This window comes from Telluria sp. Soil_C_11 (assembly GCF_057657395.1).
In genome coordinates this window covers 1-113,640 of the sequence record NZ_JBDGIN010000008.1, presented here as the reverse complement: position 1 = coordinate 113,640, position 113,640 = coordinate 1, and the positions used below count along the sequence as shown (strand labels likewise).

Here is a 113,640-nt window from a genome sequence, read left to right as displayed (position 1 = left end):
CTGGACGAACCGGCGGTCGGATAGCGGCAGTGGCCGATGCCCGAATTGCCTTGCAGCGAGCGCATGTTACGTGTGCGGAACACGTCGCGCACCAGGCCGTTGGCCTTGTACATCGAGAACATGCTGCTATGGTTGGTTGCGATACCTGCCGCGTCCTGGCCGCGATGCTGCAGCAGCAGCAATGCGTCATACAGCAACTGGTTGACGGGGGCTTGCGAGACGACGCCGACGATGCCACACATGGTGCGCTCCTAAACAGCTAATGATGAAAAATCTAAAACTGAACATGCTGCGCAAAGGCAGCAGGCAAGAAAGGCTTGACCGTGCGCGCCCCGGTTTCCGCCATGGGAGAGAGCAACGCGTTTTTCCAGAAATCCTGTTGGGGGATGGAAGTCATTCCACACAATATGACGCCGGCCAGCACGATTACAATGCCCCGGCCCAGGCCGAACAGGCCGCCGAGTCCGCGGTCGGCCAGCGACAGGCCGGTGGCTTCGATCAGTGCGCCGATCGCCAGGGCCAGCAGGCCCATCAGCACGCGCACACCCAGGAACAGTGCAATGAAGGCAACGATCAGCCTGAGCGACTCGCCCGGAATCACGGATGGTAGCATGGGCGCCAGTTTCGCGCCGAAGGCGTTCGCCACCACGAAAGCGGCGACCCAGCCGGCCAGCGACAGGATTTCCTTCACCAGGCCGCGCATGGTGCTGATGATGACCGACGAGATCAGGATGAACAGGACGATGTAGTCGAAAATCGTCACGGCTTCAGGCAGGGGTCATGAATCCCGAGAGGCCGAGGTGGCCCAGTTTGGCGCGCATCTTTTCGGCGTCTTCCTTGTTCAGCGGCCCGATCTTTACCTTGATGAGCTCGCCGGTCTTCTGGGTGTACGAATTGATGCCGGCGCCGCGCAGCCTGGCCTGCACTTCGGCCGCCTTGTCCTGGCTCGACATGGCGGCGACCTGCAGCACGAACTTCTGCGAACCGGCATCCGCCTGCCTGTCCTTCTCGGCCTTCTCGGCGGCCTTGCCTTCGAGGATGGCGAGGGCGCGGACGTCGTCATGCGGCTTGGCCGGCTTGTCCTCGCTCTTCGGCTTGACGGGCTTGTCGGCCTGCCTGCCATCGGCCTTCTCGGTCTTCTCGGCCTTGTGCTCGGGCTTGGCGGCTTCCTTGCGCTCGGCCTTGGGCTCCGGCTTGTGCTCGGGCTTCGGTTCGGCCTTGGCCTTGGGCGGCTCCGGCTTGCGTTCGGGCTTCGGCAGGTCGGCCACGCCCGGCGCCTTCGCAGTCGCCACCACGGCCGGCGCGGGAGCCGGGGCCTTGGCCGCAGGCGGCGCCTGGATCACTTCCTCGCCCTTGTCGACGCTGTCCTCGGCGGCGACGGCCTTCACGCCGCGGGCGGCGTCGCCAGCAGGGGCCGGCGAAGGCTCGGCCGGCACCGGCAGCGGTGCGGCCTTGTCCTTGGGCGGAATCTGGATCGCGATGTCGCCGGCCAGCGGCTTGGGTTGGGAGTCGAGCAGCATCGGCAGGCCGACGGCGGCGGCCAGCGCCAGCGCGATCGCACCGACCAGGCGGCGCCGTGCGCGCTTCTTCTCGGGCAGCATCGGGTCGTTGCCGGTGCCGCGTCCGCGCGTGCTGCCGGCGACGGCGCCCGCGCTCGAGGCACGTTTGGAACGGGCGCGCTCGCCGAGTGCGGCGTCGTCGTCCTTGCTGTAGAAACGGCCGCTGTCCTCGGCAGCGCGGCCTTGCTTGTTTTTACCGAAGAACGAGAACAAGCCCATGCGATGTCAGGTCAATGAAGAGAGGATTTACGGGCCGCCATCACGCCAGCCACGGTATAGAACGAGCCAAAGACCACTATTCTATCATCCTGTCCGGCCCGGCTCGTTGCATCCTGGAAGGCTGCGGCCGGGTCGGCGAAGATCTGGACCGAAAATTCGTCGGGCTTGGCGCCGGCCGGCTTCTTCGCCTCCAGCTTTGCCGCCAGCTCGGCAGGATCGGCCGAGCGCGTCGAAGGCAGCGCCGCCACGCACCAGTGGTCGACGTAAGGCGCCATGTGTTCGATGACGGCGTCGATGTCCTTGTCCTGCATGATGCCGAACACCGCATAAGTGAAGCGGTGGAAGCCCATATTGCCCAGGTTCTGGGCCAGGGTCGCCGCCGCGTGCGGGTTGTGGGCCACGTCCAGCACCGTGGTCGGACGGCCCGGCAGCACCTGGAAACGGCCCGGCAGCTCGACCATGGCGAGGCCGGCGCGCACTTCCTGTGCGCCCACCGGCAGGCGCAGGCGCAGGCTTTCCAGCGCGGCCAGCGCGGCCGAGGCGTTCAATAACTGGTTCGCGCCGCGCAGGGCCGGATAGGCCAGCGAGTTGCGGCGCTGCGAGCGGCCGCCGTAGGCCCATTGCTGCTTGTCGCCCTGGTAGTTGAAGTCGCGCCCGATCAGCCACAGGTCGGCGCCGATCTCTTCGGCATGCTTGATGAGCGATTGCGGCGGCTGCGGATCGCTGCAGATCGCCGGCTTGCCCGGCCTGAAGATGCCGGCCTTCTCGAAGCCGATCTCCTCGCGGGTGTCGCCCAGGTAGTCCTTGTGGTCGATGTCGATGCTGGTCACGATCGAGACGTCGGCGTCGATCACGTTGACGGCGTCGAGGCGCCCGCCGAGGCCCACTTCGAGGATCGCGACATCGATCTCGCTGGTCGACAGCAGATAGGCGATGGCCAGCGTGGTGAACTCGAAATAGGTCAGGTCGATCTCGCCGCGCGCATTCTCGACAACGTCGAACGCGGAAACCAGCGCTTCATCGCTGGCCATTTCGCCGTTGATGCGGGCGCGCTCGTTGAAGTCGAGGAAGTGCGGCTTGATGTACAGGCCGGTACGGTAGCCGCCCTGCAGCAGCATCGCTTCCAGCATGGCGCAGGTCGAGCCCTTGCCGTTGGTGCCGGCGACCATGATCACGGGGCAGGAAAACGCGAGGTTCAGGCGCTCCTTGACGGCGCGCACGCGGTCCAGGCCCATGTCGATATGGGTTTCGGCATGGCGCGACTCGAGCAGCGCCAGCCAGTCGGGCAAGGTGGTCGGGAAGTTTTGCATGGGGTATCCGGTATGCCAGAAAGCGCACGCGGCCGGCAGCCCGGGAAGAGCCGCCGGCCGCGCCGATGGAAACGATCAGGCGATGACGTCGGCCGGCTGGCTTTGCAGCAGGGCCAGCAGGCGCGCGATCTCTTCGCGCATCTTGCGGCGGTCGACGATCATGTCGACGGCGCCTTTCTGGACCAGGAACTCGGCGCGCTGGAAGCCTTCCGGCAGCTTTTCGCGCACGGTGTTCTCGATCACGCGCGGGCCGGCGAAGCCGATCAGGGCCTTCGGCTCGGCGATCACGACGTCGCCCATGAAGGCGAACGACGCGGAGACGCCGCCCATGGTCGGGTCGGTCAGCACGCTGATGAACGGCAGCTTCTTCTCCGACAGCTTGGTCAGCATCGCCGTGGTCTTGGCCATCTGCATCAGCGACAGCAGGCCTTCCTGCATGCGCGCGCCGCCGGTGGCGGTGATGCAGACGAAAGGCACCTTCTGCTCCAGGGCCACCTGGGCGCCGCGCGCGAAGCGCTCGCCGACCACCGAACCCATCGAGCCGCCCATGAATTCGAATTCGAAGCAGGCGACGACCACCGGCAGGCTCATGATCGAGCCGCCCTGCACGATCAGCGCATCGGTTTCGCCGGTCGCGTCCATGGCTTGCTTGAGACGGTCGGGATACTTCTTGCTGTCCTTGAACTTCAGGGTATCGACCGGCAGCGCGTCCTGGCCGATCTCATAACGGCCGCCTTCATCCAGCAGGGCGTCGAGTCGCTCGCGGGCGCGGATGCGCATGTGGTGGCTGCACTTCGGGCAGACATGCAGGTTCGACTCAAGGTCGGTACGGTACAGCACGGCTTCGCACGACGGGCACTTGACCCACAGCCCCTCGGGCATGGTCTGCTTTTTGGCGGCATCGGAGCGCTGGATCCGGGGGGGCAGCAGTTTTTCCAACCAACTCATGTGTTCTCCTTTGCGGCAATTCTGAATTGGCGGTAGTGTAGCCGTTCAATTCGGGCTTGTCGAATTCTTGCCGGTAAGACCTTAGCTTCTTAGCAAGCTTGAAACGCAGGCAGCATGCGGCCTGCGCTTCAGGCTCAGTCCGACGCGTCGTTCGAGATCGTGAACTCGATCCCGCCGATCATGCCGGCGACACCGTTATAGATCCAGGCGCCAAGGAAGGTGAAGAGGAAGCCGAAAACGGCGTACAGCAGCGGCACCCACCAGATCATGCTCCACTGCACCGGCTGGTGCATGAACAGCGTCGGCAGGGACATCATCAGCATCAGCGGAATCGAGATGACCAGGTAGAGCACGGCCATCACTTTCGAGGTCTGCAGTTTCGAGATATGGACGATCTGGGTTTTCATGTCGGCGGGGTGTGGTTGCACTGCCGACAATGTAGCTGATGTTTGCATCAAAGAAAACAAAAACCGGGGCGCATGGGCCCCGGTCGAGCAACTGGCGCGTGCGCCGGCCTAGCGGGCGTCGAGCGCGCTGCGGATGCCGGCCACGAACGCCCGCACCGCTTCCGCCCCCTGCTCCTTCGGCGTGTTCTCCAGCTCCTGGATGATGCGGCTGCCGATCACCACCGCGTCCGCCACCGCCGCCACCGATTTCGCGGTCTCGGCATCGCGGATGCCGAAGCCGACGCCGATCGGCAGCTTGACGTGTTCGCGGATCGCGGCCACGCGGCGCGCCACGTCGGCGGTGTCGATGCCGCCGGCGCCGGTGACGCCTTTCAGTGACACGTAGTAACTGAAGCCGCTGCCATGGCGCGCCACCTGCTTCACGCGTTCGACCGTGGAGGTCGGGGCCAGCAGGAAGATGAGGTCGAGGTCGTTCGCCTTCATCTCGGCGGCGAAGGCTTCGCACTCTTCCGGCGGATAGTCGACCACGATGGCGCCGTCGGCGCCCGCGGCTTTCGCGCGGCGGATGAACTCCGACGGCCCCATGCGCTCGATCGGGTTGGCGTAGCCCATCAGGACCACCGGCGTGTGCTGGTTGGTCTTGCGGAATTCAAGCACGTAGTTGAAGACGTCGTTCATGCTGATGCCGAAGGCCAGCGCGCGTTCGCAGGCGCGCTGGATCACCGGGCCTTCCGCCATCGGGTCGGAGAACGGGACGCCGAGTTCCAGCACGTCGGCGCCGCCCGCCACCAGGGCGTGCATGATAGCGACCGTCACGTCGGGGCCCGGGTCGCCGGCCGTGACGAAGGTGACGAGGCCGGTCCTGCCCTGCTGTTTCAGGGCGTTGAAGGTGTGTTCGATTCTGGACATGTCTGCTCTCTTGTTCTTGTCTGATCAACCGAAGTTCAGGCCGGCGCGCTGCGCCACGGTGTGCATGTCCTTGTCGCCGCGGCCGGACAGGTTCACCAGGATGATCTGGTCGTTCGGGAGCGTCGGCGCCAGCTTGGCCGCGTAGGCGATCGCGTGCGACGATTCCAGCGCCGGGATGATGCCCTCGATGCGGCAGCAGTCGTGGAAGGCCTGCAGCGCTTCGTCGTCGGTGATCGACACGTACTGCGCGCGCTCGATGTCCTTCAGCCAGGCGTGCTCGGGGCCGACGCCCGGGTAGTCCAGGCCGGCCGACACCGAATGGGTCTCGATGATCTGGCCGTTCGCATCCTGCAGCAGGTAGGTGCGGTTGCCGTGCAGGACGCCGGGGAAGCCGGCCGTGAGGGAAGCCGAGTGCTTGCCGCTGTCCAGGCCCTCGCCCGCCGCCTCGACGCCGACCAGCTTCACGCCGGCTTCGTCGATGTAGGGATAGAAGATGCCCATCGCGTTCGAACCGCCGCCGATGCAGGCGACCACATAGTCCGGCTGGCGGCCGGTCATCTGCGGCATCTGCACGCGGCATTCCTCGCCGATCACGGACTGGAAGTCGCGCACCATCATCGGGTAGGGATGCGGACCGGCCACGGTGCCGATGATGTAGAAGGTGTTCTCGATGTTGGTGACCCAGTCGCGCATCGCTTCGTTGAGCGCGTCCTTCAGGGTCCTGGAGCCGCTTTCCACCGGCACCACGGTCGCGCCCAGCAGCTTCATGCGGTAGACGTTCTGGGCCTGGCGCTTGACGTCCTCGGCGCCCATGTAGACCACGCATTCGAGGCCGAAGCGCGCGCAGATGGTGGCCGTCGCCACGCCGTGCTGGCCGGCGCCGGTTTCGGCGATGATGCGCGGCTTGCCCATGCGTTTTGCGAGCAGGGCCTGGCCGATCACGTTGTTGATCTTGTGCGCGCCGGTGTGGTTCAGGTCTTCGCGCTTGAAGAAGATCTGGGCGCCAAGGTTGCCGACCGCGCCCTGTTGCGACCAGCGCTTGGCGTGGTACACGGGCGACGGACGGCCGACGAAATGCGCCAGCTCGTAGCGGAACTCCTCCAGGAATTCCGGATCCTGGCTGTAGCGCGCATATGCTTCGTTGAGTTCGGCCAGCGCGTGGCTGAGGGTCTCGGCGACGAAACTGCCGCCGTAGGGGCCGAAGTGGCCGGAGGCGTCCGGCAGTTGATACTCGGGGGTCTTGAACAGACCTTTAGGGCTTTCCTTCATGGTGTGACTCGCTCATATCGGGTGATGCATCGGCAGCCCGCACCGCGTCGACGAACGCGGCAATCTTGCGGGCATCCTTGATCCCCTTGCTTTCCTCGACACCACTGCTGATGTCGACCGCAAAGGGGCGTACGCGCATCACCGCGCTAGTCACGTTTTGCACGCTCAAGCCACCACTCAAAACGACCCGAGGCGCGAGCTCTTTTGGAATAAGAGACCAATCGAAAACCTTTCCTGCGCCGCCGTAGGCGTCGACCCAGGTATCGAGCAGGAGGCTCGAGAACCAGGGGCTGGCGGCGCGGTATTGAGCTTCCGATTCTAGCAAATCGGCGGAAGATGTGTCGGGTTTGACGCGGAAGGCCCGCACGAAAGGACGTTTCACGGCATCCGCGATGGCCGCGCACTGCTCCGCTGTCTCGTCGCCATGGAATTGCAGCAGCGCGATCGGGCCGGCATCGACGGCTTCGCGGACCTGCTCCACGGTGGCGTTGACGAACAGGGCGACCCCGCTGACGAAGGGCGGCAGGGCCGGCGCCAGGGCCGCGAACCGGTCGGGCGCGATGTAGCGCGGGCTGTTCGGATAGAACACGAAGCCGAGAGCGTCGGCGCCGGCATCGACTGCGGCGCGCAGGTCCTGTTCGCGGGTGATGCCGCAGATCTTGATTCGGGTTCGTTGCATATGTTTTCAGAGCCACGGCAGCGGCGGCGTCGCCTCCTGCGGCAGCCCCCACTTCGGATCGTAGTCGATTGTAGCAAGATACAAACCGTCGGGCATGAAGGTCGGCGCGGCGGCGTCGCGCGAGCGGGCGGCCAGCACCTCGGCCATCCAGCCCGGCTCGTTGCGGCCGGTGCCCACGTAGATCAGCGAGCCGACGATGTTGCGCACCATGTGATGCAGGAAGGCCGAGGCGCGCACGGTGAACACGATCACGTCGCCGTGGCGCACGATGCTGACCTCGTGCATCTGCTTGACGGGCGAATTCGCCTGGCAGCCGGAGGCGCGGAAGCTGCTGAAGTCGTGCGTGCCGATCAGGTGCCGGGCCGCCTCGCGCATGCGCACGACGTCCAGCGGACGGAACACCCAGCCGGCGCGGTCGGCCAGCAGGGCCGACGGGTTCGGATGGTTGTACAGCACGTAGTGGTAGGTGCGCGACCGGGCCGAGAAGCGGGCGTGGAATTCCTGCCCTTCCTCATCCGGCACGACCACGTGCGCCCAGCGCACCACGATCGAATCCGGCAGGAAGGCGTTGGTGCCGCGCACCCAGGATTGCGGCGGACGCTCCAGATCCGTGTCGAAGTGGACGACCTGTTCGATCGCGTGCACGCCGGCGTCGGTGCGGCCGGCGCAGGTGGTGGCCAGCGGGGTGCAGGCAAACTTCTCGAGCGCGATCTCCAGCTGGTCCTGGACCGTGTCGCGCGAAGGCTGTTTCTGGTAACCGTTCCAGGCGGTGCCGATGTACTGGACACCCAGGGCAATTCTCGTCACGCAGTCAGCCTCACGCCAGCTGTGCACGCATCGCGTTGGCCTTCGAGACCTGTTCGCTGTTGCCGCCCTTGATGACTTCGTCGAGCAGCTCGCGCGCGCCCTCCTTGTCGCCGATTTCCTGGTACGCGATCGCCAGGTCCAGCTTGGTTTCCATCTCCATGTGCGCGGCCGACATCTCGGCCGGCGCGGCTGCGGTCACCGTTTCGGCCTCCGGCAGCGCGTGCGCGTGCTCGCCCGGCAGGTCGAGGTCGAAGCCGCCCAGATCGAAGGCCGGTTCGACTTTCACCGGCTCCAGCATATTGTGCGGGGCGTACCCGGCGGTTTCCACCGGGGCCGGGGTCGCGGTCGGCAGCCCGGCCTCCAGATCCGCCAGGCCGAACAGCTCATCCTCGAGCGACAGCGCCGGCGCCGGGTTGGCCGCCGGAGTGGCTGCAGGAGCGGCCGGCGGGGCGACCGGTTCGAGGCCGAAGTCCATGGTGTCGAGGTCGAACAGCGGATCCTTCAGCTCGGTGGCCGGGCTGGTTTCCTCCGGTGCGGCCGGCAACGGCGGCAGGTCGAATTCCCTGGCCAGGTTGGCCATGTCGAAGTCGCTGTTCGGCGCGGCGATCTCGGCAGCGGCGCTTGCGGAAGCCGGCGCCGGGATGGTGTCGTCCAGGTCGAAGTCGCCGAAGCTCAGGTCATCCGTGGCCTCGACCGGCTGGATGGCCGGCTGCGGCACCGGATTCGCGGCCGGGGCGCCGAAGTCCATGTCGAACGAGAAGTCGAGCGGCTCCTCGGCGCGCACCGGGGCTTCGGCTGCGGCCGCAGGCGGCTCGACCGGCTCGGCCGGCGCGGCGGCCGGAGCGGCATCGAAGCCGCCCATGTCGAAGTCGAGCACGTGCTCGCCGTGGTCCGCCTGGACCGGCTTCGGCTGCCCGGCCGGCACCGGCTCGAACGCCAGGCCGCCCAGGTCGAAGTCCAGGGTGTGTTCGTCCTCGGCCGGGGCCGGGGCGGCGGCCATCGTTTCCGGCTGCACGGCCGGCTGCGCCGTGCCCATGGCGCCGGCGAAGTGCTGCTCGAAGCTCATCGGCTCGTGCGCCGGGGCCGGGGCCGCGGTCAGGTCGGCGCCGAAGGCATCGTCGAAGTCCTTCGACATCAGGGTCTGCGCCTGCTCGCCGGGCGCCGGCACGGCGTCGGTCTGGGCGCCGCCGGTCGCATACAGCGGATTCAGCGGATCGATGCTCAGGCCGAGTGCGGCAGCCTGGGCCCACTCGTCGCCCTGGCCGCGGGTCATGCTGTACAACTCGCCGGCCTGGGTTTCGAAGGCGCGCTGGTCCTTGCGGGACGCGTAGATCTCGAGCAGTTTCAGGCGCACCGGATAGCGTTCCGGATGGGTGCGCAGCGCTTCCTTCAGGATTTCCTCGGCCTGGGCATCGCGGCCGTAGGCAATGTAGACGTCGGCTTCGGCCACCGGATCGACCTCGTTGGTGTCGAGCTGGCTGGCCGAGGGCGCGAAGCTGGAATTGAACACGCTGTTATTGGTGTCGACGCTCTGGCCGCCGGTCTCGGCGAACAGCGAGTGCGCCGGTTCGGTCGGCACGCCCAGGATCGACGGCTCGGGAACCAGCCTGACCTCTTTCTTCTTGCGGCGCTGGGCCACCAGCAAGCCGCCCAGCAGCAGCGCGGCGGCGCCGCCGCCGACCAGGGCCAGGTTGTCCAGGATGAAGTCGAACAGGCCCGGTTCAGGCTTGGCGGCGGGCTTGGCGGCCGGCTTGATGGTCGCCAGCTTCTTCGGCGCCGGTTTGTCCTGCGCTTTCGGGGTTGTCGGCGCGGCCGCGGCCGGCGCCGATGCGGCGTTCTGCTGCGCCTCCGCGCCGCCCTTGCTCTTGATGGTCGCCAGCTTCTCGAGGTCGCCGACATTGCGCTCGAGTTCCTTCACGCGCTGCTGGGCTTCTTCCAGCTCGCGCTGCTTGGCGATCGTGTCCTCGGTGCTCATGGTCGCGCCCTTGCCGGCCGCCGCGCCGGCAGCCGGCGCCTTCGACAGGCGCAGCTGGTCCTGGGACTCGTTGGCGGCGGTCGGGCGTTCCTCGACCTTGGCGGTGATCTTGCCGCCGGCGCTCTGGCCCGCCTGCGGGGCCTTGACCGGTTCGGCGGCGCCGACCTGGCCGGCCAGCTTGTTGCGGTAGGCGTTGAAGTCGGCCGCATGGGCGACCACGACGCCATGGGCTTCGCCGTCGTTCAGCGACTGCACGCTGCCGGCGTCCGGCACCGACAGGATGCGGCCCGACTTCAGGCGGTTCATGTTATTGCCGATGAAGGCATCGGGATTCGCGCGGTACAGCGCCACCAGCATCATGTCGAGCGAGACGTCGACCGGCTTGAGCTGGGCGGCGATGCGGCCCAGGCTGTCGCCCGGCTTGACGCGGTAGCTCGAGGCGCCGGCGGACCGGCCAGCCGGCGCAGTGTCCGCCTCCTCTGCCGCGCGCGCACGGCCGCGGCGCGGGCGTTCCGCTGCCGCCGGGGCTGCCGGCGCGGCTGCGGCCGGCGCCGTGCTGTCCACGCGCGGACGCGCGGCCGGCGCTTCGCTCGCCGCCACCTGCGCCGACTGGGTCGCGCGCAGTTCGGCCGGATCGAGCAGGAAGGTGTATTCGCGCACCAGGCGGCCGTTATTCCAGCTCAGCTCCAGCAGCATGTCGACGAAAGGCTCGTTCAGCGGCTGGGTCGAGGTCACGCGGATGAACTGGCGGCCGTTGCGCTGCTCGACCGCGAAACGCAGCGACAGCAGGGCCGGATTGAATTCGATGTTCGCGGTGCGGAAGGCTTCCGGCGAAGCCAGCTTGGCCACCAGGCCCGACGCCTCGTCGCTGGACACCGCCGTCAACTCGATCTCGGCGCGCAAGGGCTGGCCAAGCGCGGATAGCACGGTCAATTTGCCGAGGCCTGCCGCGTGGGCAGCCGAGCTCAGTACCAACGCACTGGCAACCGCCGCGGTGAGCTTCTTCAGCGCGGACGACTTCATCGAGGGACGGTGAGTGGAATGCATATTTCGACTGAATGAGTTGAGCGGGGAGGCTTGCCCGGAGGTCTCAGCAACATAGCATCATGCACTAGGGCATGCAAGCTCTACGGAAGGAAACATTCAGCATCCGTGAGATATGTAGACTGTCTATTCATCCAAGTGATGTTTTTAGGGTCAAACCATGACATTTCGTTAGCATCTGTTGCAATGTCGATCACAGCGCTGGAATAACAAAAAGGCGGCCGAAGCCGCCTTATTCTACCCTGTCGATTATCCGGATTACTTGTCCAGGACGATACGCAGCATGCGGCGCAGCGGTTCGGCGGCGCCCCACAGCAACTGGTCGCCAACGGTGAAGGCCGAGATGTATTCCGGACCCATCGACATCTTGCGCACGCGGCCAACCGGAATGGTCAGGCTGCCGGTGACGGCGGCCGGGGTCAGGTCGCGCACCGAGTCTTCGCGGGTGTTCGGCACGAACTTCACCCACTGGTTGTCGTTGGCGATGATATCGTTGATCTCGTCCAGCGGTACGTCTTTCTTCAGCTTGATGGTCAGTGCCTGCGAATGGCAGCGCATGGCGCCGATGCGCACGCACAGGCCGTCGACCGGGATCACGTTGCCCGTGGTCGCGGTGCGGCCGAGGATCTTGTTGGTCTCGGCGCCGCCCTTCCACTCTTCCTTCGACTGGCCGTTGCCCAGGTCCTTGTCGATCCACGGGATCAGGTTGCCGCCCAGCGGGACGCCGAACTGCCTGGTCTCTTCAGCCGACATGCCGTGCTGGGTCGCCAGCACGGTGCGGTCGATCTCGAGGATGGCCGAGGCCGGATCGTCCAGCAGCGGCTTGACGGCCGCGTTGATGGTGCCGAACTGGGTCAGCAGTTCGCGCATGTGCTGGGCGCCGCCGCCCGATGCTGCCTGGTAGGTCATGGAGGTCATCCAGTCGACCAGGTCGTGCTTGAACAGGCCGCCCAGGCCCATCAGCATGCAGGACACGGTGCAGTTACCGCCGATGAAGTTCTTGACGCCGCGCGTCATCGCGTCCTTGATGACGTTCAGGTTGACCGGATCGAGCACGATCACGGCGTCGTCGTTCATGCGCAGGGTCGAGGCGGCGTCGATCCAGTAGCCGTTCCAGCCTGCCGCGCGCAGCTGCGGGAACACCTCGGTGGTGTAGTCGCCGCCCTGGCACGAAATGATGATCTCGCACTTCGACAGCTCGGCGATATCGGTCGCGCTTTTCAGCTTGGTCTCGTTCTTCGCCATGGCCGGCGCAGCGCCGCCCGGGTTCGAGGTGGTGAAGAACACCGGCTCGATATGCTCGAAATCGCCCTCATCCTGCATGCGCTTCATGAGGACCGATCCGACCATGCCGCGCCAACCAACCAGACCTACTAGTTTCATAACCTTCCCTTTTCCAATTCGATATGCACCGTACAAAACGGGTACTTACACTACCATGCTTTTGCTGCGCCTGCACATCATGCCAACGCTTTTACGACCGCATCGCCCATCTGTCCGGTACCGACGCGGGTCGTGCCTTCCTCGTAGATGTCCGGCGTGCGCAGGCCCTGGGCCAGCACGGCCTTGACGGCGTTCTCGATGCGCTCGGCCTGCTCCGGCTTGCCGAGCGAGAAGCGCAGCATCATCGCGGCCGACAGGATGGTCGCCAGCGGATTGGCCACGTCCTTGCCGGCGATGTCCGGCGCCGAACCGTGCGAGGGCTCGTACAGGCCCTTGTTGTTCGCATCCAGCGAGGCCGACGGCAGCATGCCGATCGAACCGGTCAGCATCGCCGCCGCGTCCGACAGGATGTCGCCGAACATGTTGCCGGTGACGATGACGTCGAACTTCTTCGGCGCGCGCACCAGCTGCATCGCGGCGTTGTCGACGTACATGTGCTCGAGCTCGACGTCCTGGTATTCCTTGTGCACCTCGGTGACGATGTCGCGCCAGAACTGGAAGGTTTCCAGCACGTTGGCCTTGTCGACGCTGGTCACGCGCGAACCGCGCTTGCGGGCCGCCTGGAAGGCGACGTGGGCGATGCGGCGGATCTCGCCTTCCGCGTAGCGCATGGTGTCGAAGCCTTCGCGCTGGCCCGCGAACGGACCGTCCGGGCATTCGCGCACGCCGCGCGGCTTGCCGAAATAGATGTCGCCGGTCAGCTCGCGGATGATCAGGATGTCCAGGCCGGACACGACTTCCGGCTTGAGCGTCGATGCGCCCGCCAGTTCCGGATACAGGATCGCCGGGCGCAGGTTGGCGAACAGGCCGAGTTCGCGGCGCAGGCCGAGGATGGCCTGCTCGGGGCGCAGCGCGCGCTCCAGGCTGTCGTACTGGTAGTCGCCGACGGCGCCGAACAGCACCGCGTCGGCGGCCTTGGCCAGCGCCAGCGTCCCTTGCGGCAGCGGGTGCCCGTGGGCCGCGTAGCCGGCGCCGCCGACTTCCGCGCTTTCCAGCTCGAATTTTTCATCGAGTGCGTTCAGGACCTTGACGGCCTGCGCCATGATTTCGGGACCGATGCCGTCGCCCGGCAGGATGGCAATCTTCATAGGACGCTTTCTCAGATGGTGTTGGCGAGCCAGGGCTGGGCTGCTAGGCGCCGCTCTTCGAAGGCGCGGATCTCGTCGGCGTGGCGCAGGGTCAGGCCGATGTCGTCCAGGCCGTTCAGCAGGCAGTACTTGCGGAATTCGTCGATGGCGAAGCCGAACGCCAGGCGGCCATCCGGCGTGCGGATGACCTGCTGCTCGAGGTCGACCACCAGCCTGAATCCGGGGAAGGCCTTCACCTCATCGAACAGCTGGTCGACCTGCTGTTCGCTCAGCACGATCGGCAGCAGCCCGCTCTTGTAGCAGTTGTTGAAGAAGATGTCGGCGAAGCTGGGCGCGACGATGGCGCGGAAGCCGTACTGCTGCAGGGCCCAGGGCGCGTGCTCGCGCGAGGAGCCGCAACCGAAGTTCTTGCGGGCCAACAGGATGGAAGCATCCTGGTAACGCGGCTGGTTCAGCACGAAGTCCGGATTCAACGGACGGCGGCTGTTGTCCATGCCGGGTTCGCCATGGTCCAGGTAGCGCCATTCGTCGAACAGGTTGGGGCCGAAGCCGGTGCGGCGGATCGACTTGAGGAACTGCTTGGGGATGATGGCGTCGGTGTCGACGTTGGCGCGGTCGAGCGGCGCCACCAGTCCGTCGTGTACGGTGAATTTTTCCATGGTCTGCTTCCAACTGCTGGTCAACGGGGTGCCCTGACCCCGATAAGTTATTTTCCGCCCGCGCCAGTAATCACCTGGCCAACCTTCTGCACGTCCTTGCCGACGCCGGAGATGGTGTTGCAGCCAGTGACAACGAATGCGATGAGTGCGAGAGCGAGTGCTTTTTTCATGGTATCCCTAATATTGATGTCATGTTCCGGCCGGAGTGATCGACCCCGGCTGGCGTGGTTGCGGCGCTGGTGGCGCCTGGGGTGGTTAACTACTTTTTCGGCTGAGCACCGGGGTCAGAGTCCCTGAAAACCTAAACCGGACTCTGACCCCTCGACACGTCGACGAAGTGGCCCGCGATGCCCGCAGCGGCAGCCATCGCCGGCGACACCAGGTGGGTGCGTCCGCCCTGCCCCTGGCGGCCCTCGAAGTTGCGGTTCGAGGTCGAGGCGCAGCGCTCGCCCGGTTCGAGGCGGTCGGCGTTCATCGCCAGGCACATCGAGCAGCCCGGCTCGCGCCATTCGAAGCCGGCGGCCTTGAAGATCTGGTCGAGGCCTTCGCGCTCGGCCTGTTCCTTGACCAGGCCCGAACCCGGCACCACCATCGCCAGCTTCACGTTCGACGCGCGCTGGCGGCCGCGCACCACGGCGGCGGCGGCGCGCAGGTCCTCGATGCGCGAGTTGGTGCAGGAGCCGATGAAGACCTTGTCGATGCGGATGTTCTCGATCGGCGTGTTCGGCTTCAGGTCCATGTAGACCAGCGCCTTTTCCATGGCGTCGCGCTTGACCGGGTCGCGTTCCTTGTCCGGGTCCGGCACGCGGCCGTCGACCGTGGTCACCATCTCGGGCGAGGTGCCCCAGGTAACCTGCGGACGGATCTCGGCCGCGTTGAGGGTCACGACCATGTCGAATTTCGCGCCCGGATCGGTGTGCAGGGTGCGCCAGTAGCTGACCGCCTGCTCCCAATGCGGTCCGCTAGGGGCGAAGGGACGGCCCTTGACGTAGTCGATGGTGGTGTCGTCCACTGCGACCATGCCAGCGCGCGCGCCCGCCTCGATCGCCATGTTACAGACCGTCATCCGGCCTTCCATCGACAGCGCGCGGATGGTCGAGCCGGCGAATTCGATCGCGTAGCCGGTGCCGCCGGCGGTGCCGATCTTGCCGATCACGGCCAGCACGATGTCCTTCGCGGTGACGCCGGCCGGCAGCGCGCCGTCGACCTGCACCAGCATCGATTTCGATTTTTTCGCCAGCAGGGTCTGGGTGGCCATCACGTGTTCGACTTCCGAGGTGCCGATGCCGTGCGCCAGGCAGCCGAAGGCGCCGTGGGTCGAGGTGTGCGAGTCGCCGCACACGACCGTCATGCCGGGCAGCGTGGCGCCCTGCTCCGGCCCGATCACGTGGACGATGCCCTGGCGCTTGTCGTTCATGTTGAAGTAGGTGACCCCGAACGCCTTCGCGTTGCTGTCGAGGGTCTCGACCTGCAGGCGCGAGGTCGGATCCGCGATGCCGTGGCTGCGGTCGGTGGTCGGCACGTTGTGGTCGGCTACGGCAAGGTTGGCGGAGGTGCGCCATAGCGGGCGGTCCGCCACGCGCAGGCCTTCGAACGCCTGCGGGCTGGTGACTTCGTGGACCAGGTGACGGTCGATATAAAGCACGGTGGTGCCATCCGCGTCGGCACGCACGACATGCGAATCCCAGAGTTTGTCGTAGAGCGTTTTTAACATGATGATTCCGTAGAGACAGCGCTGCAGAGGGGCTCTCACACAGGCGGGGTCTCAGATTATGCCATATTTGTGCAGTGCGTCAGCCCCGGCCGCTTGCACGATTATTCCAACGAACTCATCCGCACTCGAATTTTATTTGCACGAATTATCGATCATGCAAATAAAAAAAGCCTGCGCAAAGTCTGCGCAGGCTTTTCTTGGCTTTATGACCTGTTGCTTTTATGCAGCCAAACGCACCGTCGAACGGCAGCCGTCCATCAGGAACGACAGTCCGACCACGAGCACCAGCGAACCCTCGGCGGAGCGCGCGGTGCCGGTGATGCCTTCGACGTGCAGCGCCGTCATCGGCTTGATCACCAGATCGGCCGTGCCGTCCACCGCTTCCACCGCGATGATGTAGGGCTGGGGCGCGTTGATCACGATGCCGACGCGCTCCGAGCATTCCTCGTAGCCAAGCGACAGCGCCAGCGAACGCACTGGTAGCGGGCGGCCCTGGTCCTTCAGCACCGGCGCGCCGCCGACCTGCATGAAGGTTTCTGGCAGCTCGACCACGCGCTCGACCACCGCCATCGGCAGGGCCAACTGGGCGCCCGAGGTCGACACCAGCATGGTCGGCACGATCGACAGTTCGATCGGCAGGCGGATCGAGAACTTGGTGCCCTTGCCCAGGTTCGAGTCGATGCGGATCGCACCGCGGTTCTTCTCGACCGCGGTCTTCACCACGTCCATGCCGACGCCGCGGCCGGACACCGACGACGCCACTTCCTTGGTCGAGAAGCCCGGCAGGAAGACCAGCTGGTAGGCTTCGTCGTCGGAGGTCGCCTGGTGCTCGGTGATGAGCCCCTTCTCGATTGCCTTCTTGCGCAGCTTGGCCGGGTCCATGCCGCGGCCATCGTCCTGCAGCACGATCATGACGCTGTTGGCTTCCTGCCAGGCTTTCAGCAGGATGTAGGCCTTGGCCGGCTTGCCGGCGGCGACACGGTCTTCCGGCCCCTCGACGCCATGGTCCAGCGCGTTGCGCAGCATGTGCACCAGCGGGTCGTACAGGCTGTCCACCACCACGCGGTCGACTTCGGTCTCGGCGCCTTCGATGGTCAGCTCGACTTCCTTGCCCAGGTCCTTGGCCAGCTCGCGCACCAGGCGCGGGAATTTCTGGAACAGGCGGCCCACCGGCTGCATGCGGGTCGCCAGCGTGGCGCGCTGCAGCTCGGCCGAGTAGCGCGACGCGCGCTCCAGGGTCTCGGTCAGGGTCGCCATCAAGGTGGCGGCCTGGCCTTCGAACTTGAACTGCGACAGGCGCTCGAGCAGCACGGCGGCCTGGTTCGCGGCCTGCACCGACTCGCCCGCCACTTCCAGCAGGGCGTCCAGCTTGACCGCGTCGATACGGATGCTCTCGTCCTTGGCCGGGGCGGCGGCGGCCGGCTTGTTCTCGGTACGGCGCTCGATGCCGTCCCAGCCGGACCTGGCCGGGGCGGCTTCGCCCGCCGCGGCGGCCGGAGCCACGGCGAGGGGTGCCGCAGCGGCGGCCGGCCCGGCTTCCCGGGCCGCGGCCGGCACGTGGGTCCCCGGCGGCACGACCGCCAGGTACATGGCTTCCCAATCCAGTCCGTCGGCGCCTGCCTCGACTGCCGGAGCGGCCGGAGCGGCGGCCGGCGCCGGGGCAGCGGCCACCGGTGCGGGCGCGGCGGCGGGGGCCTGCGCGGCGGCCTTCGGCGCGTCCTTGCCGTCGATCGCGTCCTTCAGCATGCGCTCGAGGTCGGCCGGCATCGGCGCCAGCTGTTCCGGCGGCGTGCCGTTGTTCAAGTCGTTGAGCTGGTCGGCCACGAAGCCGGAAGCCTGCAGCGAGGCCTCGATCGCCGACGGCGTGACCGGGGCCGCGCCGGTGCGCAGTGCGTCGAACAGGTTCTCGGTCAGGTGGCAGGCGGTCACCAGCGCGGGCAGTCCCATGAAGCCCGCGCCACCCTTGATGGTGTGGAACGAGCGGAACACCGCGTTCAGCGTTTCCTTGTTATCCGGATCGCGCTCGAGGCGGAGCAAGTGCTCCTCGACGTTGGTCGCTAGATCCAACGCCTCGATCACGAAATCCTTGAGCATTTCATCCATTAGAATCCCAGATCGGCAAGAAGGTCATCGACACTATCCTGGTCCAGCGCCGCGGACGGCACCGACGGGCCCTGCATCAATTCGGCGGGTTTCTCCTGCTCCTGCGCCGCCTGTTTCTGCGCCAGCTTTTCCTTGACGTCGGCCGGGGCGCTGTCGCGCAGCAGCTGGGCCAGCTCGTTCTCGACGGTCTGGGTGATCTTGACCACTTTCTTGATCAGCTGGCCGGTGATGTCCTGGAAGTCCTGCGCCATCATGATCTCGAGCAGGCGGGCCTTCTCGGCCTCGGTCGCTTCCGACACGGCCTGGGCGAAGTTGCGCGAGTCGCCGGCCAGCGCCTTGAACTGCTCGATCGACAGCTTGCCCGAGAACAGGTCGGCCCAGCGGCCTTCCATGTCCTTGGCCTGCTTGGACAGCAGGTCCTGGGCCGGCATGCCGTCGTCCAGCGTGTTCAGGACCTTGTTCGCGGCCTGCTCGGTCAGGGTGGCGACGTATTCCAGGCGGTCCTGGGCGTCGACGATCTGGGACGAGGCTTCGGTGAGCGCCTTGTCGTAGCCGAGTTCGCGCAGCGAGTCGTGCAGCAGGCGCACGATGCCGCCGAGGCGCTCGTACATCCCCTTGCCTTCGTGCTCGTCGGCGGCTTCCGCGCGTGCGCTGTCGGCCACTGCGGCGAGCGCCGGCGCCGGCGCCGGGGCCGGTGCGGCAGCCGGGGCGGAACTGGATGCGACCTGGTCGAACAGGGCTTCGAGGTCGTCGCTGTCGCCACTCTCGCCGCCCGCGGCGGGTTCAGGCGCCGGAGCCGGTGCCGGTGCGGGAGCGGGCGCGCTGGCTCGCTGCGCTGCCACTTCCTCGAATAATGCGTCGAAATCGTCAGCGGCGTCGGTCATAGTCCCTGCTTCTCCATAATGTAAATGTCGCGATGATCTTGCGGTGTGCTGTGCTTGCGGCCGTCAATGGGTTGACGGTAAAGGTATTGCACGAGTGTAGCAGCGTGGTTGCCGTAGGTAAATCTCGGAAAAGACACCGTTGTCGATTGGGGCAGTAAACTTAGTTCCGCGACAATTCTTTCCACTTGTTTCTGAATATTTTCACAAAGCAAGTGTTGTATTTTTTTATCGCACGCGCTTTTGCGTCTCCAGATGTTTTCGCGCAGGAAAGCGAACACATCTCTGAGCAAGATCAAGCATTTACTATCTGCCAAGGGTGAAAAGGCGAACTACAATAAGAAGGTAACGTGACGTGAGGGAGGGCTCACCATGTACCAGAAAATTCTGATCACCACCGACGGCTCCGCGGTGTCCCAGCACACTGCCTGCGCCGGCGTCCAGTTCGCGCAGCAGATGGGCGCCGAGGTGCTCGCGCTGTTCGTCGCGCCCGAGTACCAGTATCCCGTGTATGTCGAAATCATCCCGCCGTCCTATCCCAGCGAGGAGGACTACATCGCGCAGATGCGGCGCATGGGCGAGGAATACATGGGCAAGATCATGAGCAAGGCCGACCAGTGCGGACTGAAGCATTCCTGCATGACGGCGTTCTCGGATTCGGCCGCGCTGAAGATCGTTGACGTGGCTGAACAGCAACACTGCGACCTGATCTTCATGGGCTCGCACGGCCGCAGCGGCTGGGGGCAATTGTTGCTGGGCAGCGTGACGAACAAGGTGCTGTCGCAGACCAGCAAGCCAGTCCTGGTGCACCGCCTGATCCGCGAGCCCGGTACCTGAACCTTCCCGCTCCGCGCTGCCAGCGCGGATCGCCGGCGGCTGGGTATTGCTAAAAAAGTCCTAACTATATGTTAGCAATGTGCTAGCGTTCAGTTTCCGTTTCGCATTGCATTCTGGGGATATTCCTATGATTCGCATAGTCATCGCTGACGACCATACCATCATGCGCGAGGGCCTCAAGCGCATTCTCGACGGCGCACTCGATATCGAGATCGTCGGCGAAGCCATCAACGGCTTCGAAGTGCTGTCGCTGGTGCGCCAGGGTGGCTTCGACCTGCTGCTGCTGGACCTGTCGATGCCGGGGCGCAGCGGAGTCGACCTGATCCGCCAGGTGCGCAGCGAAGCGCCCAAGCTGGCGATCCTGATCCTGACCATGCACGAGGAAGAGCAGTACGCGGTGCGCGCGATCCGCGCCGGCGCCCAGGGCTACCTGACCAAGGAAAGCGCCGGCACCCAGCTGGTCGGCGCGATCCGCAAGGTGGCGTCGGGCCGTCCTTATATCAGTACCGAAGTGGCGGAGCAGCTGGCGCTGAACATCATGGCGCCGAACGAGCAGCTGTTGCACAAGCAGCTCTCTGACCGCGAGTTCGAAGTCTTTTCCCTGCTGGTGGGCGGCAAGTCGATCACCGAGATCGCCAACAACCTGCATCTGTCCGTGAAGACAGTGAGCACTCACAAGACCCGCATCATGCAGAAGATGGGCATGACCTCGCTGTCCGAAATGGTCCAGTATGCCGTGGCTCACCGCCTGCTGGCGCCCATGAAAGCGTAAGCGCAGCCACATTTTCTTTTGACCTTCCAGCCAGTCCATTGGTGCCCGCCACCGTTCGCGTGGCGCGCAGGAGACGTCCTCTGCACGACGATTATCCTACACGGATACGCCCTGCCTCCATTCGGAACACCTCCTGCACAGTAGGAATACTCCTACATTCTGACTCCCCTTCCTACCTGCACATTCAGCCGTTGCTGATATGAATGCCGGACTCGTGTTGGCATACTGACTTCAGCGTTTCGACTTGCTTGCGGTCCATTCTCCGCATTGAGCCTCCTGAAACCGATTTCCTTCACCTGGAGATGAGTATGCAGTCCCAGCCAATGTCTGAACAACGCAATGCCTCGCCATCGACCCTGCACTCGTCACAGATGGAGGCCGGGCGCCAGCGCCAGGGTCGCCTGTGGTCCAACCTGAAAGAGGTCTGCGACCTGCTCCACATCCCGGCCGCCGTATCGATGAATTCCGAGGAACTCCTGTTCCAGCATGTGCAGTTCAAGACCGGCCAGCGTGTCCACACGATCGGCCAGGCCTTCGACACCCTGTACATCGTCAATTCCGGCTTCCTGAAGACGGTGCTGATCGACGAGTTCGGCAACGAACAGGTGCTGAGCTTCCCGATGAAGGGCGACATGCTCGGCGTGGACGGCATCCACACCCGGCACTATGCCTCGGAAGCCGTCGCCCTGTCGGACTGCGACCTGATCCTCGTCCCGTTCAAGAAGCTCACCGCCCTGGGCAGGGTGCACGCCGAGCTCGAGAACCTGATGTACGGGGTGATGAGCCGCGAACTGGTGCGCGAACAGGCCATGATCGGCATGCTCGGCGCCCTGTCGGCGGAAGCCCGCGTGGCCCGCTTCCTGATCTCGCTGGCCGAGCGCTTCGCGGCGATGGGCTATTCGAGCAAGCTGTTCAACCTGCGCATGACGCGCCACGAGATCGGCAGCTATCTGGGCCTGACCCTGGAAACCGTCAGCCGCACGCTGTCGGCCTTCAACGAGATCGGCCTGATCACCGTCGACCAGCGCACCATCGGCATCAAGGATCCGGAAGCGCTCAAGACCCTGCGCCGCCTGCCGCCCTCGCGTTCGCGCGCCAAGCAGAACGCCAAGCACAAGGCGGATGCCGAATCCTCGGGCGACGGCCAGGTGCTGGCCACGGCTTGACGCCTGCCCGGGCGCCGTCCATGAAAAGAGCCGGCGCCTTCGCCGGCTTTTTTACGTCAGGCGCCGATCGCCTCAGTCGCGCGTCAGCACGCCATCGGTCACGCGCACCTGCTCGCCGGCGCGAAAGCCCGGATCGTTGTCGTAGCGGATCGACTGGGTGGCGCCGTTTTCGTAGCGCACCACCACTTCGTAGCGCGGCGCGCGGGCGTTGCGCTCGAGGCTGCGCCCGGCGATCGCGCCGCCGACCGCGCCGGCCACGGTGGCCGCCGTGCGGCCGCTGCCACTGCCGACCTGGTTGCCCAGCAAGCCGCCGACCGCGGCGCCGCCCACCGTGCCGAGCGCGCCGGCCTCGCCCTGGATCACGTTCACCGATTCCACCGTCGCGCAATTGGTGCAGTAGCGCGCCACGCGCTGGCCATCGTCGGCGCGGCGATCCTCGCGGCGGTCGTCGCGGCGGTCCCCATGCATGCGGCCGCCCGCCAGCAGCGGCTGGCCCAGGGTCGCCGTCGTATAGCGGCCGTTGGCGCGGATGGTCGCGGTGACGGAGGCGTCCGGCGCGATGTTGTCGCCGCGGCGGATCGTGTACAGGCCCGCGTATTCGCCCGGCCGCACCTCGGGCAGCGTGAAGATGCCGCGCGTGCCGGCGATCTGGATGTCGACCTTGGCGCCCGGCGTGCCGATCACGGTGAATTTCAGCTCGTGGCCCGGGCCCAGGTCGTCGCTGCCGCGCACGTCGAAGCTCTGCACGCGCGGCATCCCTGCCACCAGGCGGTCGTCCGGGTTGGCGCGATCGGGAACGCGCACGATGGTCGCCGCCAGGGCCTGGGTCCTGACCATGCCGTTCACGCGCAGGTTGGCGGTCACCGAGCTGTCCGGACGGATGCGGTCGTGCCGGCCGATCGTATAGGTGCCCTGGTAGGTGCCGGGGCTGGTTTCGGTCAGGTGCAGGTTGCGGGTGGCGCCGTCGATGCGCACGCTGGCGTTGCCGCCCGGCGTGCCATACACTTCAAAATTCAGCTCGGCGCCCGGTTCGATGCGCCGCAATTCGTTGACGTTGAAGCCCTCGATGCGCGGCTCCAGCGCACGGGCGGGCGGATGGTCCTGGGCCTGCACTGGCATCGGCACGGTCGCCGTGAAGAGAGGCAGTGCGGCAACCACTGCCGCGGCGAGCGTCTGTCGGGTTGTTGCCATGGTGTCCTCCTGCGAAACGGTAATTGTCAATGTGTCCAGCTTACGCCGCAGGTCCGGATGGCTCGGTGCGCTAACGAACGCTGTGCACAGCCTCGCCCGAGCTCACCCATACCCGCTCGCCGGGCTCCGGGCGCAGCGCATGGCCGCCGGTGAACGCGCCGAAGGACGGCAGGATCATGCGCCCCGGCCCGGCAATGAAACACGGCAGGCGCAGCGCGTCGGAGCGCGTCGCCAGCACGTACACCGGATGGACGTGGCCGGCCAGCACATAGCCCGGCGCGTCGATGTCGGGATGGTGGCAGAAGGAAAACGGACCGATCGTGTAGGGTTCGTCGACCAGCCCGATGCCGAGCTGCGCGGCCGGATCGCCGGCATGCTTGTCGTGGTTGCCGCGCACCAGCGTCAGCACGAGTTCGCGGCGCCGCTGGCGCCAGGCCAGCATCGCCGCCTGGGTGCCGGCCGCGTGCGCCGCGCGCGCGTGCAGGAAGTCGCCGAGGAACAGCACGTGCCTGGCGCCGGTCAGGGTGACCAGTTCGTCGAGCGCCTGCAGGTTCTCGCTGGTCGTCCCTTTCGGCACCGGGATGCCCCAGGAGCGGAAGGCCGCAGCCTTGCCGAAGTGGATGTCGGCGATGATGAGCATGCCCTCGCGCGGCCAGAACGCGGCCTTCTGCGGCAGCAGGAGCAGCGGCTCGCCGTCGATCGCGATCGTCACTGCGCCGGGGATCGTGTTCATGCCGCGGCCGCCTTTTCCAGTTCGCGCACCATCCGCGCCACGCGGTCGGACAGCTTCTCGGTCGAGACCTTTTCGCGGAAGCGTTCGACCATCAGCGGAAAGCCGAAGGGAGTGGCGCGCTTCACCTCATGGAACGCGATGCGGCGCGCATGCAGCGACTGCAGGGTATCGCGCAGGCGGGTCAGCTCCAGCTCCTGCTCGAGCACTTCGCGCTCGGCCTGGGTCAGCAGCAGGTTGCCGCTGTCGTGCTTGCGGAAGACTTCATAGAACAGCGCGCTCGACGCCTGCACCTGGCGCATCGACTTGCGCTGGCCGGGGAAGCCCTGGTTCACCAGCCCGGCGATGCGCGCCACCTCGCGGAAGCGCCGCTGCGCGAGCTGGGTCGCGTTCAGGCTGTCGAGCACGTCCTCGAGCAGGCGGCCGGTATCGAGCAGCCCGACATCTGCGCCGGTCTGCGCATCGAACATGCGCGCCCAGTCGACCGGTTCCGGCGACAGCAGTTCGAAGCCGTAATCGTTGACCGCCACCGAGAAGGTCGACGGCATCACCTTGCCGACCCGGAACGCCAGGAGCGACGCCAGGCCCGTGTGCACCGAACGTCCGCCAAAGGGGTAGACGAACAGGTGATGGCCCTCGCGGCTCTTCATGCTCTCGACCACCAGCACCTCGCCGGTCGGCAGGGCCGACCAGCGCGCCTGCACCTCCAGCAGCGGCCGCACGGCCTGCATTTCCGGCCCCTCGAAGATTCCCTTCGACGCCCGCTCGAGCTCTTCCAGTCCGGCGCGCGCCATCTCGGCGCTGAGCGGCACCTTGGTGCCACCCCAGCGGCTGATCGCGCCCCGGGTGGAACTGCTGCGCTTGACGTAGGCCGTCATCTCGTGCACCCGCACCAGCTCCAGGATGCGGCCACTGAACAGGAAGTGGTCGCCCGGCTTCAGGCGGCCCACGAACGACTCCTCGACGCTGCCGATCCGCCCGCCGCTCACGTACTGCACCTGCATCTGCGCGTCCGAGACGATGGTGCCGATGCTCATGCGGTGCCGGCGGCCGATGGCGGCGTCGGGCACGCGGTAGACGCCCTCCTCGTCCGGCAGCACGCGCCGGTATTCCGGATACACGGACAGGCTCTGCCCGCCGCGCGCCACGAAGTCCAGCGCCCACTGCCATTCCTCCGGCGTGAGGTGGCGGTAGGACCAGGCGCTCTTCACTTCTTCATATAGCTCGTCCGAACGAAAACCGCCGCCCAGTGCGATCGTCACCAGGTGCTGCACCAGCACGTCGATGGGCTTGTTCGGCACCTGGCGCGCCTCGATCCGGCGGGTGGCGACCGCGCGCCTGGCGCCGGCCGCTTCCAGCAGTTCGAGGCTATTGGTGGGGACCAGGGTCACGCGCGAGATCCGGCCCGGCGCATGGCCGCTGCGCCCGGCCCGCTGCAGCAGCCGCGCGATGTTCTTGGCGCTGCCGACCTGCAGCACCCGCTCGACCGGCAGGAAGTCCACGCCCAGGTCCAGGCTGGCGGTGCACACGACGGCCTTCAGTTCGCCGTTCTTCATGCCTTTCTCGACCCATTCGCGCACCTCGCGGTCGAGCGAACCGTGGTGCAGCGCCACCACGCCGGCCCAGTCGGGGCGCGCCTCGATCAGGTTCTGGTACCAGATCTCCGATTGCGCTCGGGTGTTGGTGAACACCAGGGTGGCGCCGTTCTTGTCGATCTCGTCGATGACCGGCTGCAGCATCTGCAGGCCCAGGTGGCCGCCCCACGGAAAGCGCGAGACGTTCTGCGGAATCAGGCAGTCGACCACGATCTGCTTCTTCAGGTCGCCCTCCACCAGCACGCTTCTGCGCTCGTCCGCATCGGTCCCCAGCAGCACGTTGCGCGCGTCCTGCAGGTTGCCCATGGTGGCCGACAGGCCCCACACGACGAGATCCGGATTCCAGCGCCGCAAGCGCGCCAGCGCCAGCTGCACCTGGACGCCGCGCTTGCTGCCCATCAGTTCGTGCCACTCGTCGATGATGACCATGTCGAGGTGCTTGAACTGCTCGCGCGCGGCCGCGTGCGAGAGCAGCAGGGTCAAGGATTCCGGGGTCGTGATCAGCGCGCCGGGCAGTTTCTTCGACTGGCGCGCACGCTCGGCGGATCCGGTGTCGCCGGTGCGCGCGCCGAGGGTCCAGTCCTTGAATCCGTCAGGGCCGGCGGCGCCCAGTTCCGCCGCCGAGACTTCCAGCGAGCGTTGGGTGTCGGCGGCCAGCGCGCGCATCGGCGTAAGCCACAGCACGCGCAGGCCGGTGCGGTCACGCCGCGCGCGGTTGGCGCCGCGCAGCATCGCCGCGAACCACACGGCATAGGTCTTGCCGGCGCCCGTGTTCGCGTGCAGCAGGCCGGACTGCCCAGCCAGCGCGGCCTTCCACACGGCGCGCTGGAACGGGAATACCTTCCAGCCGCGCGCCGCGAACCAGGCGTCGACCGCTGCTTCAGCCTGCGACTTGCTCATGGCCCCGCCGCCTGTAACAAGCCTTTCAGGGTATCGAGCGTATCCGCCTCCTCGACCGGCTTGTCCTCGCGCCGGCGCAGGATGCGCGGAAAGCGCACCGCAATGCCGGCCTTGTGGCGCGGCGACAGCGCGATGCCTTCGAAGCCCAGCTCGAACACCATGGTCGGCTTGACGGAACGCACCGGGCCGAACTTCTCGACCGTGGTGCGGCGGATGGTGGCGTCGACCTGGCGGATCTCGGCGTCGGTCAGGCCGGAATACGCTTTCGCGAAGGGCACCAGGCGGCGCTGCTCGCCGTCGCCATCCCACACGGCGAAGGTGTAATCGGTGTACAGCGACGCGCGCCGGCCGCTGCCCGGCTGGGCGTAGATCAGCACGGCGTCCACCGCGTACGGATCGATCTTCCACTTCCACCAGGTGCCGACGTCCTTGGTGCGGCCTACGCCATACCGGGCATCCTTCGCCTTCAGCATCATGCCTTCCACGCCGCGCGCGCGGGATTCGCCGCGCAGCTTGCCGAGGTCGTCCCAGGTGTCGGCCGTCACCAGCGGCGAGATGCGCAGCTGCGGCTTGGCCACGCCGGTGACCAGGGTTTCCAGCAAGGCGCGCCGCTCGTGCTGCGGCAGGCCGCGCAGGTCGACGCCGTCCAGTTCCAGCAGGTCGTAGGCCAGCAGCACGGCCGGCAGCTCGGCCAGCAGCTTGGCGCTGAGGGTCTTCCGGCCGATGCGCTTCTGCAGGTCGGCGAACGGCGCCGGCGCGTCCCCGGTCGTCCAGATCAGCACCTCGCCGTCGACCACCGTCCCTTCCGGCAGGGTCAACGAAGCCAGCTCGGGAAAGCGCTCGGTGATCAGGTCCTCGCCGCGCGACCACAGGTAGTTCTGGCCGCCGCGCCGCACCAGCTGGGCGCGGATGCCATCGTACTTCCACTCGACCTGCCAGTCGTGCAATGCGCCCAGCGCGGACGGATCGCCCTGCAGCTGGTGGGCCAAAAAGAAGGGATAGGGCTGGCCGCCGCGCAGCTTGTGCTCGTCGTCGGACTGGGGTGCGATCAGCTGCAGGAAGCCGGCCCCGGTCGGGCGCACGCGGCCGTCGGTCCAGCCCATCAGGCGCTGGGCGATCAGCTTGGCGTCGACCGCGGCGATGGCCGCCAGCGCGCGCGTCACCAGCAGCTTCGACACCCCGACCCGGAAACCGCCGCCGATCAGCTTCACGAACAGGAAGCGCTCCCGCCAGGTCAGCTCGTCCCAGTACTCGAACAGCTTCTCGCGGATCGTGAGCGGGTCGGCGCCGCGCAAGGGGCCGATGCGCTCTTCCATCCACACGGCCAGGCCGACGTCGCTGTGGCGCTTCGGCGCCGGCAGGATGTGGGCGATGGTCTCGGCCATGTCGCCCACCGCCGCGTGGCATTCCTCGAACAGCCACTCGTCCAGGCCGGCATAGGCGATGGCGGCTTCGCGCAGCACCTTGGTCGGCACGGTCTGGCGCGGCTTGCCGCCGGCCAGGAAGTAGACCGCCCAGGCCGCGTTCTCTGGCGACGCATGCTCGAAGTAGTTCTGCAGGGCCTCGAGCTTGCGGTTGGTCGCGGTGGTCTCGTCGAGGTCGGCGTACAGGCGGGCGAATTCACGCATCGCTCGCCTCCTTTTTTGCCTCCCCTTCTTCCGGCGCGGCCGAGCCGGTGGCGTCGTCGTCTTCGTCGCCGTATTCCGTGTCGAAGGCTTTCGCATCCAGCCCGATCTGGCACAGCCAGCGCACCATCACCGGGATCGAGCCGTGCGTGACCACGACCTGCTGGGCGCCGGTGGCTTCGATGGCGCTCAACAGGCCGGGCCAGTCGGCATGGTCGGACAGCACGAAGCCACGGTCGACGCCGCGCCGCCGGCGCGCCCCGCGCAGCAGCATCCAGCCGCTGGCGAATGCGTCGGAATAGTCGCCGAAGCGGCGGGTCCAGGTCGAGCCGGCCGCCGAGGGAGGCGCCAGCACCAGCGCGCGCTTCATCTCGTCCTTGCCGGTCTCGCTGACCAGCCGGGTGGGCGGCAGGTCGATGCCGCCCTCGCGGTAGACGCGGTTCAGCGGCTCGACCGCGCCGTGGCAGACGACCGGGCCGATCGAGGCATCCAGCCCGGACAGCACGCGCTGGGCCTTGCCGAAGGCATAGGCGTACAGCACGCTGGTGCGGCCCTCATCCGCATTGCGGCGCCACCAGCGGTTGATCTCGTCGAACACTTCCTGCTGCGGGTCCCAGCGGTAGATCGGCAGGCCGAAGGTGGATTCGGTGATGAAGGTATGGCAGCGCACCGGCTCGAAAGGGGCGCAGGTGGCATCGGGTTCGACCTTGTAGTCGCCCGAGGCGACCCAGACTTCCCCCCCGCATTCCATGCGCACCTGGCTGGACCCGAGCACGTGGCCGGCCGGGTGCAGCGAGATCGCGACGCCGTTGTGCACGACGCGCTCGCCATAGGCCAGGCCGTCGATGTCGATGTCCGCGCCGAGGCGCGACTTCAGGATGTTCACGCTCGCGTCCGAGGCCAGATAGTGGCGGTGGCCCCAGCGCGCATGGTCGCCGTGCGCATGGGTGATGACGGCCCGTTCCACCGGCCGCCAGGGGTCGATGTAGAAATCGCCAGGGACGCAGTACAAGCCTTCCTTCCTTACGACGACCATGTCACCCATAGGTCTCCTTATCCGATGTGTTCCACGAACTCCTTCAGGAAGGATCGCTGCTCGCCGTCCGGGAAGTCGATCGTGACCTGCTCCCCGGCCACGGACAGCACCACGCCCTCGCCGTATTTTGGCACCTTCACGCGGTCGCCGGCGTCGAACGAGGATGCCGGGTCGGGCGCGGGTTCCGGCTCGCGGTCGAACTCGTCGTCGCGGATCTCGATGTCGTCGAGGAGCACGGCCGCCGGCGGATTCAGGCAGTTATCGCAGCGGCAGCATTTCTCGAAGCCCTCGACTTCGTCGCCGAAGTAATCCAGCAGCAGCTTCCAGCGGCAGAAACCGCTGACGGCATAGGACACCATCTGCTCGAGCGCTTCCTTGTCGTGTTCCTGCTTCTGGCGGTAGACCGCGGCCATCGCCTCGAACAGGCTGGCCTTCGGCTCCTGGGCCGTGACGTTCCAGGCCAGCTTGCGCGACTGGCGCAGCAGCTTCGCATCCTTCAGCAGCTTCAGGCACACCTTCAGGTTCGGGCCGGACAGCTCGCCGTCTGCCTCTTCGATGCGCTCGGGCGTGGCGGTGTCGCTCTCCGCCAGTTCGCGCACGGCCTCGTAGACGGCGCGGATCTCGTCGGCGGTCGGGTAATGCTTCACCAGGAAGAACTGCTGCACACGCTTGTCGTCCTGCAGGAACAGCAGCGTGCATTCGGCATCCTTGCCGTCGCGCCCCGCGCGCCCGGACTCCTGGTAATAGGCTTCCAGGTTGGCGGGGATCTGCAGGTGGATCACGAAACGCGTGTCCGGCTTGTCGATGCCCATGCCGAAGGCGTTCGTCGCCACCATCACGCGCCGCTCGTCGTTCATGAACAGGTCCTGGTTTTCCTTGCGCTCGGCGGCATGCAGCTTGCCGTGGTAGATGGTGACCGATTCGCCCTGCTCCTGCAGCAGATGATGGATCTCTTCGGCGCACTTGACGGTGGCGGCGTAGACGATGCCCTTGCCTTCGGTCTCGCGTACCAGGCGCAGCGCCTCGCGCAGCTTTTCCTCGGGGTTCGTCACCTGCAGCACGCGGTAGTGCAGGTTCGGGCGGTAGACGCCGGTGTTGATGACATTCATCCGCGGGCGGCCGAGCTGGCGTCCGATATCGTCGACCACGTCCTCGGTGGCGGTGGCGGTCAGCGCCAGCACCGGCGGACGGCCCAGGGCCTCGATCGCGCCGGTCATCTCGAGATAGGCCGGGCGGAAGTCGTGGCCCCACTGGGAGATGCAGTGGGCTTCGTCGACCACCACCAGGGCGGTCTTCACTTCCTTCAGCACCTCGACGAATTCCGCCATCACCAGGCGCTCGGGGGTGCAGAACACGATCTCGCAGCGGTTCTCGCGGATCGCGGCGAGCGAGCCGCGCTCTTCTTCGGCGGACAGGCTGCTGTTGACCTGCACGGCGCGGATCCCCATCTGCTCCAGCTTTTCGAGCTGGTCCTTCATCAGCGAGATGAGGGGCGAGACGACGATGGTCATCCCTTCGAGAATACGGGCGGGAATCTGGTAGCACAGCGATTTACCGCTGCCGGTGGGCATGATCGCGAGCGTGTCCTTGCCATCGAGGACGCTGTCGATCACGCGTTGCTGGCCGTCGCGCAGCTGCTGGATGCCGAAGATGGTATTCAACAGGCGGCGGATGGTGTTGCGGCGTACCGCAAGCAGGCCTTTGTGCAGGAGTCTGGGTTCGTGTCGGGTCATGATGGCCCAACTGTACGGCGGGCCGATCTGAACCGCTATAGGACGCAACCTACAGTTACCGTAGGAGCGCCACTAGACCTTTCCACAAGCGTTCAGACAAATTGACAAGGTCTTTTCCTACAACTCGGCGGAATTCCCGCCGATAGTTGCCAGTCAGCAGCCGACCTATGATGGAAGCATATTCTCCCGAAACCGGCACTCCCTTGGAGGTTCATCATGATCCGCATCTTCCCTGCCACCTGGACCGCACTTCACGTCGGCCTGATCAGCATTGCCACCTGGCTGCTGGTCGAAACCGATGCCCTGAATGGCATGGCTCCCATGTTCTTCCACTGATCGATGCGGCAGACTCGCAGTCCCGCATCCCTCGACCTGGCGTGCCCGCGGCATGCTCCAGCGACGCTGCCCTGAGCTGAGACTCACAGGCCGGCGCGCTTCCGCTCGTGCTCCCCAATCGTCGGGAACACAACCACAGTGTTAAATTGACACCATTTTCCTGTAAGCTTCTCTTACAATGGGTGACCAACCCGGCCTGGTGACAATCCAATGCAGTCCATATCCCTGTTCGAAGCGGTTTTCAAGCATTCCCCGATCGGCAATTACCTGCTCTCCCCCACGCCCGAGGCGACCGTCCTGGCGGTCAATGACGCCTTCCTGAAAGCGTCCGGACGCCGGCGCGAAGAACTGGTCGGCGCCAGCCTGTTCGCCGCCTTCCCGCGCAACCCGGACGATCCCGCCGACACCGGCGAATCCGACCTCAGGCAATCCCTGGCGCGCGTCGCCGCCACCGGCAAGGTGGACACCCTGCCGGCCCAGCGCTATCCCATCCGCGTGCAACTACCGAATGGCAAAGTCGTCTTCGAAGAGCGTTTCTGGGATGCCGTCAGCACGCCGATCTTCGACGCCGACGGCAAGATCCTGTGCATCTCGCACACCACCTCGGACGTGACCGAACGGGTGCGCGCGCTGGCCGCGATCCGCGAGAGCGAGGCCCGGTTCCGGGCGCTGACCCATGCGTCGGCGGACGTCATCTACCGCATGAGCTCCGACTGGACCGAATTGCGCCAGCTCGAAGGGCGCGGTTTCATCAAGGACACGGCCGATCCGCGCCGTCTCTGGCTCGACGAGTACGTCCCGCAGGAAGACCAGCCGATGGTGCACGCGGAAATCGCGGACGCGATCCGCCACAAGCGCGTCTTCGAACTGGAACACCGCGTGCGCCGCGTCGACGGCAGCCAGGGCTGGACGCTGTCCCGGGCGGTGCCGATGTTCCGCGAAGATGGCGAGGTCGACGAATGGATCGGCGCCGCCAGCGACATCACCGAACGCAAGGTGGCGGAAGAAAAGCTGAAGGAACTGGACCGGCGCAAGGACGAGTTCCTGGCGATGCTGGCGCACGAGCTGCGCAATCCGCTGGCCCCGATCGGCGCCGCGGCCGACCTGTTGCTGCGCGCCAGGCCCAACGAAACGACGATCCGCACGACCAGCCAGATCATCGGGCGCCAGGTGCGCCACATGACGGAACTGATCGACGACCTGCTCGACGTCTCGCGCGTCACGCGCGGCCTGGTCGAACTGGACCGTGCGCCGCTGGACGTCGCCCAGATTGCCCTCGAGGCCGTCGAACAGGTCATGCCGCAGGTGGAGGCGCGCCGCCAGACGCTCGACGTGCGGCAGGCTCGCGCGCCGGCACTGGTCTGCGGCGACAAGAAGCGCCTGGTGCAGGTGCTGGCGAATATCCTGAACAACGCCGCCAAGTACACCCAGGAAGGCGGACTGCTGCGCCTCGAGGTCGAGGCCGGCGAGGAGGAGGTGCGCATCGCGGTCGTCGATAACGGCATCGGCATGGCGCCCGAGCTGGTGGCGCGCGCCTTCGACCTGTTCACCCAGGCCGAGCGCAGCGCCGACCGCGCTTCGGGCGGATTGGGCCTGGGCCTGGCGCTGGTCAGGAGCCTGGTCGAGCTGCACGGCGGGACGGTGACCTGCGACAGTCCGGGCCTGGGCCACGGCAGCCGTTTCGTGGTCAGCCTGCCGCGCCTGAACGCACAAGCCGCCGCGGGACAAGGCCAGGCTGCGGATGCGGCCGCCCCGGCCGGACCGGGACCGCTGCGCATCCTGGTGGTCGACGACAACGAGGACGCGGCGGATACGCTGGCGATGCTGCTGGAAGCGTCCGGCCACGAGGTGCTGGTCGAGCATGGCTCGCACCGCGCGCTCGCGCGCGCCGCCGACGCCGCGCCGCAGGTCTGCCTGCTCGACATCGGCCTGCCCGACATGGACGGGGTCGAACTGGCGCGCCGCCTGCGCGCCCAGCCTGAAACGGCTGGCGCGCTACTGGTCGCGGTGACCGGCTACGGCCAGGAAAGCGACCGCGCACGGACCCGCGAAGCCGGCTTCGACCACCACCTGGTGAAGCCGATCGACCTGGACAAGCTGCAGGCCATGCTGGAGGAGAGAACTTACGCGGCTTCGACCGCCACCGGCATGCGGATCAGGTAGTCGAAGGCCGACAGTGCGCACTTGGCGCCGTCGCCCGCCGCGATCACGATCTGCTTGAACGGCGTGGTGGTGGCGTCGCCGCCGGCGAACACACCCGGGATGTTGGTGCGCCCGTGGGCGTCGACCACGATCTCGCCGAAACGCGACAGTTCCACCGAACCCTTCAGCCACTCGGTGTTCGGCACCAGGCCGATCTGCACGAACACGCCTTCCAGCGCCACGTGCCGGTCTTCGCCGCTCACCCGGTCCTTGAAGCTGATGCCGTTGACCTTCTTGCCGTCGCCAGTGATCTCGGTGGTCTGGGCGTTCACGTGGACGGTGACGTTCGGCAGGCTGTTCAGCTTGTTCACCAGCACCGCGTCCGCCTTCAACTGGTTCGCGAACTCCAGCAGGGTCACGTGCTCGACGATGCCGGCCAGGTCGATCGCCGCTTCCACGCCCGAGTTGCCGCCGCCGATCACGGCCACGCGCTTGCCCTTGTACAGCGGGCCGTCGCAGTGCGGGCAGTAGTTCACGCCGGCGTTCTTGTACTGCTCTTCGCCCGGCACGTTCACATTCCTCCAGCGCGCGCCGGTCGCCAGGATCACGGTGCTCGACTTCAGCGAACCGCCGTTGGCGAAGCGCACTTCGACCAGCTCGCCCGGCGCGGAAGGAGCGATCAGCTGCGCGGCTTCCTGCTGGGTCATGATGTCGACCCCTACGTTCCGCACCTGCGCTTCGAGCGCGCTCGAAAACTTCGGACCGTCCGTTTCCAGCACCGAGATGTAGTTCTCGATCGACATCGTGTCGTTCACCTGGCCGCCCATGCGCCCGGTGGCGATGCCGGTGCGGATGCCTTTGCGGGCCGCGTACACGGCGGCAGCCGAGCCGGCCGGGCCGCCGCCCACGATCAGCACGTCGTACGGCTCTTTCGCATTCAGCCTGGCGGCGTCGCGCTCGCCGGCGCCCTTGTCCAGCTTGGCGACGATCTCTTCGATCATCATGCGGCCGGAACCGAACATCTCGCCGTTCAGGAACACCATCGGCACCGCCATCACCTGGCGGGCCTCGACTTCCTCTTGGTACGCGCCGCCTTCGATGACGGTGGTCTTCACGCGCGGATTCAGGATCGCCATCAGGCTCAGCGCCTGCACCACGTCCGGGCAGTTATGGCAGGTCAGCGACATGTAGACTTCGAAGTCGTAATCGCCGTCCAGCGCCTTGATCGTGTCGATGACGTCCTGCTCGACCTTCGGCGGATGGCCGCCGGTCCACAGCAGGGCCAGCACCAGCGACGTGAATTCGTGGCCCAGCGGCAGGCCGGCGAAGCGCAGGCTGGTGTCGCTGCCCGTGCGTTTCAGGCTGAACGACGGCTTGCGCGCATCGTTGCCATCGGTACGCAGGGTGATCTTGTCGGCGCGCAGACCCTGGATGGTCTGCAGGAGGTCCAGCATCTGCTTCGACGTCTCGCTGTCGTCCAGCGACGCGACGATGTCGAAGGAATGCTGCACGCGTTGCAGATAGGCACCCAGCTGGGTCTTCAGGTCATTGTCGAGAGCGCTCATGGTCATATCCTTTTTCTTCAAACGTGTTCAAGCCGATGCGTCGCACATGCGGGCGCATCCCATCAAATCAAAGTGGTAAATCCAGGCTGGCAGATCGACCAGTTTGATCGCCTGTCTTTCAGGGCAGGCCCATCGCGTGTGGGCTGCTTCTTGGGAGGGGGTGGAGACCGGCCGCCCCTCGCGGACGGTCTCCTTGGTACTACGTGTACCGCACGTGGGCTTGGGGAGCCCACCCTACGGTAGCGCCAATGTAGGGTGGGCACCCCGTGCCCACGCACATTCGGCGATTAGATCTTGCCGACCAGGTCCAGCGACGGCTTCAGGGTTTCGGCGCCTTCGCTCCACTTGGCCGGGCAGACTTCGCCCGGGTGCGAGGCGACGTACTGGGCCGCCTTGACCTTGCGCATCAGTTCCGATGCGTCGCGGCCGATGCCGTTGTCATGCACTTCCATGACCTTGATCTGGCCTTCCGGATTGATCACGAAGGTGCCGCGCAGGGCCATGCCTTCTTCTTCGATCATGACTTCGAAGTTGCGCGACAGGGTGCCGGTCGGGTCGCCGATCAGCGGGTAGTTCACTTTCTTGATGGCTTCCGAGGTATCGTGCCATGCCTTGTGGGCAAAGTGGCTGTCGGTCGACACGCCGTAGACTTTGACGCCCATCTTCGCGAATTCCGGCTGGAAAGCAGCCAGGTCTTCCAGTTCGGTCGGGCAGACGAAGGTGAAGTCAGCCGGGTAGAACATCAGGACCGACCAGGTGCCTTTGAAGTCGGCTTCGGTCAGGTCGATGAACTTGCCGTCGTGGAAAGCGGTTGCCTTGAACGGTTTGATCTCGGTGTTGATGATGGACATGAAAGCTCCTCTTTCGGGGTTAAAAAAACGTTAGGTGCGTACTATACCGCGCACGCCATTGAATGTGAAATTAATTGAACGGATTTCATCAATTGATTTTAGCTATCATGACGCCGTCGTTCCCGCGCAGGCGGGAACCCAAGTTTGCTAACGCTACCGAAATGCTTGCAGAACTTGGGTCCCGGCCTTCGCGAGACGACGTTCAAGCGGAGGCGACGGCCGGCACTGCCTCTTCGGTACACGGCAACAGCAGGCTGAACGTCGCGCCCTGCCCCGGCGTACTCTGCACGGTCAGCTCGCCGCCATGCGAGGTGGCCAGCTGGCGCGAGATGTACAGGCCCAGGCCAAGGCCCTTCGGCTCGCCGGCCTTGGCGCCGCGCTCGTAGGGTTCGAAGATGCGGTCGATGTAATCGGGGGCGATGCCCTTGCCATGGTCGCGCACGTCGATGCGCACGTTGCAACCTATTTCATGCACGCTGATCTCGACCGTGCCGCCGCCGCCGTAGCGCAGCGCATTCGTCAGCAGGTTGACGATCACCTGCTCGATCCGGAACTCGTCCCAGAACCCTTCCACGGGACCGTGGCCGGCCAGTTGCAGGGTCGAGTTGGCCGCGGCCGCCTGCAGGGACAGGTCGTTGACGACCCGCTCCAGCAAGCCCATCAGTTCAACCTTGGCCGGCCGGATCGACAGCGTGCCGCTCTTCATGCGCGAGACGTCCAGCATGTCGTCGATCAGGCGGATCATGGCCTTGATCTGGCGCTCGTCGCGCTTGATCATCTTGCCCATCTGCTCGGGATTGAAGGCCGGCAGGTTGCCGCGATTGAGCTGCAGGCTGCGCATCTGGGTTTCCAGGAACAGCGTGTTGAGCGGGGTGCGCAGTTCGTGCGCCACCAGCGACATGAAATCGTCGCGCATGCGCAGCGAGCGCTGCAGCTCTTCCTGGGTCTTGTTCAGTTCGCGCAGCAGGATGTCCTGCTCGCGCCGGCTGCGTTCCAGCGCTTCCATCTGGCGCCGCATCTCGCGGCGCTGCTGGTCGAGGGTGACGAAGACGTTGACCTTGCTGCGCACCGCGTCCGGGTCGAGCGGCTTGTGCAGGAAGTCGACCGCGCCCTGCTCGTAGCCCTTGAACGCATAGTTCAGCTCGCGGCCGGCGGCCGAGACGAACACGATCGGGATGTTGCGGGTGCGCTCGGTACCGCGCATCAGCTCGGCCAGTTCGAAGCCGTCCATGCCCGGCATCTGCACGTCCAGGATGGCCAGCGCGAACTCGTGCTCGAGCATGAGGGTCAGCGCCTGTTCGCCCGACGAGGCCTGGAACACCTGGCGCTGGCCGTCGCGGATCAGGGCGTCCAGCGCGCGCAGGTTTTCCGGCAGGTCGTCGACGATCAGCAGTTTGCTTGGGTCTGGTGCGCTCATGATTTTTCGCTCTCCAACATGGGCAGCAACGCCCCGATGCGGGCCAGGGGCAGGATCAGGTGCGGGGAAAAACGGTCGATGGCGCTGCGGGGCATGGTGGCCACTTGGGCGTCATCGGGGTCTTGCACGACGGTCAGGCCGCCGTTGGCATGGATCGCGGCCATGCCGGCGGCGCCGTCGTGGTTGGCGCCGGTGAGCAGGATGCCCACCAGGCCGGGGCCGTAGGCGTCGGCGCCCGATTCCATCAGCACGTCGATGGCGGGGCGCGCGAAGTGCACGGGCGGCTCGCAGCTCAGCGAAAACGTGAAGTCCCGTTCCACCGACAGGTGGTAGCCGGAACCGGCGAAATACACGGTGCCGGGCTCGATCGCTTCCTTGTCGAGGGCTTCCCGGACCGGCAGCGGCAGGCGCTCGGCGAACAGCTCGGCCAGGCGGCTGTCGCGGTCGCCCGGCAGGTGCAAGATACAGATGACCGGCAGCCGGTAGCCGGCCGGCAGCGCAGGCAGCAGCGTTCCCAGGGCCTCGACCCCGCCGGCGGACGCGCCGATCACCACCGCCTCGATGCGGCGGCCGGCGAGCAGCGCCTGCAGTCCGGCGTCGTCCATGGCGGCGTCCATCACGCGCCCACCTTGCGGAAGATCCGCTCGCGCCTGGCGAGCGGTTCGAAACGCTGGGCATAGCTGGAAAAGTCGATGCTTTCCTTGCTGCCCAGTCCCAGGAAGCCGCGGTGCACCAGCGATTCGTGGAACAGTCCCAGCACCCGGTTCTGCAGGCGCCGGTTAAAGTAGATCATCACGTTGCGGCAGCTGATGAAATGGGTTTCGGCGAACACGCTGTCGGTGGCCAGGCTGTGGTCGGCGAAGGTCACGTTCTCGACCAGCGCGCGCTCGAACAGCGCCCCGCCATAGGCCGCGGTGTAGTAATCCGAAAACGCCCTGGCGCCGCCGGCCTTCTGGTAATTCTCGGTGTACAGGCGCATGCGCTCGAGCGGCATCACGCCGCGCCGCGCCGCTTCCAGCGATTCCGGATTGATGTCGGTGGCGTAGATCAGGCTGCGCTCCAGCAAGCCCTCTTCGTGCAGCAGGATCGCCAGCGAATACACTTCCTCGCCGGTGCTGCAGCCGGCCACCCAGATCTTCAGCGACGGATAGGTCTCCAGGTGCGGCACGACGTGCTGGCGCAGCGCCAGGTAATACTCGGGGTCGCGGAACATTTCCGTGACCGGGATGGTCAGGAATTGCAGCAGCTGGGCGAAGGCGTTCGGCTCGTGCATCACCCTGGCTTGCAGCGCCGACACGGTCTCGCACTCCATCGCGCGCATGGCGGCCAGCACGCGGCGCTTTTGCGAGGCGCCAGTGTAGTCGCGGAAGTCGTAGTTGTACTTGAGGTAGACAGCTTCGACCAGCATCCGCAGTTCGATGTCGATATCGCTGGGCGTGTGCTTCAAATCCGCTCCATGGTCGGCATCCATACCCGCAGCAGCGAGTACAGCCGGGTCAGGTCGATCGGCTTGGCGAGGTAGTCGTTGGCGCCGGCGGCCAGGCACTGCTCCTGGTCATCCTTCATCGCCTTGGCCGTGATCGCGATGATCGGCAGGCGCGTGAAGCGCGGGTCCTGGCGGATCCTGCGCGTCGCTTCCAGGCCATCCATGCCCGGCATCATGACGTCCATCAGCACCAGGTCGATAGCGTCCACTTCGTCGAGCCTGGCAAGGGCTTCGAAGCCGTTGCGGCCCACCTCCACATGCGCGCCGCGCTGCTCCAGCGCGCTGGTCAAGGCAAACACGTTGCGCACGTCGTCGTCCACCAGCAGGATGGTCCTGCCCTCGAACACCCGGTCGCGCCCGCGCACGCTCTTGAGCATGGTCTGGCGCTCCGACGACAGCGTTGACTCCACCTTGTGCAGGAACAGCGTCACTTCGTCGAGCAGCCGTTCCGGCGAACGCGCGCCCTTGATGATGATCGAGCGCGAGTATTTCAGCAGTTCCGCCTCTTCCTCGCGGGTCAGGTTGCGTCCGGTGTACACGATAACGGGCGGGAAGGAGCAGAGTTCTTCCAGCGACATGCGTTGCAGCAATTCGTTGCCCTGCATGTCAGGCAGCTTCAGGTCGATAATCATGCAGTCGAAAATCTGCGTGCGCAACAGCTTCAGCGCTTCCCCGCCCGAACCGACCGCGGCGATCTCGACGTCGTTGTCGGAAACCAGCTGGACCACGCTCTCGCGCTGGCGCTCGTCGTCCTCGACCAGCAGCACCCGCTTGACCTGCTGCGAGGATTTCTCCTTCAGCTTGCGGAACACCTCTTCCAGCTGCTCCCTGCTGGTGGGTTTCAGCGCATAGCCGATCGCGCCCAGGTGCAGGGCTTCGCCGCCGTTCTCCATGCTCGACACCACGTGCACCGGGATGTGGCGGGTGGCCGGGTTGTCCTTCAGCTGCTGCAGCACCGACAGGCCGGAGCGGTCCGGCAGGCGCATGTCGAGCAGGATCGCGTCCGGATTCTCGCTGGCGGCCAGTTCCAGGCCCTCTTCCGCGGTCAGCCCGACCAGGCAGCGGAATTCCATGTCGTGCGCCAGGCCGTACAGGATGCGTGCGAATTCCGGCTCGTCCTCGATCACCAGCGCGGTGCGGCGGCCTGCGGCCGGCTCGGCGCGGTCGTCGTCGAAGCGCGGGCCGGCCGGCCTGGCCTCGGCGGCTTCCTCGGCGGCCGGAACGGCGGGCACGGCCTCGCCACGCGCCGGCTTGGCCGCATGCACCAGCTGGGGCGCCGGCGGAGTCGCGGCGACCGCGCCGTCGCGCGGCAGGCTGAGCATGAAGGTGCTGCCCTCGCCGAGCGTACTCGCCACGGTCAGGGTGCCGCCCAGCAGGCTGGTCAGGTCACGCGAGATCGACAGGCCCAGGCCGGTGCCGCCGTACTTGCGCGCAGTCGAGCCGTCGGCCTGGTGGAAGGCGTCGAAGATCTTGTCCTGCTGCTCGGGCGCGATGCCGATGCCCGAATCCTGCACCTCGAACTGCACCCAGCCCTCGGCGTTCGCGCTGACCGTCAGGCTGACGCGGCCGGCATCGGTAAACTTGACCGCGTTCGACAGCAGGTTCTTCAGGATCTGCTCGAGACGCTGGCGGTCGGTGTGGATCGACGCCGGCACGCCTGGTTCGACCGTCAGCGAAAACTCCAGGTTCTTCTGCAGCGCCAGCGGCTCGAAGGTGCGCGCCAGGCCTTCGACCACGCGGCGCAGCGGCAGCTCTTCCGGCACCAGCTCCAGCTTGCCGGCCTCGACCTTCGAGATGTCGAGGATGTCATTGATCAGGTTCAGCAGGTCGTTGCCGGCCGAATAGATGGTCTGGGCGAAGCGCACCTGCTCGTCGTTCAGGTTACCGCCCGCGTTATCGGCCAGCAGCTTGGCCAGGATCAGCGAGCTGTTCAGCGGCGTCCTCAGCTCATGCGACATGTTCGCCAGGAATTCCGACTTGTAGCGGCTGGCGCGCTCCAGTTCCAGCGCGCGATCGCGCAACTGGTCCTGGGCCGTGGTCAGGGCCGCGTTCTTCAGGTCGAGGTTGGCGGCCTGCTCGGCCAGCTGTTCGTTGGTCTGCTCCAGCTCGGCCTGCTGGTTTTCCAGCGCCGTCTGCGATTCCTCGAGCGCGCGCGACTGCTCTTCCAGTTCTTCGTTGGCGGTACGCAGCTCTTCCTGCTGGACCTGCAGTTCCTCGTTCATGGCCTGCTGCTCTTCCAGCGCCAGCTGCAGGCGCTGGCGGTAGACCACGGAGGCGACCGAAGCGCCGACCGCCGGCCCGACCAGCGCCATGAATTCGGTATCGCGTTCGCGCACGCCGTGCAGGAAACCGATCTCGATCACGCCCTTGATCTTGCCGTGGTTGGTGATGGGGGCGATCAGCAGTTCGCGCGGCGACGTCTCGCCCAGCCCCGAACCGACCTTGATGTAATCGGGCGGCAGCTCGCGCAGGGTCAGGATGCGGTTCTGGTTGGCGGCCTGGGCGGCCAGCGAGTCCCCGGCCTGGATCACCCGGGCGTGCTGGTCCTGGTGGGCAAAGCCGTAGGCGCCGATGCGGGTCAGGGTACCATCGTCGCTGCGCGCATACATGGCGGCCACGACGCCGCCGAGATAGGGGGTAATATAATCCAGCACGGCATCCGCCAGCGGCTCGAGGTCGTGCAGGTTCGCGCTCTTCGTGGCCAGCTCGGCCTGGCCGGTGCGCAGCCAGTCCTGGTGGCGCAGCAGGGCGTTGTGTTCGGCCTCGTGCGCCAGGATCTCGCCATAGGAGTTCGATAGGCTCATCAGTTCGCGGCGGCCGAACAGGGCCAGCAGGCCGGCCACGGTCAGGCTGAACAGGAGGAAGGCGCCGACCGACCAGCCGATCACGTTGCGCGAGGAGCTGTTGCGCTCCAGCAGGAGGCGCTCTTCGGTTTCGATGAAGAGCTTGAACTGGCGCCGCACCTCGTCGGTCAACATCTTGCCGCGCCCGCTCTTGACCAGCTCGACCACGTCGGCATTCTTGGCGCGGCGGGCAATGGCTTCCTCGGCAAACAATTGCCATTCGCGCTGGGCGGCGCGGACCCGCCGCACCCGGTCCAGCTGGGAATAATTGTCGTCCACCATCCTGGCCAGGGAATTCAGCTCGGCGTCGATCTTCGGCTTGGCCTCGGCATACGGCCCCATGAACTCGGCGTCTCCGGACAGCAAATAGCCACGCAGGCCGGCTTCCATGTCGGCCGACATGCGGCTGACCTCGTTGGCGCGCCCGATCGTGCGCTCGGAACGCTCGACCCAGCTGAGCACATTGATCAGGTAGGCAATAATGCCGACGAAGACCAGCGCGCTCAGCACTCCCATGCCCAGCGGCATGGCGACATTGCGGGAAAGGATGCGTCGGAACTGGTTGCTGTCGATACTCGATCCGGTCATGCTTGATGGCTACTCTTAAGAAAAAAATATCCTAAGTGTAACGCAATTGCAAATTACCACGTGTTCGTTTGAACATGCGGTTTGCATTTTCCGGCAATGTTAGCGATAGATCCCGGGCAGTTAGCGTAAATATTCAGCCAGATACGGCGCCGTGCGGCTGGCGCGGCTGGCCGCGACCCGTGCCGGCGGCCCGGCAGCCACCACCGTGCCGCCCGCTTCGCCCGCGCCGGGCCCGATATCGATCACCCAGTCGCAGGCGGCCGCCACGCGCATCGTGTGCTCGACCATGATGACGGTGTTGCCGGCGTCGACCAGGCGGTTCAGCTGCGCCACCAGGCGGTCGGTGTCGAACGGATGCAGTCCGGTGGTCGGCTCGTCCAGCACATATAAAGCGCCGCCGCGGGTGGCGCGCTGCAGTTCGGTCGCCAGCTTGATCCGCTGGGCTTCGCCGCCCGACAGCTCGGTCGCGCTCTGCCCCAGGCGCAGGTAGCCCAGCCCCACTTCGCGCAGCACCTGCAGCGGGCGCGCCACCGCTTCCTGGTCCTCGAAGAAGGCGTACGCTTCGTCCACCGTCATCCGCAGGACGTCGGCGATGTTGCGCTCCTTGTACGTGATCTTCAGGGTATCGGCGTTGTAGCGCGCGCCCTCGCAGGTCGGACATGGCGCGTACACGCTGGGCAGGAACAGCAGCTCGACCATCACGAAGCCTTCGCCGGCGCAGTGCTCGCAGCGGCCCTTGGCGACATTGAACGAAAAGCGCCCGGCGTCGTAGCGGCGCTTCTTCGCGGCCGGGGTGGCGGCGAACAGCTTGCGCACCTGGTCGAACAGGCCGGTATACGTGGCCAGGTTCGAGCGCGGCGTGCGTCCGATCGGCTTCTGGTCGACCCGCACCAGGCGTTTCACGCCTTCCATGCCGGCGGCGATCCGGCCTTCCGTCTCGATGTGCGGCTCCTGTTCGAGTCCCGGCTCCTGCTCCGCCTCCTCTTCCGGCGCACCCTGGCCCAGCGCTTCGGTCACCAGGTCGACCAGCACCTGGCTCACCAGGGTCGACTTGCCGGAACCGGACACGCCGGTCACGCAGCTCATCACGCCGAGCGGAAACTCGGCCTTCAGGTCGTGCAGGTTGTTGCGGGTGACGCCTTCGAGCTTCAGCCAGCCGGCCGGTTCGCGCAAGGTGCGCGCTTCGGCCCGGATATCGCCGAACAGGTAGCGCCGGGTATGCGAGCGCTCGACCTTCTTCAGGCCCTCTGGCGGGCCGCTGTACAGGATCTCGCCGCCGCCCTCGCCCGCCTGCGGGCCGACGTCGACGATCCAGTCGGCGCGCCGGATCACGTCCAGCGCGTGCTCGACCACGAACAGGGAATTCCCGGCCGCCTTCAGTTGCGCCAGCGCCGCCAGCAGCGCCTCGGTATCGGCCGGGTGCAGGCCGGCCGAGGGCTCGTCCAGCACGTAGACCACGCCAAACAGGCTGGACCGCACCTGGGTCGCCAGCCGCAGGCGCTGCAGCTCGCCCGGCGACAGGGTGGGCGTGCTGCGCTCCAGCGCCAGGTAGCCCAGGCCCAGGTCGAGCAGCACGCCGAGCCGGGCGCACAGGTCGGCGGCGATGCGGCGGGTGACGATCAGCTGTTCCGGGTGGCTGGCGGCGGTGGCGTGTGCCGGGATCTCGCCCTTCGCATACGGCGCGAGGATCCGGGCCAGCCGTTCGAGCGGCAGGCGCGACAGCTCCGTGATGTCCATCCCGGCGAAGGTCACGGACAGGGCTTCCTGGCGCAGCCGGCGGCCGCGGCACAGCGGGCATTCGGTACTCACCATGTAGCGCGCCACCCGCTTCTTCATGGTCGCGCTTTCGGTGTTGGCGAAGGTCTGCAGCACGTAGCGGCGCGCGCCGGTGAAGGTGCCCTGGTAGCTGGGCGTTTCCTTGCGTTTCAGGGCGCGTTTCGTCTCTTCCGGCGTGAGGCCGGCGTACACGGGGACGGTCGGGGTCTCGTCGGTGAACAGGATCCAGTCGCGGTCCTTCTTCGGCAGGTCGCGCCAGGGCGTGTCGACGTCGAAGCCCATGGTGACGAGGATGTCGCGCAGGTTCTGGCCGTGCCAGGCCGGCGGCCAGGCGGCGACGGCGCGCTCGCGGATGGTGAGCGTATCGTCCGGCACCATCGACTGTTCGGTGGCCTCGTAGACGCGGCCCAGGCCCGAACACTGCGGGCAGGCGCCTTCGGCGGTGTTCGGCGAGAACGATTCGGCGTACAGCAGCGGCTGGCCGGGCGGATAGTCGCCGGCGCGCGAGTACAGCATGCGCAGGGAGTTCGACAGCGTGCTGACGCTGCCGACCGAGGAGCGCGCGGTCGGCGTGCCGCGCTGCTGCTGCAGGGCCACCGCCGGCGGCAGGCCGTCGACCTCGTCGACTTCCGGCACCGGCATCTGGTGGAACAGCCGGCGCGCGTAGGGCGAGACCGATTCCAGGTAGCGCCGCTGCGCCTCGGCATACAGGGTGCCGAAGGCCAGCGAGGATTTGCCGGAGCCGGACACGCCGGTAAACACGACCAGCGCGTCGCGCGGCAGCTCCACGCTGACGTTCTTGAGGTTGTGCTCGCGCGCGCCGCGCACGCGTACGCGGCCGTGGTCGGCGGGGATCGATGGTTTGCCGGATGCCTTCATGGCTCCATTGGAGCGCACTCTGCAGCTGCTGGCGGTGCGCTGCCGCACGCAGTAGAGCGTCGTCCCCGTGCAGGCGGGGACCCAAGTTCTGCATGAGCTGTCGAAACGCCAGCAAACCTGGATTCCCGCCTGCGCGGGAACGACGTGGTGAAAATCAGGGAATCAGCTGCTGCGCCCGCAAGGCCGTGAACAGGTCGTAAAAGGAATCCTCGGTCGACTGCCATCCGGCAAAGCCGAGGCGCCGGCTGTTGGCCATGTCGGTCATCACTTCGATCGGCCGGCCGAGGTCGAGGTCGGTGTGCCAGGGCGACGCCAGGCGGTCGAGGTCGGCCTCCTGCAGGTGGTGGCGGCGCGCCATCTCGCTCCACAGAACCGCATCGTTGGCCATGGCGGCTTCCAGCGGCTGCACGGTGCCGCCGTAGCCTTCGGCCTGGACCCCGAACCAGGCCGCCAGCCGGCGCCACAGCCAGCTCCAGCGGAAGTAGTCGCCGTTCGCGATGTTGAAGGCTTCGTTGCGCGCCGCGTCGGTGTCGGCGGCCCAGCGCAGCTGCTTGGCCAGCATGCGCGCATCGGTCACGTCGCACAGGCCGTGCCATTGCGCTTCCGAGCCGGGAAACCGGAACGGGCGCCCGGTCTCCTTGCAGATCGAGGCATATACGGCCAGCGTGGTGCCCATGTTCATGGCGTTGCCGACCGCCATGCCGATGATGCTGTGCGGACGGTGGATGGTCCAGGTGAAGCGGTCGCGCTCGGCCGCGGCATGGACCTCGTCTTCCTGGGCATAGTAAAAATTCTCGAGCGGCAGGCGCGGCTGGGACTCGCGCAGCGGCGTATCCGGCAAGGTGCCTGAACTGGCATAGGCTTCGAAGGGGCCGAGATAGTGCTTCAGGCCCGTCACCAGCGCCACGTGGCGCACCGACTTTTTCGGCGACAGCGCGTCGAGCAGGTTGCGCACCAGCAGGGCGTTGACGCGGATGTTCTCGGCTTCCGATGCCTGGCGCATCCAGGTCGTGATGAAGACGTGGGTGGGCGCGTCGTTTCCCATCTCGGCCAGGGCCGCCTGCAGGCCGACCTCGTCGAGCAGGTCGGCGGCCACGGGGATCAGACCGGGCAGGTCGCGCGGCGGACGGCGCGCCAGTCCGTACACGGTCCAGCCATGGGCCAGCAGTTCGCGTGCCGTATAGCGGCCGCCGATGCCGCTGGCGCCGACGACCAGTGCGCTTCGTTGCATATTCACTCCCGGGAAATCGCCAGAAAGCGCCATTCTTGCGCGCTTTCCCGGAGGGCCGGCGCGCTATTGCCTCAGCTCATCAGTCGCTTGCCGCAGCGGCCCCGCCGCCAGGGCTTCCAGGCGCGCGCACAGGCCGTCGAGCGCCTGGTCCGGAGCGAAGCGGCGCTTGACGTCGAGGCAGCGGCCAGCCAGCCCCTCGTCGGCGAGCAGTTGCCGCAGCGTCCCGGCCAGCCGCGCATCGTCGAGCCTGGCCGCCGGCAGGCCGGCGCCCACGCCCAGGGCCGCCACGCGCGCCGCGTTGTCGAACTGGTCGTGCGCCAACGGCACCACCAGTTGCGGCACGCCCGCGCGCAGGGCCTCGGCCGTGGTGCCGATGCCGCCGTGGTGGGCCAGCAGCGCCAGGTGCGGCAGCAGCCGGCGCAGCGGCACGTAGTCCTGCCACAGGATCGCCGGCGGCAGGCCGGGCGGCAGCTGTTCGCGGTGCGGGGTCAGGAAGATGGCGCGCAGGCCGAGTTGTTGCACGGCCCTGGCGGCATGCTCGAAGTAGGCGCGGGCCTGGGTGTTGCCGGTGCCGTGGGTGAAGGCGACCGGCCTCCCCGGCCCACCAAGGAAGCGTTCGAGTTCGGGCGACAGCGGCGCGTCCGGTTTCGGATCGAACAGCGGGAAGCCGGCGCGGTACAGGGGCCGGGGCCAGTCCGGCTGGGTCGGCGCGAACCATTCCGGGAACAGCGTCACCGACAGGTCGGGCACGCCGAACAGGTGCTCGAGCATGCCGGCCACCGGCGGCATCCCGCGCGCGGTCCGCGCCGCGTTCACGTCGCCGAGTGCCACCGGATCGATCAGGCTTGCCGCCAGGCGCCGCAACAGCCAGCGCCGCAAGCCCAGCGGCACCCAGGGCGGCACCCGCCAGGGTCCGAGCATCAGCGGATCGTGGACGGTCGGCAGATTCTGCGGCGCCAGGTAAGCCGCCGCCACTTTCAGGCCGGGACGGGCGTTGCGGCACAGGTCGGCCTCCGGCAGGGCCAGCGGATGCACCAGCAGCACGCAGGTTTCCTCGGCCGGCAGGGCGGCGACGAAAGGCACGATCCGCGCCATCGCCGGCCGCGTCGCGCGCCAGACCACGCCGAAGCCGCGCGTCGCATGCCAGAGGTCGGGGTCGGCCAGCACGGCCTCGTCGACGGGCAGGCCGACGAAGGGCAAGCCGGTGTCCTGCACGAACGGCGCGTGCTGTCCGGGCGCGAGAAAGCTGACGCGGTGCCCGCGCGCGCGCAGGGCCAGCGCCAGCGCCATGAAGGGAAACAGGTCGCCGGCCGAGCCGATGGTGACGACCACGAAGTGCAGCTTGGGGTTGGGCTCTGTCGGGGACATGGCGCCACTCTAAATGAAAACACCCCGCACGGCGTCAACCGTGCAGGGTGTCGGGATGGCCCGTCTCAGGTCCGCGGACGGACCTGGCGGCAAGCGCGTGCTCAGCCGCGGCGTGCGCGGCGGATGCCGGCGAAGCCCATCAGGGCGATGCCGAACAGGGCCAGCGAGCCCGGTTCAGGCACGTTGGTGACCGGCGGCGGAGTGGTGTCGGTGAAGTCGATGTTCAGCGCGGCGCTGGTCAGGTTCAGGTCGCCGGTGACGCCGAGGCTGAAGTTCAGCGACTTGCTGCTCATCAGCTCAGCCAGCAGGTTGTCGTAGGACATCAGCGAGTTGGCCAGCGAGAAGTTGCCGGTGTAGTCGGTGGTCGTGGTGTCGGTCTTGGTGACGGCGACGGTGTAGAAGGTGGCGGCCTTGCACGAGGAATCGTGCGCGACCTGGTCGGCGGTGCAGATGACGCCGTTCTTCACATACACGTCGGCGCCCTTGACTGCCGGGCCGGTCACCGTGTCCGAGGCCAGGCTCGGGGTGCCGGCACTGGTCTGGCCGGCAAAGGTCAGGCCGGTGAACTGCAGCTGGACCGATTCCTTCTCACCCGTGCGGGTCACCGGCACCGTGGTGGTGGTGGTGGTGGTGGCGGTCCTGTTCTGGCCCGAGACGACCACCGAGGTGGCCGAGCTCGAGGTCGAGATGCCGGTCACGCTGCTGAACGGATCGGTGCTGTCGTCCGCGAAGGTGAACGAGAAGCCGATGCTGTTGATCTTGAACTGGCCCGGCAGGAAGGCCGAACCGTTGAAGCTGCCCTGGTAGGTCGTGTTGTTCAGGTAGTTCGGCACGCCGCTCGCATTGAGCGTGACGACGGTAGCCGAGGCCTGGGAAGCTGCCCCGATCAGGAGCGCGCCAATTGCAGCTTTGATCGAATTTTGGATTTTCATATTTTCTTGTATGTAAGTGATGAGGATGCTACGGCCAGCGTGAATCGTTAAACATGAGCAGAAAACAATTTACCGTTGGTACCGGCAGTTAAATATAAGCAATGTCCGTGCCAGAAATAAATTGTGATCTAAATCAATAATTTGCGTTTCGGATAAAATACCGGTGTAAATATTTCCGACAAAGAAAGCAACTTAAGTTTCTTTGAAGAAATTCATTGAACGGGCCCGGCGACTCCGGTATGGCCCAAAAAAACGCTCGCAGTGCGGTCGCACGGCGAGCGTTGTCGGAAAGGACTGGACCCCAGGCACCGGCTGGACCGGCGCCTGGCAGGCGCATCAGAGGAAGCGGTCGAGGATCTTCCGGCTGCCCTTATCGATCGCAAACATGTCGCGGATCAGGAAATGGATGCCGTGGCTGTCCGACACCAGCAGCGAATAGGCGCCCAGGCGGCGGATGTCTTCCTCGCCCTTCAGCACGAACTCGGTGTCGCCGCGGTCGGTCTTCACGCGCCAGGTCGAGGGCGTGGCGAAGCTGGACACGCCCTGGATCGACAGGATCTCGGGCATGAATTCGCGCCCTTCCAGTTCCTCGCTCACCAGGCTGCGGATGTCGGCCGGCATGGCGTCCAGGTCGTCGATCCAGGCGACTTCCTTGCCGCCCTCGCGCACCAGCGAGATGCCGCGGCTCGGGGCCTGGACCGGGAAGGAGCGCACCGGCGCGACGCCGACGAATTCCTCGCCCTCGGCATTGGTCAGCACCAGCTTGCCGAAGGCGTCGCGGCGCAGTTGAAACGGTGATTGCAGTACGGTCGTCATCGATTAATCTTCCTGGCTGGAGTCGTCCGGATCCTGGTCGACGTTGCGCGCCTGCGCTTCGTACAGGCGGAAATACGCGCCTTCGCGCGCCATCAGTTCGTCGTGGCTGCCCTCTTCCACCACCGCGCCGCGGTCCAGCACGACCAGGCGGTCGGCGCGGTGCAGGGTGGACAGGCGGTGCGCGATCGCGATCGTGGTGCGGCCCTGGACCAGGTTGTCGAGCGCCTTCTGGATTTCCTTCTCGGTTTCCGAGTCCACCGACGACGTCGCTTCGTCCAGGATCAGGATCGGCGGATCGATCAGCAGCGCGCGCGCGATCGAGATGCGCTGGCGTTCGCCGCCGGACAGGCCCTGGCCGCGTTCGCCGACCATCGAATCGTAGCCCTGCGGCAGGCGCAGGATGAATTCGTGGGCGTGGGCGGCGCGGGCGGCGGCGATGATCTCTTCGCGGGTCGCATGCGGCTTGCCGTAGGCGATGTTCTCGGCGATGGTGCCGAAGAACAGGAAAGGCTCCTGCAGCACCAGGCCGATGTGGCGGCGGTAGTCGGCCACCGCGAAGCTGCGGATATCCTTGCCGTCGAGCAGGATCGCGCCTTCGGCCACGTCGTAGAAACGGCAGATCAGGTTCACCAGGGTCGACTTGCCGGAACCGGAATGGCCGACCAGGCCGACCATTTCGCCGGCCTTGATGTTGAGCGAGATGCCGCGGTTGACGGCGCGGTTGCCGTAGCGGAAGCCGACTTCGCGCAGCGCGATATTGCCTTCCACCTTGTCGAGCTTCACCGGATTGGCCGGCTCGGGCACGCTCGACACATGGTCGAGGATGTCGAAGATGCGCTTGGCCGCCGAGGCCGACTTCTGCGTGACGGAGACGATGCGGCTCATGGAATCCAGGCGCACGTAGAAGCGGCCGCTGTAGGCGATGAAGGCGGACAGCACGCCGACCGTGATTTCGCCCTTGCTCACCTGCCAGATGCCGAAGCACCAGATGATCAGCAGGCCGAGTTCCGTCAGCAGGGAGACGGTCGGCGAGAACAGCGACCACACCTTGTTCAATTTATCGTTGACGGCCAGGTTGTGCTTGTTCGCGTCGCGGAAGCGGGAGGCTTCGCGATGCTCCTGCGCGAACGCCTTCACCACGCGGATGCCGGGAATGGTGTCGGCCAGCACGTTGGTGACCTCTCCCCAGACGCGGTCGATCTTCTCGAACCCGGTGCGCAGCTTGTCGCGCACCACGTGGATCATCCAGGCGATGAAAGGCAGCGGCACCAGGGTGATCAGGGCCAGCTTGGCGTTGATGCTGAACAGGATCGCGCCGGTCATGATGATCATCAGGACGTCGGACAGGAAGTCCAGCAGGTGCAGCGACAGGAACACGCAGATGCGGTCCGAGCCGCTGCCGATGCGGCTCATCAGGTCGCCGGTGCGCTTGCCGCCGAAGAATTCCAGGGACAGGCGCAGCAGGTGCTCGTAGGTTTCCGAGCGCATGTCCGCGCCCATGCGTTCCGACACCAGGGCCAGGATATAGGTCCGGCCCCAGCCCAGCGCCCAGGCCAGGATGGCGGAGGCGAACAGCCCGCCCATATATAAATAGACGAGCGAGGTGTCGATCTTCTGCCCGTTCTGGTACGGGATCAGGACGTTGTCCATCAGCGGCATCGTCAGGTAGGGCGGAATCATGTGTGCGCCGGTACTGGCCAACATCAGCAAGAATCCGAGGAACAGCTGCCCCTTGTACGGCATGGCGAAGCGCCACAGGCGGAACAGGGTCCAGGTCGATGGCGGCGTGTGCAGCACCTTGGTGCAGATCGGGCACTCTTCCTGGTCCGCTTCGAGCGGGGCCTTGCAGCTCGGGCAGCTGTGCTGCTCGGGCGGCTGGACGGCGAGGCCGGTCAGGTAGCTTTCGACCTGGTCGTGGAACTGGTCCACCAGGCGGATCGCCTGCAGGTTCTGGCCGAGGGTGAAGCGCCAGGCCGCCAGCAGGCCGTTGGCGTCGACCAGTTCGAGGTGGCCGACGCCGGCATGGTCGTGGTGGCGCATCGCCAGGCCGGCGCGGTAAGGCCAGTCGCGCCAGTGGCTGTCGCCGGGGCTGCGAGTCAGTAGACGGATGTTGGTAACAACCAGTATCCCCCTAGTGAAACGTAATTTCGAATCGAGGTCAACCTCAAGGGCGCTTAAAACGTTTTCCCCAGGCGCAAGCTTTTTCTGGACGTCCGCCTGCCACTGCTCGGGCAGGAAACTGGCGCTTGCCAGCGGCGCGGAGGGAATTAGTTGTTGATTCGTCATGTGCTCTTGGAAATGGAGATGTGCGCTGCAACCTTCCGTTGCGGCTGGCAGGTCACCAGGATGGAACGCTGAGCAGGGCACGCCGGTTGACATGCATACGGTATTCTATCGGCGGGGACGAGACTGGCAGAATTCAGTTCAGCGCGGTAAGCTTCGTTTCGGCAAGTATACAACATGTGCACTGCAGCAAGAGGGGCTCCCCGGTGGGTGGACCTCGGCGCCATGCACAAACATAAGGCAACGCCGCGCGGCGAGAGAGAGGTCGGCGCACGGCAAGATATTTTTCATGACAAACAAGAAAGACATTAAGATTCTTCGCGTTACCCATCTGCGTGGCCCGAACATCTGGACCTACCGCCCTGTCATCGAGGCCTGGCTCGACATCGGCGAACTCGAAGAATGTCCTTCGAACACCCTTCCCGGTTTCAATGAACGCCTGACCGCCTGGCTGCCGGGACTGATCGAACACCGCTGCGGCGTCGGCGAACGCGGCGGTTTCCTGGAGCGGCTGCGCGACGGCACCTGGGCCGGCCACATCCTCGAACACATCGTCCTCGAACTGCAGAACCTGGCCGGCATGAAGACCGGCTTCGGCAAGACCCGCTCCACCGCCGATGTCGGCATCTATAAAATGGCGTTCCGCACCCGCGACGAAGTCGTCGGCCGCGCCGCCCTACAAGCCGGCCATGCCCTCCTGATGGCCGCCATCAACGACACTCCGTTCGACATGAGGGCCAGCGTGGCGGAGCTGACCGAACTGGTCGACCGCTACTGCCTCGGCCCCTCCACCGCCCACATCGTCGATGCCGCCACCGAGCGCCGCATCCCCTCGATCCGCCTGACCGAAGGCAACCTGGTGCAGCTCGGCCATGGCGCCGCCCAGCGCCGCATCTGGACCGCCGAAACCGATCGCACCAGCGCGATCGGCGAAAGCATCGCCAGCGACAAGGACCTGACCAAGACCCTGCTGGCCTCCTGCGGCGTGCCGGTGCCGGAAGGCGCGGTGGTGCGCAGCGCCGAGGCGGCATGGGAAGAAGCCGAGGACATCGGCCTGCCGGTGGTGGTCAAGCCGGTCGACGGCAACCATGGCCGCGGCGTGACGCTGAACCTGATGAACGAAGCCGACGTCAAGGCCGCCTACGCGATCGCGTCCGAAGCGGGTGACTCGAGCGCCGTGCTGGTCGAGCGCTACGTGCCGGGCAACGAGCACCGCCTGCTGGTGGTCGGCTCGAAGGTCGTCGCCGCCGCCAAGGGCGAATCGCTGTTCGTGCTAGGTGACGGCAAGTCGACCGTGCGCGAACTGTGCAACAGCCAGATCAACACCGACCCGCGCCGCGGCGAAAGCGAAGAACATCCGCTCGGCCTGGTCAACCCGGACGACGAAGAGATCAAGCTCGACCTGCAGCGCCAGGGCCTGACCGCCGCCTCCGTGCCGCCGGACGGTCAGAAGGTGCTGATCCAGCCGAACGGCAACGTCGCCGATGACGTCACCGACGAGGTGCACCCGGACGTGGCCCACGTGGCCGCGCTGGCGGCGCGCGTGGTCGGCCTGGACATCGCCGGCATCGACCTGGTGTGCGAAGACATCTCGCGTCCGCTGGAAGAACAGCGCGGCGCCATCATCGAAGTCAATTCCAGCCCGGGCCTGCTGGCCCACATCAAGCCGGCCACCGGCAAGCCGCGCGAAGTCGGCAAGGCCATCGTCGAGCACCTGTTCGCGGATGGCGCTCAGGTGAATAATGCGTCCGGCCGTATCCCGGTGGTGGGCGTGACCGGCGCCGCAAGCGTGAACAATGAGGCGAGCCTGGTTGCAAGCCTGATCGGCAATGTGCTGTCGCAGTCCGGCAAGCACGTCGGCGTGGCCAACCGCAACGGTCTGTTCCTCGACCAGCGCCGCCTCACCGGCGCCGACTGCACCCGCTTCGACGCCGCCCAGCGCCTGCTGATCAACCGGAACGTGCAGGCCGCCGTGTTCGAATCGAACGCGCGCGCGATCCTGAGCGAAGGCCTGCCCTACGACCGCTGCCTGGTGGGCGTGGTGACCGGCATGGGCCGGGTGGAGGACGTCGCCGACCTGTACGTGCGCGACGACGACGCCCTGTTCAACGTGGTGCGCAGCCAGGTCGACGTCGTGCTGTCCGAAGGTGCGTCGGTGCTGAACGCGGCCGACCCGCAGGTCGTGAAGCTGGCCGACCTGTCCGACGGCGCCGTGATCTTCTATGCGCAGGACGAGAACAACGACGTCCTGAAGCAGCACCGCGCCGCCGGCGGCCGCGTTGCCTTCCTGCGCGACCAGCATATCGTGCTGGCCCAGGGGGGCGAGGATGCGCCGCTGCTGGGCCTGGCCAAGCTGAAGCCGGCCACCGCGAGCCAGCCGGAAGCCGTGCTGGCCGCCGCCGCCGCAAGCTGGGCGCTGGACGTGCCGACCGACCTGATCTGCGCTGGCCTGCGCAGCTTCGAGAACAAATAAAGGATTGAAGGTTTTTATGGAAGTATCACGCGTCCGGGCCCTGCGCGGCCCCAACCTCTGGAGCCACCACACGTCGATCGAGGCAATCGTCTCCTGCCCGCCGGAGGAGGAATCGATCAGCGCACTGCCGGGTTTCGAAGCGCGCCTGCGGGCCCTGTTCCCGGAGATCTGGCCGCTGCAGCCGACCGGCCATGACGACACCATCCCGCTGGCCCAGGTGCTGGAAGTGGCGGCCCTCGCCCTGCAGGCCCAGGCCGGCTGCCCGGTCACCTTCAGCCGCACCACCGCCACCATCGAACGCGGCATCTACCAGGTCGTGGTCGAGTACAGCGAAGAAGACGTCGGCCGCCTGGCACTGACCCTGGCCGAGCAGCTGATCCAGGCCGCGCGCGACGACCAGGCCTTCGACCTGGACGGCGCCCTGCACCAGCTGCGCGAACTCGACGAGGACGTGCGCCTCGGCCCCTCGACCGGCTCGATCGTGCATGCCGCCGTCGCCCGCGGCATCCCCTTCCGTCGCCTGACCGAGGGCAGCCTGGTGCAGTTCGGCTGGGGCAGCCGCCAGCGCCGCATCCAGGCCGCCGAGATCGACGCCACCGGCGCCATCGCCGAATCGATCGCGCAGGACAAGGAACTGACCAAGAAGCTGCTCGACGCCGCAGGCGTGCCGGTGCCGCTGGGCCGCGTCGTGACCGATCCGGACGACGCCTGGGCCGCGGCCCAGGAGATCGGCGTACCGGTCGTGATCAAGCCGAAGGACGGCAACCAGGGCAAGGGCGTGACCGTGAACGTCACCACCCGCGAACAGCTCACCGCCGGCTTCCACGCGGCGTCGGAATTCCGCGACGACATCCTGGTCGAAAAATACCTGCCGGGCCACGACTACCGCCTGCTCGTGATCGGCAACAAGCTGATCGCAGCCGCGCGCCGCGACCCGCCGCACGTGGTCGGCGACGGCGTGCACACGGTGCGCCAGCTGGTCGACACCGTCAACCTCGACCCGCGCCGCGGCAGCGGCCATGGCACCGCGCTGACCAAGATCCGCTTCGACGACATCGCCCTCGCCTCGCTGGCCAAGCAGGGCTATGACGCCGAATCGGTCCCGCCGAAAGGCCAGCGCGTCACCCTGCGCAACAACGCCAACCTGTCGACCGGCGGCTCGGCCACCGACGTCACCGACGACGTGCATCCGGAAGTGGCCGCGCGCGCCATCGCCGCCGCACACATGGTCGGCCTGGACATCTGCGGCGTCGACCTGGTGTGCGACAGCGTGCTGAAACCGATCGAGGAACAGGGCGGCGGCATCGTCGAAGTCAATGCGGCGCCCGGCCTGCGCATGCACATCTCGCCGTCGTTCGGCAAGGGCCGCGCGGTCGGCGAAGCGATCATGGACACCCTGTACGCGCCCGGCGACGACGGCCGCATCCCGGTGGTGGCCGTGACCGGCACCAACGGCAAGACCACCACCGTGCGCCTGATCGCCCACCTGATCGCGGCCTCCGGCCTGCGCACCGGCATGACCAACACCGACGGCGTGTACATCCAGGGCCGCCGCATCGACAGCGGCGACTGCAGCGGTCCGCGCAGCGCGCGCAACGTGCTGCTGCACCCGGACGTCGACGCCGCCGTGTTCGAGACCGCGCGCGGCGGCATGCTGCGCGAAGGCCTGGCCTTCGACCGCTGCCAGGTGGCGGTGGTGACCAATATCGGCGCCGGCGACCACCTCGGCCTGAACTACATCACCACGCTGGAAGACCTGGCGGTACTCAAGCGCGTGATCGTGCAGAACGTGGCGCCGGGCGGCATGGCCGTGCTGAACGCCGCCGACCCGATCGTGGCCGCGATGGCCGAGAACACCCGCGGCGACGTCACCTATTTCGCGCTGGACTGCTCGCTGCCGCTCATGCAGAAGCACCGCGCCCAGGGCCGCCGCATCGTCTACGTCGACGAAGGCCACCTGGTGGCGGCGCAAGGCAAGAGCGAGGAACGGATCGCGCTGACCGACGTGCCGATCACCCGCGGCGGCGTGATCGGCTTCCAGGTCGAGAACGTGATGGCCTCGGTGGCCGCGGCCTGGGCGGTCGGCATCGACTGGAGCGCGATCCGTACCGGCCTGAAGACCTTCGTCGGCGAGAGCGACAACGCGCCGGGCCGTTTCAACGTGTTCGACTACAAGGGCGCCACCGTGATCGCGGACTACGGCCACAACCCGGACGCGATCCAGGCCCTGGTGAACGCGGTCGAAGCGATGCCGGCCCGGCGCCGCTCGGTGGTGATCAGCGGCGCCGGCGACCGCCGCGACGAAGACATCCGCGACCAGACGCGCATCCTGGGTAAAGCTTTCGACGACGTGCTGCTGTACGAAGACCAGTGCCAGCGCGGCCGCTCGGAAGGCGAAGTCGTGGCCCTGCTGCGCGACGGCCTGGCGGACGCGACCCGCACCAGCCACATCGAGGAAATCAAGGGCGAGTTCGTCGCCATCGACCGCGCGCTGGAGCGCCTGCAGCCGGGCGACCTGTCGCTGGTGCTGATCGACCAGGTGGACGAGGCGCTGGCGCATATCGCCAAGCGGGTGGCGGAGGCGAAGGCCTGATCTGGCTTCGGATGGAATGAAGAGGGGCGCTGGATGGCGCCCCTTTTTTTACAATGGTTTGTCATTCCCGGCACTGCCGGAAATGACTTCCCGCGAAGGCGGGAACCCAAGTTGACCTACAAGCCCCCGGCGCCGCAGCGCAGCCCCCATCGCAAGCAACCCCGCCCCCATCACCGCCGCCGCCCCCGGCTCCGCCACCACCGCCCCGCTACTCTCCACTTCCAGTCTCGCCCCGAAATACTGCAGCGGATCGCGATACCCCGCATCCCCCACCAGCAGCGTCCAGTCGCCGAACATGTCGCTACCGCCCAGGCCCCCCAGCGCCTCGATCGGCCGGAAACTGCCGGCCGTGACGTTGCCGTTGTTGAAGTCGGGGCTGCCGACCTGCCAGCCGGCCGCATCGTCGAAGCGCACCGTGACCCGCCCCGCACCGACGCTGGAACCGCTGTAGGTCCAGGGCGCGACCAGGCTGACCGTCGTGCCGGTCGGCGAACTCAGGCGAAAATAGATCTCGTTGTCGAAGGAGCCGGTATTGTCGATGCACTGGCCGTCCTCGCCCACGCCGGGGTCGTTGCACTTGGCGAAATCGATGCTGAGGGTGAGATTGCCGACGATGCCGTGCTCGCCGATGTGCAGGATGCGGGTGCCATCGTCGTGGTCGAACCAGCCCGGCGTCGCGTCGAGCGCAATCACGCCCGCCTGCGCGACCGCACAGGCCGCGCCCAGCAGCGCCGATGCCAGCGCCTTGATCCAGGTCTTCTTCATGCTCTCCTCCCTTGCCGTTAAATAAAAACGATTCGGTTAGCCATCGCACATGCTCGAGACAGGTCATGACGTAGGATGGACGGTCACGACATCGTCCCGGCGATCGATTGACGATGCCATTTGACAAGCGGTGAGATCATGACAATTGACAAAAGGCACAATGAAAAGCCGGCGCAAGGCGACGCGCCGGAATCGTCTTTCTGGGGTTTGTGGTACCGCTTCCTGTTTTTCGACTGGCTGTTCCGCGACGTGGGCGCGGCCCGCACCCGCATCGAGCGCCACGCCGCCTTCCAGCACAACCGCAGGATGAGCCGCTACCTGCCGGTCTACCTGCGCCGCTGGTCCTTCCTCACCGCCTTCGACTTCGCCCTCGGCCTGCTGTTCGAAAAAGTGCTGCAGGCCGGCCTGCTGTCGGCCTGGTTCTTCACCTGGACCTGCGTGAGCCTGACGGGGATGGTCGTGATCGCGGTGGCCTGGATCATCCTGGCGCATGCAAGGCTGTCCTAGGCATTAAATTTCTTGATGTCAACTAAATTTCCTACGCGCAAATATACGAAGATACCTCTACCGACACAACCGATGGAGGCGACCATGAGCTATTTGCGGATGAGCAGTCACAAGGTTCCCCGGCTTTACTCCGGTGAGCGCCGGTTCGAGCGGCGCATCGACGAGCAGACCGCCAGCGATATCGGCGACGCCCTGCGCGCGGACAGCGTCCAGGCGGCGGCGCTGGCGATGCAGCATTTGCAGGTGGATGTACAGGTGGCGCTGCGCGTGCTTGCCGGCACGAAGGAAGAACCGGGCAAATCGCTGCGCAAGACCGACCCCGCCGCCCCGGCCGGCAGCTGATCCAGGCCACCCCCCGGCCGGATGCTTGCGCCAGGCATCCGGCCAGCCCTGCGCTGGATTGCCCTCCAGGCCGCCATTGCTTCCACTCCCTGCTTTCCTTGACTCCCGCCAACTTGCCACATAGGCAAGGGAAGATCATGTCATTACGACAACGGAGGATGACATGAGCTACCAATGGATCGACGACCACCGCCGCGCCACCGAGGCTCGCCGCAACACCCTCGGCGACCGCCGCAGCGACCACGCCACCGCAGAGAAAATCCGCGACGCACTGCGGGCATGCAGCACCACCGCGGCGGCGCAGGCGCTCGAATACCAGCAGGTCGACCTCGCGACGGCGCTGCGGGTGCTGGCCAGGCCGGAGTGGCGGCGGGCGCGCGAGCGATGAAGCTTCATTCCCCTCCCCGCCGAGCCCCAACGCGGTAAAATGGCAACCCCAAGCCCGGCCCCCTGCCGGGCTTCCGATTGCCAAGCCATGAACGTTCCACACGAAATCAATGCCGCCGCGGCCAAGGCGCTCGCCACCGCAGAAAAACACACCCCGATGATGCAACAGTACCTCCGCATCAAGGGAGAGTACCCGACCATGCTGGTGTTCTACCGCATGGGCGACTTCTACGAGCTGTTCTTCGAGGATGCCGAGAAAGCCGCGCGCATCCTGGGCATCACGCTGACGGCGCGCGGAACCTCGAACGGCAATCCGATCAAGATGGCGGGCGTGCCCTTCCACTCGCTCGATCCCTATCTCGCCAAGCTGGTCAAGCTCGGCGAGTCCTGCGCGATCTGCGAACAGATCGGCGATCCGGCCCTCGCCAAGGGCCCGGTCGAACGCAAGGTGGTGCGCGTGGTCACGCCCGGCACCCTGACCGATGCCGACCTGCTGCCCGAGAAGGCCGAGCGCCCGCTGCTGGCCGTGTGCACGGTCCCGAACCGCAAGCACGTGACCACCGGCCTGGCCTGGCTGTCGCTGGCGAGCGGCGCCCTGAAGCTGATGGAATTCACGGCCGATGCGAAGAATGCCGCCCTGCGCCTGGTACAGGAACTGGAGCGGATCGCGCCGGCCGAAGTGCTGCGCGCGGACGCCAGCGCCGACATGTTCGAAGAGACCACGATCGGCCACAACCAGCGCGTGCCGGAGTGGCATTTCGAAGTCGTGCACGGCCACAAGGCGCTGCTCGACCAGCTTGGCGTATCGACCCTGAGCGGCTTTGGCGCGGACGGCCTCGGCGCGGCCTTCGGGGCGGCCGGCGCCCTGCTGCGCTACGCCCAGTCGACCCAGGGCCGCGGCCTGCAGCACGTGAAGAGCCTGGCCGTCGAATCCGAGAGCGAATTCATCGGCCTGGATGCCGCCACGCGCCGCAACCTGGAGCTGACCGAGACCATCCGCGGGATGGAAGCGCCGACCCTGTTCTCGCTGCTGGACGGCTGCCGCACCGCGATGGGCTCGCGCCTGCTGCGCCACTGGATCCACCACGCCCGGCGCGACCAGTCGGTGGCGCGCGGCCGCCACGAGGCGATCGCCGCGCTGGCCGAGCACGACGCCTGCGGCGCGCTCTCAGGCACGCTTGCCCACGTGCCGGACGTCGAACGCATCACCACCCGCATCGCCCTGCTCACCGCGCGCCCGCGCGACCTGGCCAGCCTGCGCGACGGCCTGAAACAGCTGCCGGTGCTGCGCGAGCAGGTCGCACGCTGCTTCATCCCGGGCGACTCCTGCCTGCTGCGCGACATCCATGAAGCGATCGCCATCCCCGAGCATTGCCTGGACCTGCTGTCGCGCGCCATCGCCGAAGAACCGGCCGCCATGGTGCGCGACGGCGGCGTGTTCGCGCGCGGCTTCGACGCCGAGCTGGACGAGCTGCGCGCGCTGTCCGAGAACGCCGGCCAGTTCCTGGTCGACCTCGAAACGCGCGAACGGGCCCGCACCGGCATCGCCAACCTGCGCGTCGAGTACAACAAGGTGCACGGCTTCTACATCGAGGTCACCAACGGCCAGGCCGACAAGGTGCCCGAGGACTACCGCCGCCGCCAGACCCTGAAGAACTGCGAGCGCTACATCACGCCGGAACTCAAGGCCTTCGAAGACAAGGCCCTGTCGGCCCAGGACCGTGCGCTGGCGCGCGAGAAGCTGCTGTACGACCTGCTGCTCGGCGAGCTCGCTCCGCACATCGCCTGCCTGCAGAAGGTCGCCGGCGGCATCGCCCAGGTCGACGCGCTGGTGGCGCTGGCCGCGCATGCGGTCCGCAACAACTGGTGCAGGCCGCAGCTGGTCGATGCGCCCTGCCTGACCATCGTCGAGGGCCGCCATCCGGTGGTCGAGAACCAGATCGAGCGCTTCATCGCGAACGACTGCCAGCTCTCGAACGAGCGGCGCCTGCTATTGATTACCGGTCCGAACATGGGCGGCAAGTCGACCTTCATGCGCCAGGTGGCGCTCATTACGCTGCTGGCCTATGTCGGCAGCTACGTGCCGGCGACCAGCGCGACGATCGGCCCGATCGACCGCATCTTCACCCGCATCGGCGCCTCCGACGACCTGGCGAACGGCCGCTCCACCTTCATGGTCGAGATGACGGAATCGGCGGCGATCCTGAACGGCGCCACCGAGCACTCGCTGGTGCTGATGGACGAAGTCGGGCGCGGCACCTCGACCTTCGACGGCCTGGCGCTGGCCTGGGCGATCGCGCGCCACCTGATCGAAACGAGCCGCAGCTTCACCCTGTTCGCGACCCACTATTTCGAGCTGACCCAGCTGCCGGAAGCGCACCCGAGCGCGGCCAACGTGCACCTGTCGGCGGTCGAGCACAAGGACAGCATCGTGTTCCTGCATGCGGTGCAGGACGGCCCGGCCTCGCAGAGCTACGGCCTGCAGGTGGCGCAGCTGGCGGGCGTGCCGCCGGCGGTGATCCGCGCCGCGCGCAAGCACCTGGCGCGGCTGGAGTCGCAGGCGCTCGACGCCACGCCCCAGCTCGACCTGTTCGCCGCGCCGCCGTGCGATGACGAGGTCGATGCCGAAGCGGCGCAGGCTTTGGCGCAGGCCGCGCCGGCCGCCGCGCAGGCGCCCGACGAGTCGCCCGCGCTGGCCCTGCTGGATGCCATCGATCCGGACGCGCTGACCCCGCGCGAAGCGCTCGAGCGGCTGTACGAACTCAAGCGCCTGGCCAGCGCGTGATGCCGCCAACCGTGCCTTCGCTAGCGGCCCGCCTGCGCCTGGGCGTCCTGCTGGCCGCCGCCCTGCTCTCGGCCGGCGCGCTGGCGGCGAAGGACACCAGGGATGCGCAGGACGAGGAGGCGCACCGGTTCGCGGTGGTCGGGCACAGCCCTGCCGACGGCGACGAAAGCCGTTTCAGGCATGCCCTCGAGGCCGCCGACGACAAATCGACCGCCTTCGTGGTAGTCACCGGCATCAAGGGCGCCAAGGAAGCCTGCAGCGACAAGCTGTACCAGCAGCGCCGCGAGCTGATCGGCGATGCGCGCCGCCCGACCGTGGTGGTGCCGGCCGCCAGCGACTGGACCGATTGCCGCAACAGCGCCGGCCGTTCGAACGCGATCGAGCGCCTGAACCGGCTGCGCGAGCTGTTCTACGCCGAGCCGAAGACGCTGGGCGCGCGCAAGCTGCCGCTCACGCGCCAGTCGATGAGTCCGCGCTTTCGCAGCTATGCGGAGAATGCCCACTGGTCGGTCGGCAAGGTGCTGTATGCGACCCTCAACCTCCCCGCCAACAACAACCACTACCTGACCGAAGCGGGCCGCAATAGCGAGTACGAAGACCGGCTGGTGGCCAACCGCTTCTGGCTGAACCGCCTGTTCGCGATCGCCCGGCGCGACCGGCTGGAGGCGATCGTGCTGTTCGCGGAGGGCGACCTGAAGGCGCTATCGCAGCCGACCGGCCTGCGCGCCCTGCTGCGCCGCGCGGTGCCGGACAACGATGGCTTCGCCGAGACGCGCCGCCTGGTGCTGTCGCTGGCGCAGAAATTCCCGGGCAAGGTGCTGCTGGTCGACAGCGCGCCGCTGGCCAAAGGGGCGAAGCCGGCGATCGAATGGCGCGGCAACCTCGGCCATCTGTCGGTGGGGCAACGGGAAATCGAGGTCGCGGTGGACCCGGCGGGCAAGGCCCTGTTCAGGGTGGACGAGGGAAGCGAGGCCGGCGACAGGGCCGGGCCGGAGAAACAGGACAAACAGGAAAAGCAGGAAGAGAAACGCCATCCGAAAGCGATCAAATAAATGATCAAGTGAGCGATCGGATGTGCGCAAATCAGCAGGCGTGAATGGGTACGGGCCGCAATGCCAGCGGCCCGTTGTCATTCCTGCCCGATCAGTTCAGGGGCTGGCTGCGGAAGTGGTCGCCTTCTTCGCCGTCGTCCATGTCGTCATGGCCGTGGTGGTGGCCATGCGCGCCATGCACGTGGCCATGCGCGATTTCTTCTTCGGTCGCGGCGCGCACGTCGATCACCGACAAGTCGAAGCGCAGTGCCATGCCGGCCAGCGGGTGGTTACCGTCGAGAACGACCTTGTCGTCCGCGATCTCGGTCACGGTGAAGATGGTCGGTTCGTCTTCGCTGCCTTCGGCCACGCCTTCGAATTGCATGCCGACTTCGAGCGGCTCCGGCAGGCGCGAACGCTCTTCGACTTTCAGCAGGCTCGGGTCGTAGTCGCCGAAGGCGTCTTCCGGCTCGATCTGGATGGTCGACGAATAGCCCACTTCCTTGCCGTCCAGTTCCTCTTCGATCTTCGGCAGCGTGTTCTCGTAGCCGCCGTGCAGGTACACCATCGGCTGGGCGCCGTCTTCGATCAGGTTGTTCTGGGCATCGGACAGTTTGTAGTTGACCGACACTACCGTATTCTGGGCAATCTTCATTGCGCTTCCTTTCGTAATTAAGGCGCCGATTATACTCCTGCCAATGCCGAAGCCCTCCCACGGCTGGTTATAATGTCGCATGAAAAAATTACAGCTCCTCGGGAACATCACTCCCGCCCAGTTTCTCCGCGATTACTGGCACAAGAAGCCCTTGCTGATCCGGCAGGCGATCCCCGATTTCAAGCCGCTGCTCAAGTTCGACAAACTGGCCGAACTGGCCAGGCTGAACCATGTCGAATCGCGCCTGGTCACCCAGGCCGGTGACGCCTGGGACATGCAGCACGGCCCGCTGCAGGAATTGCCGCCGCGCACGCAGCGCGAGTGGACCATGCTGGTGCAGGGCGTCAACCTGCATGAGCCGAAGGCCGACGCCCTGCTGCGCGAGTTCCGCTTCGTCCCGGACGCGCGCCTGGACGACCTGATGGTCAGCTACGCCACCGATGGCGGCGGCGTCGGTCCCCACTTCGATTCCTATGACGTGTTCCTGCTGCAAGCCCAGGGCCGGCGCCGCTGGCGCATCGGCGCCCAGCAGGACCTGAGCCTGGTCGAAGGCCTGCCGCTGAAGATCCTCGCCAACTTCGAACCGGAACAAGAGTTCGTGCTCGAACCGGGTGACATGCTCTACCTGCCGCCGCACTACGCCCACGACGGCGTGGCCGAGGGCGAGTGCATGACCTATTCGATCGGCTTCCGCTCCCCCTCGTTCCAGGAACTGGGCGAAGGCTTCCTGCAGTTCATGGCCGACTCGATCGACCTGCCCGGCCGCTATGCCGATCCGGACCTGCAGCCGGCGAAGAACCCGGCCGAGATCCCGAAGGACATGCTGACCAGCATCACCGAAGAGCTGAACAAGGTACGCTGGGACGAGGAGGACGTCACCATCTTCCTCGGCGAATACCTGTCCGAACCGAAGCACAACGTGTTCTTCACCCCGGTCGCCAAGCCGCTGACCGTGGGCCGCTTCATGGAACAGGCCGCCAAGCGCGGACTCAGGCTGTCGCCGAAGACGCTGATGCTTTACCGCGGCAAGCACGTGTTCATCAACGGCGAATCCTTCGCCGTCGGCCGCGCCGACAAGACCGTGCTCGACGTGCTGGCCAACCAGCGCGGCCTGGACGGCGCCATGCTGGAGCAAGCGTCAAGCGACGTGCTGGAAGCGCTCTACACCTGGTATTCGGACGGCTGGCTGGAACTGGGTTGAGGCAAGCATGGTTGAGCCGGCCATCCTGCGTTTCGACACCCGTGCCGAGTTCCAGCGCCAGCTGCGCGCGGTGCTGGAGCGGGCGCGGGGCTCGCTCGACCTGTTCGATCCGGACTTTTCCCTGTTCCCGCTGGGCGATGCGGACGTCGACGCGCTCCTGCGCCGCTACCTGGCGGGCGGCGGCCAGCTGCGCCTCGCGATGCACGACAGCCGCCACATCGAGCGCCACTACCCGCGCTTCCTGCGCCTGCTGAGGGACCATGGGCACCGGATCGAGTGCCGCCTTACGGGGCGCGGACTTCGCCAGCTCACCGATTCGTTCTGCATCGCGGACCGCCTGCACCTGGTACGGCGCTATCATAGCGACCATCTGCGGGGCGAAGCAGCGTTTGATGCACCGCAAGAAACTGATGTGCCGAGCGAGCGTTTTTCGGCCATCTGGGAAGAATCGCAGCCGGGTCTGCATGCCGCCACGACCGGGCTTTGATGGCCGTATTTCCCTATGAAACGAAGCGTGCGCCATGCTGTTACACGTTGTAACAATATGAAGGTTGTTGTTACAGGCAATCGTTATAAGTTGACAGCAGTTTTCTATTGCGATTCAGTAAATTTGGCTATAATATCGGGTTAGGAAGGTTCCGTTGTCTGTAGGCACTTTTTCAAAAGTATGAAAGCTACGAGAATTCCTAACGAGCGATAATTACCGGTAATTATTCATCGCACTAGACGTACTTACCTTTTGAATTAATTAAGGAAAAACCATGAAAAAATCTCTGCTGATCGTCTCCCTGCTGGCTGTTGCTCTGGCTGCTTGCTCGAAGAAAGAAGAAACCACCGTGACCCCGGCTGCTCCGGCTGCTGAAACCACCGCTCCGGCTGCTGCTCCGGCCGCTCCGGCTGCTGACGCTGCTGCTACCCCGGCTGCTCCGGCCGCTGCTGACGCTGCTGCTTCGGCCGCTTCGGCTGCTGCTTCGGCTGCTTCGGCTGCTGCTGACGCTGCTTCGGCTGCTGCTGCTCCGGCTGCTTCGAAGTAATCTTCGTCGCGTCTGAAAAAACCGGCCTGCGGGCCGGTTTTTTTACGCCTGGCGCTGCTGAACGTCGTTCCCGCCTTCGCGGGAACGACGATAAAAAAACCGGCCACTTGGCCGGTTTTTCGTTGGCGATGTAGCTGAATTACTTCAGCTCGTCCGCCAGCAGCTTCAGGATCTTCGCGCCGGTGTCCGAGGTCTCCGGCTTGCCGTCGTTGGTCTGGACGCTGACGTCGGTGGTGGCCGCATTCGGGACCGCCGAGACCAGCACGCGGTAGCGCTGGGCTTCCTTGTTCTTGTCGTCGTTGCCGAACAGCTTGCTGAAGAAGCCTTCCTTGCCGGCCTTGTCCGGATCGACGTAGCGCACGAAATAGATGCCCTGCACCCGGTCGCGGTCTTCGACGGTGAAGCCGACGCGGTCGAGCGCCAGGCCGACACGGCGCCATGCGCGGTCGAAGCCCTCGTCGACGACGACCTTGCCGTTTTCCAGCTTGGCGTGCTGGGCTTCCGGAGTGGCGTTGACGACGGCGGCGGTGGCCTGCTTGACGTCTGCCGGCTTGGTGGCGCCGGTCAGCTGGGCCATCAGGCGGCCCAGGAATTCGGCCTCCAGGCCCGGATCGCTCTTGCGGCCGACCCAGGTCGTGGTCTCGCGCTGGGCGCCGACCGGCACTTCCTCGGCGCCGCGGTGGCTGATGTAGATTTCGGTCGAGCCGTCCGGACGGCGCTCCAGGCGGGTGCGGAACTTGTCGCGCTCGCCGGAAGAGTACGCCGAATCGAACACCTTGCCGATCGTGCGGCGGATGAAGTCCTGCGGAATCTTGGCGCGGTTCTCGGCCCAGTTGGTTTCCATGATGCCGGTCTGGGCGTTCTCGGTTTCGACCGTGAAGCCGACGCTCGGCCAGAAGGCTTCGAGCTGCGGCCACAGTTGCTCCGGGGTCTGCTTGACCACCAGCCAGCGCTGGTCGCCGGCGCGCTCGATGCGCACGGCCTCGGTCGAGACCGGGCCCACGGTGCCGCCGGCGACGACCGGCAGGGCTTGATTGCCGCGCGCCTGCTGGAAGCCCGAGGCGGTGGCGACGCCGCGGCCATCCGGCACGGCGTAGCGGTTATCTTTCTGCAGTTGGGTCAGGTCCGGCGGGATGTCCAGCGGCGCGGCTTTCTTGGCCGAGCGGTAGTCCACCTTGTCCGATTCGAACACGGTCGTGCAGGCCGCCAGGCTGAGTGCCAGGGCGGTCAGGGCGACGGTGCGGGTCGCTTGGCGGGTCTTGTACTTACGATTCATCATGTCGTTCTGAGTCTGAAGCTATCAAAGGACGCCGGATTCGCGCAGTGCGGCGCGGACCGTGTCGTGGTATTGCGCGGACAGCGGCGCCAGCGGCAAGCGCAGGCCCGCCGGCATCTTGCCCATTTCAGCCAGCGCCCATTTGACCGGGACCGGATTCGGTTCTACGAACAGCTTGGCGTGCAGCGACAGCACGCGGTTGTTGATCTCGACCGCACGGGACACCTGCCCCGCCATCGCCGCCTCGCACAGCTCGTGCATGGCGCGCGGCGCGACGTTGGCCGTCACCGAGATATTGCCGGCGCCGCCCATGAACATCAGCGCCATCGCGGTCGGGTCGTCGCCCGAATACACGCCGAACGGCTTGCCGCCGGCGAACGAACGGTCGATCTCGCGCAGCAGCTCGGCGCCGCGGCCGATGTTACCGGTCGCATCCTTGATGCCGACGATGTTGTCGATCGGCGCCAGGCGCAGCACGGTCTCGTTGCTCATGTCCGCCACGGTACGGCCCGGCACGTTGTACAGGATCACCGGCAGGTCGACCGCTTCCGCGATCGCCTTGAAGTGGCGGTACATGCCCTCCTGGGTCGGACGGTTGTAGTACGGCACCACCTGCAGCGAGGCGTCGGCACCGACGTCCCTGGCGTGGCGGGTGAGTGCGATCGCTTCGGCGGTCGAGTTGCCGCCCGAACCGGCGATCACCGGAATACGGCCAGCGACGTGCTCGACCGTCAACTTGATCAGTTCGCAGTGCTCTTCCGGGCTGACGGTAGCGGATTCGCCGGTCGTACCGACGATGACGATGCCGTCCGTGCCTTCCGCAACGTGCCAGTCGATCAGTTTGCGCAGGCTGTCTTTATCCAGACTGCCGTCTTCAAACATCGGAGTGACGATTGCTACTATGCTGCCCTTAATCATAATCAGTGGACCGTGCCGTTAATAAATAAAAATTCGATTGTACTGGATAGCCCGAGGTTATGGTTCATTCGAACCTAGATAAATGGCTCGGTTACATGTCCAGCTTTGCCATCGACGGATCGAAGCCCGCCCCCACCGCGCACAGGCGCTGCACACGGGCCGGTTTCGGATCGCCGACGACGCCATCCTCGTAGGCCACCACGCGCAGTCCGCCCCGGCTGGCCAGGTCCAGCAGCTCACCCGGATTCAGCAGGAAATCCGGATTCGACGGTTTGCCGAACACTTCGTTCCCGCGGGCGAAGGTTTCGTAGACCAGCACCCCCTCCGGCGCCAGCGCCGCGGCGATGTGGCCGAACAGTGGCCGGTGCAGGTAATTCGTGACGACGATGCCGGCCAGGCTGCCCGGCGCGAACGGCCAGGCGGCGCCCGGCGCCTCGAGGTCGTACTGGACGGTGGCGATGCCCTCCCCGGCGGCGGCAAGCAGGGCCTGCGGATCGCGGTCGAGGGCGGTCACGGCATGGCCCAGGCCTGCCAGCAGGCGCGCATGGCGGCCGCTGCCGCAGGCCAGGTCGAGTACATTGCCCCGCGGGATGAGCGGCGTCCAGCGCGCCACCCAGCTGGATACGATGTCGCTGCTATGCATATGGTGCATCCGGTGTACAGGATCAGCTATAACTGAGACCCATCGCCTCGCGCACGTCGCGCATGGTCTCCTGGGCCAGCCGGCGCGCCTTCTCGCAGCCGTCGGCGACGATGGCGCGCACCAGCGACGGATCGTCCAGGTACTGCTGGGCGCGTTCGTGCATGGGCTCCTGCTCGGCCAGCACGGCGTCCACCACCGGCTGCTTGCACTCCAGGCAGCCGATGCCGGCGCTGGTGCAGCCCTTCATGACCCAGTCCCTGGTGGCGTCGCTCGAGTAGACCTCGTGCAGCTGCCACACCGGGCACTTCAGCGGGTCGCCCGGGTCGCTCCTGCGCACGCGCGCGGGGTCGGTCGGCATGGTGCGGATCTTCTTCGTGACGGATGCCGGATCTTCGCGCAGCGAGATCGAATTGCCGTAGCTCTTAGACATCTTGCGGCCGTCCAGGCCCGGCAGGCGCGACGCTTCGGTCAGCTTCACCTGCGGCTCGACCAGGATGATCTTGCGGCTGCCTTCGAGGTAGCCGAACAGGCGTTCGCGGTCGATGTTCGACAGGCTGCCGGCTTCGTCCAGCATCGCCTGCGCCTGCTCCAGCGCGGCGTCGTCGCCGTCCTGCTGGTAGGCGGTGCGCAGCTCGGCGTAGAGCCTGGCGCGCTTGCTGCCCAGCTTCTTCACGGCGTCGAGGGCCTTCTGCTCGAAGCCCGGCTCCTTGCCGTACAGGTGGTTAAAGCGCCGCGCGATTTCCCGCATCATCTCGATGTGCGGGACCTGGTCCTCGCCCACCGGCACCTGGGTCGCGCGGTAGATCAGCACGTCGGCCGCCTGCAGCAGCGGATAGCCGAGGAAGCCGTAGGTGGCGAGGTCGCGGTTGGCCAGGTTCTCGATCTGGTCCTTGTAGGTCGGCACCCGCTCCAGCCAGCCCAGCGGCGTGGCCATCGACAGCAGCAGGTGCAGCTCGGCATGCTCCGGCACCCGCGACTGGATGAAGATGGTCGCCTGGGACGGATCGATGCCGGCCGCGAGCCAGTCAATCACCATGTCCCAGGTGCTCTTTTCGATGATGGTCGGGTCGTCGTAGTGCGTGGTCAGGGCGTGCCAGTCGGCCACGAAGAACAGGCAGGGCAGCTCGGACTGCATGCGGATCCAGTTCTTCAGGGCTCCGTGGTAATGGCCAAGGTGCATGAGCCCGGTGGGGCGCATGCCGGAAACGACGCGGTCGGGGAACATAAATCAGGTCAGGATCAGGTCAGGATGAAGTTCAGTGGATAGACGATCAGATGCAGCAGCACCTCCCCCACCACCATGATCGGCACCACCCAGTAAGCCAGCAGCTTCAGCAGCATCAGGCCCAGCAGGATGAAGAAGCCATACGGCTCGATGCGGGCGTACTGGAAGGCCAGCTTGTTCGGCAGCAGGCTGAAGACGATGCGGCCGCCGTCCATCGGCGGGATCGGCAGCAGGTTGAAGGCCATCAGCAACAGATTGGTCCGGATACCCGCTTGGGCAACCATGTTCGGAAAAGGTTCGCTGACGTCGAAGTACTTGAGGAAGATCGCCAGCAGTAGCCACAGCAGCGCCATGCCGAAGTTGGCGGCGGTGCCGGCCAGCGCCACGAAGGCCATGTCGCGCTTGGGCTTGCGCAGGCGGCTGTAGTCGATCGGCAGCGGCTTGGCGTAGCCGAACACGAAGCCGGTGGTCAGGTACAGCAGCACCGGCAGGATCACGGTGCCGAAAGGATCGATGTGGGCCAGCGGGTTGGTGGTGACGCGTCCGGCCGCGAACGGGGTCATGTCTCCAAAATATTTTGCGGCATACGCCTGGGCGGCGTTGTGCATCGTGATCGCAAAAAGAACGGGCAGTGCATAGACTGCGAGGTTGCGTATGAGTTCATCCATAAAGGGATTATAAGCCGAACACGGCCGGGTCGCCCCGGCCCTCGCGCAGCAGCACCGGTTCGGGACCGGTCAGGTCGACGATGGTGGTGGGCTCGAGGGTGCCGGCGCCGCCGTCGATCACGAGGTCGAGCTGCTTGCCGATGCGCTCGCGCACCTCTTCCGGATCGGACAGCATGTGCTCGTCGCCGGGCAGCTGCAGGGTCGTGCCGATCAGCGGCTCGCCCAGCTCGTCCAGCAGCGCCAGCAGGATCGCGTTCTCGGGCACGCGGATGCCGATGGTCTTGCGCGACGGGTGCGACAGGCGGCGCGGCACTTCATGGGTGGCGTCGAGGATGACGGTGTACGGGCCGGGCGTGACCGCCTTCAGCTGGCGGTACTGGCGGTTGTCGACGCGCGCGTAGATGGCGATCTCGGACAGGTCGCGCACCAGCAGGGTCAGGTGGTGCTTCTCGTCGACGCCGCGGATCCGGCGCAGCTTCTCGACGGCGTTCTTGTCGTCGAGGCGGCAGACCAGGGCGTAGGCCGAGTCGGTCGGCGCGGCGACGATGCCGCCCGACTGGATGATCTGGGCCGCCTGGCGGACCAGGCGCGGCTGCGGGTTCTCGTGATGGATCTCGAAATACTGGGTCATCGTGCAAACCCCGGCTGGCGCAGGGTTTGCAGGGCCGCGATGCGCTCTTCCATCGGCGGGTGGGTTGCGAACAGGGCGCCCCAGCCGCCGCCTCCGCCGGAGATGCCGGACGCCGCCATCGACTGCGGCAGGCCGCCCGACTGCAGGCCGCCCAGGCGCATCAGCGCATGCTGCATCGGCAGCGGGTTGTTCAGCAGGCGCGCCGAGCCGGCGTCCGCGCGGAACTCGCGCTGGCGCGAGAACCAGGCCACGATGATCGAGGCGACCAGGCCGAACACGATCTGGCACACGAACACGGTGACGGCATAACCGATGCCGGGGCCGCGGTCGACCTCGCCACGGCGCAGCATGCTGTCGACGAAGAAGCCGACCACGCGCGCCAGGAACACGACGAAGGTGTTGACCACGCCCTGGATCAGGGTCAGCGTGACCATGTCGCCATTCGCGACATGGGAAACTTCGTGCCCCAGCACGGCCTCGATCTCTTCATGGTTCATGCTGGCCAGCAGGCCGGTGGACACCGCCACCAGCGCGGAATTCCTGAAGGCGCCGGTGGCGAAGGCGTTCGGCTCGCCGTCGTACACCGCCACTTCCGGCATCGCGATGCCGGCGCGCTCGGCCAGCGTGCGCACCGTGTTCAGCAGCCAGGCTTCGCTGCCGTTGGCCGGCTGTTCGATCACGCGCGCGCCGGTCGTCCACTTGGCCATCGGCTTGCTCAGCAGGAGGGAAATGATCGAGCCGGTAAAACCCACGACCAGCGAGAACACCAGCAAGGCCCCGAGATTGATGCCGTTTGCGCTCACCGCGCGGCCGACGCCGAGCACGTTGAGCACGATCGACAGCACCAGCACGACCGCGAGGTTGGTGGCGAGGAACAGGACGATGCGTTTCATGGCGCGAGGGTCTCCCGGCGGTTTCACATATCAGGCTGTCAATATAAGGGCGCCTTGCCGGCGTTTCAAGCGAACCAGTCGTGCCACACCGGCGTCAACCCGGCCGGCAGCGGCGCCAGCTTGTCGAACTCCACCCTCGCCTCGCCCGGCGCGTGGAAATCGGTGCCGCGCGAGGCCAGGAAGCCGTAGCGGCGCGCCAGCTCGGCATAGGTTTCATACTGGTCCGGCGTGTGGCTGCCGGTGACGACTTCGATGGCGTTGCCGCCCAGCTGCTTGAATTCGTCGAACAGCGCCCCTTCGGCCAGCGCCGTGAAGCGGTAGCGGCCCGGGTGGGCGATCACGGGGACGCCGCCGGCCTTGCGGATCCAGCCGACCGCATCGGCCAGGCTGGCCCAGCGGTGCGGCACATAGCCGGGCTTGCCTTCGGTCAGGTATTTGCGGAACACCTCGGAGGTGCTGCCGCAGGCGCCGACCTCGACCAGGTAGCGCGCAAAGTGAGTGCGCGACAGCAGGTCCGGGTTGCCGACGTACCTGAGCGCGCCTTCGTAGGCGCCGGGGATGCCGGCCTGCTCGAGCTGGGCCGCGATCTCGCGCCCGCGCGCGTCGCGCCCCTGGCGGGTCGCCTCCAGGCCCCGCACCAGCGCCGGCTCGTCCTCGTCGACCTGCAGGCCGACCACGTGGACGGTCTCGCCGCCCCAGGTCACGGAAATCTCGACGCCCGGCACGAAGCGCATGCCGAGCTCGCCCGCCGCCCGGCGCGCCGCCTTGATGCCGCCGACCTCGTCGTGGTCGGTCAGCGCCCAGACGTCGACCCCGCCCTTGCGGGCATAGGCCGCCACGGCGGCCGGCGCGAGCACGCCGTCGGAGACGTTGGAATGGCAGTGGAGGTCGACTTTCAGCATTCCTTCATTGTACCCGCATCGGAACGACCGCGACGGCGTCCGTCCGCGTGGGCACGTTCGCATCGAGGCCCCCGGCCTCGATGCCCCACGCGTTACATCATGCAGCCAGGAATTCCTCGATCATCCTTGCCAGCAACTCCGGCTGGTCATGGTGCAGCATGTGGCCGGCGTCCGGCATCATGCGCGGCGTCACCCTGGCCAGGTGGCCCATGCGGCGCTCGACTTCGCTGCGCGCCTGCTCCTTCGGCCCCATCCACAGCCACATATTGGTGTGCTCGGCCTCCACCCACAGCACGGGCGCGGTGACGCGGCGCCAGCAGGCCAGCACCTCGTCGACGTGGTACAGCAGCGGGCCGCGCATCTTGTGCGCCGGGTCGCCCAGGATTTCCCATTCGCCGTTCCCGTTCTGCGCGGCCCAGTGCGGCGCCAGGAAGGCGGCGCGCTCGGCCGGCAGGCGCGGATTGGTCTTCTGCAGGCGCGCCGCCACCTCGCCCAGGCTGGCGTAGGGGCGCATCGTCGGCGGCGACTTCAGCTCGTCCAGCCAGCCGGCGTAGCGGCCAGGGGCCTGCTCGGGGCGGGTCGCCGCCAGGCCGAAGCCTTCCAGGTTGATCAGGCGGGCGACGCGTTCCGGGCGGATGCCGGCGTACACGCTGACGATGTTGCCGCCCATGCTGTGGCCCAGCAGGTTGACCGCCTCCCCGGGGGCGTAATGGTCGAGGATGGCATCGAGGTCGGCGAAGTAATCGGGGAACCAGTAGGTGTCGGTGCCCGGCCGTTCGCTCAGGCCGAAGCCGCGCCAGTCATGCGCGATCACATGCCAGTCTCCCTGCAGCGCGTCGACCACGAACTGGAACGAAGCCGACATGTCCATCCAGCCATGCGCCATGAAGAGCTTGGGCGCGCCTTCGCGGCCCCAGTGCCGGATATGGGTGCGCAGGCCGCGGATGGTGAGGAATTCGGAACGGGATGGAGTCATGGCTGATTGAAGTAATTGGAAATAGAACGACCGTTCGCATTATAAGCACAATGCTTGATATTGCGCTTGGCGTCCCCATCTCAGCCACTTGCCGGACGACAGCGCACGCGAGGGCGTAAAATAGCGCTTATTGCAATTTTCCCTCACAACCTTTCGCGAGCATATCCATGGCAATTTACCAGTTGGGCGAGCATGCACCCGAGATCGACGCGTCGGCTTATGTGGCCGAGTCCGCCAACCTGATCGGCAAGGTCACGCTGGAGGCGAATGCCTCCGTGTGGGACGGCGCGACGATCCGTGGCGACAACGAGCGCATCACGATCGGCGAGAACAGCAATGTGCAGGAAGGCACGGTGATGCACACCGACATGGGCTACCCGATGGTGATCGGCAAGAACGTCACCATCGGCCACCAGGCCATGCTGCACGGCTGCACCGTCGGCGACGGTTCGCTGATCGGCATCCAGGCCGTGGTGCTGAACGGCGCGAAGATCGGCAGGGGTTGCCTGGTCGGCGCCGGCGCCCTGGTGACCGAGGGGAAGGAATTCCCGGACCACTCGCTGATCCTCGGATCCCCGGCCAAGGTAGTGCGTACCCTCACGGAAGAAGACCTGCTCCGCCTGCAAGGCAGCGCCGCCAGCTATGTCGAGCGCGGCCAGCGCTTCAAGGCGGAGCTCAAAAAAATCGGATAAAGAATGACGACTGATACCAGCAAGGACATCCTGCAAAAATTCATCTTCGACAACGCCGCCGTGCGCGGCGAACTGGTCGAGATTTCCAACGCGTGGCGCGAGATCCAGTCGCGCCACGACTACCCGAAAGCAGTGAAAGGCTTGCTGGGCGAGATGGTTGCCGCGGCCGCGCTGCTGTCGGCCAACCTGAAGTTCAATGGCTCGATCGTGATGCAGATCTTCGGCGACGGCCCGGTCAAGCTGCTGGTGGTCGAGTGCGACGCCGAGCTGCACCTGCGCGCCACCGCCAAGCTGAGCCCGGGCGCCGTCGTGCCGGACCAGGCGTCGGTGGCCGAGCTGCTGAACGTGGGCGGCCAGGGCCGCTTCGTGATCACCCTCGACCCGAAGGACAAGGTGCCGGGCCAGCAGCCCTACCAGGGCGTGGTGCCGCTGCACGGCGAGGATATCGCCACCGTGATCGAGAACTACATGCTGCGCTCGGAACAGATGGACACCAAGCTGTGGCTGGCGGCCGACGACCATGTCGCGCGCGGCCTGCTGCTGCAAAAGCTCCCGCGCAACAGCGCCGTCGAAGGCCAGGTCGCCCAGGCCAGCGAGGAAGAAGACATCGAGACCTGGAACCGCGCACTGGCGCTGGGCGGCACCCTGAAGCAGGAAGAGCTGCTCGCCGTCGACGTCGAGACCCTGCTGAAACGCCTGTTCTGGGAAGAGACGATCCGCGTGTTCGATCCGCTGCATCCGGAATTCCACTGCAGCTGCTCGCGCGAGAAGGTCGGCAACATGCTGAAGATGCTGGGCAAGGAAGAGGTCGATTCGGCGCTGCACGATCTCGGCCAGCTGGCGATCAACTGCGACTTCTGCGGCAAGCATTACGAGTTCGACGCGGTCGACTGCGCCCAGCTGTTCGCGGCCGACATCAGCGCCGACGCGATTGCGCCGGCGTCCGACGTCAAGCATTGATCGAGGCCGCATGCGCGACACGCCCCGCTCCGCCTTCCCGCATTTTTGCGAGATCGCGACCCGCTGGATGGACAACGACGTCTACGGCCACGTCAACAACGTCCATTACTACAGCTACTTCGATACGGCGGTGAACCGCTTCCTGATCGAACGGGGCGTGCTCGACATCCACGGCGGCAGGACGGTCGGCTTCGTGGTCGAGACCGGGTGTTCCTACTTCCGCTCGATCGCCTTCCCGGACACCGTGCACGTGGGCGTGCGCGTGGCCAGGCTGGGCACGAGCAGCGTGCGCTACGAGATCGGCCTGTACCGCAACGACGACGAGATGCCGGCCGCAGCCGGCCATTTCGTCCACGTCTACGTCGACCGCGAAACCAACCGGCCGGTGCCGATTCCGGAAGCGGCCAGGGCGCTGCTCTCCACGCTCTTACAAATTTCCGACACATAAACATCGGCGGCTCGGCATACTTCGCTCATCGGTCATTTCGTGCGGAGTTCCTGATGTCCCTGCTGAGCCGTCTTATCGCCCCTGCCCTGTTGTCCGGCCTGTCCTTCTGCGCCCAGGCCGCAGTCCACAGCGTCGACGTCGGCACTCCGCTACCGCGCTTCAGCCTGCTCAAGCCGGGCACCCATCACTACCTCCGCTACATCAGGACGCCCGAAGGCGCCAATGCCCCGCTCGACATCTGGACCCGCGAAGTGCGCTTCGAGGAGCGCGATGGAAAGCAGGCGCTGCATATCGTGCAGCGCTGGGATGGCGCGATGACCTCGCTGTCGGCCACCCCCTCGGCCAAGCGGCTCGATTCCTGGTTCGACACCGCCACCTTCCGCCCGCTGAGCCATGTGCGCATCACCGAGAAGGACGGCAAGAAGGTGGTCGAGGGCTTCACGTTCGCCCCGGACCGCGTGAGCGGCATGCAGGACCTGGCCGAGAATACGCAGAAGGCGCTGTCGGTGCCGTCCGGCGAGCCGACCTTCAACTTCGAGACCGATATCGAATTCCTGCAGGCGCTGCCGCTGGCCGATGGCTATGAGGCCAGCATCAACTTCTACCACCCGGGCGGCCCGGCGCCGAAACGCTACACCTTCAAGGTGACCGGCTCCGAGACCATCGCCGGCCCCGGCGGCCCGGTCGACTGCTGGGTCGTGACGACCGACTACGGCACGCCCGGTGCGGATGCGAAGTTCTGGTTCGCCAAGACGAGCCAGCTGATGGTGCGGCAGGAAAGCGCGCCGCGCGACGGCAAGGTCCTCGTCAAGACGCTGATCGACTGATAGGGGCTGCCGGACGAGTGGCTGTCGGAATTCCCTGATTCCCAACCATCCCACATACCCAGTTGATATAAATCAATTGGCATTAATCAACGGTGCGGTCCAATGGCGCCTGTGTACGAATACGTGCACACGGTGCCGGGACAATGTCGCTTTTACACAAAGGCGGCATTGCTCCGGTCAGTCAAATCCGTCGTTTGGAGATCAGGAATGAATGAAAAACTAGCCTCGCAAGCCCTTCGTGACGGCGCCGCGCCGCCGCGCAAGGTAGTCGCCCGTTACCCGATCGCAACCATCGGCTCGCGCACCAGCCGCGGCGGCCAGGTCGTGCTGGCATCGAACGAGCAGGTTGCCGACGATTACCGGATCGCCTGTGTCGGCGACCGCGTGCGTTACCCGGACGGCAGCGAGAGCGTGATCACCTCGGGTGCGGGCCACGCGTCCACCTTCGCGAACCGCCCGATCGCCCTGGTCGGCAGCCACGTCGCGAACGGCGACCGCATCGTGTCGCGCGCGCAGAGCATCGGCGAGATCGTGGTGCTGGAAGGGGAACCGGTGCCCGGGCTGCTGGAGCCGGGTTACTTGCCGCCGCTGGTGGGGTGCGCGGGCTAAGGTAACCACCGTCGTCCCCGCGCCTTCCCACCGTCGTCCCCGCGCAGGCGGGGACGACGGCTCAAGGCATATGCAGGTCGATGACCTTCATGATCGCCAGCGTGGTATCGAGACTCATCTCACCCGCTCGCATCGCCGCCGCAAGCTCGGCGCGCGGCAGGTTCGCGGCGGCGGCCAGTGCGGGCAAGCCGTCCGAGTCGGCGACTTCCGCCAGCGCCGCCGCCATGGCGTCGGCATCGCCGCTCTCGAAGGCGGCGGCCAGGTAGGCCGCGACGGTCTCCAGCGTATTCAGCGTGTTCATGGAAATCATCAGTCCTCGGACGGTTTCCGGGACCTGGCGTCTTTGGCGCCCTTCGGTTTCGGTTCGCGCGGCGGAGGCGGCGGGGTCATCATGACCGCCGGCTTCTCGTCCTTGCGCAGCACCTGCACGAAAATCTCGTTCTGCTTGATCATGCCGAGTTCGTAGCGGGCGCGTTCCTCGACGGCTTCGGTGCCGTCCTTCAGGTCGCGGACTTCGGATTCGAGCTTGGCGTTGCGCGCCTTCAGCTGCTCGGTACGCGCGCGGCTGCCGGCGAGCTGGTTCTCGAGGTCGGCGACGGCCAGCCAGCCCCCCTTCCCCAGCCATAGCGGGTACTGGATCAGCAGCAGCAAAGCGGCAAGGGCAAGGGTGATGAGGCGCATGGACTGGACATGGCACCGGCCGGAAGACCCGGCCGGCTTGCTACGTGATTACTTCAGGTTGTAGAACGCGTCGCGGCCCGGGTAGCTGGCGATGTCGCCCAGGTCTTCCTCGATGCGCAGCAGCTGGTTGTACTTGGCCATGCGGTCCGAACGCGACATCGAGCCGGTCTTGATCTGCAGGGCGTTCAGGCCAACCGCGATGTCGGCGATGGTCGAGTCCTCGGTTTCGCCCGAACGGTGCGAGATCACGGCGGTGTAGCCGGCGCGCTTGGCCATTTCGATGGCGGCGAAGGTCTCGGTCAGGGTGCCGATCTGGTTGATCTTGATGAGGATCGAGTTGGCGATGCCCTTCTGGATGCCCTCTTTCAGGATCTTGGTGTTGGTGACGTACAGGTCGTCGCCCACCAGCTGCACCTGCTTGCCCAGGCGGTCGGTCAGGATCTTCCAGCCGTCCCAGTCGCCTTCGGCCATCGCGTCTTCGATCGAGATGATCGGGTACTTGTCGCACCAGGTGGCGAGCATGTTGGTGAAGTCGGTGGCCGACAGCTGCAGGCCGCCTTCGCCTTCCAGCACATACTTGCCGTCCTTGTAGAACTCGCTGGCGGCGCAGTCCAGGCCGATCGCGATCTGGGTGCCCGCCTCGTAGCCGGCCTGCTCGATCGCCTGCATGATCAGCTTGATGGCTTCTTCATGGTTGGCGACCGACGGCGCGAAACCGCCTTCGTCGCCGACGGCCGTGTTCAGGCCCTTCGAGTGCAGGATCTTCTTCAGGGTGTGGAACACCTCGGCGCCGTAGCGCAGCGCTTCCTTGAAGGACGGGGCGCCGACCGGGATGATCATGAATTCCTGGATGTCCAGGTTGTTGTCGGCGTGGGCGCCGCCGTTGATGACGTTCATCATCGGCACCGGCATCTGCATTGCGCCCGAACCGCCGAAGTAGCGGTACAGCGGCAGGCCGGCTTCCTCGGCGGCTGCCTTGGCCACGGCCATGGAGACGGCCAGCATCGCGTTCGCGCCCAGGCGGCTCTTGTTCTCGGTGCCGTCCAGGTCGATCAGGGTGCGGTCCAGGAATGCCTGTTCGTTGGCGTCCAGGCCCATGATGGCTTCGCTGATTTCGGTGTTGATGTTCTCGCAGGCTTGCAGGACGCCCTTGCCGAAGTAACGCTTCGGATCGCCGTCGCGCAGTTCGATCGCTTCGCGCGAACCGGTCGATGCGCCCGACGGCACGGCGGCGCGGCCCATCACGCCCGATTCCAGCAGCACATCGCATTCGACGGTCGGATTGCCGCGCGAGTCGATGATTTCGCGGCCGATGATATCAACGATAGCACTCATGGTTCTTTTATCTCCAGAAAGTAAACAAATTCGTTTCGGGCGCGCCAGCCGCAGGTCGCGCCTTGAGTTAGTGCTTGCATCGCCGTCCCCGCGGAGGCGGGGATCCAAGTTCTGCCAGCGCTAACGAAACGCGTGCAAACCTGGGTTCCCGCCTGCGCGGGAACGACGAGCCGATTATTCGAAGTTGGACTCGATGAACCCAGCCTTCTTGACGATGCGGTCGATCTCGACCAGCGTCGTCAGCAGTTCCTTCATGCGGCCCAGCGGCACCGCGTTCGGGCCGTCCGACAGCGCGCACGCCGGGTTCGGGTGGGTCTCCATGAACAGGCCCGATACGCCCGCCGCCACCGCGGCGCGCGCCAGCACCGGCACGTGCTCGCGCTGGCCGCCGGACGAGGTGCCCTGGCCGCCCGGCAGCTGCACCGAGTGGGTCGCGTCGAACACCACCGGGCAGTTCGATTCGCGCATGATGGCGAGCGAACGCATGTCCGACACCAGGTTGTTGTAGCCGAACGAGACGCCGCGTTCGCAGGCCATGAACTGGTCCGGCAGGCCGGCTTCCGCAGCGGCTGCGCGCGCCTTGTCGATCACGTTCTTCATGTCGCCCGGCGCCAGGAACTGGCCCTTCTTGATGTTGACCGGCTTGCCCGAACGCGCGACGGCGTTGATGAAGTCGGTCTGGCGGCACAGGAAGGCCGGGGTCTGCAGCACGTCGACCATGCTGGCCACCATCGGGATCTCTTCCTCGGTGTGGACGTCGGTCAGGACCGGCACGCCGATTTCCTTGCGCACGTCGGCCAGGATCTCCAGGCCCTTTTCCATGCCCGGGCCGCGGAACGACTTGCCGGACGAGCGGTTGGCCTTGTCGAACGACGATTTATAGATGTACGGGATGCCGAGCGCCGAGGTGATTTCCTTGAGCTGGCCGGCGACATCCATCGCCATCTGGCGCGATTCGATCACGCAGGTGCCGGCGATCAGGAAAATGGGCTGGTCGAGGCCGACTTCGAATCCGCAAAGCTTCATGCTGCATCTCCTTGCAGTGCCGCCGCATTGTTCGCGGCCTGCGGGTTGGCGTTAGCGGCCTGGTGATCCAGGGCCGCCTTGATGAACGAGGTGAACAGCGGGTGGCCGTTACGCGGAGTCGACTTGAACTCCGGGTGGAACTGCACGCCGATGTACCACGGGTGCACGCTGCGCGGCAGCTCCATGATCTCGAGCAGGTCTTCGTTCGGGGTACGGGCCGCAACGACCAGGCCGGCCGCTTCGATCTTCGGCAGGTAGTAGTTGTTGCCTTCGTAGCGATGGCGGTGACGCTCGGTCACGACGTTGCCGTAGATTTCGGCGGCCAGCGTGCCCGGGTTCACCGCGCAGGTCTGGGCGCCCAGGCGCATGGTGCCGCCCAGGTCGGAATTCACGTCGCGCTGCTCGACCTTGCCGTCGTGGTTCTGCCACTCGGTGATCAGGGCGACGACCGGCTGGTCGGTCTCCGGATCGAACTCGGTCGAGTTGGCGTTCGGCAGGCCGGCCATGTGGCGCGCGTATTCGATCAGCGCGACCTGCATGCCCAGGCAGATGCCGAGGTAAGGGATCTTGTTTTCGCGGGCATAGCGGGCGGCCATGATCTTGCCTTCCACGCCGCGCTTGCCGAAGCCGCCCGGCACCAGGATGGCGTCGTACTTGGCCAGGTGGGCGCAACCGGTGCTCTCGATCTCTTCCGAGTCGATGTACTCGATGTTGACCTTGCTCTCGGTGTGGATGCCGGCGTGGCGCAGCGCCTCGGTCAGCGATTTGTACGACTCGATCAGGTCGACGTACTTGCCGACCATGCCGATGGTCACTTCGCGCTTCGGGTTCTCCAGCGTGTGGATCAGCTTGGTCCACATCGACAGGTCGGCCGGCGGCGCCTCGATGCCCAGGGCTTCGAGGATGATGTCGTCCAGGCCCTGGTCGCACAGCACCTGCGGCACCTTGTAGATGGTGTCGACGTCCCACACGGAGATCACGGCCTGCTCTTCGACGTTGGCGAACAGCGAGATCTTGGCGCGCTCGTCGTCCGGGATGCGGCGGTCGGCGCGGCACAGCAGCGCGTTCGGCGAAATGCCGATCTCGCGCAGCTTCTGTACCGAGTGCTGGGTCGGCTTGGTCTTCAGTTCGCCGGCCGACGAGATGTAGGGCACCAGGGTCAGGTGCACGAACGCGGCGCCCTTGCGGCCCACGCGCAGCGACAGCTGGCGCGCGGCTTCCAGGAAGGGCAGCGATTCGATGTCGCCGACGGTGCCGCCGATCTCGACCAGCGCCACGTCCACGCCTTCGGCGCCGCGGCGGATGTAGTCCTGGATCTCGTTGGTGATGTGCGGGATCACCTGCACGGTCTTGCCGAGGTACTCGCCGCGGCGTTCCTTGCGGATCACCGATTCATAGATCTGGCCGGTGGTGAAGTTGTTCACCTTGCGCATGCGGGTACTGATGAAGCGCTCGTAGTGGCCGAGGTCGAGGTCGGTCTCGGCGCCGTCGTCGGTGACGAAGACTTCACCGTGCTGGGTGGGGCTCATCGTGCCCGGGTCCACGTTGATGTACGGGTCCAGCTTGAGCATCGTGACTTTGAGACCGCGCGATTCGAGGATCGCGGCGAGGGAAGCGGCCGCGATCCCTTTACCCAGGGAAGACACGACGCCGCCAGTGACGAATACGAATTTGGTCATTGTGCAGAAGGTGCCGAACGGCACGCGCGGGAAATAGAAATTATACCTTAAACCTGCAAATACTTCTCCAATACAACTTGGCAACATCCGCTTACGGCGTCGCTTTGCCGCCAAGACGTCGTATATTTGACTCACGTGGCATCAGGACATCTTGCAAAAATTGCCAATTGGCGAAAGCTGTGCCTACACTGGCATCTTTCCTCCATGTCAACATCGAGCCCATCCATGATCGAGCATGACTGCGTTCCGGACACCGCCCCGCCGCCGGACGATCCCGCCGCCGCGCCTGAACCTGCATGCGAGCCTGCGCCTGCGCAGCCACAGGAAGAATCATTGCCCTTCAGCTTCAGCGGCAGCGGCGCCGAATATTTCCGCATCTGGATCGTCAACCTGCTGCTGACGGTGGCCACGCTGGGCATCTACTCGGCCTGGGCCAAGACCCGCCGGCTCCAGTATTTTTACCGGAACACCCACCTGGCCGGCGCGAGCTTCGACTTTCGCGGCGATCCGAAAGCCATCCTGCGCGGCCGGATCCTCGCGGTGCTGCTGGTGGCGGCCTACCAGTATGCCTTCGGGTTCTCGGCCAGGGCCGGGGTCATCACGGTCGCCGTGCTGGTGGCCGCCATGCCCTTCCTGATCCGCTCCGCGCTGCGCTTCCGGCTGTCGAACACCTGGTACCGCGGCCTGCCGTTCGGCTTCGCCGGCAGCATCACGGGCGCCTACCGGGTCTACCTGCTGCCGATGTGCATGTTCATCCTGCCAGGCGTCCTGGCGGCCATGGCGGAAAAAGCGCCAATGCTGGGATTCGCCGGCCTGCTCTACCTGTGCTGGCCGCTGATGCACGGCGCAATGAAGCGCTACCAGCACGCCAACCTGGTGTACGGCGACCAGCGCGCCAGCTTCGAGCTGACCAGCGCCGACCTGGCGGCCCCCTACCTGGCGGCAGTCCTGGCCGGCTTCGTCGCGATCGTGGCATACGGCATCGCCATGTATGTCGAATTTTCGCAGCGCGGGCCCAAGCCCGGCGACATCGCTGCCGGGGTGCTGGTCATTGCCGGCACCGTGCTGCTGTACCTGGTCTTCCTGGTCTGCGGCCTCTTCATCACGGTGCGGATGAACAATATGGCCTGGTCGGATACCGCCTTCCCCGGCGTGCGGATCGCATCGGCGATGCGGCTGCGCACCTGGCTGCGCCTGCAGGCCGTCAACGTCGTGCTCACCATATTGACACTCGGCCTGTTCCGTCCCTTCGCGGCGGTGCGCTCCTGGCGCTACCGGCTGGAGCATGCGCGGGTCGAGGCGCCCGCGGGTTTCGAATCGGCCACCGGCGTGGCGCACCAGCGCAGCGTGACGGCGGCCGGCGATGGCAGCGCCGAGTTCCTCGGTTTCGACCTTTCCTGGTAAGCGACATGACGAGCGCACACTACTTCGATGGGCGCAACGCGCGCCTACACCCGGTCCTGCTGTCGGTGGATGCCGGCGTGCTGCTGGTCAGCGGTACCGACCTGCAGCGCAGCTATCCGCTCGGCACGGTCGCGCTGTCCGAACCCTTCGCCGCCGCGCCGGCGGTGCTGCGCTTCGACGATGGCGCCAGCTGCGAGGTGGGCGGCGACGGCCGCCAGCAACTGCTCGACGCCCTCGGCTACCGCAAGAGCGCGGTGGTGCGCTGGCAGGCGCGCTGGCCGGCCGCGCTGCTGGCCCTGCCGCTGCTGGCCGCCCTGCTGGCGCTGCTGTACTTCCGCGGCGTGCCCGTGGCGGCAGGCTATGTCGCCGACAGGCTGCCGCTCACGGCCGACGCCAGCCTCGGCCGCGCCGCCCTGGCGAGTCTCGAGAAGCAGGAGATCGTGGCGCCCTCGCGCCTGAGCGATGAACGGATTGCGGACGTCGAAGCCCTGCTGCCGCTGGTGACGCCGCCGCGGCCGCGCATGCCGCTGCGGCTGCTGGTGCGCGCCTCGAACCGGCTTGGCGCCAACGCGCTGGCGCTGCCGGACGGCACGATCGTCGTCACCGATGGCCTGGTGCGGCTCTTCCTGAACAAGAACAACGAACTCGACGATGCGGGCAAGGCCAGCCTGATCGCCGTCCTCGGCCACGAAGTCGGCCATGTGCAGAAGCGCCATGCCGCGCGCACGATGGCGCGCTCCTCGCTGACCGCGGCATTCTCGGCCGCCCTGTTCGGCGACTTCAGCGCCGTGGCCGCCGGCTTACCGGCGGTGCTGTCGCAAATGGAATACACGCGCGCCATGGAACTGGAAGCGGACGATTACGGAGTGTGGATCCTCGACCGGAACGGCCTGGCGGCCGACGAACTGGCATACGCCCTGGAAGCGCTGGAAGACACGGCGCCCAGGGACTCGGAAGGGCCGCGCTGGCTGAGCAAGTCGATGGGCTACCTGTCGACGCACCCTTCGACTGCCGAACGGATCCGCCGCCTGGAGCGTGCGCGCCAATAAGGACTTTCACTTAATCTGTTGCATTCAAGCATCAAAACTTCCAATCCATCGAAATTCGTTACTTGAAGGCATTATAGAATCTCCGGCTCGATCGTTTATTTATGCAGCTGGAGGATTCAAGGATGGGCTGGATTGCCAACATTAATATCGGAAAACGCCTGGGCGCCGGCTTCTCGCTGGTGCTCGCGTTGACCGTCCTGATCGCAGTGGCCGCCATCTGGCGTCTGGATGCGATCGCCAACGCCACCAGCACGATGATGGCGGCGCCGCTGGTCAAGGAGCGCCTGCTGGCCGAATGGCATACCCAGACCTTCGCCGCCGTGCGCCGCACCGCCGCGATCGCGAAGAGCAGCGACCCGAGCCTGGTCGAGTTCTTCAAGGCCGACGGCATCAAGACCGCCAGCCATACGAGCGAAGTGATCAAGAAGGTCGAACCCCTGATCGACGACGACAAGGAAAGGGCGCTGTTCAATCATATTGGCGAGTTGCGCAAGGCCTACACCGCGGGCAAGGAAAAGGCGATCAAGCTGCGCGCCTCGGGCGATGCCGAGGGCGCGGACCGCACCCTGAACCAGGAATACATGCCGGCCGCCGACGCCTATGAAGGCGCGCTGGCCGACCTGGTCAAGATGCAGCAGCAGCACATCGACAGCGTCGCGGCGGACATCGCCGCGGCCAACAAGAGCAGCGTGCGCATGATCGCGCTGCTGACCGTGGCCGCGGTCCTGATCGGCGCGCTCTGCTCGTGGGCGCTGACCTCCGGCATCGTGCGTCCGATCCGCCAGGCGGTCGGCGTGGCCGAGCAGGTGGCCGCCGGCGACCTGACCCAGCGCATCGAATCGGATGCAAAGGACGAAACCGGCGCCCTGCTGCGCGCGCTGCGCCACATGAACGACAGCCTGCTGGCGATCGTCACCCAGGTGCGCACCGGCACCGATACCATCGCCACCGCCTCGTCCGAGATCTCGGCCGGCAACCTCGACCTGTCCTCGCGCACCGAGCAGCAGGCCGGTTCGCTCGAAGAGACCGCGGCCGCCGTGGAGCAGCTGACCGGCACCGTGCGCCAGAACGCCGACAATGCGCGCCAGGCCAACCAGCTGGCGATCACCGCTTCCGAAGTCGCCACCCAGGGCGGCGCCGTGGTCGGCGAAGTCGTCACCACGATGGGCGCCATCAACGAAGCCTCGCGCAAGATCGCCGACATCATCGGCGTGATCGACGGCATCGCCTTCCAGACCAACATCCTGGCCCTGAACGCCGCCGTCGAGGCAGCGCGCGCCGGCGAGCAGGGCCGCGGCTTCGCGGTCGTGGCGTCGGAAGTGCGCACGCTGGCCCAGCGCTCGGCCGCCGCGGCCAAGGAGATCAAGGCCCTGATCGTGGATTCGGTCGACAAGGTCGACAGCGGCAGCAAGCTGGTCGACCAGGCCGGCGCCACCATGGAACAGGTGGTCGACAGCATCCGCAAGGTGACCGACATCATGGCCGAGATCACCAGCGCCAGCGCCGAGCAGCGCGCCGGCATCGAGCAGGTCAACCAGGCGATCGCCGACATGGATTCCTCGACCCAGCACAACGCGGCCCTGGTCGAGGAGTCGGCGGCCGCCGCCGGCTCGCTGCAGGACCAGGCCAGCAAGCTGGCCCAGGTGGTCGGCCTGTTCAATGTGACCTCCCAGGCCGCCCCGGCGGCTTCGCGCCCGGCCGCACGCGCCGGCAAGGCGCTCGCCGCGCCGCAACGCCACTAAGCGTTTCACATCTCCAGCCGCCGGCGCCCGCCGGCGGCGTCCCCTTTTCTCCCCCTTCATCGTGCGGCCGCGAACGGTATTTCGCCGGACTCGGGTTATCCTTTCGCTTCCGCATACAGGAGGAAGAGATGTCCTACGAGGAACGAGACGACTACGGCATGTACAAGAACAAGCACGGCAAGGGACCGGGCCCGGAACTGATGGGCGCAAATACCCTGATCGGCGACCATGTCCATAACCTGCAGAACGACCACCTGGGGGTGATCAAGGAATTCATGGTGGACATGCGCACCGGCGCCATCGCCTATGCCGTGATGTCCTCCAGCCGCTTCCTCGGGCTGGGCGAAAAACTGTTCGCGGTGCCCTGGCAGGCCCTCACGCTGGACCCCGAGCACAAGCGCTTCACGATGGACATCCCGAAAGAGCGCATCGAGAACGCGCCGGGATTCGATACCGACCACTGGCCGGACATGGCCGACCGCGAATGGATCGGCGCGGTGCATGACTATTTTGGGACGCAGCCGGCTTGATAGCGGTGCTCCCCGCATATAAAACGTAACCCGCGCCCTAAAAACGTCGTTCCGGGCATTGCCCGAAACGACTCCCCGCGCAGGCGGGGACGACGTATGTACTACTTCAGGCTTTTTTACTTCTTCGGCGCCATCAGATCCAGCAGGATCGCGGTCTCGGCCTTGATGGTATTGGTCACCGTCGGCTTGAAGTCCGGCGCCCATTGCGGCGAGTGGGTGCCCGGCAGCGGCTGGCCGGCCTTCCTGGCGGCGGCCAGGCGGCCCGCGTCGACTGCGCCGACGTGCAGCAGGACGGCCTTCACGCCCGGCTGCAGGCCATACTGCGAGAAGTCTTCCGACGTCATCTTGGCCGGCATTTCCTTCACGAACTCGGGGCCGACTGCGCCCTCGACGACCTTGGCCATGCGCTGGACCAGTTCAGGATCGTTGTAGACCGAATCGGTGCCCGGCTCGACGTCGACCAGCGGCTCCTTCGGCGCACCGGCGGCCATCGCCTCGCCCTTGGCTTCGCGCGCGATGCTGGCCAGCACGCGCTTGCGCACTTCCGGCTTGAAGGTACGCACCGACAGCGACAGCTTGACCTGGTCCGGGATGATGTTGGCCACGGTGCCGCCGTGGATGCTGCCGACGGTGATGACCAGCGGATCGATCGGGTTGTTCTCGCGTGCGACCAGGGTCTGCAGGGCCAGCACGATGCGCGAGGCGATCACGATCGGATCGCGCGCTTCGTGCGGCACGGCGCCGTGGCCGCCCTGGCCGAAGACGGTGATGTTGACGACGTCGGACGAAGCGCGGAACGCACCGGCGTGGTACATGATGGTGCCCGAAGGCATGGTGGCGTCGTCGTGGAAGGACAGTGCGTAGTCAGGCTTCGGGAAACGCTTGAACAGGCCATCCTTCAGCATCGCCTCGGCGCCGTGCACGGTCTCTTCGGACGGCTGGCCGACCAGCATCAGGGTGCCGCTCCAGGCCTTGCGGTTTTCGGCCATCAGCTTGGCGGTGCCGTACCAGGCCGACATGTGCAGGTCGTGGCCGCAGGCGTGCATCACCGGCGTCGGTTCGCCGGCGGCATTCTTGCCGCTTGCCTTGCTGGCGAACGGCAGGCCGGTCTTTTCCTGGACCGGCAGCGCGTCCATCTCGGTGCGCAGCATCACGGTCGGGCCGGGGCCGTTCTTCAGGATCGCGACCACGCCGGTGCCGCCGACGCCGGTGGTGACGTCGAAGCCCAGCTTCTTGGCGAGCTCGGCCAGCTTGGCGGAAGTCTTGTGTTCGTCGAACCCGAGTTCCGGATTGCGGTGCAGGTCCTGGTACAGGTTCTCGATCGCCGGATAGTTGGCGTTGAGCTGCTCGGTCAACGGAGCAGGCAGCTGTGCCGCGCTGGCGGTGCCGCCAATGATACCGGCCAGGAGCAGGGTGTTGCGGAGAATGCTGGATGGGTTCATGGGGAAAATTTCACGTGGTTTGGGTGAGAAAAACAGACACGATGACGTGTCAGCTTTTTTCAGCCTAACAGAACAATCCATTTGTAACAATGTTCAATTTAACAATCCTACCCGTTGAGTGTCGGATAATCCCTACAAAATGTTGCAAAAATTTTTCCGTCCTGCATTTTTTGATTCCTTTAAGCAACTTCCGCAACGTACAATCCGAACTTTTCTCGCCGTACAAAGGAATTTCGATGGGACTCGTTGCAAACATCAAGATCGGCAAACGCCTTGGACTCGGCTTTGCCCTCATCCTCGCGATGACCGTGGTGATCGCCGCCGTCGGCGCCTGGCGCATGACCGAAGTGGCCGACTCCGCCAAGGCAATGATGGCCGTGCCGCTGACAAAAGAACGCCTGATCACCGACTGGTACACCCTCAACTTCGCATCGATCCGCCGTACCGCCGCGATCGCCAAGAGCAGCGATCCTTCACTCGGCGCCTATTTCAAGGAAGACTCGGCCGCTTCGGTCAAGAAAGCCGCCGAGCTGCTCAAGCAGATCGAACCGCTGATCGCGGCCAGCGGTCCTGAAAAAGAGCTGTTCGCCAAAATCCTTGAACAACGCAAGGCCTACAGCGCTTCGCGCGACGGCACCGTCAAGGCCAAGGCCGACGGCAATGCCGAGGAAGCGGCGCGCATCCTCGAAAAAGAATTCACGCCGGCGGCGCAGAAGTACCAGGACCTGCTGCAGCAGCTGGTCACCATGCAGCGCAACAGCATGGACGCCACCGCAAACGGCATCGACGACAATGCGACCTCCGCTACCCGCCTGATCGTGATCCTGAGCGCCTGCGCGCTGGCGCTGGGCGCCGTCATCTCGTGGCTGCTCACCCGCGGTATCGTGCTGCCGATCCGCGAAGCGGTGCAGGTGGCCGAGACGGTGGCCGCCGGCGACCTGACCCGCACCATCGAAGCGCACAGCAAGGACGAGACCGGCGCCCTGCTGCGCGCCCTGCGCCACATGAACGACAGCCTGGTCGGCATCGTCAGCGAAGTGCGCGGCGGCACCGACACCATCGCCACCGCCTCGCGCGAGATCAGTGCCGGCAACCTCGACCTGTCCGCCCGCACCGAACAGCAGGCCGGCGCGCTGGAAGAGACCGCCGCGTCGATGGAAGAACTGACCACCACCGTGCGCCAGAACGCCGACAATGCGCGCCAGGCCAACCAGCTGGCGATCACCGCGTCGGAAGTCGCCACCCAGGGCGGCGCCGTGGTCAGCGAAGTCGTCACCACGATGGGCGCGATCAACGCCTCGGCCAGCCGCATCGCCGACATCATCGGCGTGATCGACGGCATCGCCTTCCAGACCAACATCCTGGCGCTGAATGCCGCGGTGGAAGCGGCACGTGCCGGCGAACAGGGCCGCGGCTTCGCGGTCGTGGCGTCGGAAGTGCGCAACCTGGCGCAGCGCTCGGCGGCCGCGGCCAAGGAAATCAAGGAACTGATCACCGCCTCGACCGCCAACGTCGACGCCGGCACCAAGCTGGTCGACCAGGCCGGCGCGACGATGGGCCAGGTGGTGGACAGCATCCGCCGCGTGACCGACATCATGGCCGAGATCACCAGCGCCAGCCAGGAACAGACCGGCGGCATCGAACAGGTCAACAGCGCCATCACCCAGATGGACCAGGTGACCCAGCAGAACGCGGCCCTGGTCGAAGAAGCGGCCGCCGCGGCCGCCTCGATGCAGGACCAGGCTGCCAAGCTGGCCGAAGTGGTGAGCGTGTTCAGGCTGGATCGTGCGCATGATCTCGCCGTGCCGACTGCTGCGCCGGTAAAAGCCGCACCGGTCCGCCCGGCCCTGCCGCGCGCCGCAAAGCCGGTGACCAAGGTTGCCGCGGCCAAGCCGGCCAAGCGCAGCGAGCCGGTTGCGGTTGGGGATTGGGAAGAGTTTTAAGTAATCGCTCGTCGTCCCCGCGGAAGCGGGGACCCAAGTTCTGTCAGCGCAGTCGAAACGCAAGCAAACTTGGGTCCCCGCCTTCGCGGGGACGACGTTTTTAGTCGGCAGTCCCCTTTTGCGCCGTTACTACGCAGTGTCTTTAACAAAAATCCCGACTCCGCGTATCCAGACTCCCCAGCAGGTGCGACATATCCACCAGCCGCTTGGCCACCAGGTGCCGCACCTCCCCTTCCCTCTGCCACACCCCGTACACGCCCAGCAGGTGCGCATTCAGCACTTCGCGGCGCTGCTGTTCGACCAGGCTGGCCCACACGATCACGTTGACGTTGCCGGTTTCATCCTCGATGGTGAGGAACAGCACGCCCTTGGCCGTTCCCGGACGCTGGCGCACGGTGACGATGCCGCAGGCGCGCGCCAGCTGGCCATTCGCAAAATCCATCAGCACCTCGGCCGGCAGGAAGCGCTTCGCCAGCAGTTGCGGGCGCAGCAGCGCGAGCGGATGGCGGCCCAGCGTGAGTCCTTGCGCGCGGTAGTCGCCGACGATCTCCTGCCCTTCGCTGGGCGCAGCCAGCACCGGCACGTCTTCTTCCAGTGAAGCGGGGCGCAGCAGGTCCTTGTCCGGCACCGCGCCCACCGCCTGCCACAGCGCCTGGCGGCGGTGCCCGGCCAATGCTTCCAGCGCATTCCCGCCGGCCAGCACCTGCAGGTCGCCGCGGTCCAGGCTGGCGCGCCGGGCCAGGTCGGCCACATCGCGGAAGGGCCGGATCGCGCGCGCCAGCTCGATGCGCTCGGCGGCTTCCCTGCCCATCCCGCGCAGCATGTGCAGGCCGAGCCGCACCGCCGGCTGAAGGCGGCGCGAAGCATCGTCCAGTTCTTCCAGCGCCGATTCCCAGCCGCTGACCGTCACGTCCACCGGGCGTACCTCGATGCCGTGGCGGCGCGCATCCTGCACCAGCTGCGAGGGGCTGTAGAAGCCCATCGGCTGGCTATTCAGCAAGGCGCACAGGAAGGCCGCCGGCTCGTGGCACTTCAGCCAGGAGCTGGCATAGGCCAGCAGCGCGAAGCTGGCCGCGTGCGACTCCGGGAAACCGTATTCGCCGAAGCCCTGGATCTGGCTGAAGATCTGCTCGGCAAAGCCGATGTCGTAGCCTTTCGCCAGCATGCCGCCGACGATGCGCTCGTAGTATTTTTCGAGTCCCCCCTTGCGCTTCCAGGCCGCCATCGCGCGGCGCAGCTGGTCGGCCTCACCGGGCGTGAAGCCGGCCGCCAGGATCGCCACCTGCATCACCTGTTCCTGGAAGATCGGCACGCCCAGGGTACGCTCCAGCGCCACCTGCATGTCCGGGCTTGGATAGGTGACAAGGCGCGGATCCTGGCGCCGCTCCAGGTAGGGATGCACCATGCCGCCCTGGATCGGCCCCGGACGCACGATCGCCACCTGGATCACCAGGTCGTAGAACTCGCGCGGCTTCATCCGCGGCAGCATGCTCATCTGGGCGCGCGACTCGATCTGGAATACCCCCACGGTGTCGGCCGCGCGGATCATGCGGTAGGTGGCCGGGTCGTCCGCCGGAATGTCCTGCATCTCGAACACGGTGCCGTGGCGCTGTCCGACCAGCTCCAGCCCGCGCCGCAGCATCGACAGCATGCCCAGCGCCAGTACGTCGACCTTCATCAGGCCCAGCTCTTCGAGGTCGTCCTTGTCCCACTGGATCACGCTGCGCTCCGCCATCGTCGCGTTCTCGATCGGCACCAGGCGCGACAGCTTGCCGCGCGCGATCACGAAGCCGCCCGGATGCTGGGACAGGTGGCGCGGAAAACCGAGCAGGCGCTGCGCCAGCGAAGCCCACTGCTGCGACAGCGGCGCTTCCGGATCGAGGCCGCTCTCGGCCAGCCGGTTCAGCAGGTCGGCCTTGCCGTCGAACCAGTGGTGCTGCTTGCACACCTTCTCGACGATGGCGAGGTCGATGCCGAGCGCGCGCCCGCTGTCGCGCAGGGCGCTCTTCGGACGATAGCTGATGACGACCGCCGCCAGCGCCGCGCGGGTGCGGCCGTACTTCCGATAGATGTACTGGATGACCTCTTCGCGGCGCTGGTGCTCGAAGTCGACGTCGATGTCGGGCGGCTCGTTCCGCTCCTTCGAAATGAAACGTTCGAACAACAGGCTGGCCCGCGCCGGATCGACCTCGGTGATGCCCAGGCAGTAGCACACCGCCGAATTCGCGGCCGAGCCGCGGCCCTGGCAAAGAATCTGTTGCGAGCGGGCGAAACGCACGATGTCGTACACGGTCAGGAAGTAGTGCTCGTAGCGCATCTCGGCGATCAGCTGCAGCTCGTGCTCGATCTGCGCCTGCACCTTGGCCGGGATGCCGTCGCGGAAGCGCCGGTGCGCGCCGATATAGGCCTCGCTGCGCAGGTAGCTGCTGGCCGTGTGGCCGGGCGGGACCACCTCGTCCGGGTATTCGTAGCGCAGCTCGTCCAGCGAGAAGGTGCACAGCTTCGCCACGCGCAGCGTTTCGTCGAGCGCCGCGCGAGGATAGATGTTCGCCAGCCGCACCCGCGAGCGCAGGTGCTGCTCGGCGTTCGGCGCCAGCTGGTAGCCGCATTCGGCGACCGGCTTGCCGATCCGCGTCGCGCTCAACGTGTCCTGTAGCGGCTTGCGCGAACGGACATGCATCACCACCTGGCCGACCGCGACGATCGGCAGGCCGTGCTGCCAGCCGACTTCCTCGACGGTGGCGCGGTGCGCATCGTCGAAGGCGCGGTGCAGCAGGTTCAGGCCGATCCAGGCGCGGCCCGGGAAAGTGGCCGACATCCACGCGGCCTGGGCATGCAGGCGGTCGACCCCGGCCTGGTCGTGGCCCGGATACGCGGGCAGCAGGATCGCCAGGCAGTCCGGCATGCCATTTTCCAGGTCGGCGGGACGCAGCAGGTAGCTGCCCTTCTCGCTGCGGGTGCGCCCGAGCGTGATCAGCTCCGACAGGTTGCCGTAGCCGTTGCGGTTCTGCGCCAGCAGGATCAAAGAAAGCGCATGCGCGCCGTCCGGGTGCTCCAAATGGAAATGCGCGCCGATGATCAGCGGCAACTTCGCCTGCTTCGCTTCCGCGTGCGCGCGCACGACCCCGGCCAGCGAGCACTCGTCGGTGACCGCCAGCGCCGCATAGCCCAGCTGCACGGCCCGCGCCACCAGTTCCTCCGCGTGCGACGCGCCCTGCAGGAAGGAGAAATTCGACAGGCAGAACAGCTCCGCATACTGGGGCAGGCCCAAGTGCAGGCCCTGCTGCGCGCTTGGCGGGGAGGAAGGCGGCTCGGATGGCATCGTGCGGCGTGGCGAATAGGTCTACAATTGTCTTAACAAGGGACAATACTGTATAAAAACACAGTATAACTGACGACTTCGACAATTGCGAAACATGCACGTACCTACCAAAGTAAATGAGTTGATCTGCTTCGGGGCGCAGCCGGGAGACGGCAACCCCGCGCTGGTGATCGAAGACGATGGCATGGCCCCGGCCGCGCGCCAGGCCTTCGCCGCTGAGCGCAACACGACCTGCGTTTTCCTGTCACCGGACGGCGAGGTCGATTACTACTATCCGCACATGCGCAGCCCGCTGTGCCTGCACGCGACGCTGGCGGTGGCGGCCGTGCTGTTCGGGCGCGATGGAGCGACGGCAACCATCACCGTGCGCACCGCCATGAAGGGGCAGCTCCTGGCGCTGTCGCGCGAGGGCGACGACTATTTCGTGAAGCTGGCGCCGCAGCCGGTGCCACAGGTCGAGATCAGCGAGGGACAGGTGGCGGCCCTGCTGGGCGCACCCGGCCTGGTACCGGCATCGAAGCCGCGCGTGGCCTCGGTCGGCAGTCCCAAGCTGCTGGTCGAGGTGCGGGATGCCGACACGCTCTACAGCTTGTCGCCCGACCTGGCCGGCATCACTGCCTGGAGCAGGCAGCACGGCGTGAACGGCCTGTACGTCTACTGCCGGCTGGATGCGGACACGGTCGAAGGCCGCAACTTCAACCACCTCGACCCGGCACTCGAAGACAGCGCGACCGGCGTGGCGGCGGGCGCGCTGGCCGTGGCATTGGGCAGGGACGTGACCGTGCGCCAGGGCCGGGCGACCGGACGCGATTGCCTGATCCGGGCGCGGGTCGAGAACGGCGCCATCCTGGTGGGCGGCGCGGCCGAAGCCGTCGCCTGAAACACGGCATGCGTCCCACCACCAAGCTCATGCTGGCCGCCGCCCTCCTCGCCCTGGGCGGCTGCGCCTCGAAGACGGTGTCGCGGATGGGCAGCGCCGCCGCCGCCCCGCTCAACGACCTCGGCATCACGAAAACGGAGATTCCGCCCGTGCTCGAGAAAGCCAAGGAAAACCCCTACCGGATGCCGGCCGGCCGCAGCTGCATCGCCATCGCCGTGGAGATCCACGAACTCGACCAGGCGCTCGGCCCCGACTACGACGCGCCGGTGGCGGAGAACAAGGAATCGCTGATGGACAAGGCCTCCGATGTCGCAGAAGACCAGGCGGTCGGCGCGGTGCAGAGGACGGCCGAGGGGCTGATTCCATTCCGCAGCTGGATCCGCAAGCTCAGCGGGGCTGAGCGGCATTCGAAGCATGTGTCCGCGTGCATTACGGCGGGGTCGGTGCGGCGGGCTTTCCTGAAGGGGTTGGCGGCTTCGAAGCATTGTGCGTGGCAGGAGGTGCAGCAGTCGGCGAAGCAGCCTTGAGCTAGTCGGGCGCGCTCGTCATGCTGATGATGCCGCCAACAATGCATTCAGCGCAATCGCTGGGGCAACAGCCAACCCGCTATTGTTTCCAAGAAGTTCAAGTTTGACTGGCAGGTTCGTATGCAAATGTGCATCGTCCAGCTGGACGATCAAGATGTACGGATTGTCCAGCAGATTGTTCGTCTTTAAAACTCTTAAAACTGTAATTTCGGCACCAGCGTGAACGGTTTCTTCGAATGCGACTTCGGGACCGGAAAAACCTGGCGGCGCAGTGATAACCACGTACTCTGCATCTGCACGGGAATGTGGGCGCACACCATATGCGCGGATATCCTGGACGATTTTGTATTTCGTCCCGATGAGCGAGCGAGCCTGGCGATGATCGCTGACATCGTCCTCCCGGTACGTGCAGGCAGCAAGACCTGCGAGCAAGAACAGGTAACCCAGCAGGATTCGCATGACAGTCTCCAGGCGGCGGAGAGTGCATTCTGTCCTGATACACCGGCCGGATGACAGAGAACTGGATAGTATCGGTTTTTACTACTACATGGGCAGAAAGGTGCGCCTTCTGGTCAGCCGTACAGCGTAATCGGTTAGCGGACGACGAATGCTTCTTTTCAAAGGATACGCAAACCTGAACCGCCTCACCCGTCACCCGCCCGCAGCCGACACCGCCTTCCCCCGCCTCGGCTTCACCTTCGCCGCCGCAGCCGCCGCATTCAACTCCGCAGCAGCCCGCACCAGCCCCTTGAACGCCTCGGCATCCACCACCTCCCCCTCGCGGATATCGATCGCCCGCCGCGCATTCCCATCCAGGCTGGCGTTGAACACCCCGGACGCATCCGCCAACGAAGCCCCTTTCAAGAAGGTCAGCTTGACCACGGCCTTGTAGGATTCGCCGGTACAGATGATCCCGTTATGCTCCCAGACGGGCGTGCCCATCCACTTCCAGCTTTCCACCACATCGGGAATCGCCTCCCGGATCAGCCCGCGCATCCGCTCCAGGGTCGCGCCACGCCAGTCGCCGAGCGAGGCGATGCGTTCGTCGATCAGTTTCGATGCTTCGCTCATGGATTCTCCAAATTGCCCAGTGCTCGATGCGCAATATTAGCGGAACTAAAGCCACGTCAGCCAACTCTGCTAGCAAGAGGTAATCGATCGGAGGAATCATGAGCGCAACCGGAAAACTCGCCGGTAAACGGATCGCCGTGCTGGCGGCGGACGGTGTCGAAAAGGTGGAACTGGATGCCGCGCTGGCGGCGTTGAAGGACGCGGGCGCGCAGGCCGCGCTGGTCGCCCTCCGCGGCGGCCGGATCCGCAGCATGCACGGGCACCAGCCGGCCGAGCTGGTGCGGGTCGACAGGAAAGTCATGGACGCCGGCGCGGCCGACTACGATGCCCTGCTCATCCCCGGCGGCTACATCTCGCCCGACCTGCTGCGCCAGTCGGCCCAGGCGCGCGAGTTCGTGCGCGGCTTCGACGCTGCCGGCAAGCCGATCGCGGCGATGTCGCACGCGGCCCTGGTGCTGGTGTCGAGCGGACTGGCGGCCGGACGCAGGCTGACCTCGTGGCCGGGCGTGCGCGACGACCTGGTGAATGCCGGCGCGATCTGGAGCAACCAGGAAATCGTGCGCGACGGTCTCCTGCTCACCAGCAGGACCCCGCAGGATGCGGCCGCCTTCGTGCGCGCGCTGCTGCCCCTGGTGGCAGGCGACGCCGAGGCCGCGCCCGCCGTGCTGCAGGCGGATTCCGATCCGCCGCAGCAGGCGCCGTCCGAACTGCCCGACCAGTCGCTGCGCTGGCTGGCCGCGCCCTCGCTCGGGGCGATGCTGAGCCTGGCAATCGTGGGCGTCGGCGTGGTTGCCGCCAACCGCGGCCTGCGCAAGCGCGAGAGCCGGGAGGCGCCATCCGGTCAGGCGCAGGCGGGGCCGGACAGCTGACGGATGCGCCGGTCCCGCCGATGCGTGCCAGGGCCAGGCAATGGCTTCGTGATATCGTCATGCCAACATTCGGAGAGATATCGATGCCATTCCTGCGCGCCATCGTGCTTGCCGTGCTGCTTCTTCCCGGGCTTGCCCCGGCAGCTTCCGTGCGCGTCGTGCTGGACGAAAACTATCCTCCGTTCGTCCGCCGCACCCCGGACGGGCAGCTCGAAGGCTATACGGTCGACCTGTGGCGCCTGTGGGAGAAAAAGACCGGCAGGCAGGCCGAGCTCATCGGCGCCAACTGGGCCGAGGTCCAGCCGATGCTGGCCACGGGCCGTGCCGACGTGATCGATCCCATCTTCCGCACCGACGGACGCAACGCCACCCTCGATTTCTCGCGGCCCTACGCGACGGTTGTCACGTCCGTGTATGCCGATGCGTCGATCGGCGGCATCCACGAGCTGGCCAGCCTGAAAGGGTTCGAAGTCGGCGTCCAGGCCGGCGATGCCTGCGCCGAAGAGCTGCGCCGCGCCGGCGTCAGCGGGGTGCGGATCTTCCCGAGCTACCAGGCGCTGATCGGCGCGGCCGCCAGCCAGTCCGTCAAGCTGCTGTGCATGGACGAATATTCGGCCGACTACCGCCTGTACCAGCTCGGCCTGCAGCGCCGGTACGTGAAGGCTTTCGAAGTCACCCGCAACGGCTTGCGGCGCGCCGTCAGGAAGGGCGATGCCGCCACCCTCGCGATGGTCGAGGACGGCATGGCGCGGATCACCCCCGACGAAATCGATGCCCTGCACGACAAATGGATGGGCCGCCCCCTCCCCTACGTCCGCTTCGCCGAACGCCTGCTGGTGGCCCTGCTGGCGCTGGGCTGCCTGGTGCTGCTGCTGGCGGTCTGGCTGGCCTCCGTGCGGCGCGCAGTGCACCGCCGCACCGCAGAACTGGAACGCGAAAAGGCGCAGCTGCGCACGCTGGTCGAAAGCAGCCCCGACGCGATCTGGCTGAAGGATCCCGACGGCACCTACATGGCCTGCAATACGCGGATGGAAGAACTGGTGGGCAGGCCGCGCGAGGACATCGTCGGCCGGCGCGACGATGATTTTTTCGCGCCCGACGCGGCCGAGCACATGCGCAACACCGACCTCGAGGCGCTCCGCACCGGCAAACCGGTCGCGCACGAACAGCGCCTGGTGGCGCCGGACGAATCGAAGGAGCGCACCTTCGAAGCCATCAAGACGTCGATCGTGGAGCCGGACGGCAAGGTGCTGGGCGTGCTGGGCGTCGGGCGCGACATCACCATGCGCCTCGAGCAGGAGCGCACCATCCGCAGGCAGGAACGGCTGCTCACGGAGATGAGCGCGCTGGCCCGGATCGGCGCCTGGGAACTCGACCCCGCCACCGGCCGCCTGGAATGGACGGACGAGGCGGTCCGGATCTACGAGCTGCCCGCCGGACGGCCGGTGACGCTGGCCGCCTTCATGGCCTGCTACAGCGCGGAAGACCGGGCGCGGGCCGAGCGCGCGCTCGACGAAGCCGCCACCAGCGGCAAGTCCTTCGACCTGGAATTCCGGGTCCTCACGCCGGCCGGCACGCGCAAGTGGGTGCGCGTGCTGTGCATCCCCGTGACCGTGGACGGGCGGAGCGTGGTGGGCGGCATCGTCCAGGACGTGACCCAGCGCCGCGACCTCGAAGAATCGATGCGGATGGCGAACCTGATCTACCGCACCAGTTCGGAGGCGGTCGTGGTCACCGACGAAGCCAACCGCATCGTCGACGCCAACCCGGCGTTCACGGCGCAGACCGGCTATGCGCTGGACGAGGTCATCGGCCGCGAGCCGTCCCTGTTCCACTCCAGCATGCACGACCAGGGATTCTATGGGCGCCTGCGCCAGGCCCTGGTGGCCAACGACCATTGGCAGGGAGAGATCCAGGACCGCAACAAGGACGGACGCTTCACGCCGAAGTTCGTCAACATCCGCGTGATCCGGCATCCGGACGGCGGCATCTACCGCCACGTGATCCAGTTCCAGGACATCAGCGAACAGAAGCAGAAAGACGAGGCGATCTGGCGCCAGACCAACTTCGATTCGCTGACCGGCCTGCCGAACCGCCGCCTGTTCCTCGACCGCCTGCAGCAGGACCTGAAAAAGGCCCAGGGCGCCGGGCGCCGGCTCGGTGTGCTGCTGCTCGACATCGACCGCTTCAAGGACATCAACGACGGCTACGGCTACGCCCGGGGCGACGAAGTCCTGGTCGAGCTGACCCGCCGCCTGGCGCAGCGCACGCCGGCCGATGCGACCATGGCGCGCCTGGGCGGCGGCATGTTCGCCATCGCCGTCGCCCAGGGCGACCAGCAGCTGCACCTCGAGACCATCGCCGGCGCCCTGATCGATGCGGTGGCGGCGCCGCTGCGCCTGGGCGCCGACGGGCCGGCCTACCTGTCGGCCAGCATCGGCATCAGCGTCTACCCGGACGATGGCGCGGATTCCAGCGCCCTGCTCGCCAGCGCGGAGCACGCCATGTACCTCGCCAAGCGCGAAGGGCGCGGCCACTTCCAGTTTTTCACCACCGCGCTCCAGCAGCAGGCCACCCACAGGCTGAAGCTGACCAATGAGCTGCGCATGGCGCTGGCCCGGCGCCAGCTGCACGTGCACTACCAGCCCATCGTCGAGACGGCCACGGGACGCGTACGCAAGGCCGAGGCGCTGCTGCGCTGGGAGCATCCCGAGCTGGGCCCGATCGGCCCGGCCACCTTCATCCCGCTGGCCGAGGAGAGCGGCCTGATCGACGACATCGGCGACTGGGTGCTGGGCGAAGCCATCGCCAGCATCGAGCGCTGGCGCCAGAAATACGCCTTCCCGATCGAGCTGAGCGTGAATATCTCGCCGGTGCAGTTCGAACGCCAGGGCAAGCTGCCGTGGCTGGACCGCATCCTGGCGATGGTGCGGGCGAGCGGCAGCATCGCCGTGGAAATCACCGAAGGGGTGCTGGTGGGCGACGCCGCCCAGGTCTCGCGCTGTCTCACCGCCCTGCACGCGGCCGGCGCCAGGGTGTCGATCGACGATTTCGGCACCGGTTTTTCGTCCCTGGCCTACCTGAAGCATTTCGACGTCGATTACCTGAAGATCGACAAGTCCTTCATCGACCACTTGGCCGAGGATGGCAGCGACAAGGCGCTGACGGAATCGATCATCGGCCTCGCGCACCGGCTCGGCATCGAGGTGATCGCCGAGGGCGTCGAGCACGGCGCCCAGCGCGACCTGCTGGCCGCCTTCGGCTGCGACTACATCCAGGGCTGGTACTACTCGAAATCCCTGCCGCGCGAGGCCTTCGAGGCCTACCTGGGACGCCAGATGGCGTATTGAAATGGGTCCCGACCGGTCAGCGCTGCGCGGGCGGCACGCAGGGCGGCAGCGCCTCGGCGGCGCCGGCCTTCAATGCGGCCCTGAACGCCGGGCGCCGCATCTCCTCCGGCGCAAACCACAGGGACTTGCGCGCCAGCGGCAGCGACGGCAGCGGATTCGGCAGGTCCACGATATGGCGCCGCTCCAGGCCGGCGGCCGCGATCTTCGGCGCGAAATAGCTGTAGAACAGGCGGTCGAAGGAACCGTCGGCGATGGCCGCTTCGAGGCCGCGCCGGATCTCCTCCGCCAGCACGACGTTGCTGCGGTTGACGAAGAAATAGGCGTCGGTCGGATAGCGCAGCACCAGGTTCGGCTCGACCGCCAGTCCCGGATAACGCCCGACCTCGTCGAACACCTGCTGGACCGCGCGCGGGAAATAGTCGATCCGGTTCGCCTCCAGCATCCTGAACATGCCGTCGTAGGTCGAGGACACATGCACCGGCAGGCCGCTCGCGCGCAGGATGCCGACATCCGGCCAGTCATGGCCCTGGCCGGCGACGAAGCCTTTCATCTGCTCCACCGTGCGGACATCGGCAAACATCTGCAGGCGCTCCTTGCGCACTAGCGGAATGCGCCAGCCCAGCACGCCCTTGGTCAGCGGAACCGGCACCGCCAGCAACCTGGACTCGCGCTCCGCCGAGGTCATGGTGATCATGATGTCCAGCGCCCCGCTGCCGTGCTCCAGTTCGTAGATCGCGCGCCCCTGCTTCATCGGTTCGGCGCTGTACACCAGGGTATGGCAGGCATGGGCCTTGGCGAACGCCAGCTTCAGCAGCGCCACGCCATAGGGGTCGCGGCCGGTGTCGCTCCACTCCGGGCGCAGGTAGGTATAGGTGGCGGCACGCGCCGGCAGCACGCCGAGGCAGAGTACGCACAGCAGGAAGGCGGGGAATCGGCGCATGGAGGTGGAGTCATCAAGGACGCACGACGGCCGCGCGACTGCCCTCGATGCTAACCGCTGAGCCCGGCACTCGGCAATCCCATGCCCACAGGAATGCAACACCGGCATGGAAAAGCGTTTTCACGAACATGCAATCTTTCCACGATTGCATTATTCTTCCGTCATGAACCAATACACCCTCCAGCAAAAAGTCTTTCTCTTCCTCCTGGTCATCGTCACCATCGGTTTCGGCTGGATCCTCATGCCCTACGCCGGCGCAGTATTCTGGGGCATCGTGCTGGCGATCCTGTTCATCCCCCTGTACCGCCGCCTGCTGCGTGCGACCAGGCAGAAAGCCAATCTCTCCGCCCTGCTCACGCTGCTGTCGATCGTGGTGATGGTGATCATCCCGGTGGCCCTCATCACGGCCTCGCTGGTCCAGCAGGCGGCCGGCGTCTACGCCATGATCGAATCCGGCCACATCGACTTTGGCCTGTACTTCCGCCAGATCATCGGGGCGCTGCCGGACTGGCTGGTCGGCCTGCTGGAGCGCTTCGACCTCACCAGCATGGCCACCCTGCAGCAGAAGCTCTCGAGCGTCGCGGCCCAGGCCAGCCAGGTGACGGCCAAGTATGCCCTCAACCTCGCCAGCAACACCTTCGATTTCCTGGTCAGCCTGACCATCATGCTCTACCTGCTGTTCTTCCTGCTGCGCGACGGCCATTCGCTGGCGGGGCGCATCAAGACCGCGGTGCCGATGAGCCGCAAGTACAAGCAGCGCCTGTTCGACAACTTCACCACCGTGATCCGCGCCACCGTCAAGGGCAATGTGCTGGTGGCGATCGCGCAAGGCGCGCTGGGCGGGCTGATCTTCTGGATCCTGCACGTGCAGGCGCCGCTGCTGTGGGCGGTGGTGATGGCCTTCCTGTCGCTGCTGCCGGCGGTCGGCGCGGCCATCGTGTGGGCGCCGGTGGCGGTGTACTTCCTGGTGACGGGATCGGTGTGGCAGGGCGCGGTGCTGATCGCCTTCGGCGTGTTCGTGATCGGCCTGGTCGACAACGTCCTGCGCCCGATCCTGGTCGGCAAGGACACCAAGATGCCGGACTACGTGGTGCTGCTGTCGACCGTGGGCGGGATGGCGCTGTTCGGGCTGAACGGGTTCGTGATCGGGCCGGTAATTGCGGCGCTGTTCATTGCGGCGTGGGATTTGTTTGCTTCGGCTGATGAATTTCATCAGGAATGAGGGCGCGTGGCTGGCGTCCCCGTGGCTGCAAAGGTGGAAGCGTCGGTGGACGCCGGCGGTGCTGCCGGGCTTCAAGCGTGCCTTGCCGACCTTGGCAGGCAAACTGCACTGCACTTGGTAATGCCGTCTTCAATGTCGAGCTGCATGGCTTGCATGGGTGCTTCGAAGACTGGGCCGTTACAACTGGTATCGAATCCAAGCTGGGCCAACTTGAACGCTGAAGATCGCAAAAATGCAACCACGCTGATATCGTGAAGCCATCAATTCTTGAAAAGGCGGCTATGCAGGCAAATGAACACAGACAGGTAATCGAAAAATACATCGCTGCCTACAATGCGTTCGACGTGGACGGCATGCTAAAGCTCCTGTCACCCGAAGTGCGCTTCGAAAACTGGTCGGGCGGCCACCTTACTACTGAAGCGTCCGGCATTGACGAGTTCAGGCAACTTGCAGAACAGGCCAAGACCATGTTTTCCGAACGCGAACAGCGCATCACGGCTTTCAAACAGGAGGTGGACTCGGTCATCGTGAGTATTGCGTATCGCGGCCGCCTCGCCGTGGACATTCCAGATGGCCCGCGTGCGGGAACTGTGCTGGACCTGAACGGCGAATCCGAATTTGCCTTCGACAGCCGCCTGATTTCCAAGATCGTCGATCGAAGCTAAGGCTGATATCGAGTTGAAAATCAGGCTGCTAAATCTCACACTAGAGCTTCCGCTTCGGGTCGAGGGCGGACGCTGCAAAGGTCTGCTATCGGCCGTGGACAATCGTGACACTCAGTGAGTTTTCCTCGGCCGCGACCTGCTATCTTGAAGCGAACGGCCGGGATCGGCCAGAAGCGGACCTCCGCCAAAAGGGAATGCTGTTGCCTAAGAGAGGCCGAACACCCATGAATCATGACGATGAGTATCGAGGGGTTGCCGCGTACGAGAAAGCAGCAGCGCTGAAAAAAGTTGGGCAGGACGAGTCGGGCTGGGAGATCTATTACGACGATGATCGAACTGGCGAACGATGGGTTATGGATTACCCTGACTCAGGGCAGCATGGTGGTGGTAGTCCGAGACTTCGCCGTCTTCGAAAAACCGCTTGTTGAAGCTCGATTAGCCGTTAAAGCTGATTTCGCAATGTCTGCTCTGGGTCGAAAGCGGCCTCAGCCTAGCGACCGAGAGATGCCATGGCGAGCCTGCCGATGTGTCCAGTGACGCGGCGCCTTTTATTAATGTGAAGTAAGCGGGTGACAGGCCGTTTTTACGCCTTTTAAGGGACGCAGATCACCATGAAAAATGTATTCGGTACCGGACTGCTGGTCGTTTTGCTGACCGCCATGGCGCCGCTAGCGCTGGCCGATCCGGCCCACGACCTGGTCATGCACCAGCACCCTGGCAGTAATCTGAAAACGCTGGCATTTGCAACCGCACAGAAGACCCATACGTTCGCCACGCTGGCTTCCAAAATCGGCATATCGGCAGCGACATCGCTCGTGTCGAGGGAGCTGGACGTTCAGGCGCAGAAATTCCAGGTCCAATGGGATGACAATCTGGCCCAGCCCTATGCCCGGCATTTCACTGCTGAGGCGCTGGCATAGCTTGCAGCGCAAGGCCGCGATTCCAAATATTTCCGCAAGCTGGCAGAAAAGCAGGCGGCCATCGGAGCGGACATGCAGCGCATGAGTACGCCGATTCTGATGACTTATGTCACAGATGTTTTGACTGCTGCGCTTTCCAGGATGTCGAAGAATTGAAGGGCTGCGAGTCGGCTGGGCATTCGACAGCAAACGTTCAACAGGCCGGCAATCATCTGTCGGCAATCCGTTGCGAAGTTTCGCCAGATTCTACTTCTCGCAACCGATGCGCATCCCCCGCCCCCAGCTGCATCCCATAAATCCGTTTCAAATCCTCGATACGCCCCAGGCTCTCTTCACCGAACGCGCTCTTGCCTTCGAAGGCATGCAGCACGATCCCCTCCACCAGGTCGCCCAGGCTGATGTCGTGGTATTCGGCCAGCGCCTTCAGCACCTTCAGCATCTGCTTTTCGATGCGCAGGCCGGTCTGGACCCGCTCCACCGTCACGCGTTCAGTCATGGCGGTCTCCAGTGCGGTCCGGCAGGGTAAAGGTCGTGCGCGCAGTGCCGGAGCCCAGCAGCGCCGGCGAATAATAGCGGTCCAGCAGCCCGCGCTGGCACAGCTCGGGATGCCGGGCGATGAAAGCATCCCAATCCGCGGCGCCAGGCGCCAGCCGTTCCGCCACCAGCGCCATGAAAGCGACCGTCACCGTCTCGTGGTACAGGTCCGGCTTGCCCAGCTTGCCGGCGAGCGCCTGCAAGGCGTCCCGCATCGCCATGCAGGCTTCGAGGAAGGGCCGCGTGCGCAGCAGCAGGAAGGCGGCGCGCAGGTGGGCGCGGTGGTCGAAACCGGCGGGTAAAAGCTGTCCGGCGGTGAAGGCGTCGATGAATTGCTGGTCGGTCATGCATGCCTCGAAAAATGGTGAAGCATGTTACCAATGTACCAAAATAACGTCAATACAACGCTGCCCTGCAGCATGAATAAAGATTATGAGGTTCAGTGTTGCAGTTATGAGACGTTTAACTACTTGCCCATGGTTGCCAACTGGTAAATTCTTGGAAACGCGATTTTTCCCAAGGAGCAAGTACTTGAAACTCACCCCGATCCGCCATTCCCTGCTGCTCGCCCTGTACGGCGGAGCCGCGCTGGCCGCCCTGCCCTTCGGCGCTTCGGCCCAGACCAGCGCCCCGGCCGCTTCGTCCGACAGCACCATGCAGAGCGTCAGCATCGTCGGCTCGCGCCGCGTCGGCAACACCTCGGCCACCGACACCCCGGTCCCGGTCGACTACATCCCGCTGACCAAGTCGGCCGAGCAAGGCGGCCAGTTCGACTTGGCGCAGACCCTGACCAACATCTCGCCCTCGTTCAACTCGACCCGCCAGACGGGCGCGGACGGCGCCGACCTGGTCGACTCCGCTGCCCTGCGCGGCCTGGGCTCGGACCAGACCCTGGTGCTGGTGAACGGCAAGCGCCGCCACACCACCGCCCTGGTGAACCTGTTCGGCGCGCGCAACCGCGGCAATACCGGCACCGACATGAACGCCCTGCCGCTGCTGGCGATCAAGGACGTGCAGGTGCTGCGTGACGGCGCCGCCGCGCAGTACGGCTCCGACGCGATCGCCGGCGTGATCAACGTCGAACTGAAGAAGAGCCTGGGCTGCGAATCGATCGTCGGCTTCGGCGAATACTCGCGCCACGACGGCAAGAACTGGCTGGCCTCGGCCTACTGCGGCGTCGCGGTGGCGGACGGCGTGCTCGGCATCACCGGCGAATACTACGACCGCGGCCGCTCCAACCGCGCCGACCCCGGCAACCCGCGCACCATCGGCGACACCAAGTCCCAGAACAAGACCGTCTACGTGAACGGCGAATTCCCGGCCGGCCCGGGCAAGCTGTACCTGACCGCCGGCGCGCAGACCCGCGACGCCTCCTCGGCCGCCTGGGCGCGCGGCGGCGTCGGCTCGGACGACATCCCTTCGCGCAACTCGGCCGCCATGTACCCGGAGGGCTTCGTCCCCTACATCAACGGCGACATCGACGACCGCTACGCCATCCTCGGCTACCGCACCCGCCTCGGCGAATGGGCCGGCGACTTCTCGCAGACCTACGGCTACAACCGCATGCGCTACACCATCGCGCACACGCTGAACGCCTCGATCGCGAACCTCGACCCGAAGGGCATCAGTCCCTCGCAATTCGACGCCGGCGGCTTCTCGTTCCGCCAGCTGACCACCAATGCCGATTTCAGCAGGTACTACGCCGATGTCCTCGGCGGCCTGAACGCGGCCTTCGGCTTCGAATACCGCGCCGAGAACTACAAGATCTTCGCCGGCGAACCGGGCTCCTACATCGACGCCGACGGCGTGGGCGTGGGCGGCAATGCCGGCAGCCAGGGCTTCCCGGGCTTCCAGCCGGGCGACGCCACCAACCGCGACCGCCACAGCAGCGCCGCCTACCTCGACTTCGAGGCCGACCTGACCGCCCGCACCAAGCTGCAGGCCGCCCTGCGCCACGAGCGCTATTCCGACTTCGGCTCGACCACGACCGGCAAGCTGGCCGGCTCGTTCAAGGCAACGAATGATGTCCTGCTGCGCGCCTCGGCCAGCACCGGCTTCCGCGCGCCGTCGCTGCAGCAGGTCTACTTCTCGTCGACCTTCACCGACTTCATCAGCGGCGTGCCGATGGACGTGGTGCTGGCGCCGAACGGCGGCAAGGTCGCCAACGCGGCCGGCATCCCGCAGCTGAAGGAAGAGAAGTCGAAGAGCTACACCCTGGGCCTGACCTGGACCCCGGACAAGTCGGTCTCGGTGACGGCCGACCTGTACCACATCGACATCGACGGCCGCATCGTGCTGTCGGGCCGCTTCGACGCCGACAACTACCCGGCGCTCGGCGCGACGCTCCAGACGCTGGGCGTGGGCCAGGCGCAGTTCTTCGTGAACTCGATCGACACCCGCACCCAGGGCCTGGACCTGACCGCCTCGCACCGCACCAACGTCGGCGCCGGCAAGCTGGTCACCTACCTGGCGATGAACTTCAGCCGCACCGAAGTGACCGGCGTGCATGCGCCGGCCGCGCTGGCCGGCTTCGAAGACGTGCTGCTGTCCGAGCGCGAGCGCCTGTTCATCGAGCAGGGCGGCCCGCGCCGCAAGGCCACGCTGGACTTCGACTACACCCAGGGCAAGCTGGAAACGGATTTCCGCATCGTGCACTACGGTCCGCAGACCCTGGGCACCTTCTCGGGCCCGCCGGTGCCGAACCAGTACTACAAATCGAAGACCTCGGCCGACCTGTCCTTCACCTGGTCCTTCACCGACAAGACCAAGCTGACGGTGGGCGGCACCAACATCTTCAACGTCCACCCGACCGCGCAGAACCCGGACGAGACGGATAATGGCTTCAAGTACGAGAGTGTGCAGTTCGGCCTGAACGGGGCGGCTTACTTCGCCCGTTTGGCGCATAAGTTCTAATTGGAATACCGTCGTCCCCGCGCAGGCGGGGACGACGGACCTACGCAACACCTACCGAAACTCGTCCTTACCTGACTTGTGTTATGTTGGACACCGATGACGCGGCTAGATGCCTCGATCATGTGGAAGTCATTCATAACGGCAATGCACAGCATGGACCCCTTACCGTTATTGTCCCTGGTCGTACCGTTCTATAACGAAGAGGAAATGATCGGGCAGTTCTTTGGCCGCGTCATTCCCGAACTCGAACGCATCCCGGGCATCCGCTTCGAAATCGTGTGCGTCAACGACGGCAGCCGCGACCGTACGCTCGAGCATCTGGTCGTCGCTTCGCGCCAGGACGGACGGGTGCGCGTGATCGACCTGACCCGCAATTTCGGCAAGGAAGCGGCCCTCACGGCCGCCATCAACGAAGCGCGCGGCGACCTCATCGTGCCTTTCGATGCCGACCTGCAAGACCCTCCCCACGTGATCGGCAAGCTGGTCGACAAATGGCGCGAAGGCTACGACGTCGTGCTGGCCAGGCGCGTCGACCGCGAATCCGATTCCCTGCTCAAGAAATGGACCGCGATCTCCTTCTACCATTTCCACAATGACGTTTCCGACGTCAAGATCCCGGAAAACGTCGGCGACTTCCGCCTGTTCACCCGTACCGTCTGCGACGCCCTGAAGGCCCTGCCGGAGTCCTGCCGCTTCATGAAGGGCCTGTTCGCCTGGGTCGGCTACCGCACCGCCGTGGTCGACTACGTGCGCGAAGCGCGGGCCGCCGGCAAGAGCAAGTTTTCGGGCTGGAAGCTGTGGAATTTCGCGCTGGAGGGCATCACCAGCTTCAGCACCCTGCCGCTGCGCATCTGGACCTACCTCGGGCTGTCGGTGGCCCTGCTGGCGCTGAGCCGCGCCTTCTACCTGGCCGGCCGCACCCTGATCTACGGCGTCGACGTGCCTGGCTATGCCTCGCTGGCCACGGCGATCCTGCTGCTGGGCGGCATCCAGCTGATCGGCATCGGCGTGCTGGGCGAATACATCGGCCGCATCTACCTGGAGTCCAAGGGCCGCCCGATCTACCTGGTGCGCCAGCGCTTCGAGGGGACGCCCCCGCATGCCTGACGGATCCCTCCCGGGCCCGGCCGTGCCCTGCCGCGCCACCCGCATCATGCTGGGCCGCTTCCTGGTCTACGCCCTGGTCGGCGCGGCCGGCACCGCCGGGCACTACGCCTTCCTGATCACGGCCGTCTCGGCGGGCATGCTGGCGCCGGTGCCGGCCTCGATCCTCGGCGCGATGGTCGGCGCCGTCATCAACTTCGTGCTGAACACCCTCGTCACCTTCCGCGGCCGGCTGGCGCTCGGCACGGCGGCGCGCTTCTTCGCCACGGCGGCGCTGGCGGCGGCCGCCAACGGCGTGCTGATGTCGGCCCTGCTGGCCGCGTTCGGCCTCGACTACCGCCTGGCCCAGTTGCTGGTCACCGCGGTCCTGCTGTGCGCCACCTTCGGAATCAATTCGGCATGGACTTACCGGGCGACGAAGGCGCGCTGAGCCCGGGCCGCGCGCCGCAGGCGCGGCGCGCGGGCTGGCTCGACGGCGGGCTGCCGCTGGCGCGCTCCCGCTTCCTCCTGCTGTGCGGCGCGGTCGGCCTGCTGGCCCTGCTGCTGCGCCTGCCGACCCTGTCCAGCCGCTCGCTGTGGCTGGACGAGACCTACAGCGCCTGGTTCGCCGCGGTGCCGCTGCCTGCGCTGTGGACCGAAGTGCCGCTGTACGAAACCCATCCGCCTTTCTACTACACGCTGCTGAAGGCCTGGAGCGCCCTGTTCGGCGCGAGCGAGGCCGCGCTGCGCAGCCTGTGCGTGCTGGCCAGCGTGCTGACCGTGGTCCTGATTCCCGCGTGCGCGCGCTGGGCGCGCCTGGGCGCGCGCGCCGAGCGCATCGGCCTGCTGGCCGCGCTGCTGCTGGCGGTGAACGCGAACAGCATCCTGTTCGCCCAGCAGGCCCGCCCCTATGCCATCCACGCCTTGGCCGGCATGCTGGCCGTGTTCTTTTCCTGCATGCTGGTGCTGGAGCTGTCCCGCCCGCCCATGCCGGGCCGCCGTCCGCGCCTGTGGACCTGGACCGCCGGCCTCGCACTCAGCGCCAGCCTCATGCTCTGGCTGCACAATACCGGCATGTTCGCCGCCTTCGGCATCTGGACCGGGATGGCGGCCGGCCTGCTGCTCGCATCGCCCGGGCCGCGCATGCGCCAGGTCACGGCGGTGGGCCTGGCCGGCCTCGGCGCCCTGCTGCTGTGGTCCCCCTTCCTGCCGCTGCTGCTGCGCCAGAGCGCGGCGATGGCCAGGCTGGCGTACTGGATCCGCTTCAGCCCCCGCAACATCACGGGCGCCTGGACCGTGATGTCGGGCGCCCAGATCCTGCACTACCCGATGCTGGCGCTGGTGCTGCTGGCCTTCTTCTGGCTGTGGAAGCGTTCGCGCCCTCACTTCTGGCTGCTGGCCTGCACGATGGCGCTGCCGGTGCTGGCGATTGCCGCCTACAGCCTGCTGGCCAAGCCGGTATTCCTGTCGCGCCTGTTCGAATGGCTGGCGCCGCTGACCATGGCGCTGGCGGCGCTGGGCATCGCCACCTTGCGCCCGCCCTGGCGCCTGCCGGCGCTGGCCGTGGTGCTGGCTTTGTCCGCCTGGGGGGTAGCAGATTTCTACCGCTCGTATACCGAGAACTGGCGCGAGATGCTGGCGCAGTTGCAGCGCGAGGCGCGGCCGGGCGACCTGGTGCTGGCGTTCCCCAACGAGGTGCAGATGCCGGTCGCCTACTACATGAAGCGCGGTCCGGCGGTGACTTACCTGCCCGGCCCCTTCCCGGCGCGGGGCCTGGCGCGCGTCTATACCGGCAATGCCGGCGCGCCCAACATCGCGCCCGAAGACATCCCGCGCCTGCGCTCCCTGCTATGGGGCCGCCAGAGGATCTGGCTGATCGAGCGGCGGGCCGATCTCTACGATCCGGACGGTCTGGTGAGGAAGGAACTGGGCGCCTGCTGTAGACTGGTGCGCAAGGTGGATGGAATCGGGGGCGAGATTTCCCTGTACGAAGCGCGCTAGGTCCCGGCGCTACGCCGGGAAGCGCACCGTCGCCGCGAGTCCGCCGAGCCGCTGCGATTCGTCCAGCACCAGCGTGGCCCCATGCCGCTCGGCGATCGCCTTGATGATGGCCAGGCCCAGGCCCGATCCGGCGGCCTCGCTGCCGGGTACGCGGTAGAAGCGGTCGAACACGCGCTCGCGTTCCTCGGGCGGGATGCCGGGGCCGGAGTCCTCGACCGTCACGCTCAGGCAGCCCTTCTCCGCCGCCACCGACACGTCGACCGTGCCGCCGGCCGGGGTGTACTTGATCGCGTTGTCGACCAGGTTACGCAGCAGGATCATCAGCGCTTCCGGCTGGCCTTCGACCTCGCCGGCGTCGGCGCGCTGCAGGCCGAGGTCGATGTGCCTGGCCTGCGCCACGCCGATCAGGTCGGCCACCGCGCGCCTGGCCAGGCCGGCCAGCTCCACCGGCTGGTACGGCGCGGCGTTGGCTTCCTGGCGCGCGAGGATGAGCAGCTGCTCGACCAGGCGGGTCGCGCGCTCGATGCCGGCCGACAGGCGCGAGACCGCCAGCTTGCGCGCTTCGGCACTGTCGGCGCGGTTGTCGGAACGCTCCAGGCTCTGCACCTGCAGCTTGAGCGCGGCCAGCGGCGTGCGCAGTTCGTGGGCGGCGTCGGCGACGAAATTCTGCTGGGTGGCGAACGCGGTGCGCACGCGCCCGAACAGCAGGTTCAGTTCCTGCACCAGCGGCCGCACCTCGTCCGGCAGCCCGGCGTCCGACACCGGAGAGAGATCGTCGGCCTGGCGCGACGCCAGCTGCTTGCGCACGCGCGCGACCGGCTCCAGCGAGCCGCTGACCACCCACCACACGACCAGCATCAGGATCGGCATCATCACCGCGATCGGCCCCAGGGTGCGCAGGGCCAGGTTGCTGGCCATGCTGCGGCGCACGGCCAGGTCCTGGGCCACCTGCACGGTCTGGTTATTCGTCTGGATCGAGAAGATGCGGTAGGTGGTGCCGTTCGCGCGCACGTTGGAAAAGCCGAGCACCGCGCGCTGCGGCAGGCGCGCGTGCGAGGCGCTGCGGAACACCTGCACGCCGTCCGGCGACCAGACCTGCACCACCAGGTCGTCGTTGCCGGTCAGCGGCGTGTCGACGCTGCCGGCATCTTCGCCGTTGGCCAGCGGGACGCGCGAGCGCAGCGACAGCGCCATCTGCTGCATGTGGTAGTCGAAGATCTGGTCGGCGTCGGCGAGCGCGGTGCGGTAGGCGATCGTGGCCTGGGCGACGGCGGCGATAGTGATGGCGGCCAGCAGGTACCACAGCAGCCGTCCGCGCAGCGAGTGCGTCACCTTCGCCTTCACCTTCGCACCTGCGGCGCTCATGCTTTCGGCACCATGTAGCCCACGCCGCGCACGTTCTGGATCAGTTCACTGCCGAGTTTCTTGCGCAGGCCATGGATGTAGACCTCGACCGCATTGCTGCTGACTTCATCGCGCCAGCTGTACAATTTTTCTTCCAGCTGGGCCCGCGACAGCACCGCGCCCGGACGGGCGACCAGCGCCTCCAGCACGGCCCACTCGCGCGCGGACAGCACCACCGGCTGGCCGTCGACCAGGGTTTCGCGGGTAGCGGGATTGACGGAGATGTTCTTGTACTCGAACACCGGTTCGGCGCGCCCGGCGGCACGCCGCAGCAGCGCACGGATGCGCGCCAGCAGTTCGTCGAGATCGTAGGGTTTGAGGACGTAGTCGTCGGCGCCGGCATCCAGCCCGGCGATGCGCTGGGCGACGGAATCGCGCGCGGTGGCGACCAGTACGGGAGTGCGGTCCTTGCGGGAGCGCATCGAGCGCAGCACTTCGAGCCCGTCCTTGCGCGGCAGGCCCAGGTCGAGCAGCACCAGGTCGTAGTTCTGGTTCTGCATCAGGGCCGTGTCGGCCATTTCGCCGTCCTTGACCCAGTCGACGGCGTAGTGCTCGGCCCTGAGCAGGTCGAGCACCACTTCGCCGATCATCGTATCGTCTTCCACCAGCAGCAGCCGCATCAAATCCCCCGATTCTCAGAAAACCATGCGGATAGAAGAAGAATCTTTCGAGCTTTCAGTCTACCGAGGGGAGCTTAAACTCCCCTTAAGTACACCCTTAAGCAATCCTTAACCAATCCGCACGGGAATAAAGATTTTCTCATCCCCACGCTGGATCAACAAGGCAACCGACTTGCTCGACTTGCCGACCACGTCGCGGACCTGCTCGACGCTGTTGACCGGCTTGCCGTTCACCGACAGCAGCACGTCGCCCGGCTGTACGCCGGCCATCTGTGCCGCGCCGCCGGCATCCTCGATCAGCAGGCCGGCCGGGATGCCGGACTGGCGGCGCTCCATCTGGTCCAGCGGACGCAGGGCCAGGCCGAGCTTGGCGCCCTTGTCGGCGCTGGCCAGGTTGTCGCGGTTGCCCGGCGCCGCCTTCTCGTTGGCGTTGCCCAGGGTCGCGCTCAGCTGCACGTTGCGGCCGTCGCGCCACACATCCAGCGTCACCTTGTCGCCCGGCCTGGCGACCGAGACGATGCCGGTCAGGTCGGTCGAGGCGACGATCGGCTGGCCGTTGAGCTTGCGGATCACGTCGCCCGCCTTGAGGCCGGCCTTGTCGGCGGCGCCGCCGCGCTCGACGTTCGACACCAGCGCGCCGTCCGGCGACTCCAGCTTGAACGAATCGGCGAAGCTCTGGTTCACGTCCTGCACCACCACGCCCAGCTTGGCATGCTGCACCTTGCCGGTGGCGACGATCTGGTCCTTGATGCGCACCGCGACGTCGATCGGGATCGCGAACGACAGGCCCTGGTAGCCGCCGGTCTGGCTGTAGATCTGCGAGTTGATGCCGACCACTTCGCCTTTCGTGTTGAACAGCGGGCCGCCCGAGTTGCCGGGGTTGACCGCGACGTCGGTCTGGATGAAGGGCACCTGGTCGCCCGGCAGCGAGCGGCCTTTCGCGCTCACCACGCCGGCCGTCACGCTGCTCTCCAGGCCGAACGGCGAGCCGATCGCCAGCACCCATTCGCCGACCTGCAGGTTGCGGCTGTTACCGACCGGGACCACCGGCAGGTTCTTCGCGTCGATCTTCAGCACGGCGACGTCGGTCTTCGGGTCGGAGCCCAGCACCTTGGCGCGGTATTCGCGGCGGTCCTGCAGCTTGACCGTGACTTCGTCGGCGTCGCGCACCACGTGCGCGTTGGTCAGGATGACGCCGTCCGGGCTCACTATGAAGCCCGATCCAGCGCCGTAAACGAGTTCCCGTCCGCCTCCGTTGCCGCGCGGAGGCGTAGGCTGGAAGCGGCGGAAGAATTCATAGAAAGGATCGTCCTCGTCGAACGGCATCTGCTGGCGCTGGGCCACCTTGGTGGTGCCCACGACGCGCACGTTCACCACGGCCGGGCCGTTGTGCGAGACGATCCTGGTAAAGTCGGGCAGGCCGACGGCAGAGGGATTGCCCGCCACCGGGGCCGGGGTCGCTGCGACCGGGGCCTGGACGGGTGCTTGCGCCTGCGCCACCGCGGCGGCTTCGGCGGCGGCGGTGGCGTTGTTGTGATTGACTGCGACCGCGCCCACCGCTCCGCCAATGACACCGGCCGCGCACAGGGCCAGGGTGAGACGTTTTGCGGTGATGGCAGTGACGGCACCTTCGTTTTGCATATACGCTCCCAGATTGGAAAAGTGGTTGTGAAGACTGCTGTTTTGATGCGATTAGTTTCTCGCAACAGCCTTAAATCACTCTTAAGGTCGAGCTTAGGACTGGCTTAAATGGACGTAAAAAAAGGTTCATCGCGCTTTGCCGGGGAATGCATCCTTGATTTTGAGGAAGAAATAAGATGCGTCTCGAAAACCGTACGCCATTCGTTTGATGACCTTAATACGGTTGTTGACGCCCTCCAGGATCGATGAGTTCATCGGATAGATGGCCGAGGCAAGGATGCCGCGACGGTATTT

99 protein-coding genes (1 of these 99 only partly in view) are annotated in these 113,640 nt (G+C 66.2%); 36 read left to right on the top strand and 63 right to left on the bottom strand.

Features of this window, described 5'->3' with window-relative positions:
• The 18 genes from purF to AC3A6M_RS14995 form a co-directional block, all read right to left on the bottom strand.
• On the bottom strand, positions 1-242 hold the 5' portion of the coding sequence (gene purF / locus AC3A6M_RS15080; RefSeq protein ID WP_487853535.1) for an amidophosphoribosyltransferase. 1,282 nt of this gene lie to the left of the window's left edge; the window shows 242 of its 1,524 coding nt (coding positions 1-242); its start codon is at positions 240-242; the stop codon falls past the left edge of the window.
• 32 nt (positions 243-274) lie between these two features.
• Positions 275-763, bottom strand: coding sequence for a CvpA family protein (locus AC3A6M_RS15075; RefSeq protein WP_487853534.1), 489 nt, complete (start codon positions 761-763; stop codon positions 275-277).
• Positions 764-767: 4 nt separating this feature from the next.
• On the bottom strand, positions 768-1,778 hold the full coding sequence (locus tag AC3A6M_RS15070) for an SPOR domain-containing protein (RefSeq protein WP_487853533.1): 1,011 nt from the start codon (positions 1,776-1,778) through the stop codon (positions 768-770).
• An 11-nt stretch (positions 1,779-1,789) separates the two neighbouring features.
• Complete coding sequence (gene folC / locus AC3A6M_RS15065) at positions 1,790-3,088, bottom strand: bifunctional tetrahydrofolate synthase/dihydrofolate synthase (RefSeq protein ID WP_487853532.1); 1,299 nt, start codon at positions 3,086-3,088, stop codon at positions 1,790-1,792.
• Between the two features lie 75 nt (positions 3,089-3,163).
• Complete coding sequence (gene accD / locus AC3A6M_RS15060) at positions 3,164-4,036, bottom strand: acetyl-CoA carboxylase, carboxyltransferase subunit beta (RefSeq protein ID WP_487853531.1); 873 nt, start codon at positions 4,034-4,036, stop codon at positions 3,164-3,166.
• 134 nt (positions 4,037-4,170) lie between these two features.
• Positions 4,171-4,443 carry a hypothetical protein gene (locus AC3A6M_RS15055; protein WP_487853530.1) on the bottom strand — a complete coding sequence of 91 codons (273 nt, stop codon included), beginning with the start codon at positions 4,441-4,443 and terminating at the stop codon, positions 4,171-4,173.
• A 108-nt stretch (positions 4,444-4,551) separates the two neighbouring features.
• Positions 4,552-5,352, bottom strand: coding sequence for a tryptophan synthase subunit alpha (gene trpA, locus AC3A6M_RS15050; RefSeq protein WP_487853529.1), 801 nt, complete (start codon positions 5,350-5,352; stop codon positions 4,552-4,554).
• A gap of 24 nt (positions 5,353-5,376) precedes the next feature.
• Positions 5,377-6,621: a tryptophan synthase subunit beta gene (gene trpB / locus AC3A6M_RS15045; protein ID WP_487853528.1), complete on the bottom strand. Its 1,245-nt coding sequence runs from the start codon at positions 6,619-6,621 to the stop codon at positions 5,377-5,379.
• On the bottom strand, positions 6,605-7,300 hold the full coding sequence (locus AC3A6M_RS15040; RefSeq protein WP_487853527.1) for a phosphoribosylanthranilate isomerase: 696 nt from the start codon (positions 7,298-7,300) through the stop codon (positions 6,605-6,607). Before AC3A6M_RS15040 ends, trpB begins: the two co-directional genes overlap by 17 nt.
• Positions 7,301-7,306: 6 nt before the next feature.
• Positions 7,307-8,107: a tRNA pseudouridine(38-40) synthase TruA gene (truA, locus tag AC3A6M_RS15035; protein ID WP_487853526.1), complete on the bottom strand. Its 801-nt coding sequence runs from the start codon at positions 8,105-8,107 to the stop codon at positions 7,307-7,309.
• Positions 8,108-8,117: 10 nt separating this feature from the next.
• The gene (locus AC3A6M_RS15030; protein ID WP_487853525.1) at positions 8,118-11,129 is read right to left on the bottom strand and encodes a motility hub landmark protein FimV; all 3,012 of its coding nucleotides are present in this window, start codon (positions 11,127-11,129) and stop codon (positions 8,118-8,120) included.
• Positions 11,130-11,384: 255 nt separating this feature from the next.
• Complete coding sequence (gene asd, locus AC3A6M_RS15025; protein ID WP_487853524.1) at positions 11,385-12,509, bottom strand: aspartate-semialdehyde dehydrogenase; 1,125 nt, start codon at positions 12,507-12,509, stop codon at positions 11,385-11,387.
• A 77-nt stretch (positions 12,510-12,586) separates the two neighbouring features.
• Positions 12,587-13,657 (bottom strand): 3-isopropylmalate dehydrogenase, encoded by a 1,071-nt coding sequence (gene leuB / locus AC3A6M_RS15020; protein ID WP_487853523.1) that lies wholly within the window; start codon positions 13,655-13,657, stop codon positions 12,587-12,589.
• An 11-nt stretch (positions 13,658-13,668) separates the two neighbouring features.
• On the bottom strand, positions 13,669-14,316 hold the full coding sequence (leuD, locus tag AC3A6M_RS15015; RefSeq protein WP_487853522.1) for a 3-isopropylmalate dehydratase small subunit: 648 nt from the start codon (positions 14,314-14,316) through the stop codon (positions 13,669-13,671).
• A 47-nt stretch (positions 14,317-14,363) separates the two neighbouring features.
• A complete protein-coding gene (locus tag AC3A6M_RS15010; RefSeq protein WP_109370449.1) occupies positions 14,364-14,486 on the bottom strand; it encodes an entericidin A/B family lipoprotein in 123 nt (40 codons plus the stop codon).
• Positions 14,487-14,617: 131 nt separating this feature from the next.
• Positions 14,618-16,030: a 3-isopropylmalate dehydratase large subunit gene (gene leuC / locus AC3A6M_RS15005; RefSeq protein ID WP_487853521.1), complete on the bottom strand. Its 1,413-nt coding sequence runs from the start codon at positions 16,028-16,030 to the stop codon at positions 14,618-14,620.
• 219 nt (positions 16,031-16,249) lie between these two features.
• Entirely contained in the window at positions 16,250-18,133 is a 1,884-nt protein-coding gene (locus AC3A6M_RS15000) for a chemotaxis protein CheA (RefSeq protein ID WP_487853520.1), read from the bottom strand.
• Positions 18,133-19,017: a protein phosphatase CheZ gene (locus AC3A6M_RS14995; protein ID WP_487853519.1), complete on the bottom strand. Its 885-nt coding sequence runs from the start codon at positions 19,015-19,017 to the stop codon at positions 18,133-18,135. Before AC3A6M_RS14995 ends, AC3A6M_RS15000 begins: the two co-directional genes overlap by 1 nt.
• 369 nt (positions 19,018-19,386) lie before the next feature.
• Here AC3A6M_RS14995 and AC3A6M_RS14990 point away from each other — a divergent pair, with 369 nt between their 5' ends.
• The 3 genes from AC3A6M_RS14990 (at position 19,387) to AC3A6M_RS14980 (ending at position 21,789) form a co-directional block, all read left to right on the top strand.
• Entirely contained in the window at positions 19,387-19,851 is a 465-nt protein-coding gene (locus AC3A6M_RS14990; RefSeq protein ID WP_487853518.1) for a universal stress protein, read from the top strand.
• Positions 19,852-19,978: 127 nt separating this feature from the next.
• Positions 19,979-20,623, top strand: coding sequence for a response regulator (locus AC3A6M_RS14985; protein WP_036232923.1), 645 nt, complete (start codon positions 19,979-19,981; stop codon positions 20,621-20,623).
• Between the two features lie 371 nt (positions 20,624-20,994).
• Entirely contained in the window at positions 20,995-21,789 is a 795-nt protein-coding gene (locus AC3A6M_RS14980; protein ID WP_487853701.1) for a Crp/Fnr family transcriptional regulator, read from the top strand.
• 72 nt (positions 21,790-21,861) lie between these two features.
• Here the strand turns inward: AC3A6M_RS14980 and AC3A6M_RS14975 are convergent, their stop codons facing one another.
• The 6 genes from AC3A6M_RS14975 to AC3A6M_RS14950 form a co-directional block, all read right to left on the bottom strand.
• Positions 21,862-22,980: a glycine zipper 2TM domain-containing protein gene (locus tag AC3A6M_RS14975; protein ID WP_487853517.1), complete on the bottom strand. Its 1,119-nt coding sequence runs from the start codon at positions 22,978-22,980 to the stop codon at positions 21,862-21,864.
• Positions 22,981-23,050: 70 nt separating this feature from the next.
• The gene (pdeM, locus tag AC3A6M_RS14970; protein WP_487853516.1) at positions 23,051-23,713 is read right to left on the bottom strand and encodes a ligase-associated DNA damage response endonuclease PdeM; all 663 of its coding nucleotides are present in this window, start codon (positions 23,711-23,713) and stop codon (positions 23,051-23,053) included.
• On the bottom strand, positions 23,710-26,205 hold the full coding sequence (locus AC3A6M_RS14965; RefSeq protein ID WP_487853515.1) for a ligase-associated DNA damage response DEXH box helicase: 2,496 nt from the start codon (positions 26,203-26,205) through the stop codon (positions 23,710-23,712). Before AC3A6M_RS14965 ends, pdeM begins: the two co-directional genes overlap by 4 nt.
• On the bottom strand, positions 26,202-27,833 hold the full coding sequence (locus AC3A6M_RS14960) for an ATP-dependent DNA ligase (protein ID WP_487853514.1): 1,632 nt from the start codon (positions 27,831-27,833) through the stop codon (positions 26,202-26,204). Before AC3A6M_RS14960 ends, AC3A6M_RS14965 begins: the two co-directional genes overlap by 4 nt.
• Complete coding sequence (locus AC3A6M_RS14955; RefSeq protein ID WP_487853513.1) at positions 27,826-28,875, bottom strand: ligase-associated DNA damage response exonuclease; 1,050 nt, start codon at positions 28,873-28,875, stop codon at positions 27,826-27,828. The genes AC3A6M_RS14960 and AC3A6M_RS14955 overlap by 8 nt, the downstream gene beginning before the upstream one ends.
• An 8-nt stretch (positions 28,876-28,883) precedes the next feature.
• Positions 28,884-30,599: a RecQ family ATP-dependent DNA helicase gene (locus tag AC3A6M_RS14950; protein WP_487853512.1), complete on the bottom strand. Its 1,716-nt coding sequence runs from the start codon at positions 30,597-30,599 to the stop codon at positions 28,884-28,886.
• Between the two features lie 546 nt (positions 30,600-31,145).
• Here AC3A6M_RS14950 and AC3A6M_RS14945 point away from each other — a divergent pair.
• Positions 31,146-33,098 carry a PAS domain-containing hybrid sensor histidine kinase/response regulator gene (locus AC3A6M_RS14945; protein WP_487853511.1) on the top strand — a complete coding sequence of 651 codons (1,953 nt, stop codon included), beginning with the start codon at positions 31,146-31,148 and terminating at the stop codon, positions 33,096-33,098.
• Here the strand turns inward: AC3A6M_RS14945 and ahpF are convergent.
• The 12 genes from ahpF to AC3A6M_RS14885 all read right to left on the bottom strand — a co-directional run bounded on the left by ahpF (position 33,059) and on the right by AC3A6M_RS14885 (position 51,115).
• On the bottom strand, positions 33,059-34,642 hold the full coding sequence (ahpF, locus tag AC3A6M_RS14940) for an alkyl hydroperoxide reductase subunit F (RefSeq protein ID WP_487853510.1): 1,584 nt from the start codon (positions 34,640-34,642) through the stop codon (positions 33,059-33,061). The two genes, AC3A6M_RS14945 and ahpF, sit on opposite strands and share 40 nt — an antisense overlap.
• Positions 34,643-34,929: 287 nt before the next feature.
• Complete coding sequence (ahpC, locus tag AC3A6M_RS14935) at positions 34,930-35,493, bottom strand: alkyl hydroperoxide reductase subunit C (RefSeq protein ID WP_487853509.1); 564 nt, start codon at positions 35,491-35,493, stop codon at positions 34,930-34,932.
• Positions 35,494-35,695: 202 nt separating this feature from the next.
• Positions 35,696-36,910: a hybrid sensor histidine kinase/response regulator gene (locus tag AC3A6M_RS14930; RefSeq protein WP_487853508.1), complete on the bottom strand. Its 1,215-nt coding sequence runs from the start codon at positions 36,908-36,910 to the stop codon at positions 35,696-35,698.
• Positions 36,907-37,515, bottom strand: a complete 609-nt coding sequence (locus AC3A6M_RS14925) for a chemotaxis protein CheB (RefSeq protein WP_487853507.1) — start codon at positions 37,513-37,515, stop codon at positions 36,907-36,909. The genes AC3A6M_RS14930 and AC3A6M_RS14925 overlap by 4 nt, the downstream gene beginning before the upstream one ends.
• A gap of 11 nt (positions 37,516-37,526) precedes the next feature.
• The gene (locus tag AC3A6M_RS14920; protein ID WP_487853506.1) at positions 37,527-38,381 is read right to left on the bottom strand and encodes a CheR family methyltransferase; all 855 of its coding nucleotides are present in this window, start codon (positions 38,379-38,381) and stop codon (positions 37,527-37,529) included.
• Entirely contained in the window at positions 38,354-41,827 is a 3,474-nt protein-coding gene (locus AC3A6M_RS14915; RefSeq protein ID WP_487853505.1) for a response regulator, read from the bottom strand. The genes AC3A6M_RS14920 and AC3A6M_RS14915 overlap by 28 nt, the downstream gene beginning before the upstream one ends.
• Positions 41,828-41,947: 120 nt before the next feature.
• Entirely contained in the window at positions 41,948-44,482 is a 2,535-nt protein-coding gene (locus AC3A6M_RS14910) for an excinuclease ABC subunit UvrA (RefSeq protein ID WP_487853504.1), read from the bottom strand.
• A gap of 154 nt (positions 44,483-44,636) precedes the next feature.
• Positions 44,637-45,713 carry an SDR family oxidoreductase gene (locus AC3A6M_RS14905; protein ID WP_487853503.1) on the bottom strand — a complete coding sequence of 359 codons (1,077 nt, stop codon included), beginning with the start codon at positions 45,711-45,713 and terminating at the stop codon, positions 44,637-44,639.
• 63 nt (positions 45,714-45,776) lie between these two features.
• Complete coding sequence (locus AC3A6M_RS14900) at positions 45,777-47,081, bottom strand: glycosyltransferase (protein WP_487853502.1); 1,305 nt, start codon at positions 47,079-47,081, stop codon at positions 45,777-45,779.
• Between the two features lie 101 nt (positions 47,082-47,182).
• On the bottom strand, positions 47,183-48,013 hold the full coding sequence (locus tag AC3A6M_RS14895) for a PEP-CTERM sorting domain-containing protein (RefSeq protein WP_487853501.1): 831 nt from the start codon (positions 48,011-48,013) through the stop codon (positions 47,183-47,185).
• A gap of 336 nt (positions 48,014-48,349) precedes the next feature.
• The gene (locus AC3A6M_RS14890) at positions 48,350-48,829 is read right to left on the bottom strand and encodes a cyanophycin metabolism-associated DUF1854 family protein (protein ID WP_487853500.1); all 480 of its coding nucleotides are present in this window, start codon (positions 48,827-48,829) and stop codon (positions 48,350-48,352) included.
• Positions 48,830-48,832: 3 nt separating this feature from the next.
• Positions 48,833-51,115 (bottom strand): cyanophycin metabolism-associated ABC transporter, encoded by a 2,283-nt coding sequence (locus AC3A6M_RS14885; RefSeq protein WP_487853499.1) that lies wholly within the window; start codon positions 51,113-51,115, stop codon positions 48,833-48,835.
• A gap of 286 nt (positions 51,116-51,401) precedes the next feature.
• Between AC3A6M_RS14885 and AC3A6M_RS14880 the strand changes: the two genes are divergently transcribed.
• Together AC3A6M_RS14880 and cphA are read left to right on the top strand one after the other, a co-directional pair.
• The gene (locus AC3A6M_RS14880) at positions 51,402-53,585 is read left to right on the top strand and encodes a cyanophycin synthetase (RefSeq protein ID WP_487853498.1); all 2,184 of its coding nucleotides are present in this window, start codon (positions 51,402-51,404) and stop codon (positions 53,583-53,585) included.
• Between the two features lie 16 nt (positions 53,586-53,601).
• Positions 53,602-56,178, top strand: a complete 2,577-nt coding sequence (cphA, locus tag AC3A6M_RS14875) for a cyanophycin synthetase (protein WP_487853497.1) — start codon at positions 53,602-53,604, stop codon at positions 56,176-56,178.
• A gap of 48 nt (positions 56,179-56,226) precedes the next feature.
• Here the strand turns inward: cphA and AC3A6M_RS14870 are convergent, their stop codons facing one another.
• Positions 56,227-56,943, bottom strand: coding sequence for a hypothetical protein (locus AC3A6M_RS14870; protein WP_487853496.1), 717 nt, complete (start codon positions 56,941-56,943; stop codon positions 56,227-56,229).
• Positions 56,944-57,081: 138 nt separating this feature from the next.
• Here AC3A6M_RS14870 and AC3A6M_RS14865 point away from each other — a divergent pair, with 138 nt between their 5' ends.
• The 5 genes from AC3A6M_RS14865 to AC3A6M_RS14845 all read left to right on the top strand — a co-directional run bounded on the left by AC3A6M_RS14865 (position 57,082) and on the right by AC3A6M_RS14845 (position 62,016).
• Positions 57,082-57,450 carry a hypothetical protein gene (locus tag AC3A6M_RS14865; RefSeq protein WP_487853495.1) on the top strand — a complete coding sequence of 123 codons (369 nt, stop codon included), beginning with the start codon at positions 57,082-57,084 and terminating at the stop codon, positions 57,448-57,450.
• Positions 57,451-57,534: 84 nt separating this feature from the next.
• Positions 57,535-57,792, top strand: a complete 258-nt coding sequence (locus AC3A6M_RS14860) for a hypothetical protein (protein WP_487853494.1) — start codon at positions 57,535-57,537, stop codon at positions 57,790-57,792.
• A gap of 163 nt (positions 57,793-57,955) precedes the next feature.
• A complete protein-coding gene (locus AC3A6M_RS14855; protein WP_487853493.1) occupies positions 57,956-58,180 on the top strand; it encodes a hypothetical protein in 225 nt (74 codons plus the stop codon).
• A gap of 87 nt (positions 58,181-58,267) precedes the next feature.
• Positions 58,268-60,964: a DNA mismatch repair protein MutS gene (gene mutS / locus AC3A6M_RS14850; protein WP_487853492.1), complete on the top strand. Its 2,697-nt coding sequence runs from the start codon at positions 58,268-58,270 to the stop codon at positions 60,962-60,964.
• Positions 60,964-62,016: a hypothetical protein gene (locus AC3A6M_RS14845; RefSeq protein WP_487853700.1), complete on the top strand. Its 1,053-nt coding sequence runs from the start codon at positions 60,964-60,966 to the stop codon at positions 62,014-62,016. The genes mutS and AC3A6M_RS14845 overlap by 1 nt, the downstream gene beginning before the upstream one ends.
• A gap of 91 nt (positions 62,017-62,107) precedes the next feature.
• On the opposite strand, the gene AC3A6M_RS14840 is transcribed toward AC3A6M_RS14845, so the two are convergent.
• Positions 62,108-62,650 carry an FKBP-type peptidyl-prolyl cis-trans isomerase gene (locus tag AC3A6M_RS14840; RefSeq protein WP_487853491.1) on the bottom strand — a complete coding sequence of 181 codons (543 nt, stop codon included), beginning with the start codon at positions 62,648-62,650 and terminating at the stop codon, positions 62,108-62,110.
• 79 nt (positions 62,651-62,729) lie between these two features.
• On the opposite strand from AC3A6M_RS14840, the gene AC3A6M_RS14835 reads away from it, so the two are divergent.
• From AC3A6M_RS14835 to AC3A6M_RS14825, 3 genes are all read left to right on the top strand, one after another.
• The gene (locus AC3A6M_RS14835; protein ID WP_487853490.1) at positions 62,730-63,851 is read left to right on the top strand and encodes a ribosomal protein uL16 3-hydroxylase; all 1,122 of its coding nucleotides are present in this window, start codon (positions 62,730-62,732) and stop codon (positions 63,849-63,851) included.
• Between the two features lie 7 nt (positions 63,852-63,858).
• The gene (locus AC3A6M_RS14830; RefSeq protein ID WP_487853489.1) at positions 63,859-64,338 is read left to right on the top strand and encodes a DUF7931 domain-containing protein; all 480 of its coding nucleotides are present in this window, start codon (positions 63,859-63,861) and stop codon (positions 64,336-64,338) included.
• Between the two features lie 274 nt (positions 64,339-64,612).
• Positions 64,613-64,885 carry a hypothetical protein gene (locus tag AC3A6M_RS14825; protein ID WP_082439717.1) on the top strand — a complete coding sequence of 91 codons (273 nt, stop codon included), beginning with the start codon at positions 64,613-64,615 and terminating at the stop codon, positions 64,883-64,885.
• 139 nt (positions 64,886-65,024) lie between these two features.
• Here the strand turns inward: AC3A6M_RS14825 and bamC are convergent, their stop codons facing one another.
• The 9 genes from bamC to AC3A6M_RS14780 all read right to left on the bottom strand — a co-directional run bounded on the left by bamC (position 65,025) and on the right by AC3A6M_RS14780 (position 73,017).
• Positions 65,025-66,161: an NlpB/DapX family lipoprotein gene (gene bamC, locus AC3A6M_RS14820; RefSeq protein ID WP_487853699.1), complete on the bottom strand. Its 1,137-nt coding sequence runs from the start codon at positions 66,159-66,161 to the stop codon at positions 65,025-65,027.
• Between the two features lie 24 nt (positions 66,162-66,185).
• Positions 66,186-67,079 (bottom strand): 4-hydroxy-tetrahydrodipicolinate synthase, encoded by an 894-nt coding sequence (dapA, locus tag AC3A6M_RS14815; protein ID WP_487853488.1) that lies wholly within the window; start codon positions 67,077-67,079, stop codon positions 66,186-66,188.
• 91 nt (positions 67,080-67,170) lie between these two features.
• The gene (locus AC3A6M_RS14810) at positions 67,171-67,722 is read right to left on the bottom strand and encodes a class I SAM-dependent methyltransferase (protein ID WP_487853487.1); all 552 of its coding nucleotides are present in this window, start codon (positions 67,720-67,722) and stop codon (positions 67,171-67,173) included.
• A 22-nt stretch (positions 67,723-67,744) separates the two neighbouring features.
• Positions 67,745-68,947, bottom strand: a complete 1,203-nt coding sequence (locus AC3A6M_RS14805; protein ID WP_487853486.1) for a tryptophan--tRNA ligase — start codon at positions 68,945-68,947, stop codon at positions 67,745-67,747.
• 14 nt (positions 68,948-68,961) lie between these two features.
• Positions 68,962-69,615, bottom strand: a complete 654-nt coding sequence (locus tag AC3A6M_RS14800) for a site-2 protease family protein (RefSeq protein WP_487853485.1) — start codon at positions 69,613-69,615, stop codon at positions 68,962-68,964.
• A 7-nt stretch (positions 69,616-69,622) separates the two neighbouring features.
• Positions 69,623-70,246, bottom strand: coding sequence for an L-threonylcarbamoyladenylate synthase (locus AC3A6M_RS14795; protein WP_487853484.1), 624 nt, complete (start codon positions 70,244-70,246; stop codon positions 69,623-69,625).
• Positions 70,243-71,139, bottom strand: a complete 897-nt coding sequence (gene htpX, locus AC3A6M_RS14790) for a protease HtpX (RefSeq protein WP_487853483.1) — start codon at positions 71,137-71,139, stop codon at positions 70,243-70,245. Before htpX ends, AC3A6M_RS14795 begins: the two co-directional genes overlap by 4 nt.
• 65 nt (positions 71,140-71,204) lie before the next feature.
• Positions 71,205-72,041, bottom strand: coding sequence for a 3',5'-nucleoside bisphosphate phosphatase (locus AC3A6M_RS14785; RefSeq protein ID WP_487853482.1), 837 nt, complete (start codon positions 72,039-72,041; stop codon positions 71,205-71,207).
• A gap of 97 nt (positions 72,042-72,138) precedes the next feature.
• Positions 72,139-73,017, bottom strand: coding sequence for an alpha/beta fold hydrolase (locus AC3A6M_RS14780; RefSeq protein WP_487853481.1), 879 nt, complete (start codon positions 73,015-73,017; stop codon positions 72,139-72,141).
• Positions 73,018-73,184: 167 nt separating this feature from the next.
• Between AC3A6M_RS14780 and AC3A6M_RS14775 the strand changes: the two genes are divergently transcribed.
• From AC3A6M_RS14775 to AC3A6M_RS14755, 5 genes are all read left to right on the top strand, one after another.
• Positions 73,185-73,709, top strand: coding sequence for a gamma carbonic anhydrase family protein (locus AC3A6M_RS14775; protein WP_487853480.1), 525 nt, complete (start codon positions 73,185-73,187; stop codon positions 73,707-73,709).
• A 3-nt stretch (positions 73,710-73,712) separates the two neighbouring features.
• Positions 73,713-74,669 (top strand): Hsp33 family molecular chaperone HslO, encoded by a 957-nt coding sequence (gene hslO / locus AC3A6M_RS14770; protein WP_487853479.1) that lies wholly within the window; start codon positions 73,713-73,715, stop codon positions 74,667-74,669.
• Positions 74,670-74,679: 10 nt separating this feature from the next.
• Entirely contained in the window at positions 74,680-75,117 is a 438-nt protein-coding gene (locus AC3A6M_RS14765; RefSeq protein ID WP_487853478.1) for an acyl-CoA thioesterase, read from the top strand.
• Between the two features lie 53 nt (positions 75,118-75,170).
• Positions 75,171-75,944, top strand: coding sequence for a DUF3108 domain-containing protein (locus AC3A6M_RS14760; protein ID WP_487853477.1), 774 nt, complete (start codon positions 75,171-75,173; stop codon positions 75,942-75,944).
• 207 nt (positions 75,945-76,151) lie between these two features.
• The gene (locus AC3A6M_RS14755; protein WP_487853476.1) at positions 76,152-76,553 is read left to right on the top strand and encodes a PAAR domain-containing protein; all 402 of its coding nucleotides are present in this window, start codon (positions 76,152-76,154) and stop codon (positions 76,551-76,553) included.
• 61 nt (positions 76,554-76,614) lie between these two features.
• Here the strand turns inward: AC3A6M_RS14755 and AC3A6M_RS14750 are convergent, their stop codons facing one another.
• The 5 genes from AC3A6M_RS14750 to pyrG all read right to left on the bottom strand — a co-directional run bounded on the left by AC3A6M_RS14750 (position 76,615) and on the right by pyrG (position 81,274).
• Positions 76,615-76,854: a hypothetical protein gene (locus tag AC3A6M_RS14750; protein ID WP_487853475.1), complete on the bottom strand. Its 240-nt coding sequence runs from the start codon at positions 76,852-76,854 to the stop codon at positions 76,615-76,617.
• 8 nt (positions 76,855-76,862) lie between these two features.
• On the bottom strand, positions 76,863-77,234 hold the full coding sequence (ftsB, locus tag AC3A6M_RS14745) for a cell division protein FtsB (protein WP_487853474.1): 372 nt from the start codon (positions 77,232-77,234) through the stop codon (positions 76,863-76,865).
• A gap of 48 nt (positions 77,235-77,282) precedes the next feature.
• A complete protein-coding gene (eno, locus tag AC3A6M_RS14740) occupies positions 77,283-78,569 on the bottom strand; it encodes a phosphopyruvate hydratase (protein ID WP_487853473.1) in 1,287 nt (428 codons plus the stop codon).
• A 174-nt stretch (positions 78,570-78,743) separates the two neighbouring features.
• Positions 78,744-79,595, bottom strand: coding sequence for a 3-deoxy-8-phosphooctulonate synthase (gene kdsA / locus AC3A6M_RS14735; protein ID WP_487853472.1), 852 nt, complete (start codon positions 79,593-79,595; stop codon positions 78,744-78,746).
• Positions 79,592-81,274 carry a CTP synthase gene (gene pyrG / locus AC3A6M_RS14730; RefSeq protein WP_487853471.1) on the bottom strand — a complete coding sequence of 561 codons (1,683 nt, stop codon included), beginning with the start codon at positions 81,272-81,274 and terminating at the stop codon, positions 79,592-79,594. Before pyrG ends, kdsA begins: the two co-directional genes overlap by 4 nt.
• A gap of 333 nt (positions 81,275-81,607) precedes the next feature.
• On the opposite strand from pyrG, the gene AC3A6M_RS14725 reads away from it, so the two are divergent.
• From AC3A6M_RS14725 to AC3A6M_RS14710, 4 genes are all read left to right on the top strand, one after another.
• Positions 81,608-82,678, top strand: a complete 1,071-nt coding sequence (locus tag AC3A6M_RS14725; RefSeq protein ID WP_487853470.1) for a YjgN family protein — start codon at positions 81,608-81,610, stop codon at positions 82,676-82,678.
• A gap of 5 nt (positions 82,679-82,683) precedes the next feature.
• A complete protein-coding gene (locus AC3A6M_RS14720) occupies positions 82,684-83,727 on the top strand; it encodes a M48 family metallopeptidase (RefSeq protein WP_487853469.1) in 1,044 nt (347 codons plus the stop codon).
• Positions 83,728-83,849: 122 nt separating this feature from the next.
• Positions 83,850-85,469: a methyl-accepting chemotaxis protein gene (locus AC3A6M_RS14715; RefSeq protein WP_487853468.1), complete on the top strand. Its 1,620-nt coding sequence runs from the start codon at positions 83,850-83,852 to the stop codon at positions 85,467-85,469.
• 128 nt (positions 85,470-85,597) lie between these two features.
• Positions 85,598-85,999 carry a PRC-barrel domain-containing protein gene (locus tag AC3A6M_RS14710; protein ID WP_487853467.1) on the top strand — a complete coding sequence of 134 codons (402 nt, stop codon included), beginning with the start codon at positions 85,598-85,600 and terminating at the stop codon, positions 85,997-85,999.
• Between the two features lie 116 nt (positions 86,000-86,115).
• Here the strand turns inward: AC3A6M_RS14710 and AC3A6M_RS14705 are convergent, their stop codons facing one another.
• Positions 86,116-87,441 (bottom strand): amidohydrolase, encoded by a 1,326-nt coding sequence (locus AC3A6M_RS14705; protein WP_487853466.1) that lies wholly within the window; start codon positions 87,439-87,441, stop codon positions 86,116-86,118.
• 236 nt (positions 87,442-87,677) lie between these two features.
• Here AC3A6M_RS14705 and AC3A6M_RS14700 point away from each other — a divergent pair, with 236 nt between their 5' ends.
• Positions 87,678-89,384, top strand: a complete 1,707-nt coding sequence (locus tag AC3A6M_RS14700; protein WP_487853465.1) for a methyl-accepting chemotaxis protein — start codon at positions 87,678-87,680, stop codon at positions 89,382-89,384.
• A 142-nt stretch (positions 89,385-89,526) separates the two neighbouring features.
• Here the strand turns inward: AC3A6M_RS14700 and AC3A6M_RS14695 are convergent, their stop codons facing one another.
• The gene (locus tag AC3A6M_RS14695; RefSeq protein ID WP_487853464.1) at positions 89,527-92,706 is read right to left on the bottom strand and encodes an error-prone DNA polymerase; all 3,180 of its coding nucleotides are present in this window, start codon (positions 92,704-92,706) and stop codon (positions 89,527-89,529) included.
• 94 nt (positions 92,707-92,800) lie between these two features.
• On the opposite strand from AC3A6M_RS14695, the gene AC3A6M_RS14690 reads away from it, so the two are divergent.
• Positions 92,801-93,586: a PhzF family phenazine biosynthesis protein gene (locus tag AC3A6M_RS14690; RefSeq protein ID WP_487853463.1), complete on the top strand. Its 786-nt coding sequence runs from the start codon at positions 92,801-92,803 to the stop codon at positions 93,584-93,586.
• A gap of 8 nt (positions 93,587-93,594) precedes the next feature.
• Positions 93,595-94,113 (top strand): hypothetical protein, encoded by a 519-nt coding sequence (locus AC3A6M_RS14685; RefSeq protein WP_487853462.1) that lies wholly within the window; start codon positions 93,595-93,597, stop codon positions 94,111-94,113.
• Between the two features lie 18 nt (positions 94,114-94,131).
• Here the strand turns inward: AC3A6M_RS14685 and AC3A6M_RS14680 are convergent, their stop codons facing one another.
• Both AC3A6M_RS14680 and AC3A6M_RS14675 read right to left on the bottom strand, forming a co-directional pair.
• Entirely contained in the window at positions 94,132-94,572 is a 441-nt protein-coding gene (locus AC3A6M_RS14680; protein ID WP_487853461.1) for a hypothetical protein, read from the bottom strand.
• A gap of 192 nt (positions 94,573-94,764) precedes the next feature.
• Positions 94,765-95,184, bottom strand: coding sequence for a DUF1801 domain-containing protein (locus AC3A6M_RS14675; RefSeq protein ID WP_487853460.1), 420 nt, complete (start codon positions 95,182-95,184; stop codon positions 94,765-94,767).
• A gap of 98 nt (positions 95,185-95,282) precedes the next feature.
• Here AC3A6M_RS14675 and AC3A6M_RS14670 point away from each other — a divergent pair, with 98 nt between their 5' ends.
• Entirely contained in the window at positions 95,283-96,053 is a 771-nt protein-coding gene (locus AC3A6M_RS14670; protein WP_487853459.1) for a DJ-1/PfpI family protein, read from the top strand.
• 83 nt (positions 96,054-96,136) lie between these two features.
• Positions 96,137-99,403, top strand: coding sequence for an EAL domain-containing protein (locus AC3A6M_RS14665; protein ID WP_487853458.1), 3,267 nt, complete (start codon positions 96,137-96,139; stop codon positions 99,401-99,403).
• A 16-nt stretch (positions 99,404-99,419) separates the two neighbouring features.
• Here the strand turns inward: AC3A6M_RS14665 and AC3A6M_RS14660 are convergent, their stop codons facing one another.
• Positions 99,420-100,343, bottom strand: a complete 924-nt coding sequence (locus tag AC3A6M_RS14660; RefSeq protein ID WP_487853457.1) for a substrate-binding periplasmic protein — start codon at positions 100,341-100,343, stop codon at positions 99,420-99,422.
• Positions 100,344-100,506: 163 nt separating this feature from the next.
• On the opposite strand from AC3A6M_RS14660, the gene AC3A6M_RS14655 reads away from it, so the two are divergent.
• From AC3A6M_RS14655 to AC3A6M_RS14640, 4 genes are all read left to right on the top strand, one after another.
• Positions 100,507-101,565, top strand: a complete 1,059-nt coding sequence (locus tag AC3A6M_RS14655) for an AI-2E family transporter (protein WP_487853456.1) — start codon at positions 100,507-100,509, stop codon at positions 101,563-101,565.
• A 251-nt stretch (positions 101,566-101,816) separates the two neighbouring features.
• Positions 101,817-102,230, top strand: a complete 414-nt coding sequence (locus AC3A6M_RS14650) for a nuclear transport factor 2 family protein (protein WP_487853455.1) — start codon at positions 101,817-101,819, stop codon at positions 102,228-102,230.
• 194 nt (positions 102,231-102,424) lie between these two features.
• Positions 102,425-102,658, top strand: a complete 234-nt coding sequence (locus AC3A6M_RS14645) for an Imm27 family immunity protein (protein WP_487853698.1) — start codon at positions 102,425-102,427, stop codon at positions 102,656-102,658.
• A 183-nt stretch (positions 102,659-102,841) separates the two neighbouring features.
• Entirely contained in the window at positions 102,842-103,150 is a 309-nt protein-coding gene (locus AC3A6M_RS14640) for a hypothetical protein (protein WP_487853454.1), read from the top strand.
• Positions 103,151-103,358: 208 nt separating this feature from the next.
• On the opposite strand, the gene AC3A6M_RS14635 is transcribed toward AC3A6M_RS14640, so the two are convergent.
• Together AC3A6M_RS14635 and AC3A6M_RS14630 are read right to left on the bottom strand one after the other, a co-directional pair.
• Complete coding sequence (locus tag AC3A6M_RS14635) at positions 103,359-103,646, bottom strand: hypothetical protein (RefSeq protein ID WP_487853453.1); 288 nt, start codon at positions 103,644-103,646, stop codon at positions 103,359-103,361.
• Positions 103,639-104,031, bottom strand: a complete 393-nt coding sequence (locus AC3A6M_RS14630) for a hypothetical protein (RefSeq protein ID WP_487853452.1) — start codon at positions 104,029-104,031, stop codon at positions 103,639-103,641. The genes AC3A6M_RS14635 and AC3A6M_RS14630 overlap by 8 nt, the downstream gene beginning before the upstream one ends.
• A 184-nt stretch (positions 104,032-104,215) precedes the next feature.
• Between AC3A6M_RS14630 and AC3A6M_RS14625 the strand changes: the two genes are divergently transcribed.
• The 4 genes from AC3A6M_RS14625 to AC3A6M_RS14610 all read left to right on the top strand — a co-directional run bounded on the left by AC3A6M_RS14625 (position 104,216) and on the right by AC3A6M_RS14610 (position 109,681).
• Positions 104,216-106,597, top strand: coding sequence for a TonB-dependent receptor plug domain-containing protein (locus tag AC3A6M_RS14625; protein WP_487853451.1), 2,382 nt, complete (start codon positions 104,216-104,218; stop codon positions 106,595-106,597).
• 144 nt (positions 106,598-106,741) lie between these two features.
• Positions 106,742-107,704, top strand: a complete 963-nt coding sequence (locus AC3A6M_RS14620; protein ID WP_487853450.1) for a glycosyltransferase family 2 protein — start codon at positions 106,742-106,744, stop codon at positions 107,702-107,704.
• On the top strand, positions 107,697-108,131 hold the full coding sequence (locus AC3A6M_RS14615; RefSeq protein ID WP_487853449.1) for a GtrA family protein: 435 nt from the start codon (positions 107,697-107,699) through the stop codon (positions 108,129-108,131). Before AC3A6M_RS14620 ends, AC3A6M_RS14615 begins: the two co-directional genes overlap by 8 nt.
• Positions 108,101-109,681 (top strand): glycosyltransferase family 39 protein, encoded by a 1,581-nt coding sequence (locus tag AC3A6M_RS14610; protein WP_487853448.1) that lies wholly within the window; start codon positions 108,101-108,103, stop codon positions 109,679-109,681. The genes AC3A6M_RS14615 and AC3A6M_RS14610 overlap by 31 nt, the downstream gene beginning before the upstream one ends.
• A gap of 9 nt (positions 109,682-109,690) precedes the next feature.
• On the opposite strand, the gene AC3A6M_RS14605 is transcribed toward AC3A6M_RS14610, so the two are convergent.
• The 4 genes from AC3A6M_RS14605 to AC3A6M_RS14590 all read right to left on the bottom strand — a co-directional run.
• Positions 109,691-111,046, bottom strand: a complete 1,356-nt coding sequence (locus AC3A6M_RS14605; RefSeq protein WP_487853447.1) for an ATP-binding protein — start codon at positions 111,044-111,046, stop codon at positions 109,691-109,693.
• Complete coding sequence (locus AC3A6M_RS14600) at positions 111,043-111,705, bottom strand: response regulator (RefSeq protein ID WP_487853446.1); 663 nt, start codon at positions 111,703-111,705, stop codon at positions 111,043-111,045. The genes AC3A6M_RS14605 and AC3A6M_RS14600 overlap by 4 nt, the downstream gene beginning before the upstream one ends.
• A gap of 108 nt (positions 111,706-111,813) precedes the next feature.
• A complete protein-coding gene (locus AC3A6M_RS14595) occupies positions 111,814-113,346 on the bottom strand; it encodes a DegQ family serine endoprotease (RefSeq protein WP_487853445.1) in 1,533 nt (510 codons plus the stop codon).
• A 126-nt stretch (positions 113,347-113,472) separates the two neighbouring features.
• On the bottom strand, positions 113,473-113,640 hold a 168-nt coding region (locus tag AC3A6M_RS14590), incomplete at its 5' end, for a transposase (protein ID WP_487853697.1).

Coding starts and splice junctions, on each gene's coding strand:
- AC3A6M_RS15070 (WP_487853533.1), bottom strand. CDS start 1,778: ATGGGCTTGTTCTCGTTCTTCGGTAAAAACAAGCAAGGCCGCGCTGCC.
- folC (WP_487853532.1), bottom strand. CDS start 3,088: ATGCAAAACTTCCCGACCACCTTGCCCGACTGGCTGGCGCTGCTCGAG.
- accD (WP_487853531.1), bottom strand. CDS start 4,036: ATGAGTTGGTTGGAAAAACTGCTGCCCCCCCGGATCCAGCGCTCCGAT.
- AC3A6M_RS15055 (WP_487853530.1), bottom strand. CDS start 4,443: ATGAAAACCCAGATCGTCCATATCTCGAAACTGCAGACCTCGAAAGTG.
- trpA (WP_487853529.1), bottom strand. CDS start 5,352: ATGTCCAGAATCGAACACACCTTCAACGCCCTGAAACAGCAGGGCAGG.
- trpB (WP_487853528.1), bottom strand. CDS start 6,621: ATGAAGGAAAGCCCTAAAGGTCTGTTCAAGACCCCCGAGTATCAACTG.
- AC3A6M_RS15040 (WP_487853527.1), bottom strand. CDS start 7,300: ATGCAACGAACCCGAATCAAGATCTGCGGCATCACCCGCGAACAGGAC.
- AC3A6M_RS15030 (WP_487853525.1), bottom strand. CDS start 11,129: ATGCATTCCACTCACCGTCCCTCGATGAAGTCGTCCGCGCTGAAGAAG.
- asd (WP_487853524.1), bottom strand. CDS start 12,509: ATGAAACTAGTAGGTCTGGTTGGTTGGCGCGGCATGGTCGGATCGGTC.
- leuB (WP_487853523.1), bottom strand. CDS start 13,657: ATGAAGATTGCCATCCTGCCGGGCGACGGCATCGGTCCCGAAATCATG.
- leuD (WP_487853522.1), bottom strand. CDS start 14,316: ATGGAAAAATTCACCGTACACGACGGACTGGTGGCGCCGCTCGACCGC.
- AC3A6M_RS15010 (WP_109370449.1), bottom strand. CDS start 14,486: ATGAAAAAAGCACTCGCTCTCGCACTCATCGCATTCGTTGTCACTGGC.
- leuC (WP_487853521.1), bottom strand. CDS start 16,030: ATGTTAAAAACGCTCTACGACAAACTCTGGGATTCGCATGTCGTGCGT.
- AC3A6M_RS15000 (WP_487853520.1), bottom strand. CDS start 18,133: ATGGATGAAATGCTCAAGGATTTCGTGATCGAGGCGTTGGATCTAGCG.
- AC3A6M_RS14995 (WP_487853519.1), bottom strand. CDS start 19,017: ATGACCGACGCCGCTGACGATTTCGACGCATTATTCGAGGAAGTGGCA.
- AC3A6M_RS14990 (WP_487853518.1), top strand. CDS start 19,387: ATGTACCAGAAAATTCTGATCACCACCGACGGCTCCGCGGTGTCCCAG.
- AC3A6M_RS14985 (WP_036232923.1), top strand. CDS start 19,979: ATGATTCGCATAGTCATCGCTGACGACCATACCATCATGCGCGAGGGC.
- AC3A6M_RS14980 (WP_487853701.1), top strand. CDS start 20,995: ATGGAGGCCGGGCGCCAGCGCCAGGGTCGCCTGTGGTCCAACCTGAAA.
- AC3A6M_RS14975 (WP_487853517.1), bottom strand. CDS start 22,980: ATGGCAACAACCCGACAGACGCTCGCCGCGGCAGTGGTTGCCGCACTG.
- pdeM (WP_487853516.1), bottom strand. CDS start 23,713: ATGAACACGATCCCCGGCGCAGTGACGATCGCGATCGACGGCGAGCCG.
- AC3A6M_RS14965 (WP_487853515.1), bottom strand. CDS start 26,205: ATGAGCAAGTCGCAGGCTGAAGCAGCGGTCGACGCCTGGTTCGCGGCG.
- AC3A6M_RS14960 (WP_487853514.1), bottom strand. CDS start 27,833: ATGCGTGAATTCGCCCGCCTGTACGCCGACCTCGACGAGACCACCGCG.
- AC3A6M_RS14955 (WP_487853513.1), bottom strand. CDS start 28,875: ATGGGTGACATGGTCGTCGTAAGGAAGGAAGGCTTGTACTGCGTCCCT.
- AC3A6M_RS14950 (WP_487853512.1), bottom strand. CDS start 30,599: ATGACCCGACACGAACCCAGACTCCTGCACAAAGGCCTGCTTGCGGTA.
- AC3A6M_RS14945 (WP_487853511.1), top strand. CDS start 31,146: ATGCAGTCCATATCCCTGTTCGAAGCGGTTTTCAAGCATTCCCCGATC.
- ahpF (WP_487853510.1), bottom strand. CDS start 34,642: ATGAGCGCTCTCGACAATGACCTGAAGACCCAGCTGGGTGCCTATCTG.
- ahpC (WP_487853509.1), bottom strand. CDS start 35,493: ATGTCCATCATCAACACCGAGATCAAACCGTTCAAGGCAACCGCTTTC.
- AC3A6M_RS14930 (WP_487853508.1), bottom strand. CDS start 36,910: ATGAGCGCACCAGACCCAAGCAAACTGCTGATCGTCGACGACCTGCCG.
- AC3A6M_RS14925 (WP_487853507.1), bottom strand. CDS start 37,515: ATGGACGACGCCGGACTGCAGGCGCTGCTCGCCGGCCGCCGCATCGAG.
- AC3A6M_RS14920 (WP_487853506.1), bottom strand. CDS start 38,381: ATGGATGCCGACCATGGAGCGGATTTGAAGCACACGCCCAGCGATATC.
- AC3A6M_RS14915 (WP_487853505.1), bottom strand. CDS start 41,827: ATGACCGGATCGAGTATCGACAGCAACCAGTTCCGACGCATCCTTTCC.
- AC3A6M_RS14910 (WP_487853504.1), bottom strand. CDS start 44,482: ATGAAGGCATCCGGCAAACCATCGATCCCCGCCGACCACGGCCGCGTA.
- AC3A6M_RS14905 (WP_487853503.1), bottom strand. CDS start 45,713: ATGCAACGAAGCGCACTGGTCGTCGGCGCCAGCGGCATCGGCGGCCGC.
- AC3A6M_RS14900 (WP_487853502.1), bottom strand. CDS start 47,081: ATGTCCCCGACAGAGCCCAACCCCAAGCTGCACTTCGTGGTCGTCACC.
- AC3A6M_RS14895 (WP_487853501.1), bottom strand. CDS start 48,013: ATGAAAATCCAAAATTCGATCAAAGCTGCAATTGGCGCGCTCCTGATC.
- AC3A6M_RS14890 (WP_487853500.1), bottom strand. CDS start 48,829: ATGACGACCGTACTGCAATCACCGTTTCAACTGCGCCGCGACGCCTTC.
- AC3A6M_RS14885 (WP_487853499.1), bottom strand. CDS start 51,115: ATGACGAATCAACAACTAATTCCCTCCGCGCCGCTGGCAAGCGCCAGT.
- AC3A6M_RS14880 (WP_487853498.1), top strand. CDS start 51,402: ATGACAAACAAGAAAGACATTAAGATTCTTCGCGTTACCCATCTGCGT.
- cphA (WP_487853497.1), top strand. CDS start 53,602: ATGGAAGTATCACGCGTCCGGGCCCTGCGCGGCCCCAACCTCTGGAGC.
- AC3A6M_RS14870 (WP_487853496.1), bottom strand. CDS start 56,943: ATGAAGAAGACCTGGATCAAGGCGCTGGCATCGGCGCTGCTGGGCGCG.
- AC3A6M_RS14865 (WP_487853495.1), top strand. CDS start 57,082: ATGACAATTGACAAAAGGCACAATGAAAAGCCGGCGCAAGGCGACGCG.
- AC3A6M_RS14860 (WP_487853494.1), top strand. CDS start 57,535: ATGAGCTATTTGCGGATGAGCAGTCACAAGGTTCCCCGGCTTTACTCC.
- AC3A6M_RS14855 (WP_487853493.1), top strand. CDS start 57,956: ATGAGCTACCAATGGATCGACGACCACCGCCGCGCCACCGAGGCTCGC.
- mutS (WP_487853492.1), top strand. CDS start 58,268: ATGAACGTTCCACACGAAATCAATGCCGCCGCGGCCAAGGCGCTCGCC.
- AC3A6M_RS14845 (WP_487853700.1), top strand. CDS start 60,964: ATGCCGCCAACCGTGCCTTCGCTAGCGGCCCGCCTGCGCCTGGGCGTC.
- AC3A6M_RS14840 (WP_487853491.1), bottom strand. CDS start 62,650: ATGAAGATTGCCCAGAATACGGTAGTGTCGGTCAACTACAAACTGTCC.
- AC3A6M_RS14835 (WP_487853490.1), top strand. CDS start 62,730: ATGAAAAAATTACAGCTCCTCGGGAACATCACTCCCGCCCAGTTTCTC.
- AC3A6M_RS14830 (WP_487853489.1), top strand. CDS start 63,859: ATGGTTGAGCCGGCCATCCTGCGTTTCGACACCCGTGCCGAGTTCCAG.
- AC3A6M_RS14825 (WP_082439717.1), top strand. CDS start 64,613: ATGAAAAAATCTCTGCTGATCGTCTCCCTGCTGGCTGTTGCTCTGGCT.
- bamC (WP_487853699.1), bottom strand. CDS start 66,161: ATGAATCGTAAGTACAAGACCCGCCAAGCGACCCGCACCGTCGCCCTG.
- dapA (WP_487853488.1), bottom strand. CDS start 67,079: ATGATTAAGGGCAGCATAGTAGCAATCGTCACTCCGATGTTTGAAGAC.
- AC3A6M_RS14810 (WP_487853487.1), bottom strand. CDS start 67,722: ATGCATAGCAGCGACATCGTATCCAGCTGGGTGGCGCGCTGGACGCCG.
- AC3A6M_RS14805 (WP_487853486.1), bottom strand. CDS start 68,947: ATGTTCCCCGACCGCGTCGTTTCCGGCATGCGCCCCACCGGGCTCATG.
- AC3A6M_RS14800 (WP_487853485.1), bottom strand. CDS start 69,615: ATGGATGAACTCATACGCAACCTCGCAGTCTATGCACTGCCCGTTCTT.
- AC3A6M_RS14795 (WP_487853484.1), bottom strand. CDS start 70,246: ATGACCCAGTATTTCGAGATCCATCACGAGAACCCGCAGCCGCGCCTG.
- htpX (WP_487853483.1), bottom strand. CDS start 71,139: ATGAAACGCATCGTCCTGTTCCTCGCCACCAACCTCGCGGTCGTGCTG.
- AC3A6M_RS14785 (WP_487853482.1), bottom strand. CDS start 72,041: ATGCTGAAAGTCGACCTCCACTGCCATTCCAACGTCTCCGACGGCGTG.
- AC3A6M_RS14780 (WP_487853481.1), bottom strand. CDS start 73,017: ATGACTCCATCCCGTTCCGAATTCCTCACCATCCGCGGCCTGCGCACC.
- AC3A6M_RS14775 (WP_487853480.1), top strand. CDS start 73,185: ATGGCAATTTACCAGTTGGGCGAGCATGCACCCGAGATCGACGCGTCG.
- hslO (WP_487853479.1), top strand. CDS start 73,713: ATGACGACTGATACCAGCAAGGACATCCTGCAAAAATTCATCTTCGAC.
- AC3A6M_RS14765 (WP_487853478.1), top strand. CDS start 74,680: ATGCGCGACACGCCCCGCTCCGCCTTCCCGCATTTTTGCGAGATCGCG.
- AC3A6M_RS14760 (WP_487853477.1), top strand. CDS start 75,171: ATGTCCCTGCTGAGCCGTCTTATCGCCCCTGCCCTGTTGTCCGGCCTG.
- AC3A6M_RS14755 (WP_487853476.1), top strand. CDS start 76,152: ATGAATGAAAAACTAGCCTCGCAAGCCCTTCGTGACGGCGCCGCGCCG.
- AC3A6M_RS14750 (WP_487853475.1), bottom strand. CDS start 76,854: ATGAACACGCTGAATACGCTGGAGACCGTCGCGGCCTACCTGGCCGCC.
- ftsB (WP_487853474.1), bottom strand. CDS start 77,234: ATGCGCCTCATCACCCTTGCCCTTGCCGCTTTGCTGCTGCTGATCCAG.
- eno (WP_487853473.1), bottom strand. CDS start 78,569: ATGAGTGCTATCGTTGATATCATCGGCCGCGAAATCATCGACTCGCGC.
- kdsA (WP_487853472.1), bottom strand. CDS start 79,595: ATGAAGCTTTGCGGATTCGAAGTCGGCCTCGACCAGCCCATTTTCCTG.
- pyrG (WP_487853471.1), bottom strand. CDS start 81,274: ATGACCAAATTCGTATTCGTCACTGGCGGCGTCGTGTCTTCCCTGGGT.
- AC3A6M_RS14720 (WP_487853469.1), top strand. CDS start 82,684: ATGACGAGCGCACACTACTTCGATGGGCGCAACGCGCGCCTACACCCG.
- AC3A6M_RS14715 (WP_487853468.1), top strand. CDS start 83,850: ATGGGCTGGATTGCCAACATTAATATCGGAAAACGCCTGGGCGCCGGC.
- AC3A6M_RS14710 (WP_487853467.1), top strand. CDS start 85,598: ATGTCCTACGAGGAACGAGACGACTACGGCATGTACAAGAACAAGCAC.
- AC3A6M_RS14705 (WP_487853466.1), bottom strand. CDS start 87,441: ATGAACCCATCCAGCATTCTCCGCAACACCCTGCTCCTGGCCGGTATC.
- AC3A6M_RS14700 (WP_487853465.1), top strand. CDS start 87,678: ATGGGACTCGTTGCAAACATCAAGATCGGCAAACGCCTTGGACTCGGC.
- AC3A6M_RS14695 (WP_487853464.1), bottom strand. CDS start 92,706: ATGCCATCCGAGCCGCCTTCCTCCCCGCCAAGCGCGCAGCAGGGCCTG.
- AC3A6M_RS14690 (WP_487853463.1), top strand. CDS start 92,801: ATGCACGTACCTACCAAAGTAAATGAGTTGATCTGCTTCGGGGCGCAG.
- AC3A6M_RS14685 (WP_487853462.1), top strand. CDS start 93,595: ATGCGTCCCACCACCAAGCTCATGCTGGCCGCCGCCCTCCTCGCCCTG.
- AC3A6M_RS14680 (WP_487853461.1), bottom strand. CDS start 94,572: ATGCGAATCCTGCTGGGTTACCTGTTCTTGCTCGCAGGTCTTGCTGCC.
- AC3A6M_RS14675 (WP_487853460.1), bottom strand. CDS start 95,184: ATGAGCGAAGCATCGAAACTGATCGACGAACGCATCGCCTCGCTCGGC.
- AC3A6M_RS14670 (WP_487853459.1), top strand. CDS start 95,283: ATGAGCGCAACCGGAAAACTCGCCGGTAAACGGATCGCCGTGCTGGCG.
- AC3A6M_RS14665 (WP_487853458.1), top strand. CDS start 96,137: ATGCCATTCCTGCGCGCCATCGTGCTTGCCGTGCTGCTTCTTCCCGGG.
- AC3A6M_RS14660 (WP_487853457.1), bottom strand. CDS start 100,343: ATGCGCCGATTCCCCGCCTTCCTGCTGTGCGTACTCTGCCTCGGCGTG.
- AC3A6M_RS14655 (WP_487853456.1), top strand. CDS start 100,507: ATGAACCAATACACCCTCCAGCAAAAAGTCTTTCTCTTCCTCCTGGTC.
- AC3A6M_RS14645 (WP_487853698.1), top strand. CDS start 102,425: ATGCTGTTGCCTAAGAGAGGCCGAACACCCATGAATCATGACGATGAG.
- AC3A6M_RS14640 (WP_487853454.1), top strand. CDS start 102,842: ATGAAAAATGTATTCGGTACCGGACTGCTGGTCGTTTTGCTGACCGCC.
- AC3A6M_RS14635 (WP_487853453.1), bottom strand. CDS start 103,646: ATGACTGAACGCGTGACGGTGGAGCGGGTCCAGACCGGCCTGCGCATC.
- AC3A6M_RS14630 (WP_487853452.1), bottom strand. CDS start 104,031: ATGACCGACCAGCAATTCATCGACGCCTTCACCGCCGGACAGCTTTTA.
- AC3A6M_RS14620 (WP_487853450.1), top strand. CDS start 106,742: ATGCACAGCATGGACCCCTTACCGTTATTGTCCCTGGTCGTACCGTTC.
- AC3A6M_RS14615 (WP_487853449.1), top strand. CDS start 107,697: ATGCCTGACGGATCCCTCCCGGGCCCGGCCGTGCCCTGCCGCGCCACC.
- AC3A6M_RS14610 (WP_487853448.1), top strand. CDS start 108,101: ATGGACTTACCGGGCGACGAAGGCGCGCTGAGCCCGGGCCGCGCGCCG.
- AC3A6M_RS14605 (WP_487853447.1), bottom strand. CDS start 111,046: ATGAGCGCCGCAGGTGCGAAGGTGAAGGCGAAGGTGACGCACTCGCTG.
- AC3A6M_RS14600 (WP_487853446.1), bottom strand. CDS start 111,705: ATGCGGCTGCTGCTGGTGGAAGACGATACGATGATCGGCGAAGTGGTG.
- AC3A6M_RS14595 (WP_487853445.1), bottom strand. CDS start 113,346: ATGCAAAACGAAGGTGCCGTCACTGCCATCACCGCAAAACGTCTCACC.